Source organism: Limimaricola variabilis (assembly GCF_034371605.1).
GTDB lineage: Bacteria > Pseudomonadota > Alphaproteobacteria > Rhodobacterales > Rhodobacteraceae > Limimaricola > Limimaricola variabilis.
Map to the genome: position 1 here is coordinate 2,022,501 of NZ_CP139691.1, position 109,352 is coordinate 2,131,852.

At 69.2% G+C, this 109,352-nt stretch carries 104 protein-coding genes, 3 tRNA genes and 2 riboswitches (2 of these 109 cut by a window edge); of the genes, 66 read left to right on the plus strand and 41 right to left on the minus strand.

The annotated features are described in order from the left end of the window. From msrP to T8T21_RS10065, 3 genes are all read right to left on the minus strand, one after another. A protein-coding gene (msrP, locus tag T8T21_RS10055) for a protein-methionine-sulfoxide reductase catalytic subunit MsrP (RefSeq protein ID WP_322335488.1) crosses the window boundary here: on the minus strand, nt 1-646 show its 5' portion. The gene continues 254 nt to the left of window position 1, outside the view; only the first 646 of its 900 coding nucleotides appear in the window; it begins with the start codon at nt 644-646; its stop codon lies off the left edge, out of view. 152 nt (nt 647-798) lie between these two features. Beyond that, entirely contained in the window at nt 799-3,414 is a 2,616-nt protein-coding gene (gene clpB / locus T8T21_RS10060) for an ATP-dependent chaperone ClpB (protein WP_322335489.1), read from the minus strand. 171 nt (nt 3,415-3,585) lie between these two features. Then, entirely contained in the window at nt 3,586-3,948 is a 363-nt protein-coding gene (locus tag T8T21_RS10065) for a hypothetical protein (protein WP_322335490.1), read from the minus strand. A 143-nt stretch (nt 3,949-4,091) separates the two neighbouring features. Here T8T21_RS10065 and pyrF point away from each other — a divergent pair, with 143 nt between their 5' ends. Further along, entirely contained in the window at nt 4,092-4,820 is a 729-nt protein-coding gene (gene pyrF, locus T8T21_RS10070; RefSeq protein WP_322335491.1) for an orotidine-5'-phosphate decarboxylase, read from the plus strand. Between the two features lie 110 nt (nt 4,821-4,930). Continuing rightward, nucleotides 4,931-5,143: an orotidine 5'-phosphate decarboxylase gene (locus T8T21_RS10075; RefSeq protein ID WP_085895433.1), complete on the plus strand. Its 213-nt coding sequence runs from the start codon at nt 4,931-4,933 to the stop codon at nt 5,141-5,143. Nucleotides 5,144-5,211: 68 nt separating this feature from the next. Here T8T21_RS10075 and T8T21_RS10080 read toward each other — a convergent pair whose 3' ends face one another. Both T8T21_RS10080 and T8T21_RS10085 read right to left on the minus strand, forming a co-directional pair. Then, nucleotides 5,212-6,453: a D-amino acid dehydrogenase gene (locus T8T21_RS10080; protein ID WP_322335492.1), complete on the minus strand. Its 1,242-nt coding sequence runs from the start codon at nt 6,451-6,453 to the stop codon at nt 5,212-5,214. Between the two features lie 119 nt (nt 6,454-6,572). Next, nucleotides 6,573-6,664: riboswitch (glycine riboswitch) on the minus strand. Nucleotides 6,665-6,780: 116 nt separating this feature from the next. Continuing rightward, nucleotides 6,781-7,239, minus strand: a complete 459-nt coding sequence (locus T8T21_RS10085) for an NUDIX hydrolase (RefSeq protein ID WP_322335493.1) — start codon at nt 7,237-7,239, stop codon at nt 6,781-6,783. Here T8T21_RS10085 and T8T21_RS10090 point away from each other — a divergent pair. Further along, complete coding sequence (locus T8T21_RS10090; RefSeq protein WP_322335494.1) at nt 7,238-8,491, plus strand: DNA polymerase IV; 1,254 nt, start codon at nt 7,238-7,240, stop codon at nt 8,489-8,491. The two genes, T8T21_RS10085 and T8T21_RS10090, sit on opposite strands and share 2 nt — an antisense overlap. Here the strand turns inward: T8T21_RS10090 and T8T21_RS10095 are convergent. The 3 genes from T8T21_RS10095 to T8T21_RS10105 form a co-directional block, all read right to left on the minus strand. Beyond that, on the minus strand, nt 8,488-9,372 hold the full coding sequence (locus tag T8T21_RS10095; RefSeq protein ID WP_322335495.1) for a lytic transglycosylase domain-containing protein: 885 nt from the start codon (nt 9,370-9,372) through the stop codon (nt 8,488-8,490). The two genes, T8T21_RS10090 and T8T21_RS10095, sit on opposite strands and share 4 nt — an antisense overlap. A 48-nt stretch (nt 9,373-9,420) precedes the next feature. Then, complete coding sequence (locus tag T8T21_RS10100) at nt 9,421-11,214, minus strand: SLC13 family permease (protein WP_322335496.1); 1,794 nt, start codon at nt 11,212-11,214, stop codon at nt 9,421-9,423. A gap of 61 nt (nt 11,215-11,275) precedes the next feature. Further along, entirely contained in the window at nt 11,276-12,139 is an 864-nt protein-coding gene (locus T8T21_RS10105; protein WP_183470739.1) for an N-formylglutamate amidohydrolase, read from the minus strand. Between the two features lie 141 nt (nt 12,140-12,280). Between T8T21_RS10105 and T8T21_RS10110 the strand changes: the two genes are divergently transcribed. Beyond that, nucleotides 12,281-12,355, plus strand: a tRNA-Val gene (locus tag T8T21_RS10110). 84 nt (nt 12,356-12,439) lie between these two features. Continuing rightward, a complete protein-coding gene (gene ykgO, locus T8T21_RS10115; protein WP_008884645.1) occupies nt 12,440-12,565 on the plus strand; it encodes a type B 50S ribosomal protein L36 in 126 nt (41 codons plus the stop codon). 134 nt (nt 12,566-12,699) lie between these two features. Here the strand turns inward: ykgO and T8T21_RS10120 are convergent, their stop codons facing one another. Both T8T21_RS10120 and T8T21_RS10125 read right to left on the minus strand, forming a co-directional pair. Next, nucleotides 12,700-14,364 (minus strand): peptidoglycan-binding domain-containing protein, encoded by a 1,665-nt coding sequence (locus T8T21_RS10120; protein ID WP_322335497.1) that lies wholly within the window; start codon nt 14,362-14,364, stop codon nt 12,700-12,702. 147 nt (nt 14,365-14,511) lie between these two features. Beyond that, the gene (locus T8T21_RS10125; protein WP_322335498.1) at nt 14,512-15,366 is read right to left on the minus strand and encodes a DUF481 domain-containing protein; all 855 of its coding nucleotides are present in this window, start codon (nt 15,364-15,366) and stop codon (nt 14,512-14,514) included. Nucleotides 15,367-15,870: 504 nt separating this feature from the next. Between T8T21_RS10125 and T8T21_RS10130 the strand changes: the two genes are divergently transcribed. The 6 genes from T8T21_RS10130 to T8T21_RS10155 all read left to right on the plus strand — a co-directional run bounded on the left by T8T21_RS10130 (nt 15,871) and on the right by T8T21_RS10155 (nt 21,245). Further along, nucleotides 15,871-16,869, plus strand: coding sequence for a glutathione S-transferase family protein (locus T8T21_RS10130; RefSeq protein WP_322335499.1), 999 nt, complete (start codon nt 15,871-15,873; stop codon nt 16,867-16,869). 64 nt (nt 16,870-16,933) lie between these two features. Further along, entirely contained in the window at nt 16,934-17,317 is a 384-nt protein-coding gene (locus T8T21_RS10135) for a DUF1636 domain-containing protein (protein ID WP_322335500.1), read from the plus strand. Continuing rightward, nucleotides 17,314-18,246 carry a threonine-phosphate decarboxylase gene (locus tag T8T21_RS10140; RefSeq protein WP_322335501.1) on the plus strand — a complete coding sequence of 311 codons (933 nt, stop codon included), beginning with the start codon at nt 17,314-17,316 and terminating at the stop codon, nt 18,244-18,246. Before T8T21_RS10135 ends, T8T21_RS10140 begins: the two co-directional genes overlap by 4 nt. 20 nt (nt 18,247-18,266) lie before the next feature. Continuing rightward, entirely contained in the window at nt 18,267-19,148 is an 882-nt protein-coding gene (gene cbiB, locus T8T21_RS10145; protein ID WP_322337482.1) for an adenosylcobinamide-phosphate synthase CbiB, read from the plus strand. A 64-nt stretch (nt 19,149-19,212) separates the two neighbouring features. Continuing rightward, complete coding sequence (locus T8T21_RS10150; protein WP_322335502.1) at nt 19,213-20,415, plus strand: lytic murein transglycosylase; 1,203 nt, start codon at nt 19,213-19,215, stop codon at nt 20,413-20,415. Between the two features lie 92 nt (nt 20,416-20,507). Continuing rightward, nucleotides 20,508-21,245 (plus strand): glutaredoxin, encoded by a 738-nt coding sequence (locus T8T21_RS10155; RefSeq protein WP_322335503.1) that lies wholly within the window; start codon nt 20,508-20,510, stop codon nt 21,243-21,245. A 341-nt stretch (nt 21,246-21,586) separates the two neighbouring features. Here the strand turns inward: T8T21_RS10155 and T8T21_RS10160 are convergent, their stop codons facing one another. Continuing rightward, nucleotides 21,587-25,042: a chromosome segregation SMC family protein gene (locus tag T8T21_RS10160; protein ID WP_322335504.1), complete on the minus strand. Its 3,456-nt coding sequence runs from the start codon at nt 25,040-25,042 to the stop codon at nt 21,587-21,589. Nucleotides 25,043-25,193: 151 nt separating this feature from the next. Then, nucleotides 25,194-25,415, plus strand: a riboswitch (cobalamin riboswitch). Between the two features lie 34 nt (nt 25,416-25,449). On the opposite strand from T8T21_RS10160, the gene T8T21_RS10165 reads away from it, so the two are divergent. Both T8T21_RS10165 and T8T21_RS10170 read left to right on the plus strand, forming a co-directional pair. Beyond that, entirely contained in the window at nt 25,450-25,620 is a 171-nt protein-coding gene (locus T8T21_RS10165) for a CbtB domain-containing protein (RefSeq protein WP_183470622.1), read from the plus strand. Between the two features lie 10 nt (nt 25,621-25,630). Beyond that, complete coding sequence (locus tag T8T21_RS10170; RefSeq protein WP_322335505.1) at nt 25,631-26,317, plus strand: CbtA family protein; 687 nt, start codon at nt 25,631-25,633, stop codon at nt 26,315-26,317. On the opposite strand, the gene T8T21_RS10175 is transcribed toward T8T21_RS10170, so the two are convergent. Next, entirely contained in the window at nt 26,314-26,643 is a 330-nt protein-coding gene (locus T8T21_RS10175) for a DUF1636 family protein (protein ID WP_322335506.1), read from the minus strand. The two genes, T8T21_RS10170 and T8T21_RS10175, sit on opposite strands and share 4 nt — an antisense overlap. Before the next feature lie 45 nt (nt 26,644-26,688). Here T8T21_RS10175 and cobW point away from each other — a divergent pair, with 45 nt between their 5' ends. Further along, nucleotides 26,689-27,753 carry a cobalamin biosynthesis protein CobW gene (cobW, locus tag T8T21_RS10180; protein WP_322335507.1) on the plus strand — a complete coding sequence of 355 codons (1,065 nt, stop codon included), beginning with the start codon at nt 26,689-26,691 and terminating at the stop codon, nt 27,751-27,753. Further along, nucleotides 27,750-28,202: a GNAT family N-acetyltransferase gene (locus T8T21_RS10185; RefSeq protein WP_322335508.1), complete on the plus strand. Its 453-nt coding sequence runs from the start codon at nt 27,750-27,752 to the stop codon at nt 28,200-28,202. Before cobW ends, T8T21_RS10185 begins: the two co-directional genes overlap by 4 nt. A 2-nt stretch (nt 28,203-28,204) precedes the next feature. Here the strand turns inward: T8T21_RS10185 and T8T21_RS10190 are convergent, their stop codons facing one another. Then, on the minus strand, nt 28,205-28,387 hold the full coding sequence (locus tag T8T21_RS10190) for a hypothetical protein (RefSeq protein WP_183470612.1): 183 nt from the start codon (nt 28,385-28,387) through the stop codon (nt 28,205-28,207). Nucleotides 28,388-28,465: 78 nt separating this feature from the next. On the opposite strand from T8T21_RS10190, the gene cobN reads away from it, so the two are divergent. The 5 genes from cobN to cobO are packed head-to-tail and all read left to right on the plus strand — an operon-like array spanning nt 28,466 to nt 34,523. Further along, on the plus strand, nt 28,466-32,137 hold the full coding sequence (cobN, locus tag T8T21_RS10195) for a cobaltochelatase subunit CobN (protein ID WP_322335509.1): 3,672 nt from the start codon (nt 28,466-28,468) through the stop codon (nt 32,135-32,137). Then, nucleotides 32,134-32,721, plus strand: a complete 588-nt coding sequence (locus T8T21_RS10200; RefSeq protein ID WP_322335510.1) for a nucleotidyltransferase family protein — start codon at nt 32,134-32,136, stop codon at nt 32,719-32,721. Before cobN ends, T8T21_RS10200 begins: the two co-directional genes overlap by 4 nt. 51 nt (nt 32,722-32,772) lie before the next feature. Then, nucleotides 32,773-33,123 (plus strand): CidA/LrgA family protein, encoded by a 351-nt coding sequence (locus tag T8T21_RS10205; RefSeq protein WP_322335511.1) that lies wholly within the window; start codon nt 32,773-32,775, stop codon nt 33,121-33,123. Further along, a complete protein-coding gene (locus tag T8T21_RS10210; protein WP_322335512.1) occupies nt 33,120-33,857 on the plus strand; it encodes an LrgB family protein in 738 nt (245 codons plus the stop codon). Before T8T21_RS10205 ends, T8T21_RS10210 begins: the two co-directional genes overlap by 4 nt. Nucleotides 33,858-33,914: 57 nt before the next feature. After that, the gene (gene cobO / locus T8T21_RS10215; RefSeq protein WP_322335513.1) at nt 33,915-34,523 is read left to right on the plus strand and encodes a cob(I)yrinic acid a,c-diamide adenosyltransferase; all 609 of its coding nucleotides are present in this window, start codon (nt 33,915-33,917) and stop codon (nt 34,521-34,523) included. 18 nt (nt 34,524-34,541) lie between these two features. On the opposite strand, the gene T8T21_RS10220 is transcribed toward cobO, so the two are convergent. From T8T21_RS10220 to T8T21_RS10230, 3 genes are all read right to left on the minus strand, one after another. After that, complete coding sequence (locus T8T21_RS10220; RefSeq protein ID WP_322335514.1) at nt 34,542-35,918, minus strand: HWE histidine kinase domain-containing protein; 1,377 nt, start codon at nt 35,916-35,918, stop codon at nt 34,542-34,544. Nucleotides 35,919-36,020: 102 nt separating this feature from the next. Further along, entirely contained in the window at nt 36,021-37,646 is a 1,626-nt protein-coding gene (locus T8T21_RS10225; RefSeq protein WP_322335515.1) for a thiamine pyrophosphate-binding protein, read from the minus strand. A 71-nt stretch (nt 37,647-37,717) separates the two neighbouring features. Then, nucleotides 37,718-38,776: an NAD(P)/FAD-dependent oxidoreductase gene (locus T8T21_RS10230; protein ID WP_322335516.1), complete on the minus strand. Its 1,059-nt coding sequence runs from the start codon at nt 38,774-38,776 to the stop codon at nt 37,718-37,720. A 48-nt stretch (nt 38,777-38,824) separates the two neighbouring features. Here T8T21_RS10230 and mnmD point away from each other — a divergent pair, with 48 nt between their 5' ends. Together mnmD and T8T21_RS10240 are read left to right on the plus strand one after the other, a co-directional pair. After that, a complete protein-coding gene (gene mnmD / locus T8T21_RS10235; protein WP_322335517.1) occupies nt 38,825-39,502 on the plus strand; it encodes a tRNA (5-methylaminomethyl-2-thiouridine)(34)-methyltransferase MnmD in 678 nt (225 codons plus the stop codon). Next, nucleotides 39,502-40,368: a DMT family transporter gene (locus T8T21_RS10240; protein WP_322335518.1), complete on the plus strand. Its 867-nt coding sequence runs from the start codon at nt 39,502-39,504 to the stop codon at nt 40,366-40,368. The genes mnmD and T8T21_RS10240 overlap by 1 nt, the downstream gene beginning before the upstream one ends. Here the strand turns inward: T8T21_RS10240 and T8T21_RS10245 are convergent, their stop codons facing one another. Further along, complete coding sequence (locus T8T21_RS10245) at nt 40,369-42,468, minus strand: lytic transglycosylase domain-containing protein (RefSeq protein WP_322335519.1); 2,100 nt, start codon at nt 42,466-42,468, stop codon at nt 40,369-40,371. A 147-nt stretch (nt 42,469-42,615) separates the two neighbouring features. Between T8T21_RS10245 and dapA the strand changes: the two genes are divergently transcribed. The 7 genes from dapA to T8T21_RS10280 all read left to right on the plus strand — a co-directional run bounded on the left by dapA (nt 42,616) and on the right by T8T21_RS10280 (nt 48,773). Then, on the plus strand, nt 42,616-43,491 hold the full coding sequence (gene dapA, locus T8T21_RS10250; RefSeq protein WP_183470591.1) for a 4-hydroxy-tetrahydrodipicolinate synthase: 876 nt from the start codon (nt 42,616-42,618) through the stop codon (nt 43,489-43,491). 103 nt (nt 43,492-43,594) lie between these two features. Next, the gene (gene smpB / locus T8T21_RS10255; protein ID WP_183470590.1) at nt 43,595-44,071 is read left to right on the plus strand and encodes an SsrA-binding protein SmpB; all 477 of its coding nucleotides are present in this window, start codon (nt 43,595-43,597) and stop codon (nt 44,069-44,071) included. A gap of 65 nt (nt 44,072-44,136) precedes the next feature. Next, complete coding sequence (sseA, locus tag T8T21_RS10260; protein ID WP_322335520.1) at nt 44,137-45,036, plus strand: 3-mercaptopyruvate sulfurtransferase; 900 nt, start codon at nt 44,137-44,139, stop codon at nt 45,034-45,036. A 2-nt stretch (nt 45,037-45,038) separates the two neighbouring features. Further along, on the plus strand, nt 45,039-46,223 hold the full coding sequence (locus T8T21_RS10265) for an amino acid aminotransferase (RefSeq protein ID WP_183470588.1): 1,185 nt from the start codon (nt 45,039-45,041) through the stop codon (nt 46,221-46,223). Nucleotides 46,224-46,403: 180 nt separating this feature from the next. Then, complete coding sequence (locus tag T8T21_RS10270; protein ID WP_183470586.1) at nt 46,404-47,231, plus strand: hypothetical protein; 828 nt, start codon at nt 46,404-46,406, stop codon at nt 47,229-47,231. Beyond that, nucleotides 47,228-47,677: a phage holin family protein gene (locus T8T21_RS10275; protein ID WP_322335521.1), complete on the plus strand. Its 450-nt coding sequence runs from the start codon at nt 47,228-47,230 to the stop codon at nt 47,675-47,677. Before T8T21_RS10270 ends, T8T21_RS10275 begins: the two co-directional genes overlap by 4 nt. Continuing rightward, nucleotides 47,670-48,773, plus strand: coding sequence for a DUF3618 domain-containing protein (locus T8T21_RS10280; protein ID WP_322335522.1), 1,104 nt, complete (start codon nt 47,670-47,672; stop codon nt 48,771-48,773). The genes T8T21_RS10275 and T8T21_RS10280 overlap by 8 nt, the downstream gene beginning before the upstream one ends. Nucleotides 48,774-48,890: 117 nt before the next feature. Here the strand turns inward: T8T21_RS10280 and T8T21_RS10285 are convergent, their stop codons facing one another. After that, a complete protein-coding gene (locus T8T21_RS10285) occupies nt 48,891-50,270 on the minus strand; it encodes an ammonium transporter family protein (RefSeq protein WP_183470580.1) in 1,380 nt (459 codons plus the stop codon). Between the two features lie 25 nt (nt 50,271-50,295). Then, the gene (locus tag T8T21_RS10290) at nt 50,296-50,634 is read right to left on the minus strand and encodes a P-II family nitrogen regulator (RefSeq protein ID WP_183470578.1); all 339 of its coding nucleotides are present in this window, start codon (nt 50,632-50,634) and stop codon (nt 50,296-50,298) included. Between the two features lie 247 nt (nt 50,635-50,881). Between T8T21_RS10290 and T8T21_RS10295 the strand changes: the two genes are divergently transcribed. Continuing rightward, nucleotides 50,882-53,203: a transglycosylase domain-containing protein gene (locus tag T8T21_RS10295; RefSeq protein ID WP_322335523.1), complete on the plus strand. Its 2,322-nt coding sequence runs from the start codon at nt 50,882-50,884 to the stop codon at nt 53,201-53,203. 3 nt (nt 53,204-53,206) lie between these two features. Here T8T21_RS10295 and T8T21_RS10300 read toward each other — a convergent pair whose 3' ends face one another. Next, on the minus strand, nt 53,207-53,857 hold the full coding sequence (locus T8T21_RS10300; RefSeq protein WP_322335524.1) for a hypothetical protein: 651 nt from the start codon (nt 53,855-53,857) through the stop codon (nt 53,207-53,209). A gap of 178 nt (nt 53,858-54,035) precedes the next feature. Between T8T21_RS10300 and T8T21_RS10305 the strand changes: the two genes are divergently transcribed. From T8T21_RS10305 to T8T21_RS10335, 7 genes are all read left to right on the plus strand, one after another. Further along, a complete protein-coding gene (locus tag T8T21_RS10305) occupies nt 54,036-55,775 on the plus strand; it encodes a type I secretion system permease/ATPase (RefSeq protein WP_407660036.1) in 1,740 nt (579 codons plus the stop codon). Next, the gene (locus T8T21_RS10310; protein ID WP_183470570.1) at nt 55,775-57,094 is read left to right on the plus strand and encodes an HlyD family type I secretion periplasmic adaptor subunit; all 1,320 of its coding nucleotides are present in this window, start codon (nt 55,775-55,777) and stop codon (nt 57,092-57,094) included. Before T8T21_RS10305 ends, T8T21_RS10310 begins: the two co-directional genes overlap by 1 nt. Before the next feature lie 67 nt (nt 57,095-57,161). Then, the gene (locus T8T21_RS10315) at nt 57,162-57,632 is read left to right on the plus strand and encodes a RidA family protein (protein WP_322335526.1); all 471 of its coding nucleotides are present in this window, start codon (nt 57,162-57,164) and stop codon (nt 57,630-57,632) included. Next, nucleotides 57,629-58,405 carry a glycerophosphodiester phosphodiesterase family protein gene (locus T8T21_RS10320; RefSeq protein WP_322335527.1) on the plus strand — a complete coding sequence of 259 codons (777 nt, stop codon included), beginning with the start codon at nt 57,629-57,631 and terminating at the stop codon, nt 58,403-58,405. The genes T8T21_RS10315 and T8T21_RS10320 overlap by 4 nt, the downstream gene beginning before the upstream one ends. A gap of 31 nt (nt 58,406-58,436) precedes the next feature. Beyond that, nucleotides 58,437-59,642 (plus strand): GNAT family N-acetyltransferase, encoded by a 1,206-nt coding sequence (locus T8T21_RS10325; protein ID WP_322335528.1) that lies wholly within the window; start codon nt 58,437-58,439, stop codon nt 59,640-59,642. Further along, nucleotides 59,639-59,926 (plus strand): 4a-hydroxytetrahydrobiopterin dehydratase, encoded by a 288-nt coding sequence (locus T8T21_RS10330; RefSeq protein ID WP_183470562.1) that lies wholly within the window; start codon nt 59,639-59,641, stop codon nt 59,924-59,926. Before T8T21_RS10325 ends, T8T21_RS10330 begins: the two co-directional genes overlap by 4 nt. Further along, nucleotides 59,926-60,810, plus strand: coding sequence for a mechanosensitive ion channel family protein (locus T8T21_RS10335; RefSeq protein WP_183470560.1), 885 nt, complete (start codon nt 59,926-59,928; stop codon nt 60,808-60,810). Before T8T21_RS10330 ends, T8T21_RS10335 begins: the two co-directional genes overlap by 1 nt. Before the next feature lie 76 nt (nt 60,811-60,886). On the opposite strand, the gene T8T21_RS10340 is transcribed toward T8T21_RS10335, so the two are convergent. Further along, the gene (locus tag T8T21_RS10340; RefSeq protein WP_322335529.1) at nt 60,887-61,375 is read right to left on the minus strand and encodes a peroxiredoxin; all 489 of its coding nucleotides are present in this window, start codon (nt 61,373-61,375) and stop codon (nt 60,887-60,889) included. Nucleotides 61,376-61,454: 79 nt separating this feature from the next. On the opposite strand from T8T21_RS10340, the gene T8T21_RS10345 reads away from it, so the two are divergent. Together T8T21_RS10345 and rsmD are read left to right on the plus strand one after the other, a co-directional pair. Then, nucleotides 61,455-62,666: an NAD(P)/FAD-dependent oxidoreductase gene (locus T8T21_RS10345; RefSeq protein ID WP_322335530.1), complete on the plus strand. Its 1,212-nt coding sequence runs from the start codon at nt 61,455-61,457 to the stop codon at nt 62,664-62,666. Beyond that, nucleotides 62,663-63,238, plus strand: a complete 576-nt coding sequence (gene rsmD / locus T8T21_RS10350; protein ID WP_322335531.1) for a 16S rRNA (guanine(966)-N(2))-methyltransferase RsmD — start codon at nt 62,663-62,665, stop codon at nt 63,236-63,238. The genes T8T21_RS10345 and rsmD overlap by 4 nt, the downstream gene beginning before the upstream one ends. Here rsmD and map read toward each other — a convergent pair. Beyond that, a complete protein-coding gene (gene map / locus T8T21_RS10355; protein ID WP_183470552.1) occupies nt 63,217-64,071 on the minus strand; it encodes a type I methionyl aminopeptidase in 855 nt (284 codons plus the stop codon). The genes rsmD and map overlap by 22 nt on opposite strands. A gap of 91 nt (nt 64,072-64,162) precedes the next feature. On the opposite strand from map, the gene T8T21_RS10360 reads away from it, so the two are divergent. Genes T8T21_RS10360 through T8T21_RS10370 form a run of 3 tightly spaced genes read left to right on the plus strand, consistent with a single transcriptional unit; the run spans nt 64,163 to nt 66,521 of the window. After that, a complete protein-coding gene (locus T8T21_RS10360) occupies nt 64,163-64,885 on the plus strand; it encodes a competence/damage-inducible protein A (protein WP_322335532.1) in 723 nt (240 codons plus the stop codon). Next, nucleotides 64,882-65,568 carry a GNAT family N-acetyltransferase gene (locus tag T8T21_RS10365; RefSeq protein WP_322335533.1) on the plus strand — a complete coding sequence of 229 codons (687 nt, stop codon included), beginning with the start codon at nt 64,882-64,884 and terminating at the stop codon, nt 65,566-65,568. Before T8T21_RS10360 ends, T8T21_RS10365 begins: the two co-directional genes overlap by 4 nt. 11 nt (nt 65,569-65,579) lie before the next feature. Then, nucleotides 65,580-66,521 carry a cation diffusion facilitator family transporter gene (locus T8T21_RS10370; RefSeq protein WP_322335534.1) on the plus strand — a complete coding sequence of 314 codons (942 nt, stop codon included), beginning with the start codon at nt 65,580-65,582 and terminating at the stop codon, nt 66,519-66,521. 65 nt (nt 66,522-66,586) lie between these two features. On the opposite strand, the gene T8T21_RS10375 is transcribed toward T8T21_RS10370, so the two are convergent. The 4 genes from T8T21_RS10375 to ilvD form a co-directional block, all read right to left on the minus strand. Further along, nucleotides 66,587-67,492, minus strand: a complete 906-nt coding sequence (locus T8T21_RS10375) for a LysR family transcriptional regulator (protein ID WP_183470544.1) — start codon at nt 67,490-67,492, stop codon at nt 66,587-66,589. A 120-nt stretch (nt 67,493-67,612) separates the two neighbouring features. After that, nucleotides 67,613-69,628, minus strand: a complete 2,016-nt coding sequence (locus T8T21_RS10380) for an NADPH-dependent 2,4-dienoyl-CoA reductase (RefSeq protein ID WP_322335535.1) — start codon at nt 69,626-69,628, stop codon at nt 67,613-67,615. An 88-nt stretch (nt 69,629-69,716) separates the two neighbouring features. Continuing rightward, complete coding sequence (locus tag T8T21_RS10385) at nt 69,717-70,316, minus strand: DUF6478 family protein (RefSeq protein WP_322335536.1); 600 nt, start codon at nt 70,314-70,316, stop codon at nt 69,717-69,719. A 13-nt stretch (nt 70,317-70,329) separates the two neighbouring features. Continuing rightward, a complete protein-coding gene (ilvD, locus tag T8T21_RS10390; RefSeq protein ID WP_322335537.1) occupies nt 70,330-72,063 on the minus strand; it encodes a dihydroxy-acid dehydratase in 1,734 nt (577 codons plus the stop codon). Between the two features lie 191 nt (nt 72,064-72,254). Here ilvD and accD point away from each other — a divergent pair, with 191 nt between their 5' ends. The 3 genes from accD to T8T21_RS10405 are packed head-to-tail and all read left to right on the plus strand — an operon-like array spanning nt 72,255 to nt 75,057. Continuing rightward, nucleotides 72,255-73,250 (plus strand): acetyl-CoA carboxylase, carboxyltransferase subunit beta, encoded by a 996-nt coding sequence (gene accD / locus T8T21_RS10395; RefSeq protein ID WP_183470536.1) that lies wholly within the window; start codon nt 72,255-72,257, stop codon nt 73,248-73,250. Continuing rightward, nucleotides 73,247-74,527, plus strand: coding sequence for a bifunctional folylpolyglutamate synthase/dihydrofolate synthase (locus T8T21_RS10400; protein ID WP_322335538.1), 1,281 nt, complete (start codon nt 73,247-73,249; stop codon nt 74,525-74,527). Before accD ends, T8T21_RS10400 begins: the two co-directional genes overlap by 4 nt. Further along, nucleotides 74,524-75,057 carry a hypothetical protein gene (locus T8T21_RS10405; protein ID WP_322335539.1) on the plus strand — a complete coding sequence of 178 codons (534 nt, stop codon included), beginning with the start codon at nt 74,524-74,526 and terminating at the stop codon, nt 75,055-75,057. Before T8T21_RS10400 ends, T8T21_RS10405 begins: the two co-directional genes overlap by 4 nt. Before the next feature lie 249 nt (nt 75,058-75,306). Here the strand turns inward: T8T21_RS10405 and zapE are convergent, their stop codons facing one another. Beyond that, nucleotides 75,307-76,380, minus strand: a complete 1,074-nt coding sequence (gene zapE / locus T8T21_RS10410; protein ID WP_322335540.1) for a cell division protein ZapE — start codon at nt 76,378-76,380, stop codon at nt 75,307-75,309. 65 nt (nt 76,381-76,445) lie between these two features. Here zapE and T8T21_RS10415 point away from each other — a divergent pair, with 65 nt between their 5' ends. Continuing rightward, a complete protein-coding gene (locus T8T21_RS10415; RefSeq protein ID WP_322335541.1) occupies nt 76,446-76,940 on the plus strand; it encodes a GNAT family N-acetyltransferase in 495 nt (164 codons plus the stop codon). A gap of 93 nt (nt 76,941-77,033) precedes the next feature. After that, entirely contained in the window at nt 77,034-78,272 is a 1,239-nt protein-coding gene (locus T8T21_RS10420; protein WP_322335542.1) for an MFS transporter, read from the plus strand. Between the two features lie 7 nt (nt 78,273-78,279). On the opposite strand, the gene T8T21_RS10425 is transcribed toward T8T21_RS10420, so the two are convergent. Further along, nucleotides 78,280-78,927 carry a YggS family pyridoxal phosphate-dependent enzyme gene (locus tag T8T21_RS10425; RefSeq protein WP_322335543.1) on the minus strand — a complete coding sequence of 216 codons (648 nt, stop codon included), beginning with the start codon at nt 78,925-78,927 and terminating at the stop codon, nt 78,280-78,282. A 179-nt stretch (nt 78,928-79,106) separates the two neighbouring features. Between T8T21_RS10425 and T8T21_RS10430 the strand changes: the two genes are divergently transcribed. The 4 genes from T8T21_RS10430 (at nt 79,107) to holA (ending at nt 84,402) form a co-directional block, all read left to right on the plus strand. Beyond that, on the plus strand, nt 79,107-80,189 hold the full coding sequence (locus T8T21_RS10430) for a porin (protein WP_322335544.1): 1,083 nt from the start codon (nt 79,107-79,109) through the stop codon (nt 80,187-80,189). Nucleotides 80,190-80,352: 163 nt separating this feature from the next. Beyond that, a complete protein-coding gene (gene leuS, locus T8T21_RS10435; protein WP_322335545.1) occupies nt 80,353-82,911 on the plus strand; it encodes a leucine--tRNA ligase in 2,559 nt (852 codons plus the stop codon). Next, nucleotides 82,898-83,383 (plus strand): LPS assembly lipoprotein LptE, encoded by a 486-nt coding sequence (gene lptE / locus T8T21_RS10440; RefSeq protein ID WP_322335546.1) that lies wholly within the window; start codon nt 82,898-82,900, stop codon nt 83,381-83,383. Before leuS ends, lptE begins: the two co-directional genes overlap by 14 nt. Next, nucleotides 83,380-84,402, plus strand: a complete 1,023-nt coding sequence (gene holA, locus T8T21_RS10445) for a DNA polymerase III subunit delta (RefSeq protein WP_322335547.1) — start codon at nt 83,380-83,382, stop codon at nt 84,400-84,402. The genes lptE and holA overlap by 4 nt, the downstream gene beginning before the upstream one ends. Before the next feature lie 120 nt (nt 84,403-84,522). On the opposite strand, the gene T8T21_RS10450 is transcribed toward holA, so the two are convergent. The 4 genes from T8T21_RS10450 to T8T21_RS10465 form a co-directional block, all read right to left on the minus strand. Continuing rightward, nucleotides 84,523-84,747, minus strand: a complete 225-nt coding sequence (locus tag T8T21_RS10450; RefSeq protein WP_183470514.1) for a hypothetical protein — start codon at nt 84,745-84,747, stop codon at nt 84,523-84,525. Nucleotides 84,748-84,847: 100 nt separating this feature from the next. Next, complete coding sequence (locus T8T21_RS10455) at nt 84,848-85,495, minus strand: YjbF family lipoprotein (protein ID WP_322335548.1); 648 nt, start codon at nt 85,493-85,495, stop codon at nt 84,848-84,850. Beyond that, nucleotides 85,492-87,639, minus strand: coding sequence for a YjbH domain-containing protein (locus tag T8T21_RS10460; protein WP_322335549.1), 2,148 nt, complete (start codon nt 87,637-87,639; stop codon nt 85,492-85,494). The genes T8T21_RS10455 and T8T21_RS10460 overlap by 4 nt, the downstream gene beginning before the upstream one ends. A 70-nt stretch (nt 87,640-87,709) precedes the next feature. After that, the gene (locus T8T21_RS10465) at nt 87,710-88,882 is read right to left on the minus strand and encodes a TIGR03862 family flavoprotein (protein WP_322337483.1); all 1,173 of its coding nucleotides are present in this window, start codon (nt 88,880-88,882) and stop codon (nt 87,710-87,712) included. An 86-nt stretch (nt 88,883-88,968) separates the two neighbouring features. Here T8T21_RS10465 and T8T21_RS10470 point away from each other — a divergent pair, with 86 nt between their 5' ends. Then, complete coding sequence (locus T8T21_RS10470; protein ID WP_322335550.1) at nt 88,969-89,319, plus strand: HNH endonuclease family protein; 351 nt, start codon at nt 88,969-88,971, stop codon at nt 89,317-89,319. A gap of 4 nt (nt 89,320-89,323) precedes the next feature. On the opposite strand, the gene T8T21_RS10475 is transcribed toward T8T21_RS10470, so the two are convergent. Beyond that, entirely contained in the window at nt 89,324-90,067 is a 744-nt protein-coding gene (locus tag T8T21_RS10475; RefSeq protein WP_221188714.1) for an SDR family oxidoreductase, read from the minus strand. A gap of 122 nt (nt 90,068-90,189) precedes the next feature. Here T8T21_RS10475 and T8T21_RS10480 point away from each other — a divergent pair, with 122 nt between their 5' ends. From T8T21_RS10480 to lpxK, 6 genes are all read left to right on the plus strand, one after another. Then, nucleotides 90,190-91,704 (plus strand): hypothetical protein, encoded by a 1,515-nt coding sequence (locus T8T21_RS10480; protein WP_322335551.1) that lies wholly within the window; start codon nt 90,190-90,192, stop codon nt 91,702-91,704. Between the two features lie 64 nt (nt 91,705-91,768). Beyond that, entirely contained in the window at nt 91,769-93,115 is a 1,347-nt protein-coding gene (locus T8T21_RS10485) for a TldD/PmbA family protein (RefSeq protein ID WP_322335552.1), read from the plus strand. Beyond that, complete coding sequence (locus tag T8T21_RS10490) at nt 93,102-93,893, plus strand: 3'(2'),5'-bisphosphate nucleotidase CysQ (protein WP_322335553.1); 792 nt, start codon at nt 93,102-93,104, stop codon at nt 93,891-93,893. Before T8T21_RS10485 ends, T8T21_RS10490 begins: the two co-directional genes overlap by 14 nt. A 54-nt stretch (nt 93,894-93,947) precedes the next feature. Beyond that, the gene (locus tag T8T21_RS10495) at nt 93,948-94,193 is read left to right on the plus strand and encodes a DUF4170 domain-containing protein (RefSeq protein ID WP_183470500.1); all 246 of its coding nucleotides are present in this window, start codon (nt 93,948-93,950) and stop codon (nt 94,191-94,193) included. Next, complete coding sequence (locus T8T21_RS10500) at nt 94,190-95,335, plus strand: 3-deoxy-D-manno-octulosonic acid transferase (RefSeq protein WP_281372271.1); 1,146 nt, start codon at nt 94,190-94,192, stop codon at nt 95,333-95,335. The genes T8T21_RS10495 and T8T21_RS10500 overlap by 4 nt, the downstream gene beginning before the upstream one ends. Next, nucleotides 95,332-96,333, plus strand: a complete 1,002-nt coding sequence (gene lpxK / locus T8T21_RS10505) for a tetraacyldisaccharide 4'-kinase (protein WP_322335554.1) — start codon at nt 95,332-95,334, stop codon at nt 96,331-96,333. Before T8T21_RS10500 ends, lpxK begins: the two co-directional genes overlap by 4 nt. Here lpxK and T8T21_RS10510 read toward each other — a convergent pair. Together T8T21_RS10510 and T8T21_RS10515 are read right to left on the minus strand one after the other, a co-directional pair. Beyond that, nucleotides 96,320-97,198 (minus strand): DsbA family protein, encoded by an 879-nt coding sequence (locus T8T21_RS10510; RefSeq protein ID WP_322335555.1) that lies wholly within the window; start codon nt 97,196-97,198, stop codon nt 96,320-96,322. The genes lpxK and T8T21_RS10510 overlap by 14 nt on opposite strands. A gap of 12 nt (nt 97,199-97,210) precedes the next feature. Then, nucleotides 97,211-97,720, minus strand: coding sequence for a DUF721 domain-containing protein (locus tag T8T21_RS10515; protein ID WP_183470494.1), 510 nt, complete (start codon nt 97,718-97,720; stop codon nt 97,211-97,213). Between the two features lie 66 nt (nt 97,721-97,786). On the opposite strand from T8T21_RS10515, the gene mutY reads away from it, so the two are divergent. After that, nucleotides 97,787-98,842, plus strand: a complete 1,056-nt coding sequence (mutY, locus tag T8T21_RS10520) for an A/G-specific adenine glycosylase (RefSeq protein ID WP_322335556.1) — start codon at nt 97,787-97,789, stop codon at nt 98,840-98,842. Nucleotides 98,843-98,852: 10 nt separating this feature from the next. Further along, nucleotides 98,853-99,995 carry an alkane 1-monooxygenase gene (locus T8T21_RS10525; RefSeq protein ID WP_322335557.1) on the plus strand — a complete coding sequence of 381 codons (1,143 nt, stop codon included), beginning with the start codon at nt 98,853-98,855 and terminating at the stop codon, nt 99,993-99,995. On the opposite strand, the gene T8T21_RS10530 is transcribed toward T8T21_RS10525, so the two are convergent. From T8T21_RS10530 to T8T21_RS10540, 3 genes are all read right to left on the minus strand, one after another. Beyond that, entirely contained in the window at nt 99,992-101,101 is a 1,110-nt protein-coding gene (locus T8T21_RS10530) for a site-specific DNA-methyltransferase (RefSeq protein ID WP_183470490.1), read from the minus strand. The genes T8T21_RS10525 and T8T21_RS10530 overlap by 4 nt on opposite strands. Nucleotides 101,102-101,192: 91 nt before the next feature. Then, nucleotides 101,193-101,822: a ribonuclease HII gene (locus T8T21_RS10535; protein WP_322335558.1), complete on the minus strand. Its 630-nt coding sequence runs from the start codon at nt 101,820-101,822 to the stop codon at nt 101,193-101,195. A gap of 175 nt (nt 101,823-101,997) precedes the next feature. Continuing rightward, nucleotides 101,998-103,017 carry a hypothetical protein gene (locus tag T8T21_RS10540; RefSeq protein ID WP_322335559.1) on the minus strand — a complete coding sequence of 340 codons (1,020 nt, stop codon included), beginning with the start codon at nt 103,015-103,017 and terminating at the stop codon, nt 101,998-102,000. 183 nt (nt 103,018-103,200) lie between these two features. Between T8T21_RS10540 and T8T21_RS10545 the strand changes: the two genes are divergently transcribed. Together T8T21_RS10545 and T8T21_RS10550 are read left to right on the plus strand one after the other, a co-directional pair. Next, on the plus strand, nt 103,201-103,485 hold the full coding sequence (locus T8T21_RS10545; RefSeq protein ID WP_183470487.1) for a hypothetical protein: 285 nt from the start codon (nt 103,201-103,203) through the stop codon (nt 103,483-103,485). A gap of 28 nt (nt 103,486-103,513) precedes the next feature. Then, a complete protein-coding gene (locus tag T8T21_RS10550) occupies nt 103,514-104,161 on the plus strand; it encodes a winged helix-turn-helix domain-containing protein (RefSeq protein ID WP_221188713.1) in 648 nt (215 codons plus the stop codon). Between the two features lie 8 nt (nt 104,162-104,169). Here the strand turns inward: T8T21_RS10550 and T8T21_RS10555 are convergent, their stop codons facing one another. After that, nucleotides 104,170-104,886: a Crp/Fnr family transcriptional regulator gene (locus tag T8T21_RS10555; RefSeq protein WP_322335560.1), complete on the minus strand. Its 717-nt coding sequence runs from the start codon at nt 104,884-104,886 to the stop codon at nt 104,170-104,172. A 173-nt stretch (nt 104,887-105,059) separates the two neighbouring features. Continuing rightward, nucleotides 105,060-105,136, minus strand: a tRNA-Arg gene (locus T8T21_RS10560). A 116-nt stretch (nt 105,137-105,252) separates the two neighbouring features. On the opposite strand from T8T21_RS10560, the gene T8T21_RS10565 reads away from it, so the two are divergent. Next, nucleotides 105,253-106,278 carry a LacI family DNA-binding transcriptional regulator gene (locus T8T21_RS10565; RefSeq protein ID WP_183470484.1) on the plus strand — a complete coding sequence of 342 codons (1,026 nt, stop codon included), beginning with the start codon at nt 105,253-105,255 and terminating at the stop codon, nt 106,276-106,278. A gap of 130 nt (nt 106,279-106,408) precedes the next feature. Continuing rightward, the gene (locus tag T8T21_RS10570; RefSeq protein WP_322335561.1) at nt 106,409-107,416 is read left to right on the plus strand and encodes a PAS domain-containing sensor histidine kinase; all 1,008 of its coding nucleotides are present in this window, start codon (nt 106,409-106,411) and stop codon (nt 107,414-107,416) included. Between the two features lie 95 nt (nt 107,417-107,511). On the opposite strand, the gene T8T21_RS10575 is transcribed toward T8T21_RS10570, so the two are convergent. Beyond that, nucleotides 107,512-107,587 (minus strand) — tRNA-Lys (locus T8T21_RS10575). A 131-nt stretch (nt 107,588-107,718) separates the two neighbouring features. Between T8T21_RS10575 and dapF the strand changes: the two genes are divergently transcribed. Continuing rightward, entirely contained in the window at nt 107,719-108,501 is a 783-nt protein-coding gene (dapF, locus tag T8T21_RS10580) for a diaminopimelate epimerase (RefSeq protein ID WP_322335562.1), read from the plus strand. Further along, nucleotides 108,501-109,352, plus strand: partial view of a tRNA (N(6)-L-threonylcarbamoyladenosine(37)-C(2))-methylthiotransferase MtaB gene (gene mtaB / locus T8T21_RS10585; protein ID WP_322335563.1) — the 5' portion only. It continues 408 nt past the right edge of the window; the window shows 852 of its 1,260 coding nt (coding positions 1-852); it begins with the start codon at nt 108,501-108,503; its stop codon lies beyond the right edge, outside the window. Before dapF ends, mtaB begins: the two co-directional genes overlap by 1 nt.

Here is a 109,352-nt window from a genome sequence, read left to right on the forward strand (position 1 = left end):
TGAAGCCATATTTCCACGGCACCACCAGACGGATCGGCGCGCCGTTCTGATTGGGCATCGGCTGGTCGTAGAGGCCGGTCGCCATAATGGTGAGCGGGTGCATCGCCTCGTCGAGCCGCAGCCCCTCAACATAGGGGAAGTCGAGCACGCCGCGACGGACGCCGGGCATGTTCTCGGGCTGCACCGCGGTCTCGAAGGCGACGTAGCGCGCGTTCGACTGCACGCCGGCCCGGTCGAGAATATCCTTGAGCTCGATCCCCTGCCACGGCACCACCATCGACCAGGCCTCGACGCAGCGCAGACGATAGATCCGCTCCTCGACCGTCAGACCATCGATCAGCTCGGCCAGGGGATAGGTGCCGGGATTGTCGACCAGCCCGTCCACCGTCACCGTCCAGTCGGAGGTGTCGAGCGCATCTGCATTCTTGGCCGGGTCGGTCTTGCCGGTGCCGAACTCATAGTAGTTGTTGTAGCTGGTGATCTCCTCGAAGGAGTTGGGCTCCGGCGCGTCCTGCGCGGCAGCCTGGCCGCCGAGACCCGCCAGGCCCAGTGCACCGCCGGCCTGAATGATCTGGCGACGGTTCATGAACAGACCACGCGGGGTGACGTCGGTTCGGGTCAGATCATTCGTCCAGCGATGGGCCATGCGTGTCTCCTTGCGTACGTGCCTGATTTAGACACGTTAGCCGCGGACACCATGTTTCAGGCGTCACGATGCGTTGACGCTCTGTAACCTAAACCGGCCCCGGCGGATCTCTCCGCCGGGGCCGGAACGTGCTTGCATGTTGCTACGTGCGCTCAGTGCAACACCGCGCCCTCGGGCTTGGGCCGGTTGCTGCCCGAGACCCGGTCGCCGACGATCAGCCCGTCGGCCCCGGCGCTGACATGCACCTCCTGGCCGTCGCGAATGTCGCCGGCGAGGATCATCTCGGCCAGCTGGTCCTGCAGCGCCCGCTGGATCACCCGCTTGAGCGGTCGCGCCCCGAAGACCGGGTCGTAGCCCTCGTCGGCCAGCCACTTCTTGGCAGGATCGTCGAGCAGCAGCGCGATGTTGCGGTTGGCCAGGCGCTTCTCCAGCCGCGCGAGCTGGATCTCGACGATGCCAGCCATGTCGTCGCGCCCGAGCCGGTCGAAGATGATCGTCTCGTCGAGGCGGTTGAGGAACTCGGGCCGGAAATGTGCCCGCACCGCATCCATCACGTCGCGCTTGGCACGTCCCGCATCGGCGCCGTCAGGCAGCTGGCTCAGCGCCTGCGCGCCGAGGTTGGAGGTCAGCACGATCAACGTCTGCTTGAAGTCGACCGTCCGGCCCTGGCCGTCGGTCAGCACACCGTCATCGAGCACCTGCAACAGCACGTTGAACACGTCCGGATGCGCCTTCTCGACCTCGTCGAAGAGGATCACCTGGTAGGGCCTGCGCCGCACCGCTTCGGTCAGCACGCCGCCCTCGTCATAGCCGACATAGCCCGGAGGCGCGCCTATCAGACGGGCGACCGCGTGCTTCTCCATGAACTCCGACATGTCGATGCGCACCATCGCCTGATCGTCATCGAAGAGATACTCGGCCACGGCTTTGGTGAGCTCGGTCTTGCCGACGCCGGTCGGCCCGAGGAACAGGAACGAGCCCAATGGACGGTTCTCGTCGTTGAGCCCGGCCCGCGCGCGCCGCACGGCGTTCGCCACCGCCCGCACGGCCTGGTGCTGGCCGATCACGCGACGACCCAGCTCCTCTTCCATGCGTAGCAGCTTCTCGCGCTCGCCCTCGAGCATCTTCGAGGTCGGGATGCCGGTCCAGCGCTCCACCACCTCGGCGATCTGCTCCGGCCGCACCGCTTCCTCGACCATCAGCGGGTCGTCGGATTCCTCGGCCGCCTTGAGTTCGCGCTCGAGTTGCGGGATCACGCCGTAGGACAGCTCGCCCGCCTTGGCGAGATTGCCCTCGCGCTTGGCGATGTCGAGTTCGGCACGGGCCCGGTCGAGCCGCTCCTTGAGCGTGCGCGCGCCCTCGAGCTTGTCGCGCTCGGCCTGCCACTTGGCGGTCATCGCATCCGCCTTCTCACGCAGGGCGCCCAGCTCTTCCTCGAGCTTGGCGAGACGCTCCTTGGAAGCCTCGTCATCCTCGCGGCGCAGCGCCTCGGCCTCGATCTGCATCTGCAGGATCGAACGGTCGAGCGCGTCGAGCTCCTCGGGCTTGCTGTCCACCTCCATGCGCAGACGGCTCGCGGCCTCGTCGACGAGGTCGATCGCCTTGTCGGGCAGGAAGCGGTCGGTGATGTAGCGGTGCGAAAGCTGCGCCGCCGCCACGAGGGCCGAGTCGGAGATCCGCACACCGTGATGCAGCTCGTACTTCTCGCGGATGCCGCGCAGGATCGAAATCGTGTCTTCGACCGTCGGCTCCTCGACCATCAGCGGCTGGAACCGCCGGGCCAGCGCCGCGTCCTTCTCGACATATTTCCGGTACTCGTCGAGCGTGGTCGCGCCGACGCAGTGCAGCTCGCCGCGCGCCAGCGCCGGCTTGATTAGGTTGGCCGCGTCCATCGCGCCGTCGGATTTGCCCGCGCCGACCAGCGTGTGCATCTCGTCGATGAACAGGATGATCTCGCCGGCGGCGGCCTCGATCTCCTTCAGCACCGCCTTCAGCCGCTCCTCGAACTCGCCGCGATACTTCGCACCGGCGATCAGCGCGCCCATGTCGAGCGCCATCAGCCGCTTGTTGCGCAGGGATTCGGGCACGTCGCCATCGACGATGCGCAGCGCCAGACCCTCGGCGATCGCGGTCTTGCCGACGCCGGGCTCGCCGATCAGAACCGGGTTGTTCTTGGTGCGGCGCGACAGCACCTGCATGGCGCGGCGAATCTCCTCGTCGCGGCCGATGATCGGGTCGATCTTGCCCTGCTCGGCGGCCTCGGTCAGGTCGCGCGCGTATTTCTTGAGCGCCTCGTAGCCCTCTTCGGCGTTGGCGCTGTCGGCGGTACGGCCCTTGCGCACGGCATTGATCGCGGCGTTGAGCGACTGCGCGCTGACCTTGCCGGCGTCGAGTGCTTCCTTGGCCTTCGATTTCACCATGGCGAGCGCCATCAGGATCCGTTCGGCCGGCACGAAACTGTCGCCCGCCTTCTTGGCGATCTGCTCGGCCTCGTCGAGCACGCGACCTGTGCTCTGGTCGAGATAGGTCTGCCCGGCATCGCCCGACACCTTGGGCAGCTTGGCCACGGCGGCATTGACGGCCTCGCGCACGCGGACCGCGTCGCCGCCCGCATTGGCGATCAGGTTGGCCGCGAGCCCCTGCTCGTCATCCATCAGCGCCTTCAGAAGGTGCTCGGGCGAGAGCCGCTGGTGGCTCTCGCGCATCGCGATCGTCTGCGCGGCCTGGATGAAGCCGCGCGAGCGTTCGGTGAACTTTTCGAGGTTCATCTGTCTCTCCTTGTCAAAGCGCCCGTGCTCGGGCGCCCGCTCTAGCGGCGCACCCCTGTCGGGCCTTGGGAGGAAAAATGGGTGGCGGGGGCCAGTTGCGCAAGTATCACAGTCGCAAAAAGGGCCATCGGCTCGACCGCCGATGGCCCTGTTGTCAATGACTTGCGTCGATCACTCCGCCGGCGGCACCGGGTCGAGCCCGCCATCATCGTCGACATTGTCGAACTCGGGCTCGCCGAGGCTGTCGCTGTCGCTGTCGGCCACGCTCGGGCGCACGTTGTCGTCCGGGGTCTGCGGCTCGGCCGCATCGGTCAAAGCATCGTCGATGATCGCGTCGTCGGGCTCGGCATCGCCGGTCTCGCCCACCGTGTCGGGCGACTGGCTGGGCATCTCCAGCGGCGCGGTATCGAACTCCTCGGCCTCCTCGGCGCGGAACCAGCCGCCGACGACCAGAAAGATGACGAAGAGGATGAAGCCCATCGGGATCATCACGTAAAGCAGGGCGCGGCGGGAACTGCGGGGCTTGTGGGCCATGTCGGTCTCCTTGGTCTGGCCGCCCATGCGGCCCGTGTTGCAGGCGCAACGCCGCTTTGGCCGCCGCGTTCCCGCCCGCGTGCTTGACGCGCCCGCGCGCGCCGCGCCAAAAGCCACCCACCCCTGTTCCCGGAGATCCCGCCATGACCGCCCTCGCCGCAGATGACCGCCTGATCGTCGCCATCGACCGCCCCGACGCGCTTTCCGGGCTCGAGCTGGCAGAAAAGCTCGGCGACACGGTTTCCTTCTACAAGATCGGCCTCGGCATGCTGACCGGCGGCGGGCTGGCGCTGGCGCGCGAGCTCAAGGACGAGCACGGCAAGCGGATCTTCCTCGACATGAAGCTCTTCGACATCGGCGCCACGGTCGAGGCGGCGGTGCGCGGGCTGGCGCAGTTCGACCTCGATTTCCTGACCGTGCATGGCGATCCGCACGTGGTGCGCGCCGCGCGCGAGGGGGCCGGCGGCAAGGATCTCAAGATCCTCGCCGTCACCATCCTGACATCGCTCGACCGGGCCGACCTCGACGAGGGGATGATGCGCGCGGGCGACATCGCCGAGATGGTGGTCGAACGCGCGGGCCGGGCGCTGGCGGCGGGCGCCGACGGGGTGATCGCCAGCCCGCAGGAAGCGGCGATGATCCGGGCTCTGCCGGAGGCGGCGGGCAAGCTCATCGTCACGCCGGGCGTGCGCCCGGCCGGGGCCGATCTGGGGGATCAGAAGCGGGTCATGACCCCGGCGCAGGCGATCGCGGCCGGAGCCGACCATGTCGTGGTCGGTCGCCCGATCTGGCAGGCGGAGAATCCGCGTCAGGCCGCGCAGACCATTCTGCAAGAGATGGTGTCACCCCAGGCGCGCACCCCCAACGTCTAGGGGACTCTATTTCCTCAACAAATGAATCGAAGAGTCTTCGCTGCCACAGGGAACCGAAATCGCGTTTTGGCGGTTGACCCTGCAGAATAACCGAGCAGCGGAGACTTCGAATGCAGACCATCAGACTTGGCGACGTGCGCTACAACGCCCAGATCGGTGCCTTCGAGGCCCGCGTGGATGTCGACCGCAACGGCACCACCTATCGCTACCCGTGCCAGGTGGCCGGACCGATCGACATGGATGCCGGGCATGTGCGCGCCGGGCTGACCCGTCATGCGATGCGTATGTCCGACAGCGGCGCGTCGCTCTGGTCGCATCTCTGAGATTTTCGCTACGTTCCAGTGACAAGGCCCGCCTGTTCAGGCGGGCCTTTTTTGTGCGCCTGAGCGCCTCAGGCGGCTTTCGGCAGCTCCGCGCTCCAGAGGCGTCGCGCCGGACCTTCGCCCACCGCCTCGCCCAGCATCTCGGCAGTGGCGCCGGACAGGGTCCAGCCCAGATGACCGTGGCCGGTGTTGTAGAACACGCGGGGGTGCCGGCCGGCGCCGACCTTGGGCATCATGTTCGGCATCATCGGCCGCAGCCCGGCCCAAGGCACGCAATGCTCGGTCGACACGCCTGGAAAGAGCCGCGCCACCCAATCGACCAGCGGACGGACCCGGTCGGCCCGGATGTCGCGGTTGAAGCCGTTGAATTCGGCAGTACCGGCGACGCGGAACCGGTCGACGCCGAGCCGCGAAGTGACGATCTTCGCCTTGTCGTCCAGCAGTGAGACCTGCGGTGCCGCCTCCTGACTAGCGGCGTCTCTCAGCATCACCGTGATCGAGTAGCCCTTCACCGGGTAGACGTTGACCCGATCGCCGAGCTTGGCCGCGATGCCGCGCGAACCGACGCCGGCGCAGACCACCACCCCGTCGAAACGCTCGGTATCGCCCGCCGTCACCCGCACGCCATCATCATCGGCGGCGACGTCGGTGATCTCGGTGCCCATGCGAAACCGCACCCCCTGCCCCAGCAGCCAATCGGCGAGGCCGGTGGTGAACTTGTGGATGTCGCCGGTGGAATCACAGCTGGTGACGAAACCGCCCGTCAGCGGCCCGTGGAGCTGCGGCACACGCGCGCGCACCTCCTCGGGCGACAGCTCCTCGCGGTGCAGCCCACCCTGCGCCAGAAGCCGGTTCACCCGCCGCCCGTCAGCGAGGTCTTTCTGCGTCTGGTAGAAATGCACGATCGAGGCCGACGAGAAGTCGAAATCGACCCCGGCCGTCGCGGCCATCTCGCGCAGACCTTCACGCGCGGTGATCGCCAGCCGCGTGGTCTCGACCGTGTTGGCCTCGTAGTTGCGGATGTTCCACAGGAACTCGGCCATCCAGCTCATCTTGTGCCAGGACGGCTTGGGGTTCACCGAAAGCGGGGCGTCGGGCTTCAGCAGCCATTTGGTGCCCTTGAGCACCGTGGCCCAGCGGTTCCAGACCTCGGCGTTCGAGGCCGAGAGTTGGCCGCCATTGGCAAAGCTCGTCTCCATCGCGGCATAGCGCTGCCGGTCGTAGATGGTGACGTCGTGACCGCGCTTCAGAAGCGAATAGGCAGTGGTGACGCCGGTGATTCCGGCGCCGAGAACGGCGTAATGCGGCATGATGCCTGCTCCAACGCGCCCCTTCCGTCCTTGGTGCCTGAGAGCTTCGTGGCCGCCCGCATCATGCGGATCTCCACTTTCCCCTTCGGCGGGCCTTGCGGCCTCTCTCCGGATGTTATGCGGCCCTCCCGGTCCTTTTGCCTGAGAGATCGCGGGGCGCGCGACTGCTCCTTCGGCGGCGGACCGTCCCACTCTCTCCCGGCAGGACCGTTTCCTATCGGAAACTTAACGCAGCCCAAGCTGTTCCGCCAGCCCCTTTGCATACGTTCGTGTACGGTTTGCGCGACTGCTTGCGTATCGCACAGGCTGGCGAAGGCGTGCCCGGTTTCAGGGCAGCTCTGGCGCGTCGGGACCTGCCATCCAGAGCCGCAGCCGCGCCTGAAGCGACGGCACCGCATCGGTCGCGGCGAGGAAGCGGGCGGGTGGCATCAGCGACCATCCCTGCCCCTCGTCGCCGAAGACGATTCGAGCCTCCGCCTCGGCCTGCATCCGCATCACGAAGAACCACACCCGCCCGGGCCTAGTGGCGCTGTCGAATGGCCGCTGCCAGAGCAGCGCGGCCTCTCCCATGTCGAGACCGACCTCTTCATGCATCTCGCGTGCCAGTGTCTGTTCGGGCGTTTCGCGACCCTCCCGACCGCCGCCCGGAAAATCCAGCGCCCCGGGATAGGGAATGTCCGGCCGGTCGTCGCGCCGGATCACCAGCAGCCGATCACCGATGAACAGCGCGGCCTTCGCCCCGTCGAAGCTTTCGCCCCGCCGATCAGAGCTGTATGATGCCCCCATGCCGTCCCTCTGCCGCGCCTGTTGTCATGCCTTCGAGGCGGGGACGCGCTGTCCCGCCTGCCGCAGCCCGCGCGTCACCTCTCATCCGGAGCTGTACACGCTCTCCATCGCCCACATGGATTGCGACGCCTTCTTCGCCAGCGTCGAAAAGCGCGACAACCCCGATCTCGTCGACAAGCCGGTGATCGTCGGCGGCGGCCGCCGCGGCGTCGTCTCGACCGCCTGCTACCTCGCGCGGATTCGCGGCGTGAAATCGGCCATGCCGATGTTCCAGGCACTCAGGCTCTGTCCCGACGCCGTGGTCGTGAAGCCGCGGTTCGAAGCCTATAGCGAGGCCAGCCGAGCGATCCGCGCGATGATGGAGGAGATGACCCCGGCGATCGAGCCGCTCTCGCTCGACGAGGCCTTCATGGATTTCACCGGCACAGAGCGGCTGCACGGCGCACCGCCCGCGGTGATGCTGGCACGGCTGACACGACGCATGCAGGACGAGTTGGGCCTCACCGGCTCGATCGGCCTGTCGCACAACAAGTTCCTCGCAAAGATGGCCAGCGATTTCGACAAGCCGCGCGGCTTCTCGGTGATCGGCAAGGCGGAGACCGTCGACCTCCTGCGCCCCAAGCCGATCGGGCTGATCTGGGGCGTCGGGCCGGCGGCGCAGGCCAGCCTCGACGCGGTCGGCATCCGGACTTTCGAGGACGTGCTACGCTGGGAGCTGTCGGATCTCGTGCGCCGCTTCGGCGGGCTGGGAGAACGGATCTGGCACCTCGCGCGCGGCGAGGACCGGCGTCGCGTCAACCCGCGCGAAGCGGTGAGGTCGATCTCGAACGAGACCACCTTCGATTCGGATACCGGCGATCCGGAGATCCTCGACGGGCATGTCTGGCGCATGGCCGAAAAGGTCGCCTCCCGCGCCAAGGCGCGCGATCTCGTCGGCCGGGTGGTCACGCTCAAGCTCAAGCGGGCCGACCATACCTTGCTGACCCGGCGGGTGTCGCTCAGGGCACCGACGCAGACCGCCGATACGCTCTACCGCACTGCCCGCGGGCTGTTCGACGCGCGCGGCGAGAGCGGCGCCTACCGGCTTCTGGGGGTTGGGCTGTCCGAACTGTCCGAGGCAGCCACCGCCATGCCCGAGACCGACCTGCTCGACCCGGGCCGGGCCGCCCGCGAACGCGCCGAGCGGGCGGCGGACGCGATCCGCGCCCGGTTCGGCGCCGATGCGATCCTGAAGGGCCGCGCCCTGCGCTAGTTCTTGAGCACCATGCAGGCGGCGCCGGCGGCACGCAGTTTCTCGCAGAGCGCCTCGGCCCCTGCCCGGCTCTCGCGGCCGATCTGGGCGACGTGCCGCCGCGCCGGCTGGCCCGGCAGCCGCGACCGCGTATAGGCCACCTGTTCGCCACCGATCACGCCCCCTGCCAGCCGCTTGATCTGCGCCACACGCTTTTCGACCGCGCCGCGCCCCGGCGCGGAGGCGAGGATCACGCCCCAGGGCAGGATCGGCACCGTCACCCGGAACTGCGCGATGCTGCGCCCCTTGGCTTGCTCCATGCAGGCCGGGCCGAACGGCCCGGGCGCCAGTGCCAGATCGACCGTCGCGGGCGGCGCGTCGCGCCAATTGAGCGCCGCCAGACCGGTGATCGCCTGCACATAGGCCTCGGTCTCGGCGGGCAGCCAGTCATTGCCGGCCAGGAACGCCTCGGCCCGCGCCTCGCCGGCGTTGTAGGCTACGGCGGCGAGGCCGAGCGAGCCGTAGCGCTCAGAAAGCTCGGCCAGATAGGCTGCCGAAGCTGCCAGCGCCTGCGCCGGGTCGAAGGGATCGGCGAGGCCGCGCAGCTTGGCCGTGCCGGGCATGAACTGCGCGATTCCCAGCGCGCCCGCCGGGCTCACCGCACCGGCGTCGAACAGGCTTTCGCGCCAGAGCAGGCGCGCGAAGAAGCCGACATCGAGCGCGTGCTTGCCGGCCAGCGTCTCGATGGCGGCGCAGACATCGGGAATGTAGCTGTCGAGTGCGATGCAGGGACCGTCGGGCACACAGCGGCGGTCGGATGCGGGGACCACCGCCTCCTGCGCCGCCATGGGCAAAGCACCGAGCGCGGCGCAGAAACACAAGAGAAACAACAAACGGGTCATGTCCGCAGTCTCAGGGGATTCGCCCGTTCGTCAAAATCAACTTTCGTCTCAGCCGGGGGTGAGTGGAAACACCAGCGGGATCACCAGCACCGCCGCGACCCCGACGATCAGGTTCATCGGCACGCCGATCTTTAGGAAATCGGTGAAGCGGTACTCCCCGGCGCCATAGACCAGCGTGTTGGTCTGGTAGCCCACCGGCGTGGCGAAACTGGCCGAGGCCCCCATCATCACCGCCACGACCAGCGCCCGCGGGTCGACGCCCGTGGCCTCGCCCAGCGCCACGGCGATCGGCGTCACCACCACCGCCACGGCGTTGTTGGTCACCGTCTCGGTCAGGATCGAGGTCAAAGCATAGAGCGCGGCGAGCAGCGCGATCGGCGGCAGCCCTTCGAGCCAGGGCGTCAGCCAGTCGACGATCAAAGTGACGGTGCCGGTCTCCTCCAATCCGATACCGACCACCAGCATGGCAAGGATCAGCACCAGGATGCCCGCGTTGATCGAACCCCAGGCCTCGTCATTGTCGATGCATCGGAACAGCAGGATCGCCGCCACGGCGCCCAGCGCCAGGAGCGCGATCGGTGCCACTTCGAGCGCGGCGAGACCGACCACCATCAGCAGCGCCAGCAATGCCAGAGGCGCCCGCCTGCGGCGATAGGCCCGGCCGGAGGGGCGGGTGACGGAGACCAGCTCCTGCCCCTGCGCCAGCCGGTCGAAACCTTCGGGCGTGCCCTCCAGCAGCAGCTTGTCGGCCGGGCGCAGCCGCGCCGATCCGAGATCCGGCCCTGCCACGTGGCCCTGTCGATGCGCCCCCAGCACCCTGAGCCCGTAACGATAGCCGACCGAGAGCTGCGAAACGGTATCGCGCGGGCTGCCATGCGTGGGCGTCACCATGGCCTCGGCCACGACCAGATCCTCCTCGCGGCCGCGAGCGCCGGTGCCGCGCCGCAGGCCTACCGACAGGCCCGGTAGCGCGCGCAGGGTCAGGATCTCCGACGTGGTGGCCTGCGCCACCAGCAAATCGCCCGCCGCCAGTACATGGCTGTCGAGTTCGCTGCGCCGCAACCGCTTGCCTTCGCGCAGGGCGGTGATGCGGATGCCGGGCCGGTTCAGATCCGCCGCCTCGGCCAGTGGCCGCCCGAGACCGGCGAACCCTTCGTCGAGCCGGATCTCGGTCAGGAACACCGCCTCGGAGGCCCCCGCCTCGCCCCGTGCCCGGCGATCCGGGAGGAGCCACGGCCCCAGCACCGCCAACGCGACGCCACCCACCGCCGCCACCGCAAGGCCGACCGGCGCGATCTCGAAGATGCCGAAGGGCGCGAGCCCGCGCTCGGCGGCGACCCCGGCGACGAGGATGTTGGTCGAGCTGCCGATCAAAGTCAGCGTCCCGCCCAGCACCGCGGCATAGGAGAGAGGGATCAGCAGCCGCGTCTCGGCCATGCCGAGACTGCGGGCCAGCCGGATGATGACCGGGATCAGGATCAGCACCACAGGCGTGTTGTTGACGATCCCCGAAGCCAGCAAGGTGACCCCAAGAAACACGATCAGCGCCAGAAGCGGCCGTGCCTCCGCGCGGGCGATCACGATCGCCGCGAGCGCGTCGAGCAACCCGGTCCGCACCAGCGCGCCGGAAATGACGAACATTGCGGCGATGGTGATCGGCGCCGGGTTCGAGAACACCTCGAGCACCCGGTCCGGCGGCGTCAGCCCCAAGAGCACGAACAGAGCCGCAGCACCGGCGGCGGTGACGTCGGGGGGATGGCGTTCGAGCAGAAAGGCCACGAACAGCAGGCCGAGCAACAGGAGCGCCACAAGGGGCTGCAGCTCCGTGGGAATCAGGGGCAAGTGCGGACCTCCGGGCGAGTCGCCGGATCAACCGGCGCCCTGCCTGCCCGGTTCCGCGTCGCTACTCAGCAGCGAGTCGCCCCGCCTCCTCGCGGCCGATCGCGGCGATCTCGGCAATGACGCCGGCGAGCCTCGTGCGGAAGGCCTCGAATCCCTCATGCGGGGCGACCCGCTTCTCGTCCATGTAGAGCGCGCGGTCGATCTCGATCTGCACCGCGTGCTGGCGCCGGGCCGGGCGGCCGTAAGCCTGTGTGACATAAGCGCCGGCGAAAGGCGTGTTGCGCGCGACCCGCAGCCCGGCATCGGTGAATGCGGCCTCGATCCGCGCCATCACCCGTGGCGCCGCCGCCGCGCCGTATCGGTCGCCTAGCACCACGTGCGGCCGCGCCGCGCCCCGACCGCCGGCCAGCTCGATCGCCTCGTGCGGCATCGAATGGCAATCGATCAGGATCGATTCTCCGAATCGTGCCTGCGCCTCGTCGAGAAGCGTCTGCAGCGCCGTGTGGTATGGCGTCCAGCACTGGTCGAGGCGCGACCGCGCCTCCTCGAGCCCGATCTTGCCGGAATAGATCGGCCGCCCGCCGGCGACGACGCGGGGAATCACGCCCAGTCCGCTGGCCACACGCGGATTGTGCGCGCGCCGTGCCACGTTCTCTATCAATGCGGGGTCGAGCTCGTCGGCGGCGCGGTTGAGGTCGACCCAGGCCCGCGGCAACCGCGCGGCAAGGAGCGGGGCACCATGCTCCGGCGCGGCCGAGAAAAGCTGATCGACGAAAGCATCCTCGGAGGAGCGGATCTGGCGCGCGTCGAGCGCGCTGCGCTCCAGCAGGGCCTGCGGATAGTCACGCCCCGAATGCGGCGAAGCGAAGACGACACAGCTGGTATGCGCGGCCGGTCGGAACAGTTCGAAGGCGGCCATGCGCATCAACTCCGGATTCCCCAAGGGCAAGAATAGCGTGCAAACTTCTCGGGTCGAAACCCCTTGAACCCGTCCGCCGTTCCCCGTATAGCACCGCTCACCGACGACGGACGGGGCGCCACGGGCGCTACGGACGGCACCGGCAGAGGGCGGTTAGCTCAGCGGTAGAGCACTACGTTGACATCGTAGGGGTCACAAGTTCGAACCTTGTACCGCCCACCACGGATTTCGCCGGCCCCCGATTTCGGGGGTCGAATTTTGCAACCACGGCGCAATCGCCGCGCCGCGACAAGGAGAGAGAGCGTCATGAAGGTCGCCAACTCGCTTCGTTCGCTCAAGCAGCGCCATCGCGATTGCCGCGTCGTGCGCCGCAAGGGCCGCGTCTACGTCATCAACAAGACGCAGCGCCGCTTCAAGGCCCGTCAGGGCTGAAGCAGGCCGCCCTGCCCGCAAGGGTGGGACGAGGGAACAAGGGCCGTCTCCGAAAGGAGACGGCCTTTTCGTTTGCAGCTGACCTTGCACGCCTCAATGCCCCGCGCCCCCGAAAGGGCGCGGGGCGGAACTGCTCAGCGCGGCAGGATGTCGCCCAGCGAATCCGCCAGGAGCCGTACCACCGTCGCCTCGTCGAGAAAGCCCGAGGCCTCCAGCCCATGATCGCGCTGGTAGCGACGAATCGCGCGGCGGGTCGACTGGTCGAACTCGCCGTCGACGGTGCCCGGCTCCAGCCCTTGCGCGTCGAGCCGCTGTTCGACCAGCCGCGCAGTCAGCGCATTGAGCCCAAGCTCGCGCTCGACCGCCTCTGCGGCGGCCCGGTTCTCGCTCTGCGCCCGCTCCTCGGTCAGCGCTGCGACCCTTGCCTCGGCCTCGGCGCTGAAGCTGCCTTCCGGGAAGGCGCGCTGATAATCGCGATAGGCCTCGATCGTGTCCGCGCCGCGGGCCCGGTCCCATGCGGCCCGATCCTCGGCCTGCGCCGCCTGCCGCTTCTCCTCCTCGATCAACGTCAGCCGGTCGGCGGCGGTCTCGGCGAAGAGCCCGTCGGGATAGCGGTCGAGATAGGCCCGGAGCCCCGGCTCGTCGCCACGCGCGCCGGTCTCCTCCCAGAACGACCGGTCGGCGCGTTCCGCCTGCTGGCGCTGCCGCTCGGCTTCGGCCTCGAGCTCGGCGGCGCGGCGCGCGGCCTGCGCGTCGATCCGGCTGATCTGCTCGGGGGTGAGATAGGAGGTCTGCGGGAAGCCGTTCTGCTGCTGCCAATTGGTGATCGCCTGGCGGGTGCCCGGACCGAAGATGCCGTCGATGCCGCGGGTGTTGAAATCGAGCAGGCTCAGGCTGCGCTGGATGTCGCGGCGCTGGTCACGGCTCAGCCCGATCGCCTCTTCGGCCAGCCGCGCGTCGCGGTTGGGCTCGGCGATGATCTCGGCAATCGCGGTTTCGGCGGCCTCGGCATGCGCGCCGCGCGGATAGCGCGCGAGATAGTCGCGATAGGCATCGATCGTGCCCAGCGCGACGGTGCCACGCCAGAGCGCCTCCTCGGCGGCTGGGTCGGCGGTCGAGCCCGTCGGCGCCGCCGGGGTCTCGGCCCGCTCCGGCATGAAGACCCGCGCCCGCGGCAGGTAGCCCTGCGCGGTGATGCCGTCGGCAGCCCGGATCGCGGCGCTCAGATCGGCGCGCGGCTCGACCATCGGCCCCGTCATGAAACGCGCCACGGCGCGCGGGCTGCCGGTCAGCACGGTCACGCCCTGCGGAATTTCGAGCGCGCCCAGTCCTTCGCCGACCCAGGGGTCGAAGCTGTTCGAGCTGTCCGGCTCGATCGCGATCAGCAGCAGCGACCGCCCCGGCGCCTCGGCCAGCGCCCGCAGCACGCCCTCGACCGGCAGCGCGGCGGCACCCGGCGTCAGCAGCCCCGGCGCCTCGGCCTCGGCGGTGAGGAACCAGCTGCGCGCACCGTCGGTGGCAAATCGTCCCGACAGCGCCACCACCAGCCGGTTCGCCTCGGGCACCTGCTCCAGCCAATCGCGCGCCGTCTCCGCCGTGCTGTCGGCGCGGCCATTGGGCAGCGAGAACACCTCGAAGCCTAGGCCCCGCAGCGCCTCGCCGGCTTCGAGCATCTCCGTGCCGCGCGGCATCCGCCCCAGCGTCTCGTAGCGTTCGGTTCCGAGCAGCAGGGCCGCGTCCTGCGCCCATCCGGCGCCGGCCCAGAGTATCAGCGCGGTGCTCGTCAACAATCGGCGCATGGGGTCCTCCGTCCTGTTTCCGGGCCAGACTGACCGCTCTTGGCCCCGTCATCAAATAGCAACTTCGCCAGTATCTGGTGCGCAGATGCGAAAAGGGGAGACGGGTTGCCCCGCCTCCCCTTCCGGAATGCAACCGATCGAGGGAGATCAGTTGAAGTTGTAGACCACCGACACGCCGAAGGTGTTGTCGAACTCGTCGTTCGTGCCGACCGGATCGGAGTGGTACTCGGTGACCAGGTTGGTGCGCAGCGCGAGCTGGTCGCTGACGCGCGAGGTCAGCGCCGCGTCGTTGAGCACGTAGGTGTCGCTGTCGGAGGCGATGACGTCCGTCTCGTTCGAGATGGTCAGGTTCTCGCTGATGCGGTTGTAGTAGTTCGAACCGATCGCCAGCGCCGCCTCTTCGGTAGTGTCGCCGTTGCTCTCCTCGATGTAGCGGTAAGCCGGGCCAGCCTGGATCGACCACTGCACGTCGGGGGTGTTGAACACACGGTAGCCGACGCCGACGCTGGCATAGGCGTCAGTCTCGCGGTCGTCCTCGTTGTCATAGGCCACGGCGGTGTTGGCGTAGCCGTAGAAGTTGGTCGAGAAGTCGCGAGTGTAGTCATAGGCCGCGAGCAGGCGGTTGTTGTCTTCCTCGCCCTCGTCCTCGGCATAGAGGTAGGTCAGGCGGAAGTCATGGCCGTTGACGCCGTCGAAGAAGCCCAGACGGGTGCCGACCGAGATGGTGGCGCTGTCGGAGTTGCCCGAGGTGGCGTTGCCCGAAGCGGCGACCGAGCCGCTGAAACCCAGCTGGCGGCCGGCATTGCCGAAGGACGTGCCGGGGCCGGCAAGACCTTCCTCGATGTCCTCGACGTCTTCGTCCAGATCTTCGAACTGGTCGTCGATCTGATCAACGCGCTCGATGAAGTCGCCTTCGCGGTCTTCAAAGGTCTGAGCGGCCGATGCAGTGCCGACGAGGCCCAGGATGGTGGTGGCCATCAGCAGTTTGTAAGTGGCGTTCATTTCGAGAGTCCTTTCGGTTCCAGATTCCGGCCGCCGGCCGGGTCCGCTGCGGGTTCCATGCTCGGTGAACGCGGTCTTCGCAATTCCGGTCCGCCCCCGCGACCAAAGCTCGGCGACCGGGACAAATTTGCAACAGCGCCGCGATGCGCCGGTTCTCAAGCCCGGGATATGAACCTTATTGCCGTGCCGTCAATTGAAATTAACGCTGCGGAAAGCAGCGTTCACGCCATGCCCTATGGGGCTGCAAAAATGTCACACAACGTGAGGCCAAATGCCCTTTCGTTGGGCTGCCTCCCCTTTTCGCCGAGGCACCATCTACTAGGAACGACCGTTTCAACGGGCCCCAATAGCGACGACGTTCCACCTGTCGGCTTTAGCCTGCTCCCGGCAGTTCCCGACAAACACGGCCACGCCGTGCACAGGCTCTGTTCGCTCACTCCCCTGCCCCGACCCGATAAGACGACCTATCTCGGATCCGACCGACAGCAAAACGAGGATCATCGTATGGGACGCTTGCAGAACGGCGCGTGGCAGGATGGCTGGTACGACACCAAATCGACCGGCGGAAAGTTCGAGCGCACGACGACGACGTTCCGCAACTGGATCACCCCGGACGGCGCTCCCGGTTCGACGGGGGAAGGCAGGTTTCCGGCCGAGAGCGGCCGCTATCACCTGTATGTCTCCTATGCCTGCCCCTGGGCGCATCGGACGTTGATCTTCCGCGCGCTCAAGGGCCTCGACGACCATATCGGCGTGAGCGTCGTGCATCCCGACATGCTGTCCGACGGCTGGGAGTTTCGGACCGATTTCGACGGCGCCACCGGCGACCGGCTGTTCGATCTGCCCTATCTGCGCGACATCTACACTCGGGCCGATCCGAACATCTCGGGCCGGGTCACTGTGCCGGTGCTGTGGGACAAGACGCGCGGCACCATCGTGTCGAACGAGAGCGCCGAGATCATCCGCATGTTCAACTCGGCCTTCGACGGGATCACCGGCAATCGCGACGATTATTGGCCCGCGGAACTGCGCGACGAAATCGAAGGCGTGAACGCGCGCATCTACGACACCGTCAACAACGGGGTCTACAAGGCGGGCTTCGCGACCACCCAGGAGGCCTATGACGAGGCTGTCACCGAGCTGTTTGACAGCCTCGACTGGCTCGAGGCGCGACTGACCGGCAGCCACTACCTGATGGGGGACCGGATCACCGAGGCAGATTGGCGTCTGTTCACCACGCTGATCCGCTTCGACGCGGTCTATCACGGGCACTTCAAGTGCAACCGTGCCAAGCTGATCGAATATCCGCATCTGTGGGGCTACACGCGCGAGCTCTACCAATGGCCGGGCGTGGCGCAGACGGTGCACTTCGATCACATCATGCGACACTACCATTACAGCCATGAGACCATCAATCCGCACCGCATCGTGCCGATCGGGCCCGACCTCGACCTGACGGCCCCGCATGGGCGGGACGAAGTTTCGACGCGCAACGCGGCCTGACACCGCGCGACCGGCCGCCCCGTCGCGCTTGTGGACGGGGCGGTTTTCGGTTTGAAGCGGGCGCATGAGCACGCAAAACCCCACCACCTGGATCACCATCTGCGACACCTGCAAGCGCGAGGGCTGGGACGAGGCCTCGGGCATGACCGATGGCGAGCGTCTCGCGGCGCTCGTCGAGACTGCGGCCGACGGCATGCCGGTGCGCACGCGGCGCGTCTCCTGCCTGATGGGCTGCCAGCAGGGCTGCAACGTCGCGGTGCAGGCGGCGGGCAAGCTGAACTACACGCTGGGCCGGTTCGAACCCTCAGCCGAAGCCGCGCGCGGGATCGTCGACTGGGCGGTGCTGCATGGTGAAAGCGCGACAGGGCAGGTGCCCTACCGAAGCTGGCCGCAGGCGGTGAAGGGTCATTTCGTCACCCGCCACCCGCCCCTGCCGGAGGCGGAATGAACGGGCGCGACCATGGTGGCGGCCTGGATGCCGCAATCGCGCGGCATGGCGGCACGCGCGACGGCTGGCTGGACCTGTCGACCGGCATCAACCCGGTCCCTTACCCGGTGGGAGTCTTGCCCTTCGACGCCTGGACGGCGCTGCCCGACCGGGCCGCGCACGACCGGCTGACCGCCGCCGCGAGGCGGTTCTGGCAGGTGCCCGAGACCGCGGCGATCCTTGCCGCGCCGGGCGCCTCTGCGCTGATCGCCCGGCTGCCGCGTCTCGCTCCGACCGGCGCGGTTCGGATTCCGGGGCCGACCTATAACGAGCACGAGGCCGCCTTCGCCGCCGCCGGGTGGAAGATCACCACGCGACAGGCCAAGGCGCAGGTCGCGGTGCACCCCAACAATCCCGACGGGCGTCTCTGGCAGGCCTCGGAGATCACCGCGCCCTTCGCCGTCATCGACGAGAGCTTCTGCGACATCCGCCCCGACGCCTCGCTGGTGGCGCTGGCCGGACGGCCCGGCACCGTCGTGCTGAAGAGCTTCGGCAAGTTCTGGGGCCTCGCCGGTCTCCGGCTCGGCTTCGCGATCGCCGAGCCGGCGCTGATCGAGGCGCTGGCGGAGAGCCTTGGCCCCTGGCCGGTCTCGGGCCCGGCGCTGACCATCGGTGCCCGGGCGCTCGAGGATCGCAGCTGGGCCAAGGCGACCCGCGAACGGCTGGCCTCCGACGCGGCGCGGCTCGACGCGCTGATGACGACGCGGGGCGCGCGGGCCTCCGGCGGTACGGATCTGTTCCGCCTCTACGAGGTCGACGACGCGAAGGCGTGGCAGGAACGGCTGGCGCAGGGCCATGTCTGGAGCCGGATCTTTCCGTGGTCCGACACGCATCTGCGGCTCGGCCTGCCCGCGCCCGATCGCTGGGGGCAGATCGAGGCGGCGCTTTGAGCCTCTGGCTCGCCATCGCCATGGTGCTCGACGCGCTGTTCGGCGAGCCCGAGGAGATCTGGCGCCGCGTGCCGCACCCGGCGGTGCTGATGGGCTGGGCGGTGGGCTGGTTCGACAAGATCCTCAATACCGGCGGCCCGGCGCGCGGCCGGGGCGTGCTGGCCTGCGCGGCGCTGGTCTTCACGGCCTTTTCGCTGGGCGAAGCGCTGGCCGCGATGCCGGGCCCCTTCGTCGAGGTGCTGGTCGCGGCGGTCCTGCTCGCCCAGCGCAGCCTCGTCGATCACGTCCGCGCCGTGGCACGGGGACTGCGCCATTCCCTCGCCGAGGGTCGGCGCGCGGTGTCGATGATCGTCGGGCGCGACACCGCCGCGATGAACGAACCGGCGGTGGCCCGCGCCGCGATCGAGAGCGCCGCCGAGAACCTGTCGGACGGCGTCACCGCGCCCGCCTTCTGGTTCCTGCTGGGCGGTCTGCCGGGACTGCTGGTCTACAAGATCGTCAACACCGCCGATTCGATGATCGGCTACCGCACGCCGCGCCACGAGGGCTTCGGCTGGGCCAGCGCCAGGCTCGACGACCTGATGAACTGGATCCCCGCGCGCCTGACCGCGCTGCTGATCTGGCTCGTCGCGGGCCGCCCCGGCCCATGGCGCGAGATCGCCGCCGAAGCGCGGCTGCACCGCTCGCCCAATGCCGGCTGGCCCGAGGCGGCGATGGCACGCGCGCTCGATGTCGCGCTGTCGGGGCCACGCGCCTATCACGGCGAAATGCGCGACTACCCATGGGTTCACCCGCAGGGCTTCCGCGAGATCGGCCCGGCCGCCATCGAGGCCGCCTGCGCGATGCTGTGGAAGGCCTGGGCGGCGGGTCTTTGCGTGGTGCTGGTGCTGGCGTGGACGTGAGTTGCCCCTTGCGGGTGTCGCTGGCAGGCTCCGCCGCGACCCGCAACAGACAGGACAATCGCCCATGCGCCCCAAGGCCCGTCTCCTCGCTCCGCTGATCCTCGCCGCTCTGCCCGCCTATGCGCAGGCCCAGGACTCGACCGGCCCCAAGCCGCCATGCGGCGGCGATTTCGGCGCCTGGGTCGACGGGGTGAAGTCCGAGGCCGCCGCGCTGGGCCACGCCCCGCAGACGGTGAATGCCTTCTTCTCGAGCGTGCGCCCCGACGATGCCGTGCTGCGCGCCGACCGGGCGCAGGGCGTCTTCCAGCGCGACTTCATCGATTTCTCGCGCCGGCTGATCTCCGAGAACCGGATCGCGAACGGCCGCGCCAATGCCGACAAATACGACGCCGTCTTCGACCGGATCGAGGCAGATTATGGCGTGCCGCGCGGCGTGCTGCTGGCCTTCTGGGCCTTCGAGACCGATTACGGCGCGGTGCAAGGCGACTTCAACACCGCCAACGCGCTGGCGACGCTGGCGCATGACTGCCGCCGCCCCGAGCTGTTCCGCCCGCAGCTTCTCGCCGCGATCGAACTTTATGCCCAAGGCGGCATGGACCCCGCCACGACCACCGGCGCCTGGGCCGGGGAGATCGGGCAGGTGCAGATGCTGCCGGCCGACATTCTCGAAAACGGCATGGACGGCGATGGCGACGGCCGCGTCGACCTCAAGGGCTCGCCCTCGGACGCGCTGCTGTCGGGTGGCAAGATGCTGTCATCCCTGGGCTGGCGGCCGAACGAGCCGTGGCTGCAAGAAATCGCCCTGCCGCAGGGGATCGACCTGACGCTCACCGGGCTCGACCACAAGATGACCGTAGCCGAATGGAAGGCGCTCGGCGTTACCCCACGCTCGGGCGATCTCGGCGCCGACAGCCTGCCCGCCTCGGTGCTGCTGCCGATGGGACGCGGCGGTCCGGCCTTCCTCGCCTATCCGAATTTCGACGTCTATTTCGAATGGAACCAGAGCCTCGTCTACGTCACCACCGCCGCCTATTTCGCGACCCGGCTGGAGGGCGCACCGGTCTATGATGCGGGCAATCCCGCGCCGGGCCTCTCGGGCGAGGAGATGGTGCGCCTGCAGGAGCGCCTTCAGGCACGCGGCCATGACGTCGGCGGCGCAGATGGCATCCTCGGCGAGAAGACCCGCGAGGCGGTGCAGGCCGAACAGATCCGCCTCGGCCTACCGGCGGATGCCTGGCCGACGCGGGCTCTGCTCGACGCGTTGTGATCTCCTGAGATCCCCACAGCGCCCTCTCTGGATGGAACCCCGAGGGGGTATAGGTGCGTTGGCCGGTCAACCGCATGACGGAGGACCGGCCCATGAAGACCGCCCAACTCTATCGTATGTCGATGCCCAAGCATCAGTGCCCCTTTGGCCAGAAATCTCTCTGGCTGCTCAAGAAGAACGGCTATGCGGTCGAGGATCACGAACTCACCACGCGCGAGGCGACCGAAGCCTTCAAGCGCGAGCACGAGGTGAAGACCACGCCGCAGACCTTCATCGACGGCAAGCGGATCGGCGGCTACGACGACCTCAGGGCGCATTTTGACATGGCGCCCGCCAAGCCCGAGGGTACGACCTATCGCCCGGTGATCGCGATCTTCGGCATGGCCTTCGCCATCGCCGTGGCGATCACATGGGTGGCGCTCGGCACCTTCTTCACCGGCCAGACCATCGGCTGGTTCGTCTCGGTGGCGATGTGCCTTCTGGCGCTGCAGAAGCTGCAGGATGTCGAGGGGTTCTCGAACGGCTTTCTCAACTACGACCTGCTGGCGCAGAAATGGGTGCCCTATGCCTATATCTACCCCTGGGCCGAAGGGATCGCGGGGGTGCTGATGACGGCGCTGCTGCTGACCTGGTTCTCAGCGCCGCTGGCGCTCTTCATCGGTACGGTGGGCGCGATTTCGGTGATCAAGGCGGTCTATATCGACAAGCGCGAGTTGAAATGCGCCTGCGTCGGCGCCGACAGCAACGTGCCGCTGGGCTTCATCTCGCTGACCGAGAACGTGATGATGGCCGGGATGGGGCTCTGGATGCTGGTGATGCTGCTGGCCTGAGGCTTTACAATCCGTCAGGCGATGCACATTATGATGTCATACGGTAGTGATCGGTCGATGATATCTCATCCCTGATCTGGACCCCGCAGAGTTGCCGCTCTGCGGGGTTTCTCTTTGCCGGGCTTACTTCCCGACCCAGAGACGGACGACGCTCACCAGCAGTGTTGCCACCGCGACGACCACCATCCACTTACGGTAGCGGGCTTCGGTCAATACATATCACCTCCCCTCGCCGCGATGTGTCGCGGCAGGGGGAAGTCTTGCCAAATGCGGGTTATTTTCTCAAGCGTTCTCTTTGCGTTCCGCCATCACGAGATGCTTCGCTCCGGAAAGATTGCGCCTCAGGCGACCATCTGCTCGGCCTTGCGCAGATCGACCGAAACCAGCTGGCTCACCCCCTGCTCGCCCATGGTGACGCCATAGAGACGGTCCATCCGGGCCATCGTCACCGCGTGGTGGGTGATGATCAGGAACCGCGTGTCGGTGCGGCGGGTCATCTCGTCCAGCAGATCGCAGAAACGGGTCACGTTGGCGTCGTCGAGCGGCGCGTCGACCTCATCGAGCACGCAGATCGGCGCCGGGTTGGCGAGGAACACCGCGAAGATGAGCGCCAGCGCGGTCAGCGTCTGTTCGCCGCCCGACAGCAGCGAGAGCACGCTGAGCTTCTTGCCCGGCGGCTGGCACAGGATCTCGAGCCCGGCCTCGAGCGGGTCGTCGCTCTCGACCAAGGTGAGCCGCGCTTCTCCGCCGCCGAAGAGATGGGTGAACAGCGTGCCGAAATTCTCGTTCACCTGGTCAAAGGCCGCGAGAAGGCGCTCGCGCCCTTCTCGGTTGAGGCTGCCGATGCCTTGGCGCAGCGTGCGGATCGCCTCTTCGAGATCGGCCTTTTCGCTGACCAGCCCGTCATGCTCGGCGCGGATCGCCTCGGCATCCTCTTCGGCGCGCAGGTTGACCGAGCCCAGCGCATCACGTTGGCGCCGCAGCTGCGCGACCTTGGCCTCGACCTCCTCGGCGGGCGGCGGCGCGAGCGCGCCGATCTCCAGCGTCTCAAACAGCGCCTCGGGGGTAGTTTCCAACGTCTCGGTGATCCGCTCGGCAGCCTGGGTCACCGCCTGCCGCGCGGCCTCGGCCCGCGCCTCGGAGGCGGCGCGGCGCTCGCGCGCTTCCGACGCGGCGCGTTCGGCCGCCCGCTCGGCGGCCTGTGCATCGGCCAGCGCGCCCTCGGCCGCGCGCAGCGCCTCGGTGGCGGCGTCGCGGCGCGCTTCGGCCTGCGCGATGTCGGCGTCGAGCTTGCGGCGTTCGGCGAAGATCGCATCCGGCCGGGCACTGGCGCGCTCCAGTTCGGCCTCGGTCTCGGACCGCCGCGCGGTCAGCTCGGCCATCCGGCCGCGCGCCGTCTCGGCCCGCTGGCGCCAGCCGTCGAGCTCGCGCGCCACTGCCTCGGCGCGGCGCGTCCGCGCCTCGCCGGTCCGACGGATCTCGTCCGCCTCGGAACGGCGGGTGATCATGGTGATCCGCGCGGCCTCGACGAGCTGGCGCCCCTGCTCGACCCGCGCCCGCGCGGCGTCGAGATCGTCGAGATCGCGCAACCCGGCCTCGGCCTCGACCAGCGCCTCGCGCCCTGCCCGACCCTCAGCCTCGTGGCGCGCCATCGCCTCGGCGGCGGCGTCGCGGCGGGATTCGGCCCGGCCTTTCTCCCCCTCGGCACGGCTGAGCGCGCGCGCGGCTTCCGACAGTGCGGTCTCGGCGGCGCGGCGCGCGGCGCGGGCGGCGGCATCGGTCTCGCGGGCCTGTTCGAGCGCGGCCGCGGCGTCGGCATGGGCGTCGACCAGCTCCTCGAGCCGGGCCTCGACCACCTCCAACTCGCCGCGCAGTGCCGCCAGCCGGTTCATCTGCTCCAGCCTCAGCGCCGCCGCCGAGGGGGCATCCTCGGCCCCGGCGCGATAGCCGTCCCAGCGCCACAGGTCGCCTTCGCGGCTTACCAGCCGCTGACCGGGCTTCAGGCGGCCCTGCAGCGCCGCGCCTTCGTCGCGCGTCACCACGCCGACCTGCGCGAGCCTGCGGCCCAGAAGTCCCGGGGCGTGCACGGCGTGCGCCAGCGGCGCGGTGCCCTCGGGCAGCGGCTGATCGGCGTCGTAGCCGGGCAGCTCGGCCCAACCGGTCGCGCCGCGTGCATCCACCACCGGTGCCTTCAGCTCGTCGCCCAGCGCCGCGCCCAGCGCCTTCTCGAAGCCCGGCTCGACCTTGAGCATGTCCAGAAGCTGCGTGCCCTCGCTGCCGCTGCGCTCGACCAGCCGGGCGAGACCGGCAACCTCGGCGCGCAGCGCCTTGGCCTCGCCTTCGACGCCAGAACGCGCAGCACGCGTCTCCGCCTCGGCCGATTGTGCCTCGGCGCGGGCGGTCTCGGCTTGGGCAAGGTCGCGCTCGGCGGCCTCGGCAGCCTCTCTCGCGGCCCGCTCCGCCTCGGCGGCCCGGCCCAGCGCCGCACCGGCCTGCGTCGCCGCCGTGCCGGCCTGATCGAGCTGCGCCTTGGCCTCGCTTGCGGCTTCGGCACTCTTGGCGATGCGCGCGCGGGCCTCGGCCACCATGCGCTGCGCCGACTGGTGCCGGGCCGAAAGCCGGGCGGTGTCCTCGGTGCGCTGGCCCTGGGCGCGCTCCGCCTCGGACAGGATCTCGCCCGCCTCAAGCGCGGCCTCCTCGGCTTGGGCGAGCCGCGCCTCGTGGCCCTGGCCGGCCTGCGCCAGCTCGGCGGCCTCGGCCTCCAGCGCGCCCATCGTCTCGCCGGCGTCACGGTCGAGCACGCCTTCGCGCTCCATGTCGCGGTCGATCTGTTCGATCCGCGCGCCGAGCGCGCGGATCGCGCCGCGCGCGCGCTTTTCCTGGTCGAGCAGCCGGTCGCGTTCGGCCTCCTGGCGGTTCAGGACGGCATTGGCCACCGTCGCCTCCTCGCGCAGCGGCGGCAGCGCCGCCTCGGCTTCGGCACGCACAGCGACCGACTTGCCCGCCTGGGCATCGGCGCGGGCGGCGGCCTGTGCGAGCTCGCGCAGTTCCTCCTCGGCGGCGCGGCGCATCGTCTCGGAGGCGTTCCAGCGCAACCAGAGCAGCAGCCCCTCGGCCGCGCGCAGCGCCGTGCCGATCTCGCGGTAGCGTGCCGCCGTGCGGGCCTGCCGCGCCAGGGTCGCGAGCTGCGCCGCCTGGCTTTCGACGACGTCGTCGACGCGGGCGAGGTTCGCCTCGGCGCCGCGCAGCTTCAGCTCGGCCTCGTGACGGCGCTGGTAGAGACCGGAGATGCCCGCCGCCTCTTCGAGGATGCGGCGCCTGGCCGTCGGCTTGGCATTGATCAGTTCGGCGATCTGCCCCTGCCGGACCAGCGCCGGCGACTGCGAACCGGTCGAAGCGTCGGCGAAGAGCATCTGCACGTCGCGGGCGCGCACTTCCTTGCCGTTGAGCCGGTAGGCCGACCCGATGTCGCGGGTGATCCGGCGCACGATCTCGAGCGTGTCGGCATCGTTGAAGGCGGCCGGTGCCAACCGCTCGGCATTGTCGATCGAGAGCGTGACCTCGGCATGGTTGCGCGCGGGCCGGGTGGCGGCACCGGCAAAGATCACGTCCTCCATGCCGCCCCCGCGCATCGCGGTGGGGCGGTTCTCGCCCATCACCCAGCGCAGCGCCTCCAGCAGGTTCGACTTGCCGCAGCCATTCGGACCGACCACGCCGGTGAGCCCGTCATCGATCACCAGATCGGTCGGGTCGACGAAGCTCTTGAAGCCGTTCAGCCGCAGCCGGGAGAATCGCATGACGCCGCCCTCATTCGCGCTCGTGGTCGCGGCGCTATGCGGGAAAGGCGGCCGCGAAGTCAACGCGCGCGGCCCTTGGCGCGCAGGGTTCCGCCGCGTTTGCCCCGGCGAAGGCCCTCACCTTGACGCTTGACGCGACGGGGTGCGGGCGCGCAAAACGGGGGAGCAAGGTTCCCCGATGCGGCGCGAAGCGCCCGAGGGGAGGAAATCGGGAATGCGGAAGGGGCCGATCCAGTCAGGAGGCCCCCTGCCGCAGCCGCCCCCGCGACTGTGAGCGGTGAGCGTCCCTCCGTAGCCACTGGGCAAAGCCCGGGAAGGTGGAGGGATGCCGCGACCCGCGAGCCAGGAGACCGGCCTGCATGACGAAACCCATGACCCCGTCGGGTGGACGGGACAGGAGATTTGATATGACGACCAAGACCATCGCTTCCTCGGGCGCGCTTTCCGACATCGCCACCATCGCCTTTGCTGCCGTGCTCGGCCTCGGGCTGATCTTCGCCGCGGGCTTCAGCCACGCCGGCGGCATGCATGACGTGGCCCATGATTCGCGCCACGCCACCGGCTTCCCCTGCCACTGATCGCATCGACATGCTGAAACAGATCGGGGCCAGCGCGTTGTTCGCTGGCCTGGCCGCAGGCGTGCTCGCCGCACTTCTGCAGCTGTGGTTCGTCGTGCCCCTCCTGCTGGAAGCCGAACTCTACGAGACCGGCGCGCGGGCGCATTTCACCGATGGCTATGTCGGCTCCGACGCAGGCGCGCCGCCGCTGGGCGACGCGCTCGGGCGGCACATGGGCACGCTCGCCATCAACATCGTGGGCTGGATCGGCTTCGGCTTCGTGCTAGCGGCAGGCTTCGCGCTCGCGGCCCGGCGAGGTGTCGCGGTCGATGCGCGGCGCGGCCTCTTGTGGGGGCTGGGCGGTTTCACGGCCGTGGCGCTGGCGCCGAGCTTCGGGCTGCCGCCCGAGCTTCCCGGCACCGTCGCCGCCGAGATCACCGAGCGCCAGACCTGGTGGGCCTTCACCGTGGTCGCGACGGCGCTGGGGCTCGCCCTGATGGCCTTTGGCCGTGGCACTGCCTGGCTCGCGGGCGGGATCGCGTTGATCGCCGCGCCGCATCTGATCGGCGCGCCGCATCTCGATCGATACTTCGGCGCCGCCGCGCCGGAACTGGCAGCGCTGTTCTCGACCCGCGCGCTGGGCGTCTCGGCGGCCGCATGGGCCTTTCTCGGGCTGGCGGCCGGTTGGATCTGGTCGCGCGAGGCGCAGCGGGCCTAGCCCGGGATGCGCCCGATCAGGCAATGTCGGAGCTGCCCCAGCGGCCGCGCATCCGCGATGTCGCCGGACTCGGTCTCGGCATAGAGATCGGCAAGCTTTCGGATCTCGGCCGCCTGCGTGGCCGGATCCACCCCCGCGAAGAGATAGGCCGTCTTGCCATGGCCCCGGATCGACAGGGCGACGGGCGAATGGCAGACATTCAGGCAATCGACGAGCCGCAGCTCGACCCCCTCGCGCAGCCCGACGCGCACCGCATCGGCCAGAGCCCCTCCGCTGGGCGCCATGCCCGGCGCGGCGCAGGTCGCGCAGATCGTGATGCGGTCCATGTCCACCCCCGGCGTCGTCACGCCGACCAGTAACGGAAGAACCCGATGCCCGCCAAGATCCCCGCTACCGTCGTCACCGGCTTTCTCGGCGCCGGAAAGACCACACTGATCCGTCATCTACTCGAGAACGCCAAGGGCAAGCGCATCGCGCTCGTGATCAATGAGTTCGGCGATCTCGGCGTCGATGGCGGCATCCTCAAGGGATGCGGCATCGAGAACTGCCGCGACGAGGACGTGGTCGAGCTGTCGAATGGCTGCATCTGCTGCACCGTGGCCGACGACTTCATCCCGACCATGGAGAAGCTGCTCGACCGCGACGAGCCGGTCGACCACATCGTGATCGAGACCTCCGGCCTCGCGCTGCCGCAGCCGCTCATCCGCGCCTTCAACTGGCCCGGCATCTCGACCCGCGTCACCGTCGACGGCGTCGTCACCGTGGTCGACGGGGAGGCGGTGGCCGAGGGTCGGTTCGCCCATGACGTCGCCGCGGTCGACGCCCAGCGCGCCGCCGATGACGGCCTCGACCACGAAACGCCGCTCTCGGAGCTGTTCGAGGACCAGATCGCCGCCGCCGACATGATCGTGGTCAACAAGACCGACCTGCTGGAGCCTGCCGAGGCCGAGGCGCTGGCCGCCAAGCTGAAGGCGGAGGCCCGCGAGGGCGTGCAGGTGGTGCGTGCCACGATGGGCGCGCTTCCCGTCGAAGTGCTGCTGGGTCAGGGCGCGGCCGCCGAGGCCGACATGGAGGCGCGCCACGAGGTGCATCATCACCACGATCACGACGACGAGGATGACGATCATCACGACGCCGCGCATCACCATGGCCATGACGAGTTCGAGAGCTTCGTCGTCACCCGGCCGGAGGTGAGCGATCCGAAGGCCTTCGCCGCGCAGGTCGCCAAGGTGATCCGCGCGCATGACATCCTGCGCCTCAAGGGCTTCGTCGCGGTGGCGGGCAAACCGATGCGGCTGACGCTGCAGGCGGTGGGCCCCCGCGTCGACACGCATTTCGACCGGCCCTTCGGTAGTGACCCGCGTGAGACGCGGCTCGTGGTGATCGGCGAGGCGGGGCTGGACCGCGCGGCGATCGAGGCCGCGCTGGCGGCATGAGCGTCGAGGTGAAGCGGGCGCGCGCGACCGATCCCGGTCCGCGCGCGCTGATCGAGGCGAGCCAGGCGCTGATGCGCTCTCTCTACCCGCCGGAGGAAAACCACTTCCTGGCCATAGAAGCCCTTGAGGCCGCCGATATCCGCTTCTTCGCGGCCTATGACGGCGACACGCCGCTGGGCTGCGGCGCGCTTCACGTGAAACCGGAATACGGCGAGCTGAAATCGGTCTTCGTGGCCGAGGCGGCGCGCGGACGCGGGATCGGCGCGGCCCTACTCGACCGGTTGGAACGGGCCGCGCGCGAAGAGGCGCTGCCGCTGATCCGGCTGGAGACGGGCGACAGGCTGGCCGCCGCCCATCGTCTCTATGCAAGGCATGGCTTCGCCGTACGGGGCCCGTTCGGCGATTATGTCGAGAACGGGTCGAGCGTCTTCATGGAGAAGCGGCTGTGACCTCAGCCCTTGGGGTCGGGCGCTTTCCCGGCCGCCTTCTTCGCGGCGTCCTTCATGCGCTTAAGCAGCTCGGCCTTGTCGTCACGCTTGTCATAGGGGGTCTTCGCGGTGCCGCGCTCGTTGTGCTCGCGGTGCTTGGGCGCGTTGCGGCCCTGACGCGGCCCGCCCGACTTGCTGTAATCCATCATCCGCTCCTGTAACTGGGGGGTGCCGTTCCCTGCCCCAACGCGCGGGGCTTCGCAAGCGTTCACGAAAGGGCCGCCATGCATCTTCTCGCCGCCACGCCGGGCACCGTCTCCGACGGCACCGAGGCCGTCGATCTCGGCCAGACGCCCGGCGATCTCGTCGTCATCTCCGCCGCCGACACCGAACTCGCCGCGCTGAGCGCGGCGCGGGCGCAGATGACGGACGCGCCGGAGCTGCGGCTGGCGAGCCTGATGCACCTGCAGCACCCGATGTCGGTCGACCTGCATCTCGACGACTGCGCCACCGGATCCCGCCTCGTCGTGGCCCGGGTTCTGGGCGGCTCCGGCTACTGGAAATACGGCCTCGTACAATACGCAGCGCGGCTCGCCGAGGCGGGCGTGCCCTTCGTCGCCCTGCCGGGCGACGACAAGCCCGACCCCGAGCTGCGCGAATTGTCGACCGTGAGACCTGCGGATTACGACGCGCTCTGGGCCTATCTCGTGGAGGGCGGCCCCGAGAACGCGCGCGCCTTCCTCGGCTATGCGAAACACATGCTCGACGGCACCGAACCGCCACAGGCCGCCCGCCCGCTGCTGCGCGCCGGGCTCTACTGGCCCGGCCTGGGTATCGCCGATCTGGAAAAGCTCCGGGACGCATGGACAGACGGCGCCCCGGTGGTGCCGGTCGTCTTCTACCGCGCTTTGCTGCAGGGCGGTCAGCTCGCGCCGATCGACCGGCTGGTGCGCGCGCTGCTGCGACAGGGCCTGAACCCGCTGCCGCTCTTCGTGGCATCGCTCAAGGACCCGGTCTCGCGCGACACGCTGGCCGGGCTGATGGAGGTGGCCCCACCCTCGGTGATCCTGAATGCCACCAGCTTTGCGACCGGTGGCGCCACGGCCTCGGAGGATGGCGCGCCGAACCCGCTGGCAGCACCCGAGGCCAACGGCGCCCCGGTGTTCCAGATCGTTCTGGCCTCGAGCAGCGAGGAGAGTTGGGAAGAGGGGCTGGCCGGCCTGTCCGCCCGCGACATCGCCATGAACGTGGCCTTGCCCGAGGTCGACGGCCGCATCCTGAGCCGCGCCATCGGCTTCAAGGGCGAGGCCTTCTTCGACGAGGTCACGCAATGTCGCGTCGCCACCTGGCAACCGCGCGCCGACCGGATCAGCTTCGTGGCCGAGCTGGCCGCGCGCTGGGCGCGGCTGCGCGAGACGCCAGCCACTGCGCGCAAGGTGGCGCTGGTTCTCGCCAACTACCCCAACAAGGACGGACGGCTGGCCAATGGCGTCGGTCTCGACACCCCTGCCGCCACGGTCCACGCGCTCAAGCTGATGCAAGGCGCGGGCTACACGGTTGCGGATCTGCCCGAGGACGCGCAGGCGCTGATGGACCGGCTGATGGCGGGCCCGACCAACTGGCTCACCGACCGCGCCGCGCGCGAAGGCGGCGAGGTGCTGCCGCTGGAGGAATACGAGCGGTATTTCGGCGACCTCCCCTGGGCCGCCAAGAGCCAGATCCTCGACCGCTGGGGCCCGCCGGGCGACGACCCCTTCCTGACCGCCGAGGGCTTTGCCCTTTCGCTGCACCGCTTCGGCAACGCCGTGGTCGGCCTGCAGCCGGCGCGCGGCTACAATATCGACCCGACCGAGACCTACCACTCGCCCGACCTCGTGCCACCGCATCACTACCTCGCCTTCCATTTCTGGCTGCGGCATCGCTGGGGCGCGGACGCGGTGGTTCACATGGGCAAGCATGGCAACCTCGAATGGCTGCCGGGCAAGGCGGTGGCGCTCTCCGAGACCTGCTGGCCCGAGATCGCGCTGGGCGCTACGCCGCATCTCTATCCCTTCATCGTCAACGATCCCGGCGAGGGCACGCAGGCCAAGCGGCGCGCGCAGGCGGTGGTGATCGACCACCTGACGCCACCGCTGACCCGCGCCGAGAGCTATGGCCCGCTGCGCGATCTCGAGGCGCTGGTGGATGAATATTACGAGGCGGCGGGCGTCGATCCACGCCGCATCACCCATCTGCGGCGCGAGATCCTGAGCCTTGCCGAGGCTACGGGGCTCGCTTCGGATGCGGGCTTTTCGGGCCAGGCCGACACCGACCTCGCCAAGCTCGATGCCTTCCTGTGTGAGCTGAAGGAGGCGCAGATCCGCGACGGGCTGCATGTCTTCGGCCAGTCCCCCGAGGGGCGTCAGGAGCGCGATCTGGCCATCGCGCTGGCGCGGGTGCCACGCGGCACGCATCCGGGCGGCGCGTCGCTGCTGCGGGCGCTGGCCGGTGACCTGTCACTGGACTTCGACCCGCTCGATTGCGACATGGCCGCAAGCTGGACCGGCCCGCGCCCCGAGACGCTCTCCGGCGAAGGCAGCTGGCGCAGCCATGGCGACACGGTGGAGCGACTGGAGGAGCTGTGCCAGCGGCTGCTCGACGGCAGGTCCCCTTCCCCCGGCCCCGCCTCGGCTGCCGTTCTGGACGAGATCGAGACCAGGCTCCGCCCCGCCATCGCCGCTTGCGGCCCGGCCGAGGGCCGGGGCCTGCTGACCGGGCTCGATGGCCGCGCCGTGGCACCGGGCCCTTCGGGCGCGCCGACGCGCGGTCGGCCCGACGTGCTGCCGACCGGGCGCAACTTCTACTCCGTGGATGCGCGCGCCGTGCCGACACCCACCGCCTGGGCGCTGGGCTGGAAATCCGCGAACCTGCTGATCGAAAAGCACCTGCAGGATCACGGCGACTGGCCGCGCGCGATGCTGGTCACCGCCTGGGGCACCGCTAACATGCGCACCGGCGGCGACGACATCGCGCAGGCGCTTGCGCTTATGGGGGTGAAGCCCACATGGGACAGCGCCAACCGCCGCGTAACCGGCTTCGAGGTGCTGCCCGAGGGCGTGCTCGGCCGCCCCCGCGTCGACGTGACCCTGCGCATCTCGGGCTTCTTCCGCGACGCCTTTCCGCAGCTCGTGGCGCTGGTCGACAGCGCGGCCCGCGCCGTGCAGGCGCTCGACGAGCCCGAGGAGACCAACCCCGCCGCGGCCCGCATTCGCGCGGGCGAAAGCCCCGCCCGGGTCTATGGCTCCAAGCCGGGCGCCTATGGCGCGGGGCTGCAGGCGCTGATCGACGAGCGCATCTGGAACGACCGCGCAGATCTCGGTGCCGCCTATCTCGACTGGGGCGGCTATGCCTATGGCGCGGGTCAGGAGGGCGAAGCCGACCGCGCGGGCTTTGCCGCAAGGCTGGGTCAGGTCGAGGCGATCGTCCAGAACCAGGACAACCGCGAGCACGACATCCTCGATTCGGACGACTACTACCAGTTCGAGGGCGGCGCCGCGGCGGCGGTGGCATCGCTTCAGGGACGCGAACGCCCGATCTATCACAACGACCATTCCCGCCCCGAGCGACCGGTGATCCGCAGCCTCGACGAGGAGATCGCCCGCGTCGTCCGTTCTCGCGTGGTGAACCCCAAATGGATCGATGGCGTGAAGCGGCACGGCTACAAGGGCGCCTTCGAGATCGCGGCGACCGTCGACTACCTCTTTGCCTTCGCGGCCACCACGCGGGCGGTGAAGAACCATCATTTCGACCTTGTCGAAGAGGCGGTACTGGCCGACGAGGACACGCGCGACTTCATCGCCGAGCACAACCCGCCCGCGTTGAAGGAGATCGCCGAACGGCTGCAGGAGGCGATCGATCGCGGACTGTGGCAGCCGCGCTCTAACTCGGCCCGCGCCCGGATCGAGGCGCTGCGGTGAGCGAGGCGCTTCAGGAACGGCTGGTCGGGATCATCCGCGCTACGCCGGAGCTCATGGCCGCCTTCCGTGCGGGCCGCGCGCTCGACCTGCCCGATTGGTGGATCGTCTCGGGCGCGCTCTACGGCGCGGTGTGGAACGCGCTCACCGGGCGCTCGGCGCTGCACGGGGTCAAGGATATCGACCTGTTCTATTTCGACCCTGATACCAGCTGGGCGGCCGAGGACCGCGTGATCCGTCGCGCCGCGCCGCTCTTCGCCCCAGCCCCGCCGGTCGAGATCCGCAACCAGGCCCGCGTGCCGCTATGGTATCGCGACCATTTCGGCCATGCCTGTCCCGACTATGCCAACAGCCGCGAGGGGATCGACCATTTCGCGTCGCGCACCCATTGTCTTGGCATGCGGCTGCGCGCCGATGACGGCTTCGACATCTATGCGCCCCATGGCCTCGAGGACATCTTCGCGATGCGACTGGTGCCGAACCCGATCCTGCCCAATCGCGCGACCCATGAGGCGAAGGCAGCGCGGCAGAAGTCCTGCTGGCCGGAACTGACGGTCGAGCCGTGGCCCGAAGGCCCGCACGCTTGACGGGGCGCCTCGCGGCTCCAGAGTGAGGGCACCCAAGCGCCCGGAGGCCCCATGATCGTCAACCTCGTCGTCCTGCTCGCCTGCCAGCTCGTGGGAGAGGTCGCGGCAAGGGGCCTCGGCCTGCCGGTCCCGGGCCCGGTCATCGGCATGGCGCTGCTGTTCGCGGCGCTGATCCTGCGTCCGAAGCTGGCCGAGCGGATCGCCCCGACGACCTCCGGGCTGCTGTCGCACCTGTCGCTGCTCTTCGTGCCGGCGGGCGTCGGCGTGGTCGGCCATCTCGACACGCTGGGCCAGCATGGCGTGGCGCTGATCGCGGCGCTGCTTCTATCGACCATCGCGGCGATCATGGCCGGCGTCTATGTCTTCCTCGCGGTAGCGCGGCTGACCGGAGTTTCGGAATGACCCCCGCCGATCCGGCCGAGATCTGGACCTATCTGCGCCAGGATCCGCTGCTGTGGCTCACCGCGACGCTGGTCGCCTACAGCCTCGGCGATCTCGCCTTTCGTCGCGCCGGGCGAAAGCCGCTGGTGAACCCGGTGCTGGTGGCGGTGGCGCTCTTGGCGGTGCTGCTGCGGCTCACCGGCACGCCCTATCAGAACTACTTCGAGGGCGCGCAATTCGTGCATTTCATGCTCGGGCCGGCCACCGTGGCGCTCGCCGTGCCGCTTTATGCCAATCTGCGGCTGATCCGCTCGGCTTTCTGGCCGATGCTGACGGCGCTGGCGGCGGGGTCGGTGACGGCGCTGGTCACGGCGGTCGGCATCGGCGCCGCCTTCGGGCTGAGGGGCGAGACGCTGCTGTCGCTGGCGCCGAAATCGGTGACCGCGCCGGTGGCCCTCGGCGTATCCGAGACGATCGGCGGCGCGCCCAACCTGACGGCGGTGCTGGTGATCATCACCGGCATCACCGGCGCGGTCGTGGCGACGCCGCTCTTGAACCTGTTCCGCATCCGCGACTGGCGCGCGCGCGGCCTCGCGGTCGGTGTCGCGGCGCATGGCATCGGCACGGCGCGGGCGTTTCAGGTCAACGAGACGGCGGGCGCTTTCGCGGGCATCGGCATGGGGCTGAACGCGCTACTGACGGCGTTGATCGCGCCGCTGCTGGCGCCATGGCTGGTCGCGCTTCTCGCCGGCTGACGGGTTGCGCGCCGCGCCCGGGCGGCGCAGTCTGGCGGCCCGAAGAGGAGCCATGCCATGACCGACGATACCGACCGCCACGCCGCCAAGATGGCCAAGAAGAAGGCCGCGCGCGACAAGATCATGGCCACGAAGACCGACGAAAAGGGCCTGGTCATCGTCCATACCGGCAAGGGCAAGGGCAAGTCGTCGGCCGCTTTCGGCATGATCTTCCGCTGCATCGCCCACGAGATGCCCTGCGCGGTGGTGCAGTTCATCAAGGGCGGGATGTCCACCGGCGAGCGTGACCTGATCCTGTCGCGCTTCTCCGATGTCTGCCAGTTCCACACCATGGGCGAAGGCTTCACCTGGGAGACCCAGGACCGCACCCGCGACACCGAGATGGCCCAGGCCGCCTGGGAGAAGGCCAAGGAGCTGATCCGCGACCCCGAGATCCGCATGGTACTGCTCGACGAGATCAACATCGCGCTGCGCTACGAGTATCTCGACATCGAGGAGGTGGTGGCCTTCCTGCGCGAGGAGAAGCCCGAGATGACGCATGTCGTGCTAACCGGCCGCAACGCGCATGAGGACCTGATCGAGGCGGCCGATCTCGTCACCGAGATGGAGTTGATGAAGCACCCCTTCCGCTCGGGCATCAAGGCGCAAAGAGGGGTCGAGTTCTGACCCCTCCCGCGATCCGGCTCAGTCAGGCCGCTCGATCAGCCGCTTCAGCTCGGCCACGACGCGATCCTCGCTGACCGGCTTGGAAAGCACCTGCGCGCGCGGGAACTCCTGCTTGAGCTCCTCGCCGTCGACATTGCCGGTGACGAAGAGCAACGGCACGCCGAGTGCCGCGAGGTCGCGGGCCAGCGGCAGGCTCGAATCGCTGCCCAACCGCACGTCGAGCACCGCCGCGTCGGGCCGGCTCGACACCGCGCGGCGCGCGTCGTCTAGCTTCGTGAACGGCCCCTCGACCAGCGCGCCCTGCTCGCCCAGCGCCATCTCCAGCGAGATCGCGATCAGGAACTCGTCCTCGACCACCATCACCCGCCGTCCGGCGAGGCGGGCCTCGCCCTGGGTCGCGCGCTCGCTCTCGGCGGCGTCCTGGCCGACCGGCAGCTCGATCGTGCAGACCACGCCCTCTTCGGCGAAATCGACCCGGACCTCGCCCTCCTCGGCGCGCAGGATCGAGCGCAGCAGAGTCGAGCCGAAGCCGGACCGCTCGGGCGCCGTCACCCTTGGCCCGCCACTCTCGCGCCAGACGACGCGGGCACGGCCCGGGGCCAGTCGGCTCACCTCGACCGACACGCGGCCGGTCTCGTTGCTGAGCGCCCCGTACTTGATGGCGTTGGTGGTCAGTTCGTAGAGCGCCAGCGACAGGCTTTCGGCGATCTTGGGCTCCAGCGTCGCGCCGGTGGCACCGCTCATCGAGAACCGGTCCGGCTCGGGAGCGAAGGGCGACATCGCGCTGTCGACCACGTCCGAGACCCTGAGCGCGCTGTCGGAGAGCTGCACGGTCAGCGCATGGCTGCGCGACAGCGCTTCCATCCGACCCAGCAGGCTGCGCTCCAGATCCGTCACCGACTCCGCGCGGCGCGCCGACATGCGCACCATGCCCTGCAGCACGGAGAGCATGTTGCGCGTGCGATGGTTGAGCTCCGAGGTCAGCAGGCGCAGCCGCTCCTCGGCTTCCTTGCTCTCGGTGATGTCGATCACATGGCCGATGATCCGCACATGGCCGGTCTCGGGATCGCTTAGGTGCCGACCATGCGCGGCGATCCAGCGCACCACGCCATCGGCGCGCAGGATACGGCAATCGAAGGACCAGCTGGTCCGGTCGCGCAATGCCGCGCCGAAGGTCGCAGCAACCTTTTCGCGGTCATCCTCGACGACATGGTTCAGGAAATCGTCATAGCTCCAGGACGGCAGAAGGGTCTCGTAGCCGAAGATCCGGTCGTGCCGCAGACTTCGCCAGGCCCGTCCGGTGGTCGTGTCGAGACTCCACAGCCCGATCTCGCCTACCGCGAGCACCAGCTCCAGATGATCCGCCTCACCGTCCAGTTCCGTCAGCTCTGTCATTCGGTCCAACTGCTTATCCAAGATACTGAGCTATATGTTCGCCTCATCGGTTTGAACAGCCACGACAGTCGCAGCCATGTTTTGTGCGCGAGCGTACGGGCTTCATTCCAGATCCCGCCCGGTCGAGAGCGCCGCCGGGTCCAGCCGCAATTCGATCACCGCGAGGCGACCGGACGTACGGGCCCGCTCGAAGGCCTGCGCGAAGTCCTCGTCGCGCTCGACCGTTTCACCATGCCCGCCATAGGCCCGCGCCAAAGCGGCGAAATCCGGATTGGCAAGGTCGGTGCCCGAGACCCGGCCCGGATAGTGCCGTTCCTGATGCATGCGGATCGTGCCGTAGCGGCCGTTATTGGCGACGATCACGATCGGCGCGGCACCGTGCTGGATGGCGGTCGACATCTCGTTGAGCGTCATCTGGAAACAGCCATCCCCGGCGAGGCAGACCACTGCGCGGTCCGGATGCGCGAGCGAGGCCGCGATCGCGGCGGGAAAGCCGTAGCCCATCGAGCCCGAGGTCGGCGCAAGCTGTGTGCCGGGCTGCTTGAAGCGGAAGTAGCGATGCAGCCAACCGGCGTAATTGCCCGCCCCGTTGGTGAGGATCGCGTCCTCGGGCAGATTCTCCGACAGCCAGCCGACCACGCTCTCCAACCGGACCGCGCCGGGCGTCTCGCGCGGGGTGAGCCAGCTCTCATAGCCCAGGCGCGCCGCGCCGACCCAGTCCGACCTGTCGGGACCGGCCGGCTCCTGCGCTGCCAGCGCCGCCACCATCTCGGGCGCCCGCGCCGTGACGGCGATCTCCGGCCGCCAGATCCGGCCGATCTCGTCCGCATCGGCATGGACGTGGATCAGCGCCTTGTCGTGCCCGGCGGGGTCGATCAGCGAAAACCCTTGTGTCTCGATGTCACCCAGCCGCGAGCCGAGCACCAGCAGCGCGTCCGAAGCGCGCACCCGCTCGGCCAGCGCCGGGTTGATGCCGACATTCAGGTCGCCCGCGTAATGCGGATGCCGGTTGTCCATGTAGTCCTGCCGCCGGAATCCCGCCGCCACCGGCAGGCCCTGCGCCTGCGCGAAACGCGCGAGATCGGCGGCGGCTTCTGTCGACCAGTGCGGCCCGCCGACCACGACGAGCGGGCGTTCGGCCCGGCTTAGCCTCTCGACGATCCGCGCCGCCGCCGCCGACAGGTCAGGGGCCAGCCGCTCGGGAGCGGGAGAGAGATCGCGCGCCTCGGCGCTGCCCGACAGCACGTCCTCGGGCAGCGCCAGCACCACCGGGCCGGGGCGGCCCGACATCGCCACCTCGAAGGCGCGGCCGACATATTCGGGGATCCGCGCGGTGTCGTCGATTTCAGCCACCCATTTCGCCAGCGGGGCGAACATGGCGCGGTAATCGACCTCCTGGAACGCCTCGCGGTCGCGGTCCGCGCGGGCGATCTGGCCGACGAAGAGCACCATCGGCGTGCTGTCCTGACGGGCGACATGCACGCCGGCGCTGGCATTGGTCGCGCCCGGGCCACGGGTGACGAAGGCGACGCCGGGCCGCCTGGTCAGCTTGCCATGCGCCTCGGCCATCATCGCGGCGCCCCCTTCCTGGCGGCAGACCACGTTGGCAATCTCGGCGTCGTGCAAGCCGTCGAGCACCGCCAGAAAGCTCTCGCCCGGGACCGAGAACACCCGCTCCACCCCGAGCCGGACCAGTTGATCCACCAGAATCTTTCCACCGTGCCGCATCTTCATCTCCTCCGATCCCGGGCCGACCATGCCGGGCCGGGACAGAGGGGACAAGATGCCCACCGCGCTGCTCAGAGGCTGGCCTCGGGTCGGAAGCCCTCGGGGATGCGGTCGCGCCCTTCGAGCACCAGATCCGCCATCACCTCGCCCACCAGCGGCGCGAGGCCGAAGCCGATCTTGAAGCCGCCATTGGCGATGAAGGCGTTGTCGCGGAACGGATGGCTGCCCAGCATGGGCGCGCGGCTCCTCGCCCGGGGCCGCACCCCGGCCCAGCGCGCGACGACCTCGGCCTCCGCCAGCGCAGGGCAAATCCCATGGGCCCGCGCGATCAGCTCGTCGAGTTGCGCATCGGTCGCGGCGCCGTCGTCATAGTCGCGCTCGGAGGTCGATCCGATGCCCACCGTGCCATCGGCATGCGGCACCGCGTGCAGGCCGTCGACGAAGAGCTGGGGCATATCGGCGGCGTCGAAGCCGCGCGCCCGAAGCAGCGCCGCCTGCCCTTTCACGCCGGTCCCGGCGGTCTTGCCAGCCAGCGCCGAGATCTCTTCGAGCCCGGCGACGCCCGTGGCCCAGACCACCGGCCCTTCCGGCAGCCCCTCGCGCGCGATCTCGCCGCCCAGCGTCTCAAAGGCGCCCGCGAGCGCCAGTGTCGCGCGGCGCGGATGCAGCCGGGCGGTCAGCGTGTCGTGCACGAGCATGCCGCTTGGACTCGCCGGCGCCCAGTCGCCGCCCCAGCCGCCTTCATGGGCCGCGATCACCCGCCATTCGGCCCGTCCCTGCCAAAGATCGGCGGCGCCGCGTGCGCGTTCCTCGGCCCGCGCCACCGCCGCCGCGTCGGCGAGCGGTTGCAGCCGGCCGGTACGAGCATAGCCGGGATCCGCGCCGGAGAGCCGCGCGATGTCGGCCCAATACGCCTCGGCCATCAGCAGCGCTTCGAGCTGGAACGCCTTCTTGTCGTTCCACTGCTCGGGCACATGCGGCGCCAGCGCGCCGACGATTCCGCCCGAGGCGCCGGCGGCCGGACCCGCCGGGTCGATCGCCCGCACATGCGCACCGCGACGGGCGCAGGCCACCGCGACTGCAAGGCCCCAGGCCCCCGCCCCCATCACCGTCAGATCCACGCTTGCCATCGACCGCCGCCCTCGCCATCACGAAGGCGCAACCTAAGGCAGACGCGCATGAACGACCAGCAGGCCGGGCTCTCGTGGCGCGACGACCGCATCCCGGTCTCGACCCGCTTCGACGATCCCTACTTCTCGATTCAGGACGGACTGGCCGAGACGCGGCACGTGTTTCTGGCGGGCAACGGCCTGCCGGAGCGCTTCGGCGGCGATTTCCGGATCATGGAAACGGGCTTCGGCACCGGGCTGAACTTTCTCACTGCTTGGGAAGCCTGGGAAGCGGCGCGGTCGGGCGGCACCCTGCGCTTTACCAGCTTCGAGGCCTTTCCGATGACGCCCGCCGACACAGCCCGGGCCCTCGCCGCGTTTCCGACGCTAGCCCCCTACGTGGCCCGCTTCGTCGCGGCGCTGGAGGATGGCCCCGGGCCATATGTCTTCGACGGCGTGGTGACCTTGGAGATCGTCCGGGGCGACGCGCGCGAGACGCTGCCCGGGCATGACGGCCTCGCCGACGCGTGGTTCCTCGACGGCTTTGCCCCGGCCAAGAACCCCGAACTGTGGGGCGACGCGCTGATGGCCGAAGTCGCGGCCCATACCGCGCCGGGCGGCACGCTGGCGAGCTACACCGCCGCCGGCCATGTCCGCCGGGCGCTGGCCGCCGCCGGGCTCGAGGTCACGCGGGCGCCGGGCTTCGGGCGCAAACGCCACATGACCGTCGCCCGGAGGCCCCTGTGATGCGGACCGACAACCGCCTCGGCATCCTGCTGATGACGATCACCACCTTCGTCTTCGCCATGCAGGACGGGATCTCGCGTTATCTGGCCGAGAACTACAACGTCTTCATGGTGGTGATGATCCGCTACTGGTTCTTCGCCGCCTTCGTGATCGCCATCGCACGCCACCAGAAGGGCTCGGTCCGGGCTGCCGCGCGCACCTCCCAGCCGCTGTTGCAGGCCTTCCGTGGCCTGCTGCTGGCGGGCGAGATCTGCGTGATGGTGATCGGCTTCGTCTATCTCGGCCTTGTCGAAAGCCACGCCATCTTCGCGGTCTACCCGCTGCTCATCGCCGCGCTGTCGGGTCCGGTACTGGGCGAATCCGTAGGCTGGCGGCGCTGGGTCGCCATCGGCATCGGCTTTGCGGGGGTGCTGGTGATCCTGCGGCCCGGCTTCGGTGTCTTTTCGCCCGCAGCGCTGTTCCCGATGATCGCGGCGATGATGTTCGCGCTTTACGGGCTGCTTACCCGCTACGTCGCGCGGCGCGACGCGGCGGCCACGAGCTTCTTCTGGACGGGGGTGTCGGGCGCGGTGCTGATGACCGTGATCGGCCTGCCCAACTGGCAGCCGCTGATGGGATGGGACTGGGCGGTGATGGCGCTGCTTTGCGTCACCGGCGCCGGCGGACACTTCCTGCTGATCAAGACCTACGAAGTGGCCGAGGCCGGGGCGGTGCAGCCCTTCGCCTATCTGCAGCTGCCCTTTGCCGCCAGCCTGGGGCTCGTGGCCTTCGGCGAGACGCTCGCGCCCAACGTCGCGCTGGGCGCGCTGATCGTGGTGGGCGCGGGCGTGTTCACGCTGGTCCGCACCCACCGCCAGGCCGGGTGATCACTCGGCCGGGCGCTGTGGCGGCCGGATCCCGTCGATCGACAGCGGCGCAAGATCCGAGATCGACATGGTCGAGGCGCGCCCCTGCGGCGTGACCTCGACTGCCGGCGGCACCGGGGCCGGCGGCATGGTGTCGAGATCGGCCTGCCGCGCCTGCGGCCGCACATGGGGGGGCTTGCCGTTGAGAATGTCCGAGAACCGCACCGGCCCGGTCTCGCCGGTCAGCCGGGCGCGATAGACCGGGATCGATTCGCTGACCCGCATCACGTAGTTGCGGGTCTCGGTGAAGGGGATGTGCTCGATCCAGTCGACCACGTCCGCCTGCCCGATCCGCGGGTCGCCGCGCTCGGCCATCCAGGTGCGCGGCCGCGAGGCGCCTGCGTTGTAGCCCGCCGAGATCATCACCGGGCTCTGGCCAAAGGTCTCCTCGAGATAGGCGAGGTAGCGCGAGCCGAGCTTGGCGTTGTAGCGCCAGTCGCTGGTCAGCTTGGCCCGGGAATAGGGCAAGCCCATCCAGCCCGCGACCTCCTCGGCGGTGGCGGGCATCAGCTGCATCAGCCCGAGGGCGCCCACCGGGCTGCCCGCGCCGATGTTGAACTCGCTCTCGCGCCGCGCGATCGACATCGCCAGCTCGGGGGCGACCGGCATCTCGGTCTCGGCGAGGGCATGCAGCGGGAAATAGATCTCGGGGATCACGATCTGCCGGTAGGCCGCGGCCTTGCCCAGCGTCAGCGCCAGATGCGTCTCGTCGCGCTCCATCAGCATCCGCCCGAGCTGGGCGATGCCCTCGCGGTCAAGAGACCGGCCCAGCTCCACCACGAAGCGCAGCGCGTCGCCATACCGCCCGGCATCGAGCAGGTAGGTCACCGCCTGGGTCCGATCGTCCTCGAGGAAGTCGCCCTGCCGCCAATCGGCCACCGGCTCGTGCCCGGCCAGCGCCGGGTCGAGCGTCAGACCGAGCTTCTCGGCGGCCAGCAGGCCATAGAAGGCGGTCTGATGCAGCGCCGCGCGGGCATAGTCGAGCGCCGCCTGGTCGTAGGCCCCCGTGGCCTCCCGCGCGCGGCCCTGCCAGTACCCGGCGCGGGCCAGCGAGATCGGGCTCTCGACGTCGCTCTCGAGATGCTTGAAATGCGTCAGCGCCTTTTCCGGATCGTCGAGATAGGTCAGCGCGATATAGCCCGCAAGCCATTCGAGATCGGCGTAGAAGCTGCCCTCTTCGAGGAAATGCTGGCTGGCGAGCTTGTAGGCCCGCTCGGCCTCGCCCTGCCGCATCAGCCAGCGCGCCAGCGTCGCCCGCCAGGAGGCCCAGCGGAACGGGTCGCCCAGCGCCTTCTCGCTGTCGGTGTGCCGCTCGATGATCTCGAGCGCCTCGGTGTAGTCGCCCTTGTCGGCGAAGCGGTTGAAGCGGGCATTGGCGATGCCGGGCGTGTCGCGCAGCCGCTTGGGCACGCGGCCGAGCATCTGCGCCGCGTTGCGGTCGCGGATCAGCGCCACGCGGGCCTCGGCGACCTTGCGCTCATCGGCCGAGAGCGTGTCGAACAGGCGCTCGGCATCGGTGATGCGCCAGCGCCAGAGCATGGCGTCGACCCGCTTGGCGTGATGCGGGGCGAGGATGTCGCCGAAGGCGTCCATCATCGCGGCATGTCCGGTGCCGTCGAGGCCCAGCGTCAGCCAGCTTTCGACCAGCATCTCGCGGGCGGCGTCGGGCTTGCCCTGCGCCATCAGCGCCTCGGCCAGCCGCACCGCGCCCTCGCCGGTCTCGGGGGCCGTGTCGCCGAACCAGGCGATGACCTGCTCTGGCGGCAGGCCCTTGGGCATGTCGCGCTCGCCCTCGGCGCGAATCTCGGACAGCCGGGGCCAGTCGGGATGCGCGCCGACAAAGGCGGCGTAATCGGGCCACTCGCCGGCACCGGCGCGCAGCTTCTCCCAGGCCACGAGGTCAAGCGCCACGGCGCCCAGCGGCGCCGCCTCGGCCTTGGCCTGCGCCCAGTCGCGACGTTCGGCGGCGTCGAGAGCCGCTTCGATATCGGCCATCGCAGGCGCGGCCAACAGGCCCAGCGCGGTGGCGAGTGCGGTAGAGAATCGGGGGGTCGTCATCATGCGTGGCTGCTCCGGGATTCCGTGTCTCTCGGCATGGTGCGCCAACCTAGGTATACAGAGTTAAGGCGCAATTCACAAACTTGGCAAGCAGCGGAATCCCGTCTAGGGTCCGCGCGATTTTCATCCCCCCGACTCAGGATTTCTCGCATGTTCAAGGGATCTCTCCCGGCCCTCGTCACCCCCTTCGCAGATGGCCAGGTGGACCTCGAGACGCTGAAGAAACTGGTCGAATGGCACATCGATCAGGGCAGCCACGGCCTCGTGCCCGTCGGCACCACCGGCGAAAGCCCCACCCTCACCCATGAAGAGCACGATCTCGTGGTCGAGACCGTGGTCAAGACTGCCGCCGGCCGCATCCCGGTGATCGCCGGCGCGGGCTCGAACAACACCACCGAGACGGTACGCCTGGTCGAAGCGGCGAAATCCGCCGGTGCCGACGCGGCGCTCGTGGTCACGCCCTACTACAACAAGCCGACCCAGCGCGGGCTGGTCGCGCATTTCATGGCCGCTGCCGAGTGCGGCCTGCCGATCGTGATCTACAACATCCCCGGCCGCTCGGTGGTCGACATGACGCCCACCACCATGGGCGAGTTGGCCCGCCACCCGATGATCGTCGGCGTGAAGGACGCGACCGGCGATCTGAGCCGCGTGCCCAAGCAGCGGATCCATTGCGGCGTCGATTTCATCCAGCTCTCGGGCGAGGACGCCACTGCGCTGGGCTTCAACGCCCATGGCGGTCGGGGCTGCATCTCGGTCACCGCCAACGTCGCGCCCCGGCTCTGCGCCGAGTTCCAGGAAGCAACGCTCCGGGGCCGCTACGACGTCGCGCTCGACCTGCTGGACCGGCTGATGCCGCTGCACGAGGCGATCTTCATGGAGCCTGGCGTGGCGGGCGCGAAATACGCGATGTCGGTGCTCGGCCTGTGCCGCGACGAGGTGCGATCGCCGCTCACCCCCCTGCTCGAGGGCACCCGGCTCGCGATCAAGGACGCGCTGCGCCATGCCGGGCTGATCGGCCACTGACCCCACCGCGCCCGGCCGTGTCCGGGCGCTCCGCATCTTCCAGGGAATGGCGAAGGGCGGCGGCGCGCTGGACTCGGGCGCGTGGCGCCCCTAGATCGGGCGCATGGCCAAGAAAGAGCAGAACAAGAATTACAAGGTGATCGCCGAGAACCGGCGGGCGCGCTACGATTATGCGATCGAGAGCGATCTCGAATGCGGCATCCAGCTGATGGGCTCCGAGGTGAAGAGCCTGCGCACCGGCCAGTCCAACATCGCCGAGAGCTATGCCGCTGTCGAGGATGGCGAGCTGTGGCTCACCAACGCCTATATCGCCCCCTATGATGCGGGCCGCACCTTCGGCCACGAGGAGCGGCGCAAGCGCAAGCTGCTGGTCTCGCGCAAGGAGCTTGCACGGCTGTGGAACGCCACCCAGCGCGAGGGCATGACCATCGTGCCGCTGGTGATGTATTTCAACGATCGCGGCCTGGTGAAGCTCAAGATCGCCATCGCCAAGGGCAAGAAGCTGCACGACAAGCGCGCCACCGAGGCCAAGCGCGACTGGGGCCGGCAGAAGCAACGGCTGCTGCGCGAGGGGATCTAGGCCGCTTGCACCCGGCGGGCCACGGGTCTACTCCTCCGCCCGAGCGCCCCGACCCGAGGTAACGCATGCCCGAGACCGCCGACGACCCCCGCACGCTCGTCTCGACCCGCTGGCTGGCCGAGCGGCTCGGTGACCCCGACCTGCGGATCCTCGACGCCTCCTGGTACCTGCCGGATACCGGCCGCGACGGCCGCGCCGAATATGACGCGGCGCATATCCCGGGCGCCCGCTATTTCGACATCGACGACATCTCGGACCACCGCAGCGGCCTGCCCCACATGGCACCGCCGCCCGAGAAATTCGTCGCCCGGCTGCGCGCCATGGGCGTCGGCGACGGCCACCGCATCGTCGTCTATGACGGCGCCGGGCTGTTCTCGGCAGCGCGCGTGCGCTGGCTGTTCCGGCTAATGGGCAAGGACGAGGTCGCCGTGCTCGATGGCGGGCTGCCGAAATGGCGCGCCGAGGGCCGTCCGCTCACCGCCGAGCCGACGCCGCTGCGCGACCGGCACCTGACCGTCAACCCGCGCCGCGACATGGCCGTCGACGCCACCGAGGTGGCGCGCGCGGTCAAGCTCGGCAGCCATGTCATCATCGACGCCCGCGCGAGCGCCCGCTTCGAGGGCGGCGCGCCGGAGCCGCGTGCCGGGCTGCGCTCGGGCCACATCCCCGGCTCGCGCAACCTGTTCTTCCGCGAGTTGCTGCGCCCCGACGGCACGATGAAGGACGAGCCCGGCATCCGCGCCGCCTTTGCCCGCGCGGGCGTCGATCTCGACCGTCCGGTGATCACCACCTGCGGCTCCGGCGTGACAGCGGCGGTGCTGTCGCTGGCGCTCGAGCGGATCGGCAAGACCGACCACCAGCTTTATGACGGCTCCTGGTCCGAATGGGGCATGTTCCCCGACCTGCCGGTCGAGACCGGCCCCGCCAAGATTTCCGGCCCCGCCGAAGACAACCTCGAAGGATGAACATGTTCGAGAACCTGACCGACCAGCCTGCCGACAAGATCCTGGCGCTGATGAGCGCCTACAAGGCCGATCCGCGCGACGAGAAGATCGATCTCGGCGTCGGCGTCTACAAGGACGCTTCGGGCCGCACCCCGATCATGCGGGCCGTCAAGGCCGCCGAGGCCCGGCTGCTCCAGACCGAGGAAACCAAGAGCTACACCGCTCTGGCCGGCGACCCGGCCTTCGCCGACGCGATGATCGACCTGGTGCTGGCCGACACGCTGCCTCGCGACCGCGTCGCCGCCGTGGCAACGCCGGGCGGCACCGGCGCGGTGCGCCAGGCCTTCGAGATGATCGGCATGGCCTCGCCCGAGGCCACGATCTGGGTCTCCGACCCGACCTGGCCCAACCACTTGTCGATCCTCAAGCATCTCGACGCCAAGACCCGCAACTACCGCTATTTCGACGCCGAGACGCGCGGCCTCGACATGGCCGGCATGATGGCCGACCTCTCCGAGGCCAAGCCCGGCGACGTGGTGCTGCTGCATGGCTGCTGCCACAACCCGACCGGTGCCAACCCCTCGCCCGAGCAATGGGACGAGATCGTGGCGACGCTCAAGGCGCGCCATCTCGTGCCGATGATCGACCTCGCCTATCAGGGGTTCGGCGACGGGCTCGATGCCGATGCGAGCGCCACCCGGCTGATCGCCGGCGCGCTCGACGAGGTGATCATCGCCGCCAGCTGCTCCAAGAACTTCGGCATCTACCGCGAGCGCACCGGCATCCTGATCGCCATCGGCCGCGACGTGCCGCAGACCCGCACGCTGCAGGGCACGCTGTCCTACCTGAACCGGCAGAACTACTCCTTCCCGCCCGATCACGGCGCGCGGATCGTTTCGACCATCCTCGGCGACGCGGAGCTGCGCGCCGACTGGCAGGCCGAGCTGGAAGAGGTGCGTACCGGCATGCTGCGGCTGCGTGAGGCGCTGGCCTCCGAGCTGCGGCAGCTGTCGAACTCCGACCGCTTCGACTTCCTGGCCCAGCATCGCGGCATGTTCTCGCGGCTGGGTGCCAGCCCCGAGCAGGTGGCGCGGCTGCGCGACGATCACGGCATCTACATGGTCGGCGACAGCCGGATGAACATCGCCGGTCTGAACGACCGCACCATCCCGATTCTCGCCCGCGCGATCATCGACGCCGGGGTCTGATCCCCATCAGCCTTGCAGGCATTCAGGCGCCGCCCCCCGGGGCGGCGTTTTCCGTTTTAGTACGGATTCCCCCGCTCCCTCACGAATCCGCGAAACTTTTGCTCCTCTCCGGTGGTTCTGCCAGCGAAACGGACACGGCGCGCCGCGCCGACTGTCCAGCAGCAACCCAAGGAGGTCGACATGGCCAGCACTGGCGAGACGATGGACCAGAAGGCGAAACGGGCGGCCGCCGACGCCAAGAGCGGCGCGGCCGAATTCGCCGACACCGCCCGTGAGCGGGCCCGAGAAATGGCCGAGGAGGCCAAGACCCGTGCTTATGATTACGGCCGCGAATACAAGAACGAGGCCGCCAGCGAGACGTCGAAGATCGCCGAAGCGCTGCGCAAGGCAGCCGACGATCTGCATGACGGCTCGCCGCAGGAGCGGATCTTCGCGAAGCTCGCCGACACCGTCGCGGACACCGCCGACGGCATCCGCGACATGGAACTCGACGAGATGGCCTACGCCGTCAACGACTTTGCCCGCCGCAACCAGGCCGCCTTCCTCGGTGGCGCGGCGCTTCTGGGCTTCGTCGCGGCCCGTTTCATGAAGGCCTCCGCCCGTCACGACGACTACCGACTCGGCGGCCATGGCCGCGACGACCGCTATGCCCCGGACGTGACCCCGAACGACTATGACGAAGACGACCGCATCTCGCGCCCCGTGCCGACCTCCTCGCCGGTGACCAGCGCCGCGCCGCGCCCGGCCCCGACCGGCACCACCGGTACGACGGGCAGCACCGCCAGCACCGGCGCGACCACTGGCACCTCGGGCACGGTCGGCGGCACCAGCTCCACCGGCACCGCTTCGGCGACCGGCTCGACCGGCGGCGTCGGCGGCACCTCGGGTAGCGGCACCGGCAAGGCGGACCCGTCCTCCATGCCCGTCGGCGGCATCGACATGCCCGACGAGAAGCCCGAGATTCCCGGCAAGCCGCAGCCGGGCACGACCGGAGCGGTGAAAAAATGAGCTATACGGACCCCCAGAGCACCGACCCTAGGACGGAGCCCCCTGGCACTGTCCACCGGGTCGAGACAAAGAGCACGGCCGCGCTGCTCTCCGAGGCGCTCAACCATGTGAGTGGCCTCGTCCGCAAGGAGGTCGACCTCGCCCGGGCCGAGATGTCGCGTGCGGTGAGCCGCGCCGCGATAGGCATCGCCCTGCTGGTCGGCGCCGTGATCCTGAGCCTGACCGCGCTCAATGTCCTCGCCGCGGCCTTCGTGGCCTGGCTGGCGGAAACCGGCATCGGCGCGGGATGGTCCGCGCTGATCGTGGGCGGCGTGATCCTCGTGATCGCGGCGATCCTCGTGAAAGTCGGCATCAACCGCGTCAAGGCCGTAACCAATGCACCCAAGCGCAGCGCCGAAAGCATCCGACGCGACGCCGCTGCTGTCAAAGGAGCCATCAATGACTGACACCACCCGTTCCCCCGAAGAGATCGAGCGCGAGATCGAGACCGAGCGTTCCGAATTGCAGCGCACGATCGACGACCTGCAGGAGCGCCTTTCCTTCGACGGGCTGATGCGCTCCGTCACCGACAGCGTCACCGACAACGCCTCCGATATCGGTCGCACGATCTCCACGACCGTGCAGCGCAACCCGGTTCCGATCGCTCTGGTCGGCGCGGGCCTCGCCTGGCTCGCCGTGTCGAACGCGCGCTCGAGCCATGACGACCCGCATTATGCCGGCGAGGTCGATTATCGCGGCCAGCGTGACTATGCCCGTTCGGGCCGTCTCGGCGCCGACCCCTACCTGTCGCGCAAATACGGCACCGACAAGATGGACGAGCCGCGCGGCCCGGTCCACGCCACGCCCGAGGATCACGGCGATTCGCCTTGGGAAGAGAGCCGCTCCCGCGGCGGTGCGCTGCGCGACCGCGCCCGCGGCGCGATGGGCGGCGCCCGTGGCAAGTTCGGCGAGTATCGCGAGCGGGCCCGTGCCCGTGGCAAGTCGATGGGCGCTTCGGCCCGCAGCCTGCGCGAGCGGATCACCGACGGCACGCATGGCATGTCCGAAGAGGGCAAGAAGCGCGTGATCGCTGCCCGCACCCGTGCCTACGAGGCGCAGGTCAAGGCCGAGTACTATGCCCGCAAGGGCCGCGACAGCGCCGCCTCCATGTATGACCAGCAGCCCCTGCTGGGCGGCCTGCTGGCGATGGCGGCCGGTGCCGCAGTGGCCGCGATGCTGCCGCGCACCCGTCAGGAAGACGAAGCCTTCGGCACCTATCGCGACGACCTGATGGACGAAGCCTATCGCGTCTACGAGGAAGAGCGCGCCCGGCTGACCGACGTGGCCAAGGCCACCGCCGAGGACGCCAAGGAGCAGGCCCAAGGCCTCGCCCGCACGGTGCAGGAAGACCTCAAGGATGCCGCGACCGACGTGCAGGGCCGCGCCCGCGAAGCGGCCGAGCACGTGGCCGACACCGCGAAGTCCGAAGCCCAGAAGAAGGATGTCGGCGCCTCCGCGCAGGCCGAGGCCGAGAAGGCCCGGCAGAAGGCCGGCGGTCACTGATCTGGCGAAACCAGACGGAAAAGGCGCCCCTCGGGGCGCCTTTCTCATGACGGCTTGAAAGCCGGAGGCCCGAGCGCGCATGCGCCCGGGCCTGTCACCGTCGAGCCTCGGGGAGGGTCAGCTCGGGGTGAAGTCGGGGTAGGCTTCCATGCCCAGCTCGGACATGTCGAGCCCGGCCGTCTCGACCTCTTCGCCGACCCGGATGCCCATCACCGCCTTGAGCACCATCCAGACCACCAGGCTGACGCTGAAGGTGAACACGCCGACGATGACGATCGGAACGATCTGGCCCGCGAAGGTGGCGTCGGGGTTGGTGAACAGCACCGCGATGGTGCCCCAGATGCCGCAGAACAGGTGCACCGGGATCGCGCCGACCACGTCGTCGATCTTCATGCGGTCGAGCATCGGCACCGTGAAGACCACGATCAGGCCACCGATCGCACCGATCAGCGTCGCCGCACCGAGCGAGGGGGTCAGCGGCTCGGCAGTGATCGAAACCAGGCCCGCCAGCGCGCCGTTGAGCACCATGGTGATGTCGGGCTTCTTGTAGAGCAGCTGGGTGAAGATCAGCGCGGCGACCGCGCCACCCGCCGCGGCGGCGTTGGTGTTGGCAAAGATCCGACCGATATCGGCGACGTCGCCCACGGTGCCCATCGCCAGCTGCGAGGCGCCGTTGAAGCCGAACCAGCCCATCCACAGGATGAAGGTGCCGAGCGTCGCCAGCGCCAGGTTCGAGCCCGGCATCGGGATCACCCGGCCATCCTTGAACTTGCCGGCACGCGCGCCGAGCACCAGCACACCCGCCAGAGCCGCCCAGCCGCCGACCGAATGCACGACCGTGGAGCCGGCGAAGTCGAGGAAGCCCCACTGGCTGTCGAGGAAGCCGCCGCCCCATTTCCAGCTCGCCTGGATCGGGTAGATAAGGCCGGTCAGGACGATGGTGAAAATCAGGAAGGGCCACAGCTTGATGCGCTCGGCCAGCGTGCCCGAAACGATCGAGGCGGTGGTCGCGGCGAACATCAGCTGGAAGAAGAAGTCGCCCGAGGTCGCGGCATAGCCGTAATCGTCGGCTGCATCACGGCCGATGCCGACCGCTTCGAGTACCGCGACGCCGAAGGCGCCGATATAGCCGCCGGTCTCATCCGAGCCGATCGACCAATTCCCCAGCGGATACATCAGGTTGTAGCCGATCAGGTAGTACATGATCCCCGCGAAGGAGAAGAGCGACACGTTCTTGAGGCACTGCATGGCGACGTTCTTGGAACGCACCAGCCCGGCCTCGAGCATGGCGAAACCGGCCGCCATCCAGAACACGAGGAAGCCGCCGATCAGGAACAGCAGCGAGTTGAGGATGAAGGCGGTGTCGGTCGCGGCGGCGATTCCCGCCTCGAGGGCCGCGGGTTCGGCGGCCTCGGCCGCCTCCTGGGCGAAGGCCGGTCCGGCCATCAGGCAGGCGAGCGGCAGCAGCCCGCGCAACGGGGTTTTCCAGTGGGTCATTCCTGTGTCTCCTGGGAGGGTCGGCTCAGAGCGCGTCGTCGTCGGTTTCGCCGGTCCGCACGCGCAGCGCGCTCTCGACGTCGAGCACGAAGATCTTGCCGTCGCCGATCTTGTCGGTGCGGGCGGTGCGGGCGATCGTCGCCACGACCTGCTCGGCCAGCCCCTCGGGGACCACGATCTCGAGCTTGACCTTCGGCACGAAATTGACGGCGTATTCTGCGCCGCGATAGATCTCGGTGTGACCGGACTGGGAGCCGAAGCCCTTGATCTCGGTCACCATCATGCCGCGCACGCCCTGCGAGGTCAGCGCCTCGCGCACCTCCTCGAGCTTGAACGGCTTGATCGTTGCGATGATGAGTTTCACGTCGGTCCCCTTGTGGCGTCTCGGTACGACTGCCCTCAAAAGCCCCTGTTCCTGCCCATGGGGCAAGCAAAGGGGCGCGTCCGGACCTGCCCCAGACCGGGCATGATGCACAATTTTTGCACAAAGAGGTCGGGATGCCCGATTCATGTGCGGCGTAAAAATGCCGACAGGAGGAATCCCCGCCGCTCAACATTCCGCTGCGATGCAGCTATGCTGGCCGACAATCATAACGGACAGGCATCGTCAGATGAGCGCGAGCAACGGCAGAAAACCGCCCCTCACCGCGGAGCGGCGCTACGGCGGCAGTGGCGGTAACGGCGGCAATGGCGGCGGCAGGGGTGATGGCGGCAAGCCAAAGGCGCGCGCCACCGCCAAGCCCGCTTCGCGCCGTGCCGCCCGCGCCCGCAAGCCGCGCGAACCGCGCCAGCCGCGCGGCCCGCTGGGCTTCGTCGCGGCTCTGGTCTTGGGGTTGTTGCGCTTCGTGATGCGGGTGGTCTGGGGCATCGGCTGGCGCATGGCGCTGGCGCTGACGCTGGTGGTGGGCCTGGGCGTCGCCTATTATGCGGCGCAGCTGCCGCCGGTGACCGATCTGGTCGATGGCCGGGCCCGCGGCTCGGTGACGATGCTCGACCGCGACGGCGCGACCTTCGCCTGGCGCGGCGACCAGTTCGGCGGCATGATCACCGCCGACACGATCAGCCCGCATCTGCGCAACGCCGTGGTCGCGACCGAGGACCGCCGCTTCTGGTGGCACCCCGGTATCGACCCGCAGGGCATCGCCTCGGCGGTGCGCATCAACCTGAGCGAAGGCCGTGGCCCGCTTTCGGGCAATGGCGGCTCCACCATCACCCAGCAGACCGCCAAGCTGCTGTGCCTCGGCAAGCCCTTCGACGCCTCGGTCTGGAAGAACGAGAGCGAATACGAGGCCGACTGCCGGCGCACCACGCTGTGGCGCAAGGTGCAGGAAGCTGTCTACGCGATGGCTATGGAGGCCCGCTACTCCAAGGACGAGATCCTCACCATCTATCTCAACCGTGCCTATCTCGGCGCCGGCACGCGCGGCTTCGAGGCCGCCTCGCAGCGCTATTTCGGCAAGCCGGCGGCACAGGTGAACCCGGCCGAGGCGGCGATGCTGGCCGGGCTTCTCAAGGCACCGACCACCTATGCCCCGACCAACAACCTGTCGCGCAGCCAGGGCCGCGCCAGCGTCATCGTCGGGCTGATGCAGGACCAAGGCTATCTCTCGGCGGCCGAGGCCGAAGCCGCGCGGGCCAACCCCGCCACGCTCTCCGCCACGGCCCAGCAGGATCAGGGCGGCTATTTCGCCGACTGGGTGATGGATACCGGCCCCGAGTTCTTTACCCGCGACACCACCGAGGATGTGGTGATCCGCACCACCCTTGACCCGCGCATCCAGACCGCCGCCGAAAAGGCGCTGCTGCAGGTCTTCGAGGAACGGGTGAGCCCCGGCTCCGAGGCGCAGGCCGCGATCGTGGTGATGAGCGCCGACGGCGCGGTGCGCGCCATGGTCGGCGGGCGCAACGTCAAGGCATCCGGCGCCTTCAACCGCGCGACCCAGGCGCTGCGCCAGACCGGCTCCTCCTTCAAGCCGTTCATCTATGCCGCGGCGCTCGATCTGGGCATGCAGCCCTACGACCTCGTCGACGACAGCCCGCTGACCATGAACATCCCCGGCTCGGGGGCCTGGTCGCCCGAGAACTACGACCGCAAGTATGACGGCATGGTCACCCTGACCGAAGCCCTGGCCGAAAGCCGCAACATCCCGGCGGTGAAGGTCTCCGAGCAGGTCGGCCGCGAGAACGTGCGCACCGTGGCCTCGATGTTCGGCATCGACAGCGATCTCGCCGCCGGGCCGGCGCTGGCGCTCGGCGTATCGGAAAGCACGCTTCTGGAGATGACCGGCGCCTATGCGGGCATCCTCAATGGCGGCTCCTCGGTGACGCCCTACGGTCTGCTGGAACTCAAGCTCAAGGGCGACGACACGCCTCTGATGGGCACCGGTGGCGGAATCGGCGAACGGGTCATCAGCCAAGACGCCGCCGAGAAGCTGACCTGGATGATGAGCCGCGTCGTCGCCGAGGGCACCGGCAGCCGTGCCCAGATCGATGGCTGGGAGGTGGCCGGCAAGACCGGCACCACGCAAGGCGCGCGCGACGCCTGGTTCGTGGGCTTCGCGGGCGATTACGTCGCCGGCGTCTGGATGGGCTACGACGACAACCGGCCGCTATCGGGCGTCACCGGGGGCGGCCTGCCCGCCACCATCTGGCGCGAAACCATGGTACGGGTGCTCGAGGGCCAGCCCGTGAAGCCGCTGCCGATGCGCGTCCCCGAGCCGTCGCAGGCACCGGAGGCGATCGCCGGGAGCGAGAATGTCTCGCCCTCGGGCGGTCAGGCCAGCGACCCCGAGACCGACCGGATCCTGCGCGAGATGCTGGGCCAGCCCGAACCGGCGCAGCAACAGCAGGCGCAGCCCGCGCAGCAGCAGCCGGATCGTGAGCGGGTCATCCTCGACGTGCTGAACTCGATCCTCGGCGCCGCGACCAACTGAGCCTCAGCCCGGCTCCTCGTCGCTGCCGTCCCCATCCTCGGGGGCGGCATCGGCGGCCCCCTCCTCCGCATCCGTGTCAGGCACGTCTTCATCGTCCGTCGCCTCGTCAGGCTCGGTGGCCGCTTCCTCGGCGCTCCCCTCTTCCACCTCTTCCGAGGCAGACGTCTCCTCCTTGTCGTCGGGCGCCGTCTCCTCCGGCAGGATCACCCGCGGCAGGATGATGCGCGGCGGCGGCAGGCCGGTCTCGGCCTCGGCGTCGCCGGCCTCGATCTCGGTGAAGCCGGGCTCATCGCCGTCCTCCTCGCCCGGTTCGCAGCGCTCGTAGCGGAAGGCATAGCCGTTCCACAGCATGATCAGCCCGCCATCCTCGGCAGCCGTCATCAGCAGCGCCCGCTCGGTCCAGCTGGTGTCACCGGCGCTGCATGTCATGGTGTAGAGCGTGGCATCCATGTCGACCACATCGACCGGATTGGTCATCTGGCACTGGCTGTCGACTCCCTCAAACAGCCCGTCCGTGATCCGTAGCGCGCCCCCGTCCTCGCCGATCGCGGAACAGTCCGCATCGCCGCTGACTCGGTAGGTGCCGTCATAGGGCGTGGCCGAGGCCGCCCCCGCGGCCAACGCCGCCAGTCCCCAGATCGCCGGGATATTCATGATTCGCAAAGTCATACCCGCTAAGTTAGCGGCCGTGGCGTTCCGGTCCAGCGATCCGCCGCCACCAAGGACACGAGACGGTGACGGCAACTGTTCAGAGCAGGGCGATTGCAGTAGAACATGGCAGCGGCCGGGACCGGTCCGGCGCTGCCATCCGCACTGGACAAGAGCGAGGCGAATGATGCGAGACGCGAAATCGTTGGGCGCGGCCGAGCTGCGCGCGGCGCGGTCCGAGAGCCGCGCCTTGTTCTGGGCAGTGGGTATCTTCAGCCTGATCGTCAACCTGCTGATGCTGACCGGCCCGCTCTACATGATGAATGTCTACGACCGGGTGCTGGGATCGCGCTCGATCGCGACGCTGGTCGCCCTGTCGATCCTCGTGGCCTTTCTCTATGCAATGATGGGCCTGCTCGACATGGTACGCGGCCGGGTGATGAGCCGGATCGCGGCGCGGTTCCAGGCGCGGCTCGACGCGCGGGTCTTCGCCGCCGCGCTCAACGCCAGCACCGGCAACCGGGCCCGGGCCGAGGCGGCGACCGCCCAGCGCGATCTCGAATCGGTGCAGCGGCTGCTCGCTTCGCCGGCGCTGATGGCCAGCTTCGACCTGCCCTTCGCGCCGGTGTTCTTCTTCGGCATCTTCCTGTTCCACCCGATGCTGGGCTTTCTGGGTCTGGGCGGCGCGGTGGTGCTGATCATCCTGGCCCTGGCCAACCAGATGATGAGCCGCAAGCAGCTCGAGGAATCGAACGCCACCAGCTTCCGCTCCGAGCAGCTCGGCAACCAGATCCGCCAGGACGCGGACATGGTGCAGGCGCTGGGGATGCGCGGCGCCTCCTTCGGCCGCTGGAACGAGGCCCGCGCACGCTCGCTCGTGGCCTCGATCGGCGCGACCGACACCGGCGGCGGCTTCTCGGCGGTGATCAAGGCGTTCCGGCTGCTGCTGCAATCGGCGATGCTCGGACTCGGGGCCTATCTGGTGCTGCAAGGGCTGATGTCGCCCGGCGCGATGATCGCCGGTTCGATCCTGCTCGGCCGGGCGCTGGCCCCGATCGAGATGATCGTCAACCAGTGGCCCTCCTTCCAGCGCGCCCGCGAAGGCTGGTCCCGGCTGGCGGTGCTTCTGGGCGAGGTCCGCCCCGACGAGCCGCGCACGGCCCTGCCCCGCCCCAAGGCCCGGCTGAGCTGCGAGCAGGTCACCGTGCTGCCCCCGGGCGAGAGCCAGGCTGCGCTGCGCATGGTCAGCTTCCGGCTCGAGCCCGGTCAAGCGGTCGGCGTGATCGGCCCGTCCGGCGCCGGCAAGTCGACGCTGGCGCGCGCCGTGACCGGCCTGTGGCGCCCGGCGGCGGGCAAGATCCGCCTCGATGGCGCCAGCCTCGACCAGTACGATCCCGACGTGCTGGGCAGCTATGTCGGCTACCTGCCGCAGCAGGTCACGCTGTTCGACGGCACCATCAAGGACAACATCGCCCGCATGTCGCTGTCGCCTGACGACGCCGAAGTGGTCCGCGCCGCCAAGGCCGCCGCCGCGCATGAGATGATTCTCAAGCTGCCCGACGGCTACGATACGATGGTCTCCTCCAAGGGCGGTCGCCTCTCTGGCGGTCAGATCCAGCGGATCGGCCTAGCGCGCGCGCTCTATGGCGATCCGGTCATGCTAGTGCTCGACGAGCCGAACTCGAACCTCGACAACTCCGGCAGCATGGCGCTCAACCAGGCGATCCGGGATGCCAAAGCGGCCGGGAAATGCGTGCTGATCATGGCGCACCGCCCCGCCGCGATCGCCGAGTGCGACCTGATCCTGATGATCGAGAATGGCGGCAGACGGGCCTTCGGGCCCAAGGACGAGGTGCTGCGCGAGACCGTGCAGAACCACCGTGAGATCGCCGCCACCGGCGGCAAGGGCGGAGGCGTGTCCTGATGCGCAAACCCACCTCTCCCGCAGACGCCCCTTCGCTGTGGTCCGCGGCGCGACCGCTGGTCGCCGGCTTTCTCGCGCTGGCCGTGCTACTCGGCGGCTTCGGCAGCTGGGCCGCGCTGAGCAACATCTCAGGCGCCGTGGTCGCCTCGGGACGGATCGAGGTCGAAAGCAACCGGCAGGTCGTGCAGCATCCTGATGGCGGCGTGGTCGCGGAAATCCTCGTCGACGAGGGTGACGAGGTCGAGGCCGGGCAGCTGCTGATCAAGCTCGACCCGGAGCAGCTGCGCAGCGAGCTCGCGGTGGTCGAGGGCCAGCTTCTCGAAGTTCTCGCGCGCCGGGCCCGGCTCGAGGCCGAGCGCGACGGCCGCGAGGAACTCGAGTTCCCCGAACTGCTGCTCGAGACCGACAACGAGGTCGCGCCCGAGCTGATGGAGGGCCAGCAGCGGCTGATCGAAGCGCTCCTCGAAAGCGAAGCGCAGCAGGCCGAGCAGCTGGCCCGCCAGCGCGAGCAGATTGCCGACCAAATCGTCGGCATCGAGGCGCAGGAGGAGGCCACGGCACGGCAGCTCGAGCTGATCGAGGAAGAGTTGGGCGACCAGCAATCCCTGCTCGATCGCGGGCTGGCCCAGGCGACGCGGGTGCTGACGCTGCAGCGCGAGCAGGCCAACCTGCTCGGCCGTGTGGGCGAGCTGAAGGCCAGCAAGGCCCAGGCCGGCGGCCGCATCTCCGAGATCGAGATCGAGATCCTCAAGCTCGCCTCCTCTCGCCGGCAGGAGGCGATCAGCCAGCTGCGCGACCTGCAGTTCAACGAAATCGAGCTGTCGAACCGCCGTCGGTCCCTGCTGACGCAGCTCGATCGGCTCGATATCCGCGCCCCGGTGAGCGGCATCGTCTACGGGCTCACGGTGTTCACGCCGCGCTCGGTGATCCGCCCGGCGGAGCCTGTGCTCTACATCGTGCCGCAGGATCGACCCCTAGTGATCGCGACCCAAGTTCAGCCGACCGATATCGACCAGCTGCATCTCGGCCAGGAAGTGGTGCTGCGACTGCCCGCCTTTGATCAGCGCCGCACCCCGGAACTGACCGGCGAGGTGGTGCAGATCTCGGCCGACGCCTTCGAAGATGAGGGCCGGGCGGTCTCCTTCTACCGCGCCGAGATCCGCCTTACCGAAGGCGAGATCGAGAAGCTGCCTGCGGATATGCGGCTGATCCCCGGCATGCCGGTCGAGGCGTTCATCCGGACCAGCGACCGCACCCCGCTGGCCTATTTCGTGAAACCGCTCTCGGACTACTTCGCCCGCGCCTTCCGAGAGGGCTGAAGCCCCCGGCGTTGCCCCCCCAGCGCGCGCAGGGTAGCTTGCGCGCAAACAGTCTAAGGGGACGGACATGCTGGATGCGAAGAAGATCGAGGACGGGCTGGTACGGCTGGGGCTGACGCTTCCCGAGGCGCCGAAGCCGGCGGCCAACTACGAACCCTTCGTGATCCATGACGGGCTGCTTTACGTGTCGGGACAGATCTCGGCTGGTCCGGACGGGCTGATCACCGGACGGTTGGGCGAGAACATGGACACCGAGGCGGGTGCCGCCGCCGCGCGCGCCTGTGCGCTCAGCATTCTGGCCCAGGCCCGCGCCGCCTGCGACGGCGATCTCGGCCGGATCGCGCGGCTGGTGAAGCTCACCGGTTTCGTGGCCTCGGAGCCCGGCTATACCGAGCAGCCCAAGGTGATCAACGGCGCCTCCGACCTGATGGTCGAGCTTTTGGGCGAGGCCGGGCGGCACGCGCGCTCGGCGGTCGGTGTCGCGGCGCTGCCGCTGGGCGTGGCGGTCGAGATCGAGGCCGTCTTCGCGCTCGCATGAGCCGGCCCGTCCCCGCCCTGCCGGCGGCCTTCCTCGATCGCCCGATCGCGCATCGCGGCCTGCACGGCGCGGGCCGCCCCGAGAATTCGCTCTCGGCGGTGCGTGCCGCGATCGAGGCGGGCTACGGCATCGAGATCGACATCCGCAGCTCCGCCGATGGCGAGGCGGTGGTCTTCCACGACCAGACGCTGGAGCGGCTCACCGGTGAGAGCGGCCCGGTGGTGGCGCGCAATGCCGAGGCGCTGCGCGGCATCGGATTGTCCGGCAGCGACGACCGGATCCCGACCTTGGCCGAGGTGCTCGACCTTGTCGCGGGCCGGGTGCCGCTGCTGATCGAGATCAAGGACCACGACGACACGCTCGGCCCCAATGTCGGCGCGGTCGAGGCCGCCGCCGCCCGCGCGCTCGACGGCTATGCGGGTCCGGTCGCGGTGATGTCGTTCAATCCGCATTCGGTCTCCGAGATGGCCCGCCTCGCCCCGGAGCTGCCGCGCGGCCTCGTCACCTGCGACTTCGATCCGGCCGACTGGCCCGACCTGCCCCCACGCCTCGCCGACCGGCTGCGCGGGATTCCCGATTACGACAATCTCGGCGCTAGCTTCGTCAGCCACGACGCGGGTGATCTGGACACGCCGCGCGTCGCGGAACTCAAGGCGCAGGGCGCCAAGATCCTGTGCTGGACCGTCCGCTCGCCCGAGGCCGAGACGGCAGCGCGTCGCGTTGCCGACAACGTGACCTTCGAAGGCTACCTGCCGGGGCCTGCCGCAGCTTGACCCCGGCCGCGCCGGGCCCAACTCTGCGGCCATGAGCCAGACAGAGACGGACCCCGGCGCGGTGGTCGAGATCACCGCGCATGCCAGCCTGCGCGACATTCCCGCGGCCCAGTGGGATGGCTGCGCCGCCCCCGAGGCTGCCCATGGCGGCCGCCCGCGCGACCCCTTCACCACCCATCGCTTCCTCTCGGCGCTCGAACAGAGCGGCTCGGTCGGGCCGGGCACGGGCTGGCAGCCGCATTACCTCGCGGCCCGGCGGGATGGCGAGCTGATCGCCTGCGCCCCGCTCTATGCCAAGGGGCACAGCCAGGGAGAATACGTCTTCGATCATGCCTGGGCCGACGCCTATGAGCGCGCCGGCGGGCGCTACTATCCCAAGCTGCAGATCGCCGTGCCCTTCACGCCGGTGACGGGGCGGCGGTTCCTGACCCGCCCCGGCTTCGAGGCGGACGGCATGGCGGCGCTGGTGCAGGGCGCGGTGCAGCTGGCGTCGAACAACGAGATCTCCTCCCTGCATACCACTTTCTGCACCGAAGCCGAAGCCGAGGCGGGCGAGGCGATGGGGCTGATGCGCCGCACCGGGCAGCAGTTCCACTGGATCGACGAGGGCTATGGCGATTTCGCGGGCTTTCTCGCCGCGCTCAGCTCGCGCAAGCGCAAGACCATCCGCAAGGAACGCGAGGGCGCGCAGGCGGCTGGGCTGACCATAGAGTACCTGACCGGTGACGATCTGAAGCCGCATCACTGGGACGCGGTCTGGGCGTTCTATCAGGATACCGGGCGCCGCAAATGGGGATCGCCCTACCTTACCCGCGCCTTCTTCGAGATCGCGCACGAGACCCTGCGCGATGACATGCTGCTGATCCTGGCCTCGGACGAGGACCGGCCCGTGGCCGGCGCGCTGAACCTGATCGGGCGCGACACGCTCTTCGGCCGCTACTGGGGCGCGCTCGATCATCACCCCTTTCTGCATTTCGAGCTATGCTACTATCGCGCCATCGATTGGGCGCTCGCGCATGGGCTGCCCCGCGTCGAGGCGGGCGCGCAGGGCGAGCACAAGCTGGCGCGCGGATACCTGCCGGTGGCGACGCAGTCGCTGCACTGGATCGCGGATGCGGGCTTTCGCGATGCGGTGGCGCGCTATCTCGAGGCCGAGCGGGCCGCGGTGGACGAGGAGATCGAGGTGCTGACCGGCTACGGGCCGTTCCGGCGCACACGCATGGAGGACCAGGAATGACCGAGAGGCTCGACGAGGCGGGGCGCAAGACCCTCAAGGCCGCCGGCTGGCAGGCCGAGCCCGACCGCGACGCGGTGACCAAGACGTTCCGATTCTCAAGCTTTGTTGAAGCTTTCGGCTTCATGACTCGCTGCGCTCTCTGGGCCGAGAAGTTGAATCATCATCCCGAATGGTCCAACAGCTACCGCACCGTGACCGTCACGCTCACCACCCATGATGCGGACGGCCTGACCGAGCTGGATGCGAAGCTCGCGTCGAAGATGGACAAGCTGGCGGAGACCTGATGCAAGATTTTCTCAACACCGAGCTGTGGTCTGGCACCACGGTGGGCAGCCTGCTCACGCTCGAATTCCTCACCGCGATCCTGGGCGGGGCGCTGAGCGCGCTCTTCGTGCTCACCACCGGCTTCGTCATCGCCGGCTGGCTGTCGCGCCGGATCAAGGGGCTGGCCTCGCGTCATTCCAAGCTCGACCAGACGCTGTTCGACTTCCTGTCCAACATCGTCTGGTACGCGGTGGTGGGCTTCTCGGCGCTGATCGTGCTCAACACGCTGGGCGTCCGGACCACCTCGGTCGTGGCCGTCATCGGTGCCGCCGGTCTCGCCGTCGGCCTCGCGCTGCAGGGCACGCTGTCGAACGTCGCGGCGGGCGTGATGATCGTGCTGTTCCGGCCCTTCAAGCTCGGTGACTTCGTCGTCATCAATGGCCAGATGGGCACGGTGAAGTCGATCTCGCTCAACTACATCGAGCTGGCGGATTTGCAGAACCTGCAGATCATCGTCCCCAACAGCCAGGTCTGGGGCAACACCATCGTCAGCTACTCGGCCAACCCGACGCGGCGCGTGCAATGGGTGTTCGGCGTCTCCTACGGCTCCAACCTCGCCCAGGCCGAGAAGGTCATCATGGACACGATCATGGCCGACCCGCGCGCCATGAAGGACCCCGAGCCCTTCATCCAGGTGAGCAATCTTGGCGATTTCTCGGTCGATTTCACGGTCCGCGTCTGGTGTGCGAACTCCGATGCCTGGGGCTTCCAGACCGACTGCACCCGCAGGGTCAAGGAAGCGCTGGACGAGGCCGGAATCGAGATCCCCTTCCCGACCCGGACGCTCTACGCCAACAAGCTCGCGGACGAGGACGGGGACGAGGCACGCCACGCCGCCGAATGAGAGGGGCGCCACGCCGCGACAGGCACAGTATCGGATCGATGAAAGGGGGGCCGCGCGCCCCCCTTTCGCATCGGGCTCAGAGCGCCTCGACCATGCTTTCACCGCCCGAAATATCGCAGGTGCCGGTCCCTTCCTCGGGATGCCAGACCTTGACCACCCCGTCCTCGGCCATCAGCGCGAAACGCTTGCAGCGGCGGATGAATCCGCGGTCGGGGTTGGAGAACTCCATCCCGATCGCCGAGACCCACTCGCAGCCCGGATCGCCCAACAGGGTGATTCCCGCCTCCGCCGCGCCGGTGGTCTCGCCCCAAGCCCTCATCACGAAGGGATCGTTGACCGCGATGCAGAGCACCTCGTCCACGCCCTTGGCGCGCAGCGCCTCCATCGAGCGGATGAAGCTCGGCACATGGGCGGTCGAGCACAGCCCCGTATAGGCGCCCGGCAAGCCGAAGATCACCACGCGGCGCCCCGCGAGGATTTCCTCCAGCGCCACCTTCTCGGGGCCCTCGGCCCCCATCCGCATCAGATTCGCCCCCGGCAGCCTGTCGCCCACACCGATCGTCATCGCCCTCTTCCCTTTCGCGATTGCGGTCGGGGTTCAGCGATATAGGTTGCCGCGGGTCAGCGGAAGAAGGAGCGCGCCCATGTCCCATGTCGTCGTGATCGGAGCCGGCCAGGCGGGCTCCTCCCTCGTGGGCAAGCTGCGCGCCGAAGGTTTCGACGGGCGGATCACCCTGGTCGGCGCCGAAACCGCGCCTCCCTACCAGCGCCCGCCCCTCTCCAAGGCCTATCTGCTGGGGCAGATGGACAAGGAGCGGCTCTTCCTGCGGCCGCAGGCTTGGTATGGCGAGCACGGCATCGACCTGCGGCTCGGCGCCACGGCCACCGGTCTCGATCTCGCTGCGCACGAGGTGACGCTCTCGGATGGCGAGACGCTCGGCTACGACCGGCTGGCACTGTGCACCGGCGCCCATCCGCGCCGCCTGCCCGCCGAGGTCGGAGGCGATCTCGCCGGGGTCTACACGATGCGCGATCTCGCCGATGCCGACGCGCTGGCGCCTGAGCTGGTGGAAGGACGCCGGCTGCTCGTGGTCGGTGGCGGCTATATCGGCCTCGAGGCCGCGGCAGTGGCTGCCAAGCGCGGGCTGAAGGTCACGGTGATCGAACAGGCCGCGCGCATCCTGGCGCGGGTCGCCGCGCCGGAAACGGCTGCCTATTTCCGCGACCTGCATGCCAGCCACGGGGTCGAGATCTGCGAGGGCTGCGGCCTCGACCGGCTGCTGGGCGAGGACCGCGTGACCGGGGCCCGGCTGTCGGACGGCACCGAGATCGCCTGCGACTTCGCCATCGTCGGCGTCGGCGTGGCGCCGGGCACGGCGCTGGCCGAGCCCGCGGGCCTCGCCATCGAGAACGGCATCCGCTGCGACATCCACTGCCGGACCTCGGACGAGAACGTCTGGGCCGCCGGCGACTGCGCCTCGCTGTTGTGGGGCGACATGCGGATCCGGCTGGAGAGCGTCGGCAACGCCATCGACATGGCCGAGACGGCGGCGCTCAACATCATCGGACGCGGGGTCGAGTATCGGCCCCGCCCGTGGTTCTGGTCCGACCAGTACGACGTGAAGCTGCAGATCGCCGGGCTGAACGCCGGCTGGGACGCGGTGCATGTCCGCCCCGGCGAGACGCACGCGCAGGCGTCGCACTGGTATTATCGGGGCGACAAGCTCATCGCCGTGGACGCGATGAACGACAGCCGCGCCTACATGGTCGGCAAGCGCCTGATCGAGGGGGGCAAATCGCCCGATCCCGCGCATGCGACCGATCCCGCCACCGAACTCAAGTCGTTGCTGAAATGAGGATCATCGCCGGCAGCCATCGCGGGATCGCGCTCGCGGCCCTGGGCAAGGGCGACGCGGGCGCGCATCTGCGCCCGACCGCCGACCGGGTGCGCGAGAGCCTGTTCAGCGCGCTGATGGGCGGCCGCTACGGCGACCCGATCGAAGGGGCACATGTGCTCGACCTCTTCGCGGGCACCGGCGCGCTCGGGCTCGAGGCGCTGTCGCGCGGCGCGGCGCGGGTCACGGCGGTCGATGACGGGCGGGTGGCCGGTCGGCTGATCCGCGAGAACATCGCGAAGATGCGCGTGGCCGACCGGGTGACGCATCTGAAATGCGACGCAACCCGCCTGCCCGCCGCGACGGAGCCCGCCAGCCTCGTCTTTCTCGACCCGCCCTATGGCAAGGGTCTGGGCGAACGGGCGCTGGCTTCGGCGCTGGCGCAGGGATGGATCGCGCCGGGCGCGCTGATCGTCTGGGAAGAGAGCGCGCCGCAGCCCGCGCCCGAGGGGTTCGACCCCCTCGACACGCGTCGCTACGGCGACACCCATGTCACGCTGCTGGAGCGGTCTCAGATATCCCAGGTGGGATGAAACCGGTCGGCGGGCGACAGGGTGAAGATCTCGTTGCCCTGCGCGGTAATGCCGATCGAATGCTCGAACTGCGCCGAGAGCGACTTGTCGCGGGTCACGGCGGTCCAGTCGTCGCCCAGCACCTTGGTCTCGGGGCGGCCCAGATTCACCATCGGCTCGATGGTGAAGAACATCCCCTCCTCCAGCACCGGCCCGGTGCCGGGGCGGCCGTAATGCAGCACGTTGGGCGGCGCGTGGAACACCCGGCCCAGCCCGTGGCCGCAGAAGTCGCGCACCACCGACATGCGATTCTCTTCGACATAGCTCTGGATCGCGTGGCCGATGTCGCCGAAGGTGTTGCCCGGCTTCGCCGCGTCGATGCCGCGCATCAGCGCGTCATGGGTGACCTGGATCAACCGCTCCGCCTTGCGGCCGAGCTTGCCGGCCACGTACATCCGGCTGGTATCGCCGTACCAGCCATCGACGATGACGGTGACGTCGACATTGAGGATGTCGCCGTCCTTGAGCTTCTTGTCGCCGGGAATGCCGTGGCACACCACGTGGTTGACCGAGATGCAGCTGGCGTGCTGGTAGCCCTTGTAGCCGATCGTCGCGCTCTTGGCTCCGGCCTGCTCGATCAGGTCGGTGATGAGGCGGTCGATCTCCGAGGTCCGCTGGCCCGGCACCACGTGCTCGGCGATATCGTCGAGGATCGTCGCGGCCAGCCGGCCGGCACGGTTCATCCCCGCGAAATCCGCGAGATCGTGGATTCGGATGCCGTCACGCGTGAGGCGGCCCTTGCGTTCGTCGGCTACGGTCTCGTCCAATGTCGTCCCCTTTGCTCTGTCGCCCATGAAATAGGGCCTATCGACCGCGGAATCCACCCGCCTGCGTGGAAATGGGCCCCGCCGCGCCCTATACCTTGAGCCAGCCAAGGAGTGCCGCATGACCAACCCCACCGCCGCCATGCTCGTCATCGGGGACGAGATCCTCTCCGGCCGCACCCGCGACAGCAACCTGAACCACCTTGCCAAGGAGTTGACGCTGCGCGGCATCGACCTGCGCGAGGCGCGGGTGGTGGCCGACGATCACGACGCCATCGTCGGGGCGGTGCGGGCGCTTTCGACCGCGCATGACCACCTGTTCACCTCGGGCGGGATCGGGCCGACCCATGACGACATCACCGCCCCTGCCGTCGCCGCCGCCTTCGGTCTCGAGGCGGGGGTGCGTGACGACGCGCGCGCCATCCTCGCCGCGCATTACGAGGCGCGCGGGGTCGAGCTGAACGCCGCGCGGCTGCGGATGGCGCGAATCCCCGAAGGCGCCACGCTGATCGACAACCCGGTCAGCGCCGCGCCGGGCTTCAGCCTCGAGAACGTGCATGTCATGGCCGGCGTGCCGCGGATCTTCGAGGCAATGCTGGCGGGGCTCCTGCCGCGCATCCCCGGCGGCAAGCCGGTCCTGTCGCAGAGCCTGCGGATCGAGCGCGGCGAAGGCGACGTGGCCGAGGCGCTTTCCGCGCTGGCGGCCGCGCATCCCGGCCTCGCCATCGGCTCCTATCCCTTCACCGAGAACGGCGTGTCCGGCACCAACATCGTGGTGCGCGGCGCCGACGGCGCGGAGGTCGAAGCCGCGCTGGTGGAGCTTTCCGCGCAATTTCCGGCATGACGCCCGGCGCCGCCTATGCGGCGCTCGCCGCCACATGGCCCGCAGCTGCAACCCGCGACCTCGGTCCGGCCCGGCTGCGCGACGGGGCCGGCGGTGGCAGCCGGGTCTCGGCGGCGACGTTCGAGGCGCCGTGGTGCCCGGGCGACATCACCGCCGCCGAAACCGCGATGCGCGCGGAAGGCCGGGCACCGCTGTTCATGCTGCGCCGAGGCGAGGAGGCGCTGGACGCGGAGCTGGCGGCACGCGGCTACGAGGTGATGGACCCGACGCTGATCCTCGCCGCGCCGCTCGCGATGCTGGCAAGCTGCTTGCACGCGACAAGCTGGCCGCCCGACCCCGCGCAGCGGGCGCTCTGGGCGTCAGGCGGGATCGGCCCCGAACGGCTGGCGGTGATGGAACGCGCGCCCTCTCCCAAGGCGGTGCTGCGCCTCGCGGATGGCTGCGCCTTCGTGGCGGTACATGCCGGCACGGCAATGCTGCACGCGCTCGAGGTGGCACCGCAAGCGCGGCGGCGTGGGACCGGCCGGGCGCTGATGGGGATGGCGGCGGGCTGGGCGCGAGAGGCAGGGGCGCACATGCTCGCGCTGGCGGTGACGCAGGCCAACACCCCGGCGCGCGCGCTCTACGAACAACTCGGATTCGCGGAGATCACCTCTTATCATTACCGTCGCGCAAGAGGCTGAACGGAGACGTCATGGCATTGCATCATCACGGGCACGGTCACGGCCACGGGCATGGCCATCATCATGTCGATCTGGAATCGGGCGACCGCCGGGTCGCGGGGGCGATCGCGGTCAATCTCGCGCTGACGCTGGCACAGATCGTCGGAGGCCTCGTCTCTGGCAGCCTCGCGCTGATCGCGGACGCGCTGCACAACCTGTCCGACGCGATGTCGCTCATCATCGCCTTCGCCGCCCGCAAGATCGCGCGCCGGCCGGCGGATGCGGAAATGACCTTCGGCTATGGCCGGGCCGAGGTGGTGGCGGCGCTGGTCAATTACACCACGCTGATCCTGATCGGGCTCTATCTCGGCTACGAGGCGATCGCGCGGCTTTTTGCGCCCGAGCCGGTGGCGGGCTGGATCATGGTCTGGATCGCGGGGCTGGCGCTGGTCGTCGATCTCGTGACGGCGGCGCTGACCTATTCGATGTCGAAGGACAGCGTGAACATCCGGGCGGCCTTCCTGCACAATCTCGCCGATGCGCTGGGCTCGGTCGCGGTGATCGTCGCGGGCGTCGCGGTGCTGGTCTTCGGCTGGGCATGGGTGGACCCGGTGGTGACGCTCGGCATCGCCGGCTACATCCTGTGGATGTCGTTGGCGCAGATCGGCGGGGTGATCCGGATCCTGATGCTCGGTGCGCCGCCGGATCTCGATACCCGCGCCGTGCTCGGCCATCTGCGCGAGGTCGAGGGCGTCGCCTCGGTCCATCACGTTCATCTGTGGCAGATGCAGGAGAACGAACCCGCGCTCGACGCCCATGTCGCGGTGCATGAGGGGCGCTGGTCCGAGGCCGACGCGATCAAGTCGCGGATCAAGCGCTCGCTGAGCGAGCGCTTCGGCATCGGCCATGTCACGCTCGAGATGGAATGCGCGGCGCATGCCTGCCAGGGGGCCGAGGCGATCGGCCACGGATGAGAAAAGACGGCCCCCCGAAGGGGGCCGCGAGTGTCGAAAGCGGCGGGCAGGCGCCGCTTTCGCGGCTACCAGTGATCCGGGCCCTTCTCGGCGAAGGCCTGAACCAGGAAATCGATGAAGGCGCGCACCTTGGGCTGGGTGAAGCGGCCCGGCGGATAGACCGCGTAGATGCCCTGCGTCTCGGCCGGGAGGTTCGGGATCGCCTCCTCCACCAGCCCTTTCCTGAGCGCGTCGGCATAGAGGAAGGACGGCAGGTAGGCGATGCCCAGCCCGCCGATACAGGCGTTGAGCAGCGACTGCCCGTCATTGACGGTGAGCCAGCCGGCGGTGCGGACCTGCCGCTTTTCGCCCGAGGGCGCAGTCAGCTTCCACACCGCGCCGTTGGCGGCGTTGGAGTAGTGCAGCAGCTTGTGCTCGTTGAGATCGTCGATCCGCTGGGGCCGGCCGTATTTCTGGAAGTAGCCCGGCGCCGCGATCATCTTCTTGGTGGTTTCGGTCAACTTGCGGGCGCGCAGCGTGCTGTCCTCCAGCTCGCCGATCCGCACCGCCATGTCGAAACCTTCGGAGATCAGCTCCACGAAGCGGTTGTTGAGCACCATGTTGACGGTGATGTCGGGGAATTCCTGCAGGAAATCACCGAGCACCGGGCTCAGATGATTGACGCCGAAATCCGTGGCGACCGAGATCCGGAGCAGCCCCGAAGGGGCCGATTGCATCGAGGTGACGAGCGCGTCGGCCTCGCCCGCATCGTTGAGCACGCGCCGCGCCCGATCGTAATAGGCCAGGCCGATCTCCGTCGGGCTGACGCGCCGGGTGGTGCGGTTGAGCAGCCGCGCCCCCAACCGCGCCTCGAGCGAGGACACGTGCTTGGACACGGCGGATTTGGAGATCCCCATCTTGCGGGCCGCGTCGGTGAACCCGCCTTGGTCCACCACCGTGGCAAAGGCTTCCATCTCTGTCAGCCGGTCCATGCCCGCCCTCCACGCTCATCATTGATCCGAGCTTCTGTGTGACGCCGGATTCGGGCATGATTGGGTCAGGCGCCTGACAATAAAGCGGTTTGCCACGGACCGATGCGCCTGCGGAAACAGCTAGAGCCGCGCCGCCAAACGCGTGCCCTGATCGATCGCGCGCTTTGCATCAAGCTCGGCCGCGACCTCGGCGCCGCCGATCACATGCGTCTCCACCCCGCGCGCGGCCAGCGCGTCGGCCGGGCCGCGCACGCTTTCCTGTCCGGCGCAGAGCACGACGGTATCGGCCTCGATCAGCCGCGGCCCCTCGGGCGTCGTGACGTGCAGCCCCTGCGCATCGATCCGGTCATAGGTCACCCCGCCGAGCATCTCGACCGCGCGCATCTGCAGCCCGGCCCGGTGCACCCAGCCGGTCGTCTTACCGAGCCGCTTACCCAGCTTCTCGGCCTTGCGCTGCAACAGCGTGATCCGACGGATCGCAGGCTCGGGGCGCGGCCCGTCGGGGGCCAGCCCGCCGCGCGCTTCCCACGGCGTGGTGACGCCCCATTCGGCGCGCCAGGCAGCGGTGTCCAGCGTGCTGCTGTCGCCGGTCACGAGATACTCGGCCACGTCGAAGCCGATGCCGCCCGCCCCGACCACCGCGACGCGCGGACCTGCCTGGGCACGGCCCGAGAGCAGATCGGCATAGGAGATCACGTTCGGCCCCTCCTGCCCCGGGATGCCGGGATCGCGCGGCCGGACGCCGGTGGCGATCACCACCGCGTCGAAGCCCGCGAGATCCTCCGCCTCGGGCGCCTGCCCCAGCCGCAGCTCGACCGCGCTGGCCGCAACCTCGGCCTCGAACCAGTCGAGCAGGCCGCGAAACTCCTCCTTGCCCGGAATCGCGGCGGCGTAGTGAAGCTGGCCGCCGATCCGCTCCGATGCCTCGAACAAGGTCACCGCGTGGCCACGCTCCGCCGCCGCCAGCGCCGTGGCGAGGCCGGCGGGACCGGCGCCAACCACCGCGACGCGGCGCGGGCTCTCCGTCGGGGCCAGCACCAATTCGGTTTCGTGGCAGGCGCGCGGGTTGACGAGGCAGCTCGTCAGCTTGCCCGAGAAGGTGTGGTCGAGGCAGGCCTGGTTGCAGGCGATGCAGGGCGCGATCCGCGCCGCCTCCCCCCGCGCCGCCTTGGCCACGAAATCCGGGTCGGCGAGGAAGGGCCGCGCCATGGAGATCATGTCGGCCTGCCCCGAAGCGAGGATGCGCTCGCCCATCTCGGGGGTATTGATCCGGTTCGAGGCGATCACCGGCACCGATACCTCGGGGCGCAACCGCGCGGTCAGGTCCGCGAAGGCGGCGCGTGGTACCGAGGTCACGATGGTCGGCACCCGCGCCTCGTGCCAGCCGATCCCGGTGTTGAGCACGTCGGCCCCGGCCTCGGTCACCGCCCGTGCGAGCGCCACGACCTCGGACCAGTCCTGCCCCTCGGGCACCAGATCGATGAGCGAAATGCGGTAGATCAACAGCCGTTCGGGGCCCAGCGCGGCACGGACGCGGCGCACCACCTCGACCGGCAGGCGCATCCGGTTCTCCAGGCTGCCGCCCCAGCGATCCTCGCGGCGATTGGTGCGCGGCGCGAGGAACTGGTTGAGGAAATACCCCTCCGACCCCATCACCTCAACGCCATCATAACCTGCCTCCACGGACCGCGCGGCGGCGGTGGCGATATCAGCAATCTGCTTCTCGATGCCCTCCTCGTCGAGCGCGGTAGGAGTGAAGGCGCTGATCGGCGCGCGGATCGTCGACGGCGCGACGCAGTGCTTGGAATAGGCGTAGCGTCCAGCATGCAGAATCTGCATCGCGATGCGCCCGCCTTCGGCATGCACCGCGCGCGTGACGCGGGCGTGATTGGCGATGTCATCCTCGGTGAACAGCCCTGCCGCGCCGGGATAGACCCCGCCTTCGCGGTTCGGCGCCATGCCCCCCGTCACGATCATCCCCGCCCCGCCGCGGGCGCGTGCGGCATAAAAGGCGGCGACCCGGTCCCAATCGCCGGTCTCCTCCAGCCCGGTATGCATCGAGCCCATCAGGACCCGATTGGGCAGGGTCACGGGGCCGAGCGTGATCGGCGACAGAAGCTGCGGGTATCGGGACATTCGGGCCTCCTTCTCGGCGGCCAGATTGTCCAGACTTGACGCGCACGTCACCCCCGACGCGACGTCAGCCTGGAGCGACCGCGCCACGTCAGAACTGCGCCCGGAACCTCCGGGCGATCACGAGGTCATTGATCGCGATCACCGAGGGCAGCGGCGCCTCGAAGATCAGGTCGATCCATCCCGCCTCGACGCGGCCGGGATCGGTTTCGAGTGCCCAGAGGTCGAACTCGGTGCCGGTGGGCCCGGTCTCGGGCAGGCCGCGCAGCATCTTCTCGAGATTCGGCCCCTGTCGCAGGTTGAGCCGGGCAAAGGCGCGCGGCAGGCCGGCCGCACCGAAATCGACATCGATCCCGAGCAGGTGGTGCCGGTCCAGCCCCTCGATGAAGGGCTGCGGCAAGGCGATGGCGAGGCTCAGAAACCCGCCATCGAAGCCCTCTTGACGCAGCTCCAGCGGATGCGGCCGTTCCGCGTGAGCGGGGCCGGAGGACAGCGTGACCGCGCCGGAGGCGGCGTCATGGAACAGCCGCACGCCCTCGGCGAGATCGGCGCCATTGCCGGGCGAGGCGGGCAGGCCACCATCGACCCAAGGAGCCGGACGCCAGGCCCGGTCGGCGCCGGGCAGGCGCGGCGTCGAGAGGCTCGACGCCGCAGCCTCTGGGGTCGGGCGGCGGCGCCCGATCAGACGCATCCGCCCTGCCCCGTCACTGGTCCATGTAGACGTGGCTTTCGCCCTCGGCACCGGGATGGGTCACTGCGCCCTTGCGGGCCGAGCCCACAAGCTGCGCGTATTTCCACAGCGCGCCGGCGGTGTAGTCGTTGGTGCGCGGGCCTTTCCACGCGCCCTTGCGCTCGGCCAGCTCGGCATCCGACAGGTCGACCGAGATCTCGCCCTTGATGGCGTCGATGGTGATCATGTCGCCGGTCTTCAGGAGCGCGATCGGCCCGCCATGCGCAGCTTCGGGGCCGACATGGCCCACACAGAAGCCGCGCGTCGCGCCCGAGAAGCGGCCGTCGGTGATCAGCGCGACCTTCTTGCCCATGCCCTGCCCCGAGAGTGCGGCGGTGGTCGAGAGCATCTCGCGCATGCCGGGGCCGCCTGCGGGGCCTTCGTTGCGGATGACGATCACGTCGCCCTCGGCGTATTCGCGCTTGCGCACCGCCTCGAAGGCCTCCTCTTCACATTCAAAGACGCGCGCCGGGCCGGTGAAGACCTGGTCCTCAGCGGCCATGCCCGCGACCTTCACGATCGCGCCGTCGGGGGCGAGGTTGCCCTTGAGGCCCACCACGCCGCCGGTGGGCGTGATCGGCTTCGCCACGGTGTGGATCACACGGCCGTCCGCCTCGCGGTCGATCCGGTCGAGCTCTTCGCCCAGCGAGCGGCCCGAAGCGGTGATGCAGTCCTCGTGGAGAAGCTTGGCCTTGCGCAGTTCCTTCATCACCACCGGCACGCCGCCAGCCTCGTGCAGGTCCTTGGCAACGTATTCGCCGCCCGGACGCAGGTTCACGAAATAGGGCGTGTCGCGGAAGATGTCGCAGATATCGAGCAAGTCGAAATCGATCCCGGCCTCATGCGCGATGGCCGGCAGGTGCAGGCCGGCATTGGTCGAACCGCCGGTGCAGGCAACGACCCGCGCCGCGTTCTCGAGGCTCTGTTGGGTGACGATGTCGCGCGCGCGGATGTTCTTCTCGATCAGATGCATCACCGCCTGGCCGGAGAAATCGCCATACTGGTCGCGGCTCTCATAGGGCGCCGGCGCACCAGAGGAGTTGAGCAGCGCGAGGCCGATCGCCTCCGAGACGCAGGCCATGGTGTTGGCGGTGTACTGGCCGCCACAGGCGCCAGCCGAGGGACAGGCCACGCGCTCGAGGATCGCCAGTTCGGCGTCGGTCATGTTGCCGGCCGCGTGCTGACCCACGGCCTCGAACACGTCCTGGACCACGACGTCCTTGCCGTTGAGCTTGCCCGGCAGGATCGACCCGCCATAGATGAACACCGACGGCACGTTCAGGCGGACCATCGCCATCATCATGCCCGGCAGCGACTTGTCGCAGCCCGCGAGGCCCACCAGCGCGTCGTAGCAATGGCCGCGCATGGTCAGCTCGACCGTGTCGGCGATCGCGTCGCGCGAGGCGAGCGAGGAGCGCATGCCCTCATGGCCCATGGCGATGCCGTCGGTGACGGTAATGGTGGTGAATTCGCGCGGCGTGCCGCCGGCCTTCTTCACGCCCATCTTCACCGACTGCGCCTGTCGGTTGAGGGCGATGTTGCAGGGGGCGGCCTCGTTCCAGCAGGTGGCGACGCCGACCCAAGGCTGGTGGATCTCCTCCTCGGAGATGCCCATGGCATAGAAGTAGCTCCGGTGCGGCGCGCGCTCGGGCCCTTCGGTCACGTGGCGGCTGGGCAGTTTCGTCTTGTCGAAACGGGCGTTCTGCATGGGGCTGTCCCTTCCCGGAGTTGGCTGGGGGCAAGGGATAGTCGCCCCCTCTCCCGACGGCAAGGCGGCTCGCGACCTAGGCCTGCGCCATTCGCGCCCAAGGTGGAGACAGCCGGCCCCTCGGTCCGAATTGCAATCCGCCGCGCCGGGGCGTATCCCCGACACCGACCCGACGCGCCCGGAGCAGCAAGATGAACTGGATTTCCAACTACGTCCGTCCGCGGATCAACTCGATCTTCTCGCGCCGCGAGGTGCCCGAGAACCTGTGGACCAAGTGCGACGAATGCGGGACGATGCTGTTCCACCGCGAGTTGGCCGACAATCTCAACGTCTGCACCAATTGCGGGCACCACATGGCGATCACCCCGCGCGAGCGTTTCAAGGCGCTGTTCGACGGCGGCGTGTTCTCCGAGGTCAAGGTGCCCGAGCCGATCGCCGATCCGCTCAACTTCCGCGACCAGAAGAAATACGTCGACCGGATCAAGGAAGCCCGCCGCAAGACCTCCGAGAAGGAGGCGATGCTGGTAGCCGAGGGCGAGATCGGTCGCACCAAGATCGTCGCCGCCGGGCAGGACTTCTCCTTCATGGCCGGCTCCATGGGCATGTATGTCGGCAACGCGATCATCGCGGCGGCCGAGCGAGCGGTGAAGCTGAAGTGCCCGCTGGTGCTGTTCTCCGCCGCCGGTGGCGCGCGGATGCAGGAGGGGATCCTGTCGCTGATGCAGATGCCGCGGACGACGGTCGCGGTCGAGATGCTGAAAGAGGCCGGCCTGCCCTATATCGTGGTGCTGACCCATCCCACCACGGGCGGCGTCACCGCCTCCTACGCGATGCTGGGTGACGTGCAGATCGCCGAGCCGAACGCGCTGATCTGCTTCGCCGGTCCACGGGTGATCGAGCAGACGATCCGCGAAAAGCTTCCCGAGGGATTCCAGCGTGCGGAGTACCTGCTCGACCACGGCATGCTCGACCGCGTGACGCCGCGCGGCAAGCTGCGCGACGAGCTGATCGGCATCACCCGCATGCTGATGGGGATGGAGCCCGCGGTGATGGGCGACCTGCCCGCCCCCGCGACGCCGGAGCCGGCGGCGGCCAAGGAGGCCGTGGCCACCAAGGGTGAGAAGGCCGAGACCCCGGCCGCCCAGCCCGCCCCTGCCGCGCCCAAGGCGGAGACGCCCAAGAAATGAGCGCCGGGGCCGGCTCCGACGCGATCCTCGCGCGGATGATGACGCTGCACCCCAAGGTCATTGATTTGACCCTCGACCGGGTGTGGCGGCTTCTCGCGGCGCTGGATCACCCGGAGCGGCGGCTGCCATCGGTCATCCATCTCGCGGGCACCAACGGCAAGGGCTCGACCCAGGCGATGATCCGGGCCGGGCTCGAGGCTTCGGGCGACAGGGTCCACGCCTATACCTCGCCGCATCTGGCGCGTTTCCACGAGCGCATCCGGCTGGCGGGCACGCTGATTTCCGAAGAGGCGCTGACCGCGCTGCTCGACCGGACCCATGCCGCCAACGGCCCCGACCCGATCACCTATTTCGAGATCACCACCGCAGCGGCGCTGTTGGCCTTTGCCGAGACGCCGGCCGAGTGGACCTTGCTGGAGACCGGCCTCGGCGGCCGTCTCGACGCCACCAACGTGGTCGAGCGCCCGGCGCTCACGGTGATCACGCCGATCGACCTAGACCACCAGCAATATCTGGGCGAGACGCTGCCGGAGATCGCGGGCGAGAAGGCCGGCATCCTCAAGCGTGGGGTGCCCTGCGTGGTCGCCCCTCAGCACGAGGCGGCGCTCGAGGTGATCGAGGCGCGCGCCGCGCGGCTCGGCGTGCCGCTGATGGCGCATGGCCAGCACTGGCACGTCACCACCGAGGCCGGGCGGCTGATCTATCAGGACGAGCGCGGCCTGCTGGACCTGCCGCTGCCGCGGCTGATGGGACCTCACCAGATCGTCAACGCCGGCACCGCGATCGCCGCGCTCCGCGCGTTGGGCCGGGACGACGCGGCGGCGGAGGCCGCGCTGACGCGCGCCGAATGGCCGGCCCGGATGCAGAGGCTGCGGCATGGCCCGTTGGTCGATCTGGCGGGTGAGGCCGAGCTCTGGCTCGATGGCGGGCACAACCCGGCGGCGGGCGAAGCTTTGGCCCGGACCTTGGCGGCGATGCCGGACCGGCCCGTGCACCTGATCTGCGGCATGCTCAACACCAAGGATATCGCGGGCTACCTGCGGCCGCTTGCAGGCGTGGCGCAAAGCCTGAGCGCCGTCTCGATCCCCGGAGAGGCGAACACCATTCCGGCCGCCGAGACCGCGCGGGCGGCACGCTCCGCTGGTTTCACAGCGGTGGAGGAGGCTTCCGACGTCGCGGCGGCCGTGGAAGCGATCACCCGCGACGGCACCCGGCCCCGCATCCTGATCTGCGGCTCGCTCTACCTCGCGGGCCACGTTCTGCGCGAAAACGGATGAGACTCTGGCCGGCGCTCTTCGCGGCGCTGGCAGCCGCTCCGGCGCAGGCGGTCGAGCTGCAGTTCTGCTGGCGCGGCGCGGCGGGCTACAGCATGACTGGGCTGATGCGCTTTCCCGATGCGCTGCGCGACGCCGCGCTGGTGACGCAGGACGACATCACCGCCTTCGAGATCACCGGCTGGCGGCATGGCGAGCGGCTCGGCCACTGGAGTCTCGAGGCGCTCGGCCCGGACACCTCGTGGCTGCTGAGCTTCGATCCGATCGCCATGCGATTCCCGATGACCGGCATCGGCGTGTTCCAGGCCTGGAACGCCGGCGGGGCGGTCGATGACTGCGGCGCGCCGGGATTCGGCTTCAACGCTGGCAATGGTGGGCAGGATGTCTGCGTAGATGGCCGATTCGTCACCGAATCGACGATTCCCTGGGAGACGCCGCTCTACGCCGGAACCACGCCCGTCACACCCGCTTGCGACGGCGCGCCGATGCTGTCCGGGAGGCACCCCCTCCGCACGCCGCCAGCGCCTGCCTGACAAGGCTCGCAGGTACCTGCGCATCGCCCGAGGGGCGAAAGCGACCTCGTAACCGTCGGTTTATGACGTCACGAAACTTCGCGCCGTGGTTGACCGGAGGGGCCCCTAGCGGAATGCTTGGCAACAGGGGGACGACACGACCAAGGCGGCAGCAAGACCGCGACTTCGGTAGGTGGGCAGGCGACAGTCCAAAGGGGGGTCCGGGGAAACGGCCCCCCTTTTATTTCGGGCCAAGCGCCTGTTTCCCGCTCAGCTTCGTCCCCAGCCCTCGGCCTGCATCTCCTCGAGACGACTCGCCGTCCGCTCGAACTCGAAGCTGCCCTCGCCCTCGACATAGAGATAGGCCGGCGCGGCGGAGGCGGAGGCGACGAGCCGGGTCTTGGCCTCGTAGAGCGCGTCGATCAGCGTCACGAAGCGTCGCGCCTCGTTGAAGTTGGAACGCGACAGGCGCGGGATGCCGTCGATCATCAGAATCTTCACCGCCCCGGCCAGCGCGAGGTAGTCTGCCGCCCCCAGCGGGCGGCCGCACAGCTCGTGGAAACCGGCGCGGGCGATTCCGTTGCGGTATTCCGGCACCGTCACGTCACGCCCCGAGACGCGCAGGACCAGCGGCTCCCCCCCCGCCCCGCCGGTGAGGTCCGCCCAGATCGCGTCGAGCTTGGCGCGCGCGCCCGAATCATTGGGCATGATCCAGCTTTCCGATCCCTTGAGCCGCCCCTGACGGTGATCGGTCGCGCTTGCCAGCTCCAGCACTTCCATCCGCGCCTTCAGCGTCTCGATGAACGGCAAAAAGAGCTGCCGGTTCAGCCCGTCCTTGTAGAGATCGTCAGGCACCCGGTTCGAAGTGGTGACGATGGTGACGCCCTGCTCGAACAGCTTCTCGAACAGCCGCCCCACGATCATCGCGTCGGTGATGTCGGTGATCTGCATCTCGTCGAAGGCGAGGAAGCGCAGCTCGCCTGCCAGCCCCTCGGCCACCGGAGCAATGGCGTCGTCGACCCCGCGCGCGCGGGCCTTGTTCATGTCGGCATGCACCCGCTGCATGAAGGCGTGGAAATGCCAGCGCGCCTTGGGCAGGTCGATCTCGTCGAACAGCAGATCCATCAGCATCGACTTGCCGCGCCCCACCCCGCCCCAGAGGTAGAGGCCCTTCACCGGCTCGGGCGCTTTCGGCTTGCGGAACCAGCCGCCGCGCTGCGGCTCGGGTTGCCGCGCGAGATCGCGCGCCACACGGTCGAGCGCGGGCAGCACCGCCTCCTGCGCCGGATCCGGTTTCAGCGCGCCCTGCTCGATGCGCGCACGATAGGCTTCTTCGATGCTCATGGTGAGGCGACATAGCCGCAGCCTCGCGCATTGCAAAGCCACGGCACGATCCGCAGGGTCGGGCCATGGAAATTCGACCTGCCCTGCCCGACGACGTACCCAAACTGGCCGATCTGCACGTGACCTGCTGGGCCGAAACCTATCCCGGCCTCGTGCCCGCCGAGGAAATCGCCCGCTTCGACCGCAACATGCGTCTGCGCCAATGGGGGCAGCAGATCGCCCGAGGGACCAGCCGCATCGTGATCGCGCCCGGTACGGGGTTTGCCCAGCTGGGCCCGCAGCGCGAGGCGGCGCTGGCGGCGCGCGGCTTCAAGGAGGAGCTTTACGCCCTCTACCTCACCCGCGCGGCGCAGGGGTGCGGACTCGGACGCGCGCTCTTCGCCGCGGCCCTCGGTCCCGCCCCCGGCCCGCTCTCGGCGATGGTGCTGGGCGGGAACGACCGTGCCTGCCGATTCTACGAGACAACGGGCGCGCGTCTGGCCGAGCGCCGCCCCGAACGGATCGGAGAGGCAAGGATTATCGACCTGCTCTACCTGTGGGACGCGGCGCCCGCTCTCTGACGGGAACGGGCCCCTTTGAATATCGAGCCAACCGGCCGCTACATGCGCACGGCATGGATTGACAGCAACGCGCAGCGGCGGCCTAGATCGCGCATGACCCGCCAGCCCCTCTTCACCCCCGTCCTGATCGCCGGTTGCCTCATCGTGATGGCGGGCTTCGCCATCCGTGCGAGCTTTGGCGTGTTCCAGATTCCCATCGCCGAGGAGTTCGGCTGGCCGCGCGCCGAGTTCAGCCTCGCCATCGCGATTCAGAACCTCGCCTGGGGCATCGGCCAGCCGCTTTTCGCGGCGATGGCCGAGAAGGTCGGCGACCGAAAGGCGATCGTGCTGGGGGCGCTGGCCTATGCGACGGGGCTGATCCTGTCGGCCGGTGCGACCCTGCCGATCCAGCACCAGCTGCTGGAGATCCTCGTGGGATTCGGCATCGCCGGCACCGGCTTTGGGGTGATCCTCGCCGTGGTGGGCCGCGCCGCCTCGGACGACAATCGCTCGATGGCGCTGGCGGTGGCGACGGCGGCGGGTTCGGCGGGACAGGTCTTTGGCGCGCCGATGGCCGAGATCCTGCTGGGCTACATGAGCTGGCAGTCGGTGTTCATCGTCTTCGCCGGGCTGATCCTCGCGACGCTGCTGACCTTGCCGATGATGCGCTCTCCGGCACCCGCCTCCACCGCCGAGCTGCAGGAAAGCATGGCTCGGGTGCTGGGGCGCGCCGTGCGCGACCCCTCCTACGCCCTGATTTTTCTGGGCTTTTTCTCCTGCGGCTACCAGCTCGCCTTCATCACCGCGCATTTCCCGGCCTTCGTGACCGAGATCTGCGCGCCGATCGCTGCAGGTGGCGTGCTGGCCTCGCTGGGCATCACGACGACCGCAGGCCTGGGCGCGGTGGCGATCTCGCTGATCGGGCTTGCCAACATCGCCGGCACGATCGCGGCGGGCTGGGCCGGCAAGCGCTACAGCCGGAAATACCTGCTGGCCGGAATCTATACCGGCCGGACGTTGACGGCGGCGTGGTTCATCCTGACGCCGATGACGCCCGCGACTGTGCTGATCTTCTCGGGCGTGATGGGCAGCCTGTGGCTCGCCACCGTGCCGCTGACGAGCGGGCTGGTCGCCCATCTCTACGGGCTGCGCTACATGGGCACGCTCTACGGCATCGTGTTCTTCAGCCACCAGCTCGGCAGCTTCATGGGCGTTTGGTTGGGCGGCCGGATGTACGACATCTACGGCAATTACGAGGCGGTCTGGTGGGTCGGCGTCGGCGTCGGCGCGCTCTCGGCAATCGTGCATCTGCCGATCCGCGAGCGCCGCCCCCCGATCGCCGCCCCCGCCTGACGCCGCTCTAGTCGCGCGCGCCGAAGATCGCGGAGCCCACCCGCACATGGGTGGCGCCGCGCGCGATGGCGGCCTCGAAATCGCCGCTCATTCCCATCGACAGCCCCCCCAACCCGTTGCGCGCGGCCATCTCGCGCAGCATGTCGAAATGCGGCGCCGGATCTTCCTCGGCGGGCGGAATGCACATCAGCCCGACCACCGGCAGGTCGAGATCGCGGCACCGCGCCACGAAACCATCCGCCTCGGCCGGCAGCACCCCGGCCTTCTGCGGCTCCTCGCCGGTGTTGACCTGCACAAAGAGGTCCGGACAGGCACCGCGCTCCTGCGCCAGCCGCGCTAGCGTCTCCGCCAGCTTGGGCCGGTCGAGCGAATGGATGGCGGTGGCAATCTCCATGGCTGCGCGCGCCTTGTTGGTCTGCAACGGCCCGATGATATGGATCTCGACGCCCGGGAAACGCGGTGCCAATGCGCCCCAGCGTTTCTGCGCCTCCTGCACCCGGTTCTCGCCGAAGACCCGCTGACCGGCCTCAAGCACCGGTAGAACGTGCGACTCAGGCTGCATCTTGGAGACGGCGACGAGGGTGACATCGGCCGGGTCGCGTCCCGCTTCACGAGCGGTTTCGGCGATGCGGCGGCGGATCGTGTCGAGCGACATGGGCATCTCCTGCAGGGGTCCGGGGTTCCCCTGCCATCTGTGTGACCCCGATGCATCAATTTTCTGGCGGGGCCTCGACTTGGGGCCAAACTCCTTGAGTGTGAACGCCCCTCCGCGCAATGAAAACGCCAATGCTGGCTGGACTGGCATTCTCGGGAATGCAAACACGAGGGAAATTCATGAAACGCATCCTGCTCGCCTCGGCCTCGATCGTGGCCTTTGCCGGCGCCGCCGCCGCTGAAGTCACCTTCTCGGGCGAAGCCGCTCTGGGCTACAACGACACCGACGCCGTCAGCGAAGCTGACGACGACAAGGGCTTCTACTGGGACGCCGAGCTCGGCATCACGCTGACCCAAGAGCTCGACAACGGCCTGGTCGCCGCTGCCACCGTCACCACCGACCTCGTCGACAACGAGCTGTCCGACGAGCCGCTCTTCGCTGACGGCTTCGTGCTGTCGCTGACCTCCGAGACCGCCGGCCTCTACTTCGGCGACACCGACCAGGCTGCTGACCTGCGCTGGGACGGCGTGTCGGAAATGGCTCAGGACGGCTTCTCCGAGACCGATGGCGAGACCGTGCTGCGTGGTGATGTGACCGCCTACGGCCTCGACCTGTCGATGTCGGCGCTCGTCGACGACACCACCGATGGCAACATCGAGGGCGACGACGACACGCTGGACCAGTACTCGTTCGGCGCGGCCGGCGAATTCGGTGCGTTCCAGTTCTCGACCGCCTACCAGGCCGAAGAGCGTGACTTCATCGAAGAAGCCAGCGGCGACTTCAACGGCGACGAAATCTTCGGCATCTCGGTCGGCACCGCTTTCGCCGGCGCTGACGTCGACGTGGCCTACGCCCGCAACCTGTCGACCGAAGAAGACTCGACCGGCATCGAGGCCGCCTACCCGATCGGCCCGGTCACCGTCGGCGGCTTCTACGTCTCCGAGTCCGAAGGCCAGGACAGCTACGGCGTCGCCGTTGACTACGTCTCGGGCGCTCTGACCGTGACCACCGCCTACGAAGACGTCCAGGGCGACACCGACTTCGCCGTCGAGGCCGGCTTCGACTTCGGCATGGGCCTGATGGCCTACGCCGGTCTGACCGACCACGGCGACGACTACTACGTCGCCACCACCTACGAACTGGCCGAAGGCGCTTCGCTGCTCGTCTCCTACGCGAAGGACGACGACAACGACTCCGAGGACGAGATCGGCGATCCCGAGTACCAGGAAGGCACCACCGTCGAGGTGAACTTCGAGTTCTGATCCACCTGGATCACGACTTCAGGCAAGGGCGGCTCCATTGGAGCCGCCCTTCGCATTTTCGAGAGACGCTTTCGCGGGCGCGCGGGTGTGGCACAGGACGACGATGTGCAGTATCACCGCGACCGGGCCGAGACGCCCCGAACGACCATCCGAGGACACCGACATGTCGCGCTACACCGCCGCCGAGATCGAAGCCAAATGGCAGGCCGCCTGGGACGAGGCCGGCCTCTTCACCGCGCGGCGCAGCGCCGATCGCCCGAAATACTACGTGCTGGAGATGTTCCCCTACCCGTCGGGGCGGATCCACATGGGCCATGTGCGCAATTACACGATGGGCGACGTGATCGCGCGCCACAAGCTGGCCACGGGGCACAACGTGCTGCACCCGATGGGTTGGGACGCCTTCGGCATGCCGGCCGAGAACGCCGCCATGGCGTCGGGCGGCCATCCCAAGGAATGGACTTACAACAACATCGCCGACATGCGCGCGCAGATGAAGCCGCTGGGCCTGTCGATCGACTGGAGCCGCGAATTCGCGACCTGCGACCCGGAATATTACGGCCAGCAGCAGGCGCTGTTCATCGACATGCTGGAAAAGGGTCTGGTCTACCGCAAGAACGCGGTGGTGAACTGGGACCCGGTCGACATGACCGTCCTCGCCAACGAGCAGGTGATCGACGGCAAGGGCTGGCGCTCGGGCGCCGAGGTCGAGCGGCGCGAGCTGACCCAGTGGTTCTTCCGGATCTCCGACTACAGCGACGAGCTGCTGGCGGCGCTTGACGGGCTCGACGACTGGCCGGCCAAGGTCAAGCTGATGCAGGCCAACTGGATCGGCCGCTCGCGCGGGCTCGAGATGGCGTTCGGCCTGACCGAGGCCGTGCATGGTCATGACCGGATCGAGGTCTACACCACCCGCCCCGACACGCTTCTGGGCGCGAGCTTCATCGGCATTTCGCCCGACCACCCGCTGGCGCGGGCGCTCGAGAAGGAGCGCGCCGAGGTGGCCGAGTTCTGCGCCGAGGCGCGCAAGGGCGGCACCACCGAGGAGGCCTTGGAGACCGGCGAGAAGCTGGGCTTCGACACCGGGCTGAAGGTGCGCCATCCCTTCGACCAGGGCCGCGACCTGCCCGTGTGGATCGCCAACTTCGTGCTGATGGATTACGGCACCGGCGCGATCTTCGGTTGCCCCGGCCACGACCAGCGCGACCTCGACTTCGCGCGCAAATACGACCTGCCGGTGATCTCGACCTTCGCACCTGCCAAGGATGACGGCCAGCCGCTCGCCGAGGATGGCGGGCCGGCCTATGTGCCGCCCAAGACCGAGCCGGTGATCTACATCAAGGGCTTTGCCGGCGCGACCGAGCAGACCGGCGAAGAGGCGATCGACGCCGCCATCGCGTTTTGCGAGGAGCACGGCGTCGGCCGCGGCGTCACCCGCTTCCGGCTGCGCGACTGGGGCCTGAGCCGCCAGCGCTACTGGGGCTGCCCGATCCCGATCGTGCATTGCGACGATTGCGGTGCGGTGCCCGAGAAGAAGGAGAACCTGCCGGTCCGCCTGCCCGACGATGTCTCCTTCGACGTGCCGGGCAACCCGCTCGACCGGCATGCCAGCTGGCGCAACACCCCTTGTCCGCGCTGCGGCAAGGATGCGCGCCGCGAGACCGACACGATGGACACCTTCGTCGATTCCTCGTGGTATTTCGCGCGCTTCACCAGCCCCCGCGCCGAGACGCCGACCGACATGGCCGAAGCCGAGTACTGGATGAATGTCGACCAGTATATCGGTGGCATCGAGCACGCGATCCTGCACCTGCTCTATTCGCGCTTCTTCGCCCGGGCGATGCATGCGACCGGCCACCTGCCCGAAAAAGCGATCGAGCCGTTCAACGCGCTCTTCACCCAAGGCATGGTGACGCACGAGATCTACCAGACCCGTGACGCCAATGGCCGCCCAGTCTACCACCTGCCCGAGAGCGTCGAGAACGGCGCGCTCAAGGACACCGGCGAGAAGGTCGAGATCATCCCCTCGGCCAAGATGTCGAAGTCCAAGAAGAACGTGGTCGATCCGGACGCGATCCTCGCGCAGTACGGGGCGGACACCGCGCGCTGGTTCGTGCTGTCCGACAGCCCGCCCGAGCGCGACGTGGAGTGGACCGCCTCGGGCGCCGAGGCCGCGCACAAGCACCTCGCCCGGGTCTGGCGCATCGCCGACGAGATCGCCGATGCCACGGAAGGTGATGCCGCCGCCGACGAGGAGCTGCTGCGCCAGCTGCACCGCACGATCCGCGACGTCACGCTCGGGCTCGAGAGCTTCGGCTTCAACGCCGCGATCGCGAAGCTCTATGCCTTCACCTCGGTGCTGTCGAAATCGACCGCTTCTGCCGAGACGCGCCGCACCGCCGCGCGCATCCTCGCGCAGCTGATGTCGCCGATGACGCCGCATCTCGCCGAGGAGATCTGGGCGCGTCTGGGTGGCGAAGGCTTCGTCGCCGCGGCGCCTTGGCCGGTGGCCGAGGAGCGCTTCCTCGTCGAGGACAGCGTGACCATGCCGATCCAGATCAACGGCAAGCGCCGTTCCGAGATTTCGGTGCCCAAGGCGATGCCCAAGGCGGAGATCGAGGCGCTGGTGCTGGCGGACGAGGCGGTGACCCGCGCGCTCGATGGCGGCAGCCCGAAGAAGCTGATCGTGGTTCCCGGCCGGATCGTCAATGTGGTCGTCTGAGTCCTCCCGCCGGGCCTGGCTGCTGGGCGCGCTGGCGCTCGGCGGCTGCGGCTTCACCCCGGCCTATGGGCCGGGCGGCGCGGCGCCGCTGCGCGGCACCATGGCGGTCGAGACCCCGGCGACCTTCCCCGGCTACCTGCTGCGGGCCCGGCTGCTGGACCGGTTGGGGCCGGCCGAACGCCCGCGCTACCTGCTCGACATCGACGTGACCGAGGAGACCGAGCAGGCCGCGATCAGCGCGGATGGCGCGGTGCTGCGCTACCGGCTGCTCGGGGCGGCGCTTTACGCGTTGCGCCCGGTCGCGGGCGGTGACGCGCTCGCCGAGGGCACGGTCGAAGACATCGCCAGCTACTCGACGACGCTCGGCACGGTGGCCTCCGAGGCGGCCGAGCGCGACGCTCGCGAGCGGTTGGCGGTGCTGCTGGCGGACCAGATCGTGACCCGCCTGCTGGCGGTCCCCGCGCGGCCATGAAGCTCTCGACGCGCGACGCGGCCGCCTTCTTCCGCAAGCCCGACCCCAAGGTGGCGGGCGCGCTGATCTGGGGCGACGACGCGATGCGCGTGGCGCAGCGCCGGGCCGAGGTGATCGCCGGTCTCGCCGGACCGCAGGCCGAGGCGGAGATGCGGCTGACCCGCCTGCCGGCCGCCGATCTGCGCCGCGACGGCGCGGCGTTGATCGACGCGGTCAAGGCGCAGGGGTTCTTCCCTGGCCCTCGCGTGGTCTTCGTCGAGGGCGCAACCGACGGCCTGGCACCGCTCTTCGACGCCGCGCTGAAGGACTGGCGTCCGGGCGACGCGCAGATCCTGGCCACCGCCGCGCAGCTGCCTGCCAAGTCGGCCCTGCGCAAGCTGTTCGAGGCCCAGCCCCTCGCCGTGTCGATCGGTCTTTACGACGATCCACCCGGGCCCGAGGAGATCGCCGCGATGCTTGCCGCGGCGGAGGTGCCCGAGCCCGATGCCGACGGGCGGGCGCTGCTGACCGAATTGTCGCGCGCGCTCGATCCTGGCGCGTTTCGGCAGGTGATCGAGAAGCTCGGCCTCTACAAGCATGGCGACGAGAGCGCGACCACCGCGGCCGACGTCGCCTCGGTCGCCCCGCGCTCGACCGAGGCGGATGCCGACGCGCTGCTCGCGGTGGTGGCGGAGGGCCGCGCTCCGCAGATCGCGGCGCTGCTGCGGCGCCTCTATGCCCAGGGCACCACGCCGGTGTCCCTGTGCATCATGGCGCTGCGGCACTTTCGACAGCTGCATGTCGTGGCCTGCGATCCGGGGGGTCCGGGCCAAGGGATCGCCCGCCTCAGACCCCCGGTCTGGGGCCCGCGCCGCGATGCCATGGCGCGGCAGGCCTCCGGCTGGGGCCGTGACCGGCTCGAACGGGCGGTGATGCTGCTGATCGAGACCGATCTGCAGTTGCGCTCGGCAAGCCGCGCGCCGGCGCAGGCATTGGTCGAGCGGGCGCTGATCCGGTTGGCAATGATGGCCCGCCGCTAAGCTGCGGCACGGCGCGACGAGACCGGTCTCGCCCCGTATTCCATGCCCTGAAACGCGAAACGGCGGACCCGAAGGCCCGCCGTTCCAGCCATCCGACCCGAGGGCCGGAAGGTCCTGAAATCAGGAGTCGTCCGAAGCGGCCAGAGCAACCAGCGCGCCGACGGCGGCCAGCGGCAGCAGGAAGCCGAGCGGGCCAGCCAGCGAGCCGCGGGGAGCCGGAGCTTCCGGCTCGACGACGACGACCGGGGGCTCGACGATCTCGACGGCCAGACCACCGGCGAAAGCCGAGGAGGCGGTCACGGTGCCGGCGAGGGCGGCGGCGACGAGGGTCTTGGTGAGGCGCATGTCTCTACTCCAGTTGATAACAAAGCGTTAAGTCGGCTATAGCCAAGATAGGTGTATCACACAAGCTGGATGACCAGAGTCCACCCCCCGAAAAACGAAACTAAAGGTCGCTGCTGCGCAAATATGCAACACTCAGGTTGACGAACTGACGCGACGAAACGATGCGTCCGGAGCCGTCGATCCAGTAGCGATTGTCGAAGATCACGCCCTCGCCACGGCAGTTTTCGTCGAAGCGGCGGGCCTCTTTCCGCCGGTTTCCGATCTCGATCGTCTCCGCCCCTCTTGCGGTGATCGTGCAGGCGAATTCGCTGCGAACGATTCTGTCCAGCCCGTCGAGCGTCTCGTGCACGCGCAGCGCCTCGCCCCCGCCGGCGCGCAGCGCGGCGCGGCTCTGGCGGGTGTCGGCGGCCATCAGATCGTGGCTAAGACCCCGGGTCGAAACCAGCATCCCGTCATGCAGCGTGTAGGTGAAGCCTTCGGGTCCGGCGAAGGTCTCGCGCCCGCCGCTGGCGGTGAGCTGCTGCGCCGTGCCGACGATACCGATCGTCGCGAGCTCGACCCGCCGCAGCGTCGCCGGATCGGCCGCGGTCCCGGCCGGGGCAGCGGCCGCGGACGCCGCAGCGCCCCCAGTCCCGGTCAGCGACGCCAGACCGCCCTGCAACGCTGCGCCGAGTCCGGCCCCGCCGCCACAGCCCGCCAAGAGAGCCAGCGCCGTCAGCGCGCCCGTCAACCTGATCCGCATCGTCATTTCCAGAACCGTCCCCAGCCATCGTCGAGATCGTTCAGATGGCCGTCGCGGACCACCTCGTAGAGCCGCCCGTCGACCCGCAGGCGCGCGCCGCCGTCGCGTTGCAGCGAGGCCAGCGTGCTCGACGCTTCGCGCCGGGTCGGCTGCCCCACCACGTAGTCGAGCGGGATCGACACCCGGATGCCCTTGTCGAAGGAGCCTTCACCAAAGGCCTCGAAGGGCAGATCCGTCAGGGTGAAATAGCCACCGACGCTCCAGCCGTTCTCGAACTCGCGGTCGAGGATGAAGGTCGCGCCCCAGTCGCCTGCGAGGTAGCGACCGACATCGACCTGGCCGTAGAAGCGATTGTCGAAATCGTAATAGGCCGAGGCATGACCGGTGACGACGTCGTAGTCCTGGAAGCCGAGGCCGAGATCGAAGTCGCGCTGCTTGGCGTAGTTCACCTCGGCGCCGAGGCCGAGCCGGCTATCGGCGGGCTTCCACAGCACCTCGGTCGAGGCACCACCATACATCTCCTCGAGATAGCCCAGCGTCGCCCGGGTGTAGACGTCCGGCGCCAGTCGACCGTAATGCGCCAGCGTCAGGTCGCGGATGCCGGTCGTGCCCTCCTTGGCGTAGAGCGCGGCGTTGCGGCGCACCGGGTGCGGCTCGCCCTCTTCGGCCACGACCAGCTCGGGGTCCTCGCGGTTGGTGTAGAGCTGCTGGCGGAACGTGCCCGATGCGACGAGGCTGTCGGTGATCTCGTAACTGGCCGTCAACTGCGCGCCGAGTTCGAGCTGGAACGGCGCGTCGCTGTCGAAGACGGTGATCCGGCCATAGGGCGCGATCCCCCAGGAAAAGCGGTCATCGATTCGCGGCAGTTCGGCGAGACCCGCCGCCGAGCCCGCGTCGTCGAGCACGCGCCGTTGCGCCAAAGCTGCCGTGCCGCCGGCGACGTCCGCGAAGTTCTCGATGTCCGAGCGCGACAGCGTCACCGCTGAGAGCGGCACGCCGCGCTGCATCGGCTCCAGCGTGAACTGCTCGATCGAGGCCGGCAGGCCGAGGCTCAGCATCCGGGCGATCCGCCCCATCGCCTGCGCCTCGGAGCGGTAGCGGGTGTTGGTATAGCGCAGCCGCACCGCACGGTCCGACAGCTGGATCGAGGACAGCTCCACGCCCTCGGCAGCCAGCGCCTGCTGCAGCGCCGCGCCGATCGTCGCCTCGGGAATCGCCGTCCGGTCCCAGCTTTGCGCCGCGCGAGCATCGGCGTCGCGGATCCGCACCGGCACCGGCGCGGGGTCGAGCCCGGGACCATAAGGCCGCTCGGTCGGATCGATCAGGAAGGTTCCGGTCAGCGCCAGTTCCGAGCCGTAGAGCCACGACGCGCCCAGCTGCACGCCCGGCAGCGGCCGGTAGACGGCGCCGAAATTGAGCGGCGAATCGCGCTCGATCAGCCCCAGCTCGCTCTCGCGATCATAGGCGTCGGAGGAGTACTCGACCTTGAGGGTGAGGGTCTCCGAAGGCGCGTATTCCACGCCGCCAAACAGCGCCGCGTCGCCCCGGAAGAGCTGGTCCAGGGCAAAGGTGCCGCCCTCGCCGAAATCGAGGCCCGGCCGGGTGTCGAAATCCGAGGAAAGCACGCCCAGCGGGTTGTCGAAACCGCCATGCGAGCCGAGCCGCCCCCAGCCGAGGCCGGCCGAAACCCGCAGAGCGTCGCCGAAGGTCTTGGTCGCGACGAGGTACTCCGCGCCATAGGCGCCGGTGCCGAGAAAGTCCTGCAGGCCGATCGCGACCGCGGGCATGGTCGCCGTCTCGTCGTTGAAGCGGTAGCGCAGGTCGAAGCTGCGATCGAAATAGGTCTCGTCGCGTACCGATTGGCCCGGAAGCGTGTAGTCCTCGATCCGGGTATAGCGGAAGCTGCCCGAGAGGTTCGGCAGCAGCTGGAAGGTGAAGGTGGTACGGGTCTGGCCGTCGAAGGCACCGACGGTGGCGGCGATCTGGCCGTCCTTGGCGCTGAGCGCCGAGGGCGTCTCGATCAGGCCCGGCGTACCGTAGAGCGTGTAGCTCAGCCCCCGGTCGGAAACGGTTTGGGCGCTCACCGCCCCCGCCGCCAGAAGGGCCAGAAGACTCGCTGCCCCGCCCCGGCGCATCGCTCGGATCGTCATGTCGTGCTGCACTCCCTGCTCGCTTGCCGCACCCTAGCCGGGCAATCACGCAAATGAAAGCGAGCCGCGATCAGTGGCGGCGCACCGCCCAAGCTGCTGCCTCGCGTCCCGCGAGACGGCCGGTGGCGAGACAGGCGGTCAGCAAATAGCCACCGGTAGGCGCCTCCCAATCGAGCATCTCGCCCGCGGCGAAGACCCCGGGCCGCTCACGCAGCATCAACCCGTCGAGCGCGTCGAAACGCAGCCCCCCGGCAGTCGAGATCGCCTCGTCGATCGGTCGCGGTGGGCCGAGCGGTACCGGCAGGGCCTTGATCAGTGCCGCCAGGGGCCCGGGCGCGGCCGGCAGCGGCAGGGCGAATTCCTGCAGCAGCGCCAGCCGCGCCGGATCGAAGCCGAGCGTTTTGCGAAGATGATTGGAGAGGCTGGCCTTGCCGCGCGGGCGGGCCAGGCGGCGCTCCACTGTCTCCCCTTCGAGATCAGGGGCGAGGTCGAGCGCCAGCCCGGCGCCGTCGCGCAGCTCGGCCGAGACCGCGTAGATGCCGCCGCCCTCCAGCCCGCGCGCCGAAATCACGAATTCGCCCCGCACCCGCCGTGCCCCGGCGACCAGCGCAACCGGCTTGATCGCCGCGCCGAAATGCGGGCGCATATGCGCCGACCAGTCGATCTCGAATCCCATATTGGCCGGCTGGAACGGTGCGACGGCCTCGGGCAACAGCGCAGCCCAAGCCCCGTCCGAGCCGAGCCGCGACCAGCTCGCCCCGCCCATCGCCAGCACCGTGGCATCCGGTGTCACGGCTTGGCGCCCCTGCGGCGTGTCGAACAGCACCGCCGCCCCGTCCCAGCCGGCAAAGCGCCAGCGGGGGCGCAGTGAAACGCCACGCTCCTCTAGTTTGGCAAGCCAGGCCCGTAGCAGTGGTGAAGCCTTCATGACAGTCGGGAACACCCGCCCCGAGGAGCCGGTAAAGACTTCTTGGCCCAACTCCCGGGCCCAGCTCTGCAGCTCGTCCGGGCCGAACGCGCCTAGCGCGGTGCGCAGCGCCGGCGGCATCGCTCCATAGGCCGCGTCGAATTCAACCTGCGGCTCGACCTTGGTCAGGTTGAGCCCGGATTTGCCGGCCATCAGCAGCTTTCGCCCCATGGTCGGCATCTTTTCCGCGACGGTGACCTCGAGCCCTGCAGAGGCCAGGGTCTCGGCGGCCATCAGTCCCGCCGGTCCGCCACCGATCACCACCGCCCGTGCCATCATGCCCCCTGCGGCCACCTGCCGCGCCTGCCCTGCGGCCCCGGGCCGCGCTTGCCGGAGCGCCGCCCGCGCTCCATCTTTTCCCCATGCCAAGCCGTCGCGAGAAACGCCAGACCGAGGCCCTGTCCGTCGCGACCCCGCGCGAGGATCCGGTCTGCGCGCTGTGCCTGCGACCGATCCCGCCCGGCGTGCCGCAAAGCTCGCATCATCTGGTCCCGAAGCTCAGGGGCGGCACACACGGGCCGCAGGTGCTGCTACACCATATCTGCCACAAGGAAATCCACGCCACGCTGAGCGAGACCGAGCTGGCGCGCGACTACAACACGCCGGAGGCGCTGCGCGCGCATCCACGGCTGGAGAAGTTCGTGGCTTGGGTGTCGAAACGACCACCCGGCTTCTCTTCCAAGGTACCGGGCCGCCGCCGCGTCCGCGACTGAGCGATCAGGCCAGACCGATCCGCCGCCGGATGCCCTCGTCGCGCAGCGACACTTCCTGGCCCATCTGGTCCTTGGCCCGGTCCGAGCACATCCAGACCAGCGCCTTGGCGGGCCATTCGGGCGGAATGTGGACCGACCAGTCGAGCCGGCTCACCGCGTTGATGCCCGAAGCCTTGATCTCGCGCTGCATCTGGGTGGCGACGGTGCCGGGCGACAGCCCCATCGCGCGGATGCCCCGGCCACGGTATTCGAGGTCGAGCGAGCGGGTCAGCATCGCCGCCCCGGCCTTGGAGGCGCAATAGGCCGACCAGCCCTCGACGGCGTTGTGCGCTGCGCCCGAGGAAACGGTGATGATGGTGCCGCCGCCCTGCTCGAGCATCACCGGCAGCGCCGCGCGCATGCCGTTGAAGACACCCTTGAGGTTGATGTCGATCACCTTGCCCCAGGCCTCGGGGTCGAGATCGCCCATCGCGCCGATCGGTTCGATCGCGCCGGCATTGTTGACCATCACGTCGAGTCGGCCGAACGCCTTGACGCAGGCCTCGACCGCCGCCTCCATCTCCCAGTAGCGGCTGACGTCGCAGGGAATGGCGAGCGCGGACTCGCCCAACTCCTTGGCGATGTCCGACAGCGCCTCGGCGCTGCGGGCCAGTAGCGCGACACGGGCCCCGGCGCGGGCGAACTCGCGCGCCGCCGCCGCGCCGATGCCGCGGCTCGCGCCGGTGATCAGAACCGTCTTTCCCTGCATCGTGATCTCCCCCCGCTTTCGCCTTTCGTCCAGCCTAGCGGCGGCCTAGTCTGCGGTCCAGCACGCCGGAGGTCCGGCAGGGCGGGCATGGCCCGCGACAGGAATGCGAGGAGGGCCCGGGCATGGCCGGATTGTCGAAAACCACAGCAATCGGTGCGCTGCTCGTGCTGGCGCCCGCGGCGCAGGCCCAGGTCACCGCCGAACAGGTCTGGCAGGACTGGCAGGAAGGCGCGGCCCGGCTTGGGGAGACCCGGATCGAGACCGGCGCCGAGAACCGCGCGGGCGACACGCTGACCGTGACCGATCTGGTGCTGACCATGCAGGGCGAGGATGGCGAGCTGGTCGTGCGGCTGCCCGAGATCACCTTCACCGAAGCCGGCGATGGCACGGTCGAGGTGACGCTGCCCGAATCCTACCCGATCGAGATCACCGGCACCGACGAGGAGGGCGTCGAGGCGGCGATCGACCTGGCGGTCCGGCAAGAAGGGCTCGAGGTGACGGTAAGCGGCGCGCCCGAGGCGATGCGCTACGATTATGCCGCGACCCGCTACGCGCTGGAGCTTGAGCGGCTGACCGAAAATGGCGAGGTCGTGCCCGCCGAGGCGGTGCTGACGCTCGATGCGCCCGTCGGCAGCTATCTCGCGACCACGGCCCCGGACGGGCTGCGGCGCACCGAATACGATCTCGTCGCCGGCAACCTGTCGCTGTCGCTGGACGGCGCCGACACCGAGGAGGGCGGCACCGTCGCGATCGACGCGGCGGTGGCCGATGTCGCCCTCTCCGGCGTGCTGGCCCTGCCCGAGGGCATGGAGGAATCCGAAGCGCTGCCCGAGGATTTCGTCCTCGACTTCGACTACGCCACGGGTCCGGCGCTGGTCGAATTCTCGGGTGATGGCCCGCAAGGCCGCGCCTCCGGCACCGCCCGCACGGCGGGCAGCACGGTGGCACTGGCCCTCGACCGGTCCCGCGCGACCTATGATTCCTCGACTCGGGGGCTGGAGCTGCGGCTGACCGAAAGCCCGCTGCCCCTGCCGATCGAGATCGGCGTCACCGAATACGGCTTCGGCGTCGACGCGCCGCTGGCCGCCCAGGCGGCGCCGCAGGATTTCTCGGCCCGGCTGACCCTCGACGGTCTGACCGTGGGCGAGCCGGTCTGGCGGCTGTTCGATCCGCAGGCCGTGCTGCCGCGCAGCCCCGCCTCGCTGATCGCCGAGTTCACCGGCGCCGCGACGCTGCCGCAGGATCTCACCGACCCCGAAACCGCCGAAGCGGTGGGCGAAGAGGCGGCGATGGCCGAGGCCGCGCCCGAGATCGAGCGCCTGACGCTGGAACGGCTGGTGCTGCGGCTCGCCGGGGCCGAGATCCTCGGCGATGGCGCATTCGTGTTCGACAACTCGGACCTGGAGACCTTTCCAGGCTTTCCCCGGCCGGAGGGCAAGCTGGAGCTGAAGGCCACCGGGCTCAACACGCTGATCGAGAACCTGGCCAAGCTGGGCGCGCTACCGGCCGAGCAGCTGATGAGCACGCGGATGATGCTGGGGCTGTTCACCACGCCGCTGGGTCGCGACGAGCTCGGCTCGACCATCGAGGTCACGCCGGAGGGCCATGTCATGGCCAATGGCCAGCGGTTGAAATAAGCCGCGCTTTCCCGCCCGCCGCCGGCGCGCTAGATGGTCGGGCGACAGACCGAAAGGACCCGCCATGACCCTCCAGCTCGCCGATCTGACCGCCCAGATGCTCGAGGCGGCACGCCGCGCCGGGGCCGAGGCTGCCGACGCGGTCGCGGTCGACGGCACGGCGCTGTCGATCGACGTGCGCGAAGGGCGGCTGGAGCAGGCCGAGCGTTCCGAGGGCATCGACATCGGATTGCGCGTGCTGATCGGGCGCCGGCAGGCGGTGGTGTCCTCCTCGGATGCGCGCGACGCCACGATCGAGACCATGGCCCAGCGCGCGGTGGCGATGGCACGCGAAGCGCCGGAAGATCCGCATGCCGGTCTCGCCGACCCGTCGCAGCTCGCCCATGACACCGATTCGTCGCGCCTCGAGATGTACGACCCTGCGCCCGAGCCGGATCCTGCCGGGCTCGAGGAGGATGCCCGCCGGGCCGAAGCCGCGGCGCGGGGCGTCGACGGCGTCACGCAGGTGCAGGGCGCCAGCGCCGGCTATGGGCGGCGGCGCATCCACCTCGCCGCGAGCAACGGCTTTTCCGGCGGCTACGCGCGGTCGGACCGGGCGATCTCCTGCGTGGCGGTCTCCGGGACCGGCACCGGGATGGAGCGCGACTGGGACGGCGACAGCCGGATCTTCCAGTCCGAACTGCGCAGCCCCGAGGAGATCGGCCGGCTGGCGGGCGAGCGCGCCGCGGCACGGCAGAACCCGCGCCGCCCCCGCACCGGCAAATACCCCGTGCTGTTCGACGAACGAATCTCGTCATCGCTGATCGGGCATCTGCTCTCGGCGATGAACGGCGCCGCGATCGCGCGCGGATCGAGCTGGCTCTTGGGCCACGAAGGCGATCTGGTGCTGCCCGAGGCGCTGTCGCTGATCGAGGAGCCGCATCGTCCGCGCGCCTCCGGCTCCCGGCTGTTCGACGGCGAGGGGCTGCCGACGGCCACGCGCATGCTGGTCGAGGAAGGCGTGCTGACCGGTTGGGTCCTCGATCTCGCCACGGCGCGGAAGCTCGGGCTCGAAAGTACCGCCAACGCGGCGCGCGGCACCACCTCCCCGCCCTCGCCCGCCGTCACCAATGTCCGCCTGACCGAAGGCTCCGCGACCCGCGACGATCTCATCGCCCAGATGGGCACCGGGCTTCTGGTCACCTCGCTGATCGGCTCGACCATCAACCCCAACACCGGCGACTACTCGCGCGGCGCCTCGGGGTTCTGGGTCGAAAAGGGCGAGATCATGCACCCGGTCAACGAATGCACCATCGCGGGCAATCTGCGCGACATGCTGCGCAGCCTCGTGCCGGCGAACGACGCCCGCCAGCATCTGAGCCGCATCGTGCCGTCGCTTCTGGTCGATGGAATGACCCTTGCCGGCGACTGATCACAGCGGCGACCTCGCGCTGCTGGTCGAGGCAGCGCGCGCGGCCGCGGAGATCGCCTGCGCCTTTCGCGCGCCGGAGGTCTGGGACAAGCCGAACGATGGTGGGCCGGTCTGCGAGGCCGATCTCGCCGTCGATGCGATGCTGCGCGAGCGGCTCGGCGCGGCCCGGCCTGCCTATGGCTGGCTGTCGGAGGAGACGGCCGACGCGCCCGAGCGGCTCGCGGCCGAGCGGATCTTCATCGTCGATCCGATCGACGGCACCCGCGCCTATCTCGAGGGCAGCCGCGACTGGGCGCATTCGCTCGCCGTCGCCGAACAGGGCCGGATCACGGCCGCCTGCGTGCTGCTGCCGCAGCGCAACCTGCTCTACACCGCGACCGCGGGCGGCGGCGCCCGGCTCAACGGTGCGCCGATCCGCGCCAGCGGGGAAACCGACCCGGCCTGCGCGACGCTGCTTGGGCCGCGTCTGGCGATGAGCCCCGAGCATTGGTCCGGGGGCGAGGTCCCGCCGCTGCGCCGCGCCTTCCGCTCGGCGCTGGCCTGGCGGCTGTGCCTGCTGGCCGAAGCCCGCTTCGACGCGATGCTGACGATCCGGCCGACCTGGGAGTGGGACATCGCCGCCGGCAGCCTGATCCTGACCGAGGCGGGCGGCATCGCCACCGACCGGCGCGGGGCGGCACTCACCTTCAACAAGCCGCACCCGCAATCCGACGGAGTGTTGGCCGGCGGCGCGCTGCATCCGATGCTGCTCGGGCTGCTCGACCCCGCCGCCGCTTGACCCCGTGCGGTCGAGGCGTAATTTGCGCCCCTGAGCCAAACCTGAGGATATCCCATGACCCAGCGCCTGCATCTCGTCTTCGGCGGCGAGCTCGTTGACCCGTCCAAGAACGTGTTCCGCGACACCGACGACATCCATATCGTCGGCATGTATCCCGACTATGCCAGCGCCTATGCGGCCTGGAAATCCGAGGCGCAGCGCACCGTCGACAACGCGCATATGCGCTACTTCATCGCGCATATTCACCGGCTGCGCGACGAGGAGAAGGCCGCATCGCCGACCGAGGAACTCGGCAACTGAGACAGCCGCCCGCCGATCCCGCCAAGCGGCCACCGGGGGCGCTGGTCTGGGTGCATTGCCCGGACCCCGCGCGCAGCCCCGCCGTGGCGGCATTGGCGCGGCGGCTGGAGGAGGAGCGCGATCCGCTCACGCTTCTCCTGACCGCCCCGGCGCGGCTGCGCGGTGCGCCGCGCAACCTGCTGCAATGGCCCCCCCTGTCCGACAGCCGCGCGGCGACGCAGGATTTCCTGACGCGCTGGAAGCCCGACATGCTGGTCTGGATGCGCGGTCCGGTGCAGCCATCGGTGCTCGCCGAGACCGGCCGGGCGGGGCTGCCCGCGATCATGGTCGATGCCGAGGCGGAGAACGTCGCACTGGCGGGTGGTGGCTGGCGCCCCGGCGCGCGCCGCGCCGCCTTTCAGGGCTTCGAGCGGCTCCTGGCGGCCAATGGCACTGCCGCGGCGCGGCTGCGGCGGATCGGCGTCGAGCCCGCCCGCATCGAGATCGCCGGCCGGCTCGACGCCACGCGCCCCCTGCCCACCTGCCACGACCGCGACCGTGACGACCTCGCCCGGGCGATCGGGTCGCGCCCGGTCTGGCTGGTCGCGGGCGCAGTGGAGGCCGAGCTCGACGCCCTCGCCGCCGCCCAGCGGCAGGCGAGCAAGCGCGCGCATCGGCTGCTGATGATTCTGGCCCCCGCCCAGGATGCGGCGGCCCAGCCGATGGCGGCGCAGTTGCGCCAGATGGGCTTCGTGGTGGCCGAGCGGCTGGAGGGCGAGGAGCCGGACGAGGCGACCGAGATCTACGTCGCCGACGGGCCGGGCGAGATCGGGCTGTGGTACCGGCTAGCGCCGATCACTCTGCTCGGCGGCACGCTCTCGGGCGGTGCCAGCCGCGACCCGATGGAGCCCGCCGCGCTCGGCTCGGCGGTGCTGCACGGGCCGCAGACCGCGGCGCATGGCCCTGCCTTTGCCCGCCTCGCCGCCGCCGGGGCGTGCCGGGCGGTGCGCGGCGCCGCCGATCTCGGCCAGGCGGTCGAGGCGCTGCTGGCCCCCGATCGCGCCGCGATGCTGGCGAAATCCGCCTGGGAGGTGGCCACCGAGGGCGCGGAGGCGACTAACCGTACCATCGACCTGATTCACCACGTGCTGGAGCGGTCGTGAGAGCGCCCGCCTTCTGGGACGGCGACCCCGCCCGCCCCGGCCCGCGCGCCCGCGCGCTGGCGCCGCTGGCCGCGCTCTACGCCACAGCCACCGCGCGGCGCGTCGCCCGCCCCGGCTGGCGCGCGCCGGTCCCTGTGATCTGCGTCGGCAATCTCAACGCCGGAGGTACCGGCAAGACCCCGACCGCCATCGCGCTGATGCAGAAGCTGGCCGCGCGCGGCATCGCGGCGCATGTGGTGAGCCGGGGCCATGGCGGCCGGCTCGAAGGCCCTGTGCAGGTCGAGGAGCGGCGCCATACGGCGGCCGATGTCGGCGACGAGCCCTTGCTGCTCGCGGCGTTCGGCCCGGTCTGGGTGGCGCGCGACCGCGCCGCCGGCGCGCGGGCGGCTGTTGCGGCGGGCGCCGAGGCGATCATTCTCGATGACGGGTTCCAGAATCCCGCGCTGACCAAGGATCTGTCGATCGTGGTGGTCGATGCGGTGCGCGGTTTCGGCAATGGCCGCGTGATCCCGGCCGGGCCCCTGCGCGAGCCGGTCGCCACCGGCCTGGCGCGGGCCGACATGGTGCTGTCGATCGGCGGCGCGGCGGGTCAGGCGCGTTTCGCCCAGCAGTGGGGACGCGCCTTGGGGGACCTGCCCCATCTCACCGGCAGGCTCGCGCCGCTGATGACGGGCATGGTCTGGGAGCGGATGCCGGTGCTGGCCTTTGCCGGCATCGGCCACCCGGAGAAGTTCTTTGCCACCTTGCGGGGGCTTGGTGCCGATTTGCGGCGGGCCGAGGCCCTCGGCGACCATCAGCCGCTGACACCGGCGCTGATGGCGCGGCTGGAGCAGGAGGCACGCGCCCTGCCGGCGCAGCTGGTGACAACGGAAAAGGACGCGGTGCGTCTGCCCGCGTCCTTCCGTTCCAAGGTACTGACCCTGCCGGTCCGGCTCGAATGGGGCGATCCCGCCCCGCTCGATGCCGCGCTGGACCGGATTGGGCTTACTCCTCGATAAGACCGTCGATGATCTCGGCCATGTCTTCCCAGGCCATGTTGGCGTGCTTTTCGCCATTGATCAGGAAGGTCGGCGTGGCGCTGATCTCGTCGGCCTCGGCATTCGCCTCGTACCAGTCCACCAGCGCCTGAGCCTGCTCGCCATCGGTCATGCAGGCTTCGAGCTGGGCCTCGTCGAGCCCGGCCGACAGACCCAGTTCGCGCAGCTTGGCCGCGATCGCCGCCGGGTCGCCGCCCGCCGCCCAGTCGCGCTGCTGCTCGTAGAGCAGGTCGGCGATGCCGAAGAACTTCTCTTCACCGCCGCAGCGCGCGATCATCGAGGCCCACAGGCCGGGCCGGTCGAAATAGACCTCGCGGTAGACGAAGCGCACGCGCCCGTCCTCGATGTAGTCCTGCAGTTGCGGATAGCTGGTCTCGTGCCAGTTCTGGCAGTGCGGGCAGGTGAAGGAGGCGTATTCCATCACCGTGACCGGCGCGTCCTCGGCGCCTTGCACCATCTCGATGATGCCTTCCTCGGCGGGCGCCGCGTCGGCGTCGGTCGCAGTCTCGGCTTCGGCTTCGGCTTCGGCTTCGGCTTCGGCTTCGGCTTCGGCTTCGGCTTCGGCTTCGGCTTCGGCTTCGGTACCTGCCTCCTCGGCGGTGTCTACATCGGCCTCGGTTTCAGCCTCTGCTTCGCTCTCCGACTCGGCTTCGGTCTCGGCGGCTTCCGCTTCCGCCTCGGCTTCCATTTCAGTGGTGCTCTGCGCCTCGGTCTCGACCGCGGTCCCGGCTTCCGCCTCGGCGGCCTCCTGGGCGGTCAGCGGCGCGGCGAGCGCCATCCAGCCCAGCGCGGCGGTCAGGGCGATGGTGGAGCTTGCGAGTTTCATGGCGTGTTCCTGTCAGTTCCGTCGTTTGGACAGGACATTGGCAGCCAAGGCCTCGAGCGCAAGTCGCAATTCCGTGTCCCCCACGCCCTCGGCGGTGCGCGCGGCGCGCGCCTTCACCTCGGGATCGGGGGCGACGGGCGCGGCTTGCGGCGCGGGGGCGAACTCCGCTTGCCCCTCGGCAAAGCCGGTCGGCGCGGTCTGGGTGATCCGCACCTTGGAGATCGCGCGGTAGCCGTAGCAGGCGTTGACCCGCTCGCGGATCGATTCGGCCTGCATCGACAGCATCGGGGCATGGGCGCCGGTGGTGAGCAGCGTCAGCGTCGCGCCGAGCCCGTCGCGGCCATAGCCGATCTTCACCGGCCGGGCGATCCGGGCGGTATCGGCGCCGACGATCTCGGCCCAGTGGGTCAACAGCCGCGTCACCGCGAATCCCCGCGCCTCGGAGGCCGAGCGGATGCGCGACTGCAGCAGGCCAGAGGCCTGCGCAAAACCGCGTGTGGTGGAGTGGCGTCGCTGTTTCATGACAGCGCCCACCCTACTAGATGGGACGGGGGCCGGACCAGAGGGGACGACGTGCAGGAGACCGAAATGACCGCCGCGCTGCTGGCGTGGTACGACCGACATGCCCGCCTCATGCCGTGGCGCACCGGCCCGGCGGAAAAGGCCGCCGGCATCCGCCCCGATCCCTACCGCGTCTGGCTCTCCGAGGTGATGCTGCAGCAGACCACCGTGGCGGCGGTGCGGAAGTATCACGAGCGATTCACCTCGCTCTGGCCGAGCGTGGCCGATCTCGCCGCCGCCGAGGACGCCGATGTCATGGCCGAATGGGCGGGGCTCGGATATTACGCTCGCGCCCGCAACCTGCTCAAATGCGCCCGGGCCGTGATGGCCGATCACGGCGGGCGATTCCCCGACACCCACGACGCGCTGATCGCGCTGCCCGGCATCGGCCCCTACACAGCCGCCGCGATCGCCGCGATCGCCTTCGACCGGCCCGAAACGGTGGTCGACGGCAATGTGGAGCGGGTCATGTCCCGGCTCTTCGACGTCTCGACACCGCTGCCGGCGGCCAAGCCCGAACTCACCGACCATGCCGCCCGGCTGACACCGCGCGACCGCCCCGGCGATCACGCGCAGGCGGTGATGGATCTCGGCGCGACGATCTGCACGCCCCGCAACCCGGCCTGCGGCATCTGTCCGCTGCGCGCGCCCTGCCTCGCGCGCCAGCGCGGCACGCAGGACGACCGGCCCGTCAAGGCGCCGAAGAAGCCCAAGCCGCAGCGGACCGGCTATGCCTATGTCGGGCGACGCGCCGACGGCGCATGGCTGGTTGAAACGCGTCCCGACAAGGGGCTGCTCGGCGGGATGCTGGGCTTTCCCGGATCGGAATGGGGCGAAACGCCCGAACCCACCCCGCCGCTTCGCGCCGAATGGCGCCCAGCGGGCGAGGCGCGGCACGTCTTCACCCATTTCGCGCTGACGCTCACCGTGATGGTGGCCGAGCTGCCGCCCGCCAATCCCGAGCGGGGCCATTTCCTCGCCGCCGACCGCTTTGATCCAACCGCCCTGCCGACCGTGATGCGCAAGGTGCACGAGGTCGCTGCCCCGCATCTCGACGTTGAGCGGCCGGGGGCCTCCGGCTAGGCTGCCGCGCATGACCACGCTCCCCGCCGCTCGCGCCTCTCTCCTAGCAGCGCTCCCCTATTGGGTGTCGCTGCTGACGCTGCCGCTGGCGGCCCTCGCGGCGCTCTGGGGCGGCTGGTGGGTGCTGCTGTTGCCCGCCTTTGCGTGGCTTCTGTTCGACATCCTCGACCTCGTCGGCGGGCTCGACACCACGAACCCCGACCCCGAGACGCCTGATGCAGCGCTGTTCTGGCACCGGCTGCTGACCATGATCTGGGTGCCTGCGCAGGCGGCGATGACCTTCGGCCTCATCGCCTATGCCATCCGCGCCGGCCATCTCGGCGGCTGGGAGAAGATCGGTCTCTTCGTCGGCCAGGGGGTGATCTCGGGCGCGGTCGGCATCGTCTATGCGCATGAGCTGCTGCACCAGCGCGACCGAGTCGAACGCTGGTTTGGGGACATCCTGCTCGCGATGGTGCTCTGGTCGCCCTTCCGCTCGCATCACCTGCGCGTCCATCACCTCCATGTCGGCACCCCGGCCGACGTGGTCACTGCGCGCTACAACGAGGGCTTCCACCGGCACTTCTTTCGGGTGCTGTGGCGGATGCCGCGCGACGCCTGGCGGGCCGAGGCCCGGCTTCTGGCGCGCAAGGGGCTGACGATGCGCAGCCGCAAGAACCCGTTCTGGCGCTACGCCGCGCTACAAGCGGGGATGTTGGGGCTGGCGCTGGTCTTGGGCGGCATCGAGGGACTAGCGCTGTTCGCGTTGCAGGCCTTCGTCGCGATCTGGCAGCTGGAGCTGGTGAATTACATCGAGCATTACGGGCTGACGCGAAAGCATCTCGGAGGGGGGCGCTACGACCACGTGCAGCCGCGCCACTCCTGGAACGCCGAGCACCGTGCCTCGAACCGGCTGCTGATCAACCTGCAACGCCATTCGGACCATCACTACAAGCCCGACCGTCGCTATCCGCTGCTGCAGACCTACCCCGAGGACGAGGCGCCGCAGCTGCCGCAGGGCTACCCGATCATGGGGGTGGCGGCGCTGATTCCGCCCGTCTGGCGGCGGATGATGAATCCACGCGTGCGCGCCTGGCGCAGGCGCTTCTATCCTGAGGTCACGGATTGGGGCCCCTACAAGCGGGGCGAGCTACCACTGCCGCGCGGCGCCTAGTCGCCGGCCATCTCCGCCCGCACCTGCTGGCGCAAGAGGTCGATCGGCACGGTCGCGCCGTCGCGCTTGAAGTGCCAGTAGGTCCAGCCATTGCAGGACGGCGCGCCTTCGAGCTGGGCACCGACCTGGTGGATCGAGCCCTTGGCCTCGGAGCAGACCAGCGTGCCGTCGGCGCGCACCCGCGCCTTGTGGCGGCCGTTCAGGCTGTGCAGCACCTCGCCGGGCCGCAGCATGCCGCGCTCGACCAGAACGCCGAAGGCGACGCGCGGCTCAGCACGTTTGGAGGTCGAGACCTGCAACGCGTCCGAATCATAGGCCCGCACCTGCGCGATCCGGGCCTCGGCGACGCGGCGGTAATCGGCCTCGCGCTCGATGCCGATGAAGTCACGGCCCATCGCCTTGGCCACGGCGCCGGTGGTGCCGGTACCGAAGAACGGGTCGAGAATCACGTCGCCGGGGTTGGTGGTCCCCAGAATCACCCGGTGCAGCAGCGATTCGGGTTTCTGCGTCGGATGCGCCTTCTGGCCGTTCTCGTCCTTGAGCCGCTCGTGCCCGGTGCAGATCGGCAGCACCCAGTCAGAGCGCATCTGCACGCCCTCGTTCAGCGCCTTCAGCGCCTCGTAGTTGAAGGTGTATTTCGCGCCCTCGGACTTCGAGGCCCAGATCAGCGTCTCATGCGCGTTGGTCAGCCGCTTGCCGCGGAAGTTCGGCATCGGGTTCGACTTGCGCCAGACCACGTCGTTGAGAATCCAGAACCCCTGGTTCTGCAGCTCGGCGCCGAGGCGGAACACGTTGTGATAGCTGCCGATCACCCAGATCGCGCCATGCGGCTTGAGGATGCGGCGCGCCTGCTTCAGCCAGGCGCGGGTGAAGGTGTCATAGGTCTTGAAGCTGGCGAAGCTGTCCCACTCGTCATCCACCGCGTCGACGCGGGAATTGTCAGGGCGCATCAGCTCGCCCTTGAGCTGGAGGTTGTAGGGCGGGTCGGCAAAGACCAGGTCAACGCTCTCGTCCGGCAGCTTTTTCATCTGCGCCACGCAGTCGCCCGACAGAATAGTGTTCAGGGGGAGGCTGGCCGCCCCCCGGCTCGTCGTCTTGGTGGTCATGGAAAACGCCTCTGATCCGCGGCGGTGGCCCGCTTCGTGGTTGTGGATAAATATGATTCAGAGGTGAGTCGGTGTCAAAAACTTTTTCGAATCAGTCAGTTGCGATTGCGCCTTGATACAAGATGTTGTGGATAGGCTTGAAGCTTCGCCTATGGTGGGGCGTAACCCCCAGATCCAGTAGGGCAGCCTTGTGCTGGGCCGTTCCATAGCCCGCATTGGTTTCCCAACCGTAACCCGGATGCTCACGGGCCAACTGCGCCATGATCGCGTCACGCGCCACCTTGGCGACGATAGAGGCAGCGGCGATCGACAGCGACCGCGCATCGCCGCCCACCAGCGTCTCGCAGGGATGGTTGAGGCCGCGCGGGACCATGTTGCCATCCACAAGCACATGACAGGGCGGGGCCTGCAGCCCGGCGATGGCGCGGACCATCGCCAACTGCGCGGCACGCAGGATGTTGTGGGTTTCGATCTCATCGACGCTGGCATGCGCGACCGACACCTCGGCCACGACATGCAGCTCTTCGGCCAGCGCCATGCGGCGCCGCGCCGTGAGCCGCTTCGAATCGTCGAGGCCTTCGGGGATGCGATCGGGATCGAGGATCACCGCCGCCGCCGTGACCGGCCCGGCCAACGGGCCGCGCCCGACCTCGTCGACGCCGCAGATCCGGGCAAGGCCGCGCGCATGGGCGAGGGTTTCGAAGGTGTAATCGGGAGGCATGCAGGGCTTGTGGCGCAGCCCGGGCGGCCGATCAAGACGCGGGGCGCAGGCTTCATCGGGAAACCGCCCAAGGCTGGACGCGAGGCCGCCGGAAAGAAATGGGGGGCGGGGTTGATCCCCGCCCCCGGGGGCGATGCGGCAACTGGGGCAAGAGCCGCATCACTGCACGACCGTTTTACCGGACGGCAACTCGGTAGCCGCGACCGCGCAGGCACTGCGTGTCGTAGCCGGATGTGATTCTCTCGCCGTCGCGACCGGTGACGGCGCAGTCGAGCGGCAGGCTGCGGGCCAGCACCGGGTAGTCGTCGAGGCAGTCGCCATCGACCACCGAGGCGGCCTCGAAGCCGGTCTGCGCGCGGCGCAGGCAGGCGAAGGGGATCTCGCCGGTGGCCACCGGGGTGGTGGTCTGCGGCATGGGCGTGGCGGCGGAGCTCGCCGAGGGCTGCCAGTCACGCAGCAGGTCGGGCGTCACCTCCGAACGCGGGATCGGCGGTAGCTGCTCGGCGGTCGACGCGCGGGGTGCGGTCTGCGCAGCCGCCTGACGCTGGGCCTCAGCGGCGCGCTCAATCTCGGCACGGCGCGCGGCCTCGGCCTGCCGCTCGATTTCGGCGCGACGCGCTTCTTTCTCGGCGGCGGCACGGGCTTCGGCCTGCGCCTGCGCTTCTGCCTGGGCGCGGGCCTCGGCCTGCGGATCACCCAGATCGAGCCCGAATTCGCGGGCGAGCGCGGCGACACCGGCCTCGGCACCCTGCCCCGCCACGATCGCGCTCAGCGCGCCCAGCGCGGCGCGGGTGCGGGCGTCGGTCCCGCCTTCGCGCGCGGCTTCGGCAGCCTCTTCGAGAGCTTCGCGCCGCTCTTCTCTTGCCTCTTCGAGAGCCTCGCGGCGCTCTTCTTCTGCCTCGTGCCGCTCTTCCCGGGCTTCTTCGCGCGCCTTGTTGCGGGCCTTCGCAGCTTTCTTGGCGGCCTTGCGGTCTTCCTTGGCGGCTTTCTTCGCAGCCTTCTCCCGCTCCTTGGCCGCCTTTTCGCGTTCCTTGTCGCGCTCCTTCTTGGCGGCCGCGCCGATCACGCCGATCGCCACCAGGCTGCCGATCAGCCGGCCCATGTTCTCGTCGCTCTGGGCGCGTGCGGGCGCGGCGCTCACGCCGGTCAGCGCAAGGGACAGCGAAAGGGTCGCGGCGATGAGGCGTCGTGCCATGGGGGATCTCCGTCAGTCATGCGGCTCCCGATGGAGCGGATACCCTGCGGCCGGCCGATCGTGCGGGGCCGGGTTGGACAGGTCTTGGCTGCAAAATTGGGGCAAGCGCGGCGTCAGGCAATAACGTCGCCTCCTCGCGGGGGCGTTATTGAATAGCGGCTGCCCCGAACGCATTGTGAGACCATGAAAACCATCGCCCTCACCCTGACCCTCCTGGCCTTCTCCGCCGTATCGGCGCAGGCGGCCTGTTACGCCGACTATAAAGCCAAGCGCGACGATCCGCTCAGGCTGCATTACGGCGTTGCCGAAATCTCCCCGCCATGCGACCAACCCGATGCCGCCGCGGACGAGCTGCGCCCGCGGCTCGGCTCGGATGGCTGGACGCTCCTGTCCATCGTGAGCCTGTTCGGCGAAGATGGACTGGAGAAAAGGCGGGACAGTGCAGGCGATTACTACCTCCGCTACTGAGGCGCGACAGGCGGGCAACCGGATCGTGATGGCGGGATTGGCCGCGATCGCCGCTCTGCTTGTCGGCGCGGCGATCCTGCTTTTCGTCAATCTGCCGGATGCCAACGCCTTCAACGCCCGGGTCGAGCAGCTCTTCGTCGAGAATGACGACCTGACCGCGCAGGCCGAGATCAAGCTTCTGGAGATCCTCGCACAGTCCGGCACCGCCTTTTCGGAGACGCTGTCGAGCTATCGCTTCGTGATCTTCGTGCTGCTGACCTTCGCGCTGGCGATGCTGGTGGCGGCCGTGACCTTCCTGTTGATGCTGATCCAGCTCAACCGCCGCATGGGCCGCATCGAGCGCAAGGGGATCGAGGTCAACTCCCTAGTCATCGCGCGCGACCAGAACGCCGTGCATCTCAACGATTTCGAGTTCAAGCTGACGCCCGCGGCGATCGAAACGCTGTCGGTGCTGGCCGAGGCGCGGATGGATGACGAGGTGCTGTCTGGCGCACAGATCGAGGCGGTGATCTCGGGCCGTTCGGAGGCCGACTGCGACGAGGCGGCGGGCGCGACCCGGATCAAGCGTCTGCGCGACAGCCTCGGCAATCAGCTGGTCAGCGAACTCCTGGTGCGCAACATCGCCAAGCGCGGCTATGTGCTGTCGATCGACAAATCGGTGATCCGGATGAACTGACCGGCGCTTCAGCCGCCGATCAGCCGGGCATATTCCGCCTCCGGCACGCCGTAGCAGCCGCCGACCATCTCCTCGAGCCCTTCGCGGTCGAGGATCCGGATCAGGCCGCGCGTCGCCCGCACCAGCCCCTGCCCCTCGAGGATGTGCAGCGACACGGTGACCCCGGCGCGGCGCACGCCCAGCATCACCGACAGGAAATCATGGGTCAGCGGCACTTCGTCGGTGCCGGTCCGATCCTGGCACATCAGCAGCCAACGGGCGAGACGGGCGTCGAGCTTGAGCTTGGCGTTGGCCAGCGCGGTATGCGCGGTCTGGACCGACAGCGCATGGCAGTAGTGCAGCAGCCGCTCGCGCAGCGGCTCATGCGACAGCGCCGCCCGCAACCGCTCGGCCTCGAGGCGGAAGCCGCTGCCACCGATCTGCACGGTGGTCTGGTGCGGCGCCCGGTCGGTGCCGAGCACCAGCATCGAGCCCGACATGCCCTCGCGACCGATCAGCCCGGCCTCGATCTGTGCGCTGCGCTCGCGGCTCATCGCGACGATCGAGATCACGCCACTGGTCGGGAAGTAGACATGCTCGACGGGCTCGTCCGGCTCCTCGATCACCATTCCCTGGGGCAGGTCGACCGGCACGAGATGCCGCGCCAGTGGCTCGGCCCATTCCACCGCCATCCGGGTCAGCAGCAGGTTACCATCCCGGGAGGTCCCGTTGTCGTCGAGCTTCATCAATGCCTTCTCGTCCTGGGCCGCTCCGCGGCCGCAGCCGTGGCTTTGGCGGGCGTCGTCCCGGAGTTCGTCGCGCCCGTAGCCATTTGCTACTTCTGCGCCGGAACAAGTTCCAGTATCCGGTGAGATTCTGTGCGGACCCGCACAAAGGGTTCCAGCGCGATCGGGTGAGATGGTGACCCCGGCAGGACTCGAACCTGCAACCTATCCCTTAGGAGGGGATTGCTCTATCCAGTTGAGCCACGGGGCCACGCGGCCTCTTCCATGCCCGGCTTTGGTCCGCCCGTCAACGGCGCGCCGCCGCTTGGACAAGCCGCGCGCCGCGTCCTATAGCTTGCGCCAGCCCTGCCCTACCGGAACTGCTTCATGACCATCCCGCCCCGCCGCCCCCTTACCCTCCGCGACGTCTCCGAGGCCTCTGGAGTCAGCGAGATGACGGTGAGCCGGGTGCTGCGCAACAAGGGCGACGTCAGCGAGGCCACCCGCGAAAAGGTCCGCGCCGCGGCCAAGAAGCTGGGCTACGTGCCGAACCGGATCGCCGGGTCGTTGGCCTCGAGCCGGGTCAATCTGGTCGCGGTGATCATCCCGAGCCTGGGCAACATGGTCTTTCCGGAGGTGCTGTCGGGCATCTCGGAGACGCTGGCCGGCACCGGGCTGCAGCCGGTGGTCGGGGTGACCGATTACCTGCCGGATACCGAGGAGAAGGTGCTGTTCGAGATGCTGTCCTGGCGGCCCTCTGGGGTGATCATCGCCGGGCTGGAGCACACCGAGGCGAGCCGGATGATGCTGACCCGGGCCGAGATCCCGGTCGTCGAGATCATGGACACCGACGGCGCCCCGATCGACGCCTGCGTCGGCATCAGCCATCGCCGTGCGGGCCGCGAGATGGCCGAGGCGATCCTGCGCGAGGGCTATCGCCGGATCGGCTTTCTGGGCACCAAGATGCCGGCCGACCACCGGGCGCGCAAACGCTTCGAGGGCTTCACCCGCCACCTCGCCCGTGCGGGTGTCGAGATCGCCGACCAGGAATTCTACTCCGGCGGCTCGGCGCTCAAGAAGGGCCGGGAAATGACCGAGGCGCTGCTCAAGCGTACCCCGGATCTCGATTTCCTCTATTTCTCGAACGACATGATCGGCGCGGGCGGGCTGCTCTACCTGCTCGATCAGGGAATCGACATCCCCGGTCAGATCGGGCTCGCCGGTTTCAACGGGGTCGAGCTGCTGGATGGTCTGCCGCGCCAGCTCGCCACCATGGACGCCTGCCGCCGCGAGATCGGCCGCGAGGCGGCGCGGATCATCGCCGCGCGCTGTGCCAACCCGGCCGAGGGCGGCGCCGAGCGCGTTGAACTGACCCCGCTGATCGCGCGAGGCGAGACCCTCAGGCGCCGCTGATCTCCTTCGGGTAGGTACGGAGCCGGACAAGACCGGCAAATCGGACATCTTTGCTTCGCATCAAGGCGGATTCGGCATAGCCTGTTATCCACAGGCCACCCGGGTCAGGGCTGGCCCTGGGGACGAGGGAATGTCGGTTGTGACCAAGATGCCGCTGCGGCTGACGCCGCAGGATATCGATACCTTTATCGATTTTCTGGATGACGGATTTTGCATCTGCGAGATGCTCACCGACGGGGCCGGCCGGCCCACCGATTACAGGTTCCTGCAGATGAACGCCCGGTTCGAGGAGATGACCGGGCTGCACGGCGCCAAGGGGCGCACCGCGCTCGAGATGGTGCCCGACCTCGAACCCTTCTGGATCGAGACCTATGGCCGGATCGCCCTGAACGGCGAATCCCGCCGCTTCCAGCAGGGCTCCTTGGCGATGGGCCGCTATTTCGACGTCTATGCCGCGCCGATGGAGCCGCGGGGCCGCTTCGCGATCCAGTTCCGCGACATCACAGAGACCAAGCGCATCGAGGCCGAACGCGAGGCGGCGCTGACCGAAGCCCAGCAGCTGCTGACAGAGCTGAACCACAGGGTGATGAACAGCCTGTCGACCATATCCGCGATCATCTCGATGGAATCACGCGCTCGAGCCGATGGCGAGGGGCGCGAGGCGCTGAGCCGGATCCGTTCACGGGTGCAGGCCGTAGCGAGCCTGTATGGCCGCCTGAACGCCTCCGGCTCGATCGACAGCGTCTGCTCTCGTGACTACCTCGAACAGATCGTCGCCGGGCTCGCCCAGTCGATCGGTAGCGAGCCGATCAAGCTCGAGGCGCGAATCTCGCCGGTGCGGCTCTCGACGAGGATCGCGGTACCGCTGGGGTTGATCGTGAACGAGCTGGTGACCAACAGCCTGAAATACGCCTTCCCCGAGGGGCACGGCACGGTGGTTGTGACGCTGGCGCCCGTGGACGCCGAGAACTGGCGGCTGGAGGTGCGTGATGACGGGCGCGGGCTCGACCCGATGCAGCGCCCCGAGAGCGGCATCGGCCAGAAGCTGGTCCAAGCCTTCGCCACCCAGCTCGGTGGCACACCACGCATCGAAAGCGGCCCGAAGGGCACGGAAGTGACGTTGATCTTCAGAAATTGAAAAGCGGCGCCGTCGTACCCGCGGCACGCGAAGCCGCGGCAGGGGTAGGCATGCGCTCCCGCCCCGTCCGCGATCGATGATCCTGGAGTGATCAGTGGTGAGCCGTGCAGGATTCGAACCTGCGACCCACTGATTAAAAGTCAGTTGCTCTACCAACTGAGCTAACGGCCCACTGGGGGGCTCTCTAAGGGGAGTGCCGGGGGGGGTCAACCGGAAAATTACGCTTTTTCTGGATTAACTTCACGGGCTTTGCTATGCGGCCCGCCATGCAGGACATCAGCCCCCCTCCCGGCCTGCCGTTCATGAAGATGCACGGCCTCGGCAATGATTTCGTCGTCATCGACGCGCGCCGCGACATCCCCGCGATGACGCCCGAACTCGCCCGCGCCATCGCCGACCGGCATCGCGGCGTGGGCTTCGATCAGCTCGCCACGATCCACGCGGCCGAGGGCGCGGACCTGCACCTGGTGTTCTGGAATTCCGACGGCTCGACCTCGGCCGCCTGCGGCAACGCCACGCGCTGCATCGCCGCCTGGGAGATGGTCCGCAGCGGGCGCGACGCCCTCGAGATCACCACCGCGCGCGGTCGCCTGTCGGCGCGCGTCGTTGAGAATGGCATGGTCGCGGTGAACATGGGCCAGCCGCAGCTCGACTGGCACGAGATTCCGCTCGCGCGCGAGATGGACACGCTTGAGCTGCCGATCGATGGCGCCCCTACCGCAACCGGCATGGGCAACCCGCATTGCAGCTTCTTCGTCGCCGATGCCGAGGCGGTCGATCTCGACAGCTTCGGCCCCGCGCATGAGCATCACCCGCTCTACCCGGAGCGGACCAACGTGCAAGTCGCGCAGATCACCGGACCCGACCGCATCCGCATGCGGGTCTGGGAGCGTGGCGCCGGGCTGACGCTGGCCTCGGGCTCCTCCTCCTGCGCCGTGGCGGTCGCCGCCGCGCGTCGCGGCCTTACATCTCGCGCTGTCACCATCGATCTCGATGGCGGCACGCTTCATATCGACTGGCGCGAGGACGGGGTCTGGATGACCGGCCCCACCGCGCATGTCTTCGACGGGGTCTGGAGGCTCTGATGGACCGCAAGGCACCGATCTTCGCCACCATGGGCTGCCGGCTCAACGCCTACGAGACCGAGGCGATGAAAGATCTCGCCGCGCGCGCGGGCGTCGAGGACGCGGTCGTGGTCAACACCTGCGCCGTCACCGCCGAGGCCGTGCGCAAGGCCGGGCAGGAAATCCGCCGCCTGCGGCGCGAGAATCCCACCGCGAAGATCATCGTCACCGGCTGCGCCGCGCAGACCGATCCCAAGCGATTCTCGGACATGGAGGAGGTCGATCTTGTCATTGGCAACACCGAGAAGATGCAGCCCGAGACCTGGAAGGGCATGGCGCCCGACCTGATCGGCGCCACCGAGCCGGTGCAGGTCGACGACATCATGTCCGTGACCGAGACCGCCGGGCACCTGATCGACGGCTTCGGCAGCCGTTCGCGCGCCTATGTGCAGGTCCAGAACGGCTGCGACCACCGCTGCACCTTCTGCATCATCCCCTATGGCCGGGGCAATTCGCGCTCGGTGCCCGCGGGCGTCGTGGTCGAGCAGATCCGGCGGCTCGTGGATCGTGGCTACGAGGAGGTGGTGCTGACCGGCGTCGATCTGACCTCCTGGGGCGCCGATCTGCCCGCCACTCCACGCTTGGGCGATCTGGTGATGCGCATCCTCAAGCTGGTGCCGGACCTGCCGCGGCTACGTATTTCCTCGATCGATTCGATCGAGGTGGACGAGAACCTGATGCAGGCGATCGCCACCGAGCCGCGGCTGATGCCGCACCTGCACCTGTCGCTGCAGCATGGCGACGATCTGATCCTCAAGCGGATGAAGCGCCGCCACCTGCGGGACGACGCGATCCGGTTCTGCGAGGATGCG

What these genes read in the sequence shown, in the direction of transcription:
- clpB (WP_322335489.1), bottom strand. Translation starts at nt 3,414, where the DNA reads ATGAACCTCGAAAAGTTCACCGAACGCTCGCGCGGCTTCATCCAGGCC.
- T8T21_RS10065 (WP_322335490.1), bottom strand. Translation starts at nt 3,948, where the DNA reads ATGGCCCACAAGCCCCGCAGTTCCCGCCGCGCCCTGCTTTACGTGATG.
- pyrF (WP_322335491.1), top strand. Translation starts at nt 4,092, where the DNA reads ATGACCGCCCTCGCCGCAGATGACCGCCTGATCGTCGCCATCGACCGC.
- T8T21_RS10075 (WP_085895433.1), top strand. Translation starts at nt 4,931, where the DNA reads ATGCAGACCATCAGACTTGGCGACGTGCGCTACAACGCCCAGATCGGT.
- T8T21_RS10080 (WP_322335492.1), bottom strand. Translation starts at nt 6,453, where the DNA reads ATGCCGCATTACGCCGTTCTCGGCGCCGGAATCACCGGCGTCACCACT.
- T8T21_RS10090 (WP_322335494.1), top strand. Translation starts at nt 7,238, where the DNA reads ATGCCGTCCCTCTGCCGCGCCTGTTGTCATGCCTTCGAGGCGGGGACG.
- T8T21_RS10085 (WP_322335493.1), bottom strand. Translation starts at nt 7,239, where the DNA reads ATGGGGGCATCATACAGCTCTGATCGGCGGGGCGAAAGCTTCGACGGG.
- T8T21_RS10095 (WP_322335495.1), bottom strand. Translation starts at nt 9,372, where the DNA reads ATGACCCGTTTGTTGTTTCTCTTGTGTTTCTGCGCCGCGCTCGGTGCT.
- T8T21_RS10105 (WP_183470739.1), bottom strand. Translation starts at nt 12,139, where the DNA reads ATGCGCATGGCCGCCTTCGAACTGTTCCGACCGGCCGCGCATACCAGC.
- ykgO (WP_008884645.1), top strand. Translation starts at nt 12,440, where the DNA reads ATGAAGGTCGCCAACTCGCTTCGTTCGCTCAAGCAGCGCCATCGCGAT.
- T8T21_RS10120 (WP_322335497.1), bottom strand. Translation starts at nt 14,364, where the DNA reads ATGCGCCGATTGTTGACGAGCACCGCGCTGATACTCTGGGCCGGCGCC.
- T8T21_RS10125 (WP_322335498.1), bottom strand. Translation starts at nt 15,366, where the DNA reads ATGAACGCCACTTACAAACTGCTGATGGCCACCACCATCCTGGGCCTC.
- T8T21_RS10130 (WP_322335499.1), top strand. Translation starts at nt 15,871, where the DNA reads ATGGGACGCTTGCAGAACGGCGCGTGGCAGGATGGCTGGTACGACACC.
- T8T21_RS10135 (WP_322335500.1), top strand. Translation starts at nt 16,934, where the DNA reads ATGAGCACGCAAAACCCCACCACCTGGATCACCATCTGCGACACCTGC.
- T8T21_RS10140 (WP_322335501.1), top strand. Translation starts at nt 17,314, where the DNA reads ATGAACGGGCGCGACCATGGTGGCGGCCTGGATGCCGCAATCGCGCGG.
- cbiB (WP_322337482.1), top strand. Translation starts at nt 18,267, where the DNA reads ATGGTGCTCGACGCGCTGTTCGGCGAGCCCGAGGAGATCTGGCGCCGC.
- T8T21_RS10150 (WP_322335502.1), top strand. Translation starts at nt 19,213, where the DNA reads ATGCGCCCCAAGGCCCGTCTCCTCGCTCCGCTGATCCTCGCCGCTCTG.
- T8T21_RS10155 (WP_322335503.1), top strand. Translation starts at nt 20,508, where the DNA reads ATGAAGACCGCCCAACTCTATCGTATGTCGATGCCCAAGCATCAGTGC.
- T8T21_RS10160 (WP_322335504.1), bottom strand. Translation starts at nt 25,042, where the DNA reads ATGCGATTCTCCCGGCTGCGGCTGAACGGCTTCAAGAGCTTCGTCGAC.
- T8T21_RS10165 (WP_183470622.1), top strand. Translation starts at nt 25,450, where the DNA reads ATGACGACCAAGACCATCGCTTCCTCGGGCGCGCTTTCCGACATCGCC.
- T8T21_RS10170 (WP_322335505.1), top strand. Translation starts at nt 25,631, where the DNA reads ATGCTGAAACAGATCGGGGCCAGCGCGTTGTTCGCTGGCCTGGCCGCA.
- T8T21_RS10175 (WP_322335506.1), bottom strand. Translation starts at nt 26,643, where the DNA reads ATGGACCGCATCACGATCTGCGCGACCTGCGCCGCGCCGGGCATGGCG.
- cobW (WP_322335507.1), top strand. Translation starts at nt 26,689, where the DNA reads ATGCCCGCCAAGATCCCCGCTACCGTCGTCACCGGCTTTCTCGGCGCC.
- T8T21_RS10185 (WP_322335508.1), top strand. Translation starts at nt 27,750, where the DNA reads ATGAGCGTCGAGGTGAAGCGGGCGCGCGCGACCGATCCCGGTCCGCGC.
- T8T21_RS10190 (WP_183470612.1), bottom strand. Translation starts at nt 28,387, where the DNA reads ATGGATTACAGCAAGTCGGGCGGGCCGCGTCAGGGCCGCAACGCGCCC.
- cobN (WP_322335509.1), top strand. Translation starts at nt 28,466, where the DNA reads ATGCATCTTCTCGCCGCCACGCCGGGCACCGTCTCCGACGGCACCGAG.
- T8T21_RS10205 (WP_322335511.1), top strand. Translation starts at nt 32,773, where the DNA reads ATGATCGTCAACCTCGTCGTCCTGCTCGCCTGCCAGCTCGTGGGAGAG.
- T8T21_RS10210 (WP_322335512.1), top strand. Translation starts at nt 33,120, where the DNA reads ATGACCCCCGCCGATCCGGCCGAGATCTGGACCTATCTGCGCCAGGAT.
- cobO (WP_322335513.1), top strand. Translation starts at nt 33,915, where the DNA reads ATGACCGACGATACCGACCGCCACGCCGCCAAGATGGCCAAGAAGAAG.
- T8T21_RS10220 (WP_322335514.1), bottom strand. Translation starts at nt 35,918, where the DNA reads ATGACAGAGCTGACGGAACTGGACGGTGAGGCGGATCATCTGGAGCTG.
- T8T21_RS10225 (WP_322335515.1), bottom strand. Translation starts at nt 37,646, where the DNA reads ATGCGGCACGGTGGAAAGATTCTGGTGGATCAACTGGTCCGGCTCGGG.
- T8T21_RS10230 (WP_322335516.1), bottom strand. Translation starts at nt 38,776, where the DNA reads ATGGCAAGCGTGGATCTGACGGTGATGGGGGCGGGGGCCTGGGGCCTT.
- mnmD (WP_322335517.1), top strand. Translation starts at nt 38,825, where the DNA reads ATGAACGACCAGCAGGCCGGGCTCTCGTGGCGCGACGACCGCATCCCG.
- T8T21_RS10240 (WP_322335518.1), top strand. Translation starts at nt 39,502, where the DNA reads ATGCGGACCGACAACCGCCTCGGCATCCTGCTGATGACGATCACCACC.
- T8T21_RS10245 (WP_322335519.1), bottom strand. Translation starts at nt 42,468, where the DNA reads ATGATGACGACCCCCCGATTCTCTACCGCACTCGCCACCGCGCTGGGC.
- dapA (WP_183470591.1), top strand. Translation starts at nt 42,616, where the DNA reads ATGTTCAAGGGATCTCTCCCGGCCCTCGTCACCCCCTTCGCAGATGGC.
- smpB (WP_183470590.1), top strand. Translation starts at nt 43,595, where the DNA reads ATGGCCAAGAAAGAGCAGAACAAGAATTACAAGGTGATCGCCGAGAAC.
- sseA (WP_322335520.1), top strand. Translation starts at nt 44,137, where the DNA reads ATGCCCGAGACCGCCGACGACCCCCGCACGCTCGTCTCGACCCGCTGG.
- T8T21_RS10265 (WP_183470588.1), top strand. Translation starts at nt 45,039, where the DNA reads ATGTTCGAGAACCTGACCGACCAGCCTGCCGACAAGATCCTGGCGCTG.
- T8T21_RS10270 (WP_183470586.1), top strand. Translation starts at nt 46,404, where the DNA reads ATGGCCAGCACTGGCGAGACGATGGACCAGAAGGCGAAACGGGCGGCC.
- T8T21_RS10275 (WP_322335521.1), top strand. Translation starts at nt 47,228, where the DNA reads ATGAGCTATACGGACCCCCAGAGCACCGACCCTAGGACGGAGCCCCCT.
- T8T21_RS10280 (WP_322335522.1), top strand. Translation starts at nt 47,670, where the DNA reads ATGACTGACACCACCCGTTCCCCCGAAGAGATCGAGCGCGAGATCGAG.
- T8T21_RS10285 (WP_183470580.1), bottom strand. Translation starts at nt 50,270, where the DNA reads ATGACCCACTGGAAAACCCCGTTGCGCGGGCTGCTGCCGCTCGCCTGC.
- T8T21_RS10295 (WP_322335523.1), top strand. Translation starts at nt 50,882, where the DNA reads ATGAGCGCGAGCAACGGCAGAAAACCGCCCCTCACCGCGGAGCGGCGC.
- T8T21_RS10300 (WP_322335524.1), bottom strand. Translation starts at nt 53,857, where the DNA reads ATGAATATCCCGGCGATCTGGGGACTGGCGGCGTTGGCCGCGGGGGCG.
- T8T21_RS10305 (WP_407660036.1), top strand. Translation starts at nt 54,036, where the DNA reads ATGATGCGAGACGCGAAATCGTTGGGCGCGGCCGAGCTGCGCGCGGCG.
- T8T21_RS10310 (WP_183470570.1), top strand. Translation starts at nt 55,775, where the DNA reads ATGCGCAAACCCACCTCTCCCGCAGACGCCCCTTCGCTGTGGTCCGCG.
- T8T21_RS10315 (WP_322335526.1), top strand. Translation starts at nt 57,162, where the DNA reads ATGCTGGATGCGAAGAAGATCGAGGACGGGCTGGTACGGCTGGGGCTG.
- T8T21_RS10320 (WP_322335527.1), top strand. Translation starts at nt 57,629, where the DNA reads ATGAGCCGGCCCGTCCCCGCCCTGCCGGCGGCCTTCCTCGATCGCCCG.
- T8T21_RS10325 (WP_322335528.1), top strand. Translation starts at nt 58,437, where the DNA reads ATGAGCCAGACAGAGACGGACCCCGGCGCGGTGGTCGAGATCACCGCG.
- T8T21_RS10330 (WP_183470562.1), top strand. Translation starts at nt 59,639, where the DNA reads ATGACCGAGAGGCTCGACGAGGCGGGGCGCAAGACCCTCAAGGCCGCC.
- T8T21_RS10335 (WP_183470560.1), top strand. Translation starts at nt 59,926, where the DNA reads ATGCAAGATTTTCTCAACACCGAGCTGTGGTCTGGCACCACGGTGGGC.
- T8T21_RS10340 (WP_322335529.1), bottom strand. Translation starts at nt 61,375, where the DNA reads ATGACGATCGGTGTGGGCGACAGGCTGCCGGGGGCGAATCTGATGCGG.
- T8T21_RS10345 (WP_322335530.1), top strand. Translation starts at nt 61,455, where the DNA reads ATGTCCCATGTCGTCGTGATCGGAGCCGGCCAGGCGGGCTCCTCCCTC.
- rsmD (WP_322335531.1), top strand. Translation starts at nt 62,663, where the DNA reads ATGAGGATCATCGCCGGCAGCCATCGCGGGATCGCGCTCGCGGCCCTG.
- map (WP_183470552.1), bottom strand. Translation starts at nt 64,071, where the DNA reads ATGGGCGACAGAGCAAAGGGGACGACATTGGACGAGACCGTAGCCGAC.
- T8T21_RS10360 (WP_322335532.1), top strand. Translation starts at nt 64,163, where the DNA reads ATGACCAACCCCACCGCCGCCATGCTCGTCATCGGGGACGAGATCCTC.
- T8T21_RS10365 (WP_322335533.1), top strand. Translation starts at nt 64,882, where the DNA reads ATGACGCCCGGCGCCGCCTATGCGGCGCTCGCCGCCACATGGCCCGCA.
- T8T21_RS10370 (WP_322335534.1), top strand. Translation starts at nt 65,580, where the DNA reads ATGGCATTGCATCATCACGGGCACGGTCACGGCCACGGGCATGGCCAT.
- T8T21_RS10375 (WP_183470544.1), bottom strand. Translation starts at nt 67,492, where the DNA reads ATGGACCGGCTGACAGAGATGGAAGCCTTTGCCACGGTGGTGGACCAA.
- T8T21_RS10380 (WP_322335535.1), bottom strand. Translation starts at nt 69,628, where the DNA reads ATGTCCCGATACCCGCAGCTTCTGTCGCCGATCACGCTCGGCCCCGTG.
- T8T21_RS10385 (WP_322335536.1), bottom strand. Translation starts at nt 70,316, where the DNA reads ATGCGTCTGATCGGGCGCCGCCGCCCGACCCCAGAGGCTGCGGCGTCG.
- ilvD (WP_322335537.1), bottom strand. Translation starts at nt 72,063, where the DNA reads ATGCAGAACGCCCGTTTCGACAAGACGAAACTGCCCAGCCGCCACGTG.
- accD (WP_183470536.1), top strand. Translation starts at nt 72,255, where the DNA reads ATGAACTGGATTTCCAACTACGTCCGTCCGCGGATCAACTCGATCTTC.
- T8T21_RS10400 (WP_322335538.1), top strand. Translation starts at nt 73,247, where the DNA reads ATGAGCGCCGGGGCCGGCTCCGACGCGATCCTCGCGCGGATGATGACG.
- T8T21_RS10405 (WP_322335539.1), top strand. Translation starts at nt 74,524, where the DNA reads ATGAGACTCTGGCCGGCGCTCTTCGCGGCGCTGGCAGCCGCTCCGGCG.
- zapE (WP_322335540.1), bottom strand. Translation starts at nt 76,380, where the DNA reads ATGAGCATCGAAGAAGCCTATCGTGCGCGCATCGAGCAGGGCGCGCTG.
- T8T21_RS10415 (WP_322335541.1), top strand. Translation starts at nt 76,446, where the DNA reads ATGGAAATTCGACCTGCCCTGCCCGACGACGTACCCAAACTGGCCGAT.
- T8T21_RS10420 (WP_322335542.1), top strand. Translation starts at nt 77,034, where the DNA reads ATGACCCGCCAGCCCCTCTTCACCCCCGTCCTGATCGCCGGTTGCCTC.
- T8T21_RS10425 (WP_322335543.1), bottom strand. Translation starts at nt 78,927, where the DNA reads ATGTCGCTCGACACGATCCGCCGCCGCATCGCCGAAACCGCTCGTGAA.
- T8T21_RS10430 (WP_322335544.1), top strand. Translation starts at nt 79,107, where the DNA reads ATGAAACGCATCCTGCTCGCCTCGGCCTCGATCGTGGCCTTTGCCGGC.
- leuS (WP_322335545.1), top strand. Translation starts at nt 80,353, where the DNA reads ATGTCGCGCTACACCGCCGCCGAGATCGAAGCCAAATGGCAGGCCGCC.
- lptE (WP_322335546.1), top strand. Translation starts at nt 82,898, where the DNA reads ATGTGGTCGTCTGAGTCCTCCCGCCGGGCCTGGCTGCTGGGCGCGCTG.
- holA (WP_322335547.1), top strand. Translation starts at nt 83,380, where the DNA reads ATGAAGCTCTCGACGCGCGACGCGGCCGCCTTCTTCCGCAAGCCCGAC.
- T8T21_RS10450 (WP_183470514.1), bottom strand. Translation starts at nt 84,747, where the DNA reads ATGCGCCTCACCAAGACCCTCGTCGCCGCCGCCCTCGCCGGCACCGTG.
- T8T21_RS10455 (WP_322335548.1), bottom strand. Translation starts at nt 85,495, where the DNA reads ATGACGATGCGGATCAGGTTGACGGGCGCGCTGACGGCGCTGGCTCTC.
- T8T21_RS10460 (WP_322335549.1), bottom strand. Translation starts at nt 87,639, where the DNA reads ATGACGATCCGAGCGATGCGCCGGGGCGGGGCAGCGAGTCTTCTGGCC.
- T8T21_RS10465 (WP_322337483.1), bottom strand. Translation starts at nt 88,882, where the DNA reads ATGGCACGGGCGGTGGTGATCGGTGGCGGACCGGCGGGACTGATGGCC.
- T8T21_RS10470 (WP_322335550.1), top strand. Translation starts at nt 88,969, where the DNA reads ATGCCAAGCCGTCGCGAGAAACGCCAGACCGAGGCCCTGTCCGTCGCG.
- T8T21_RS10475 (WP_221188714.1), bottom strand. Translation starts at nt 90,067, where the DNA reads ATGCAGGGAAAGACGGTTCTGATCACCGGCGCGAGCCGCGGCATCGGC.
- T8T21_RS10480 (WP_322335551.1), top strand. Translation starts at nt 90,190, where the DNA reads ATGGCCGGATTGTCGAAAACCACAGCAATCGGTGCGCTGCTCGTGCTG.
- T8T21_RS10485 (WP_322335552.1), top strand. Translation starts at nt 91,769, where the DNA reads ATGACCCTCCAGCTCGCCGATCTGACCGCCCAGATGCTCGAGGCGGCA.
- T8T21_RS10495 (WP_183470500.1), top strand. Translation starts at nt 93,948, where the DNA reads ATGACCCAGCGCCTGCATCTCGTCTTCGGCGGCGAGCTCGTTGACCCG.
- T8T21_RS10510 (WP_322335555.1), bottom strand. Translation starts at nt 97,198, where the DNA reads ATGAAACTCGCAAGCTCCACCATCGCCCTGACCGCCGCGCTGGGCTGG.
- T8T21_RS10515 (WP_183470494.1), bottom strand. Translation starts at nt 97,720, where the DNA reads ATGAAACAGCGACGCCACTCCACCACACGCGGTTTTGCGCAGGCCTCT.
- mutY (WP_322335556.1), top strand. Translation starts at nt 97,787, where the DNA reads ATGACCGCCGCGCTGCTGGCGTGGTACGACCGACATGCCCGCCTCATG.
- T8T21_RS10525 (WP_322335557.1), top strand. Translation starts at nt 98,853, where the DNA reads ATGACCACGCTCCCCGCCGCTCGCGCCTCTCTCCTAGCAGCGCTCCCC.
- T8T21_RS10530 (WP_183470490.1), bottom strand. Translation starts at nt 101,101, where the DNA reads ATGACCACCAAGACGACGAGCCGGGGGGCGGCCAGCCTCCCCCTGAAC.
- T8T21_RS10535 (WP_322335558.1), bottom strand. Translation starts at nt 101,822, where the DNA reads ATGCCTCCCGATTACACCTTCGAAACCCTCGCCCATGCGCGCGGCCTT.
- T8T21_RS10540 (WP_322335559.1), bottom strand. Translation starts at nt 103,017, where the DNA reads ATGGCACGACGCCTCATCGCCGCGACCCTTTCGCTGTCCCTTGCGCTG.
- T8T21_RS10545 (WP_183470487.1), top strand. Translation starts at nt 103,201, where the DNA reads ATGAAAACCATCGCCCTCACCCTGACCCTCCTGGCCTTCTCCGCCGTA.
- T8T21_RS10550 (WP_221188713.1), top strand. Translation starts at nt 103,514, where the DNA reads ATGGCGGGATTGGCCGCGATCGCCGCTCTGCTTGTCGGCGCGGCGATC.
- T8T21_RS10555 (WP_322335560.1), bottom strand. Translation starts at nt 104,886, where the DNA reads ATGAAGCTCGACGACAACGGGACCTCCCGGGATGGTAACCTGCTGCTG.
- T8T21_RS10565 (WP_183470484.1), top strand. Translation starts at nt 105,253, where the DNA reads ATGACCATCCCGCCCCGCCGCCCCCTTACCCTCCGCGACGTCTCCGAG.
- T8T21_RS10570 (WP_322335561.1), top strand. Translation starts at nt 106,409, where the DNA reads ATGTCGGTTGTGACCAAGATGCCGCTGCGGCTGACGCCGCAGGATATC.
- dapF (WP_322335562.1), top strand. Translation starts at nt 107,719, where the DNA reads ATGAAGATGCACGGCCTCGGCAATGATTTCGTCGTCATCGACGCGCGC.